The following is a 110,593-nucleotide window of genomic DNA, read 5'->3' on the forward strand; positions in this document are numbered from 1 at the left end:
CCCCTGGCTGGCCGAGTCGCCGAGCACGACCCACAGCGGTCCCGTGGCCCGGCGGGCCTCCATGTTGGCGGCGGCCCAGTCGTCGGCGTACGCAGCCTCGCGAAGCCTGCGCGCGGAGGCTCCCGGCAGCACGCCACCGAGGAATCTCTCACCTCCCGCCTTGACCCGACGCGCTGCCGCACGCATCTGGGGAACCTGCCGGGGAGAGCTCATGTCGGGACTCCGAGCGGTCGGCGCCTGCTGGTGGCGACACGGGGGGCGAGGGTCGTCACCGTAGCCAGCGGCGGTGATCGTCCACCGAGCGGGTCCCCACGCCGGAACCACCGGGTTCTCGTGATCGCCACACGCCGTTACCATGCGCATCGTCACGGCGAGTGTCCGCCCGCCCACCGTCACCGGGAGGCCGCATGACCAGCCAGCTCACCGATTTCACCTCGACGCTCGCGAGGTGGGAGGCCGAGCGGCCGGACTCGGTCGCGATCCGCTTCGGTGGCACCGCCCGCACCTGGTCCGAGCTGGCCCGCCGGGTACGGCAGAACGCGGCGGCGCAACGCGCGGCGGGACTGCGTCCCGGTGACCGGGTGGCGGTACTCGACTTCAACCATCCGGCCTGCCTCGAGCTCACCCTCGCCTGTGCGCAGATCGGCACGGCGAACGCGGTGGTGAACTTCCGACTGGCACCGCCCGAGATCGTCTACGTCGTCAACGACGCGGCGGCGCGCATCCTGTTCGTCGGGCCGGAGTTCGCCGCGGCCGTGGCACAGGTGCGCGACCAGCTGCCCACGGTCGAGCGCGTGATCCAGGTCGGGGGCGCCGACGACGAGTACGAGGCCTGGCTGGCGGCGCACCGGCCCGATCCGGAGGTGCACCCCGCCGACCCCGACGACTGCTTCGTACAGCTCTACACCTCGGGCACCACCGGTTTCCCGAAGGGCGCGATGCTCACCCACCGCGGCATGCTCGCCCACGCGGAGAACTGCGCCGTCGACTTCCGGATCGACCCGGACGCCCGGGTACAGGTCGCGATGCCGCTCTACCACGTCGGTGGCACCAGCTACGCCCTGATCACGATCTCCGCCGGTGCGCAGATCGTGATGCTGCGGCTGCCGGACCCGGCCACGGTGCTGGAGGTGCTCGAGTCCGAGCGGATCACCCACACGTTCCTCGTGCCCGCACTGATGGCGGTGATGGCCCAGGTGCCCGGGGCCGCCGACCACGACTTCTCGGCACTCAAGGCCGTGACCTACGGGGCCTCCCCGATGCCGCTGCCGGTGATGCGGGCCTGCCTGGAGCTGTTCCCCGGCGTGATGCACCAGGTGTACGGAATGACCGAGGCGTGCGGCGTCGTCAGCGCGCTCGGACCGGAGGACCACGAGGATCCCGCCGTCGCGCACCGTCTCGTGTCCGCAGGCAGGCCGATCCACAACGTCGAGATCGAGATCCGCGACCCGGCGACCGGCGGCCCGGTACCCCGCGGTGAGGTCGGCGAGATCTGGGTGCGCACCCAGCAGCTGATGCGCGGCTACTGGGGCAAGCCGGACGCCACGGCCGCCGCCATCACCCCGGACGGCTGGCTGCGGTCGGGGGACGGCGGCTATGTCGACGCCGACGGGTACGTCTACGTCACCGACCGGATCAAGGACATGATCATCAGTGGCGGGGAGAACATCTACCCCGCCGAGATCGAGCGGGTGCTGGCCGAGCACCCCACTGTCGCCGACGTCGCCGTGATCGGGGTGCCCGACGACCGCTGGGGCGAGGTGCCCAAGGCCGTTGTCGTCCCGGCGCCCGGCTGCGAGGTCGACACCGAGGCGCTGCTCGCCTACTGCCGTGAACGGCTCGCGGGGTTCAAGTGCCCGAAGTCCGTGGACGTGGCGGAGGAACTGCCGCGCAACCTCACCGGCAAGGTGCTGAAGAAGAACCTGCGCGAGCCCTACTGGGAGGGCCGCGAACGCCGGCTGGTGTAGAGCGCCGGTGCGGCTCAGAGGTAGGACTGCACCTCGCCGCCGTCCACGAAGAGCTCGCTTCCCGTCATGAAGCTCGACTGGTCGGACGCGAGGAAGAGCACGGCATTGGCGATCTCCGCAGGCTGAGCGACCCGTCCCAGCGGAAGCTGCTTGGCCATGGCGTCCAGGAGGCCGGGCGCCGCACTCGAGTCGGGGGCGAGGCCACGCAGTCCGGGGGTGTCGGTCGGCCCAGGAGTGACGGTGTTGACGCGGACACCTCGGGGGCCCAGCTCGGCGGCCCAGACCCGGGTGAACTGACGGACCGCCGCCTTGGATGCGGAGTAGACGCCGAAGCCGGCCGTGCCACGGCTCGCCGAGCTGGACCCGGTGATCACGATGGATGCGCCCTCGTTCAGGAGCGGGAGCGCCTTCTGGACCGTGAAGACGGTGCCCCGGACGTTGCTGCCGAACGTCTTGTCGAAGCTCTCCGGCGTGAGATCGGCGAGGGTGGTGATGTCGCCACCGCCGGCGTTCGCGAAGACGACGTCGAGACCTCTGCCGCCCTCCTCGATGACTCCGAACACGCGAGCCAGGTCGTCGAGATCGGAGACGTCGCTGCGGATGGCCGTGACACTGTCTCCGAGGAGAGCGCTCGCGGAGTCCAGTTCCGACTGCCGCCGCCCCGTCAGGTAGACGCGGGCTCCCTCCTCCGCGAAGCGTTTCGTCACCGCGAGGCCGATACCTGTACTTCCGCCGGTCACCAGAGCAGTCTTCTCGTCGAGCTGACCCATTGCCCGTCCCATCGCCGTAGAGTTCTTGACCTTCCGGTCCACAATACGAGTGGTGGACCGATCGGTCAAGAATTACTAGACTGATCCCATGGCCAGACCGCGGCAGTTCGACGAGGAGCGCGTGCTGCTCGCGGTCCGCGACCAGTTCTGGGACGCCGGCTACGCGGCCACCTCACTGGAGGACCTGCTCCGCGTCACCGGGCTGGGCAAGGGCAGCCTCTACGCGGCCTTCGGCGACAAGCGCCGGCTCTTCCTCCGGGCACTGCGCAGCTACACCGACGTCAGCCACGGGTACCTGCGGGAGATGCTCGACTCCACTCCCCGGGCCCTGGACGCGTTGCGGACGTTCGTGATGGCACCGGTGAGCGACGCGGGCGCGGCGCGGCGCGGCTGCCTCATGGCCAACAGCACCTGCGAGCTCGCCACCGCGGACCCCGACGTCCTGACGGAGGCCCGGCGCACCTACGAGGCCACCACCGCCCTGGTCGCCGAGTGCGTCGTGCGGGCCCAGGACGAGGGCGATGTGCCGCCCGATGCCGATCCGATCGAGACGGCGCGCGCCCTGCTCGCCGCCCAGCAGGGGCTCGTGTTCATGGGGCGCACCGGCATGGAGATCGGGACGCTGACGGCGACCGCACGCTCCCTCGTCGATCAGCTCCTGCCGGGCGCCACGACGTCGTGATCCGCCGAGGCGTCAGCGGCAGGGTGCGCCGGGCTCGGAGGACACGGCCGGGTCGAAGCCGAAGCTGACGATCGCCGGCAGGTCCCCTCTCCGCAGGCCCTCCAGCACGAACAGCTCGTGCGGCACCACCGGCTCGGGCAGGTCGTCGAGGCGGTACCAGCGCAGGTCGGCCGACTTGGCCTGTTCCACCCGCCGAGGCTCACCCGTCCAGGTGCGGCAGGAGAAGAAGAAGTCGACGCGCTCGTCGATCGGCTGACCGTTGCCCTGGGTGCGGTGCATCACCGTGAGCGGCACCAGGTCGGCGGGGGTGATGCCGATGCCCAGCTCCTCCTCGGCCTCGCGGCACGCGGCGGCGTACACGGACTCATCGGCCTCGACGTGACCGGCGGCGGCCGCCGCCCAGTGACCGTCGCGGTAGCCCGTGCCGCATCGCAGCTGCAGGAGCACCTCGTCGGTCTCGCCGACGCGCCGGAGGGGCAGGACGTACGCGGCCGGGACGACGCGGAAACTCACGACGGCAGCGTAGTTACGCTGCGGGCCATGGTCAGCTCCCACTACGAGAAGATCACTGCTGCCGACGGCGGTGTCTTCGACGCGTTCTGCGCCGTCCCGGAGACGGGCCCGGCGCCGGGGGTGCTGATCTTCCAGGAGATCTTCGGCGTCAACGACAACATCCGCGGCCTGGCCGAGCGGCTCGCCGCCGCCGGGTACGTGGCGCTGGCCCCCGACATGTTCTGGCGGATCGAGCCCCGCTTCGAGCGCAAGGACGAGTCCGGCATGGCCGACGGCTTCGAGCGTGTCCACCAGCTCGACTTCCAGCTCGCCGGCTCCGACATCACCGCAACGCTCGCCCACATGCGCGCGATGCCCGCCTGCGACGGCAAGGTCGGCGGCGTGGGCTTCTGCCTCGGCGGCACGCTCGCCTACCTCTTCGCCGCCACCTCCCGCGTGGACGGGCAGGGGCCGAACGCCGCGGTCTCCTACTACGGCTCCGGAATCAACGGCATGCTCGGGCTGGCGGAGCAGATCGAGTGCCCGATCCTCTTCCACTACGGCGACCGCGACCCCTACATCCCCGCCGAGGACATCGACGCCGTCGAGCAGGCCATGGCCGGGCGCCCGAACGCCACCGTGCACCGCTACGACGCCGGGCACGCCTTCTCCAACTGGGACGCCCCGTCGATGTACGAGGAGACCTCCGCACGGGTGGCCTGGGACCGCACCATCGAGTTCTTCGACGAGCACCTGCGCCACTGACCCACTGCCCCACTGCCCCACTGCCCCTGGGCCTCAGAAGGGTGGCGGTTCGTCGGCGCCGGCGCTCGTGGCCTCCTTCGGGGTGCGGGGTTCGGTGAGTGGTGGTGGGTCGACGCGGTAGGTGTGGCCACTCGGTGTGGTCCAGAGGATCGTGCCGTCGGGGTACTGGCTCACGCTCCAGCCCGGCATGCCCTTCAACCGGTGATGCGGTCGGCATTTCGGGCCGAGGTTGGCCGCCGACGTCGGACCCTCCCCGGCGACGGGGTCGAAGGGCACGTTGTGGTCGAGGTCGCAGCGGTTCGCGGGCACCCGGCAGCCCGGCCCTTGGCAGTACTGGTGCCGCGCGATGACATGTTCGGTCAGGTGCGGGGGTGGGCGATACCGGGTGGTGCCGTAATCCAATAACGCGCCGCTGAGGGGGTCGTGACCAGGCGGTGCCAGACGCTGTCAGGGTCGGCGGCCAACTGGCGGGCGTGGTCGGCGGGGATGGGGCCGTACCCGGCGAGCTCACCGGGTTCGTCGGAGGCGCCGCGGAGGGTGTCGAGGGGGACGGTGACCCGGATCTGTATCGACACCCTGTTCGTGACGGTGGGGACCCCGCCCGGGGGCGCGAGCCCGGGTAGCCGCTCGGATCCGGGTATGGGCGGCCCGGTCCCTGCCGGAGCACTCTCATCGCGCGATCCGGCGGGATCCGGGTCGGTCGCGGGGCTGGTCGACTTCACCTCGGTGGAGCCGATGCCCGAGGCGACGGTGTCCGCGCCGATCAGGATGGTGGTGTCGGTGTCGGTGTCGGTGTCGGTGTCGGTGTCGGTGTGCGGCGTGGTCGATCGAGGGGCTGCGGGGCGGGCGGCGGACGTGCCGGCCTCCCGACCAGTCCGAGAGGTGGCCACCAGGGTGTTGGGTGCTGCACTGGCGGCCACAGGAGTGGTGGCGGCCTGCTGCGCGGCGGTGCTGCAGAACCCGGTCTCGCGCAGCACCAGGTCGACCAGCGCATCCGCCCGCCGCGCTGCCATGGGCCGTTCATCGGTGCTGCCGCAGCCGCGGGCGTGCTGATCGAGCACCGCGAACACCCCGACCGCCTCGGCGGCCGGCAACGTGGCCGACAGCGTGGCCATCCCATCGCGCTCGGGATACAACACCACAGCACGCTCGCGCCGCTTGCGCTCATGGCGCCGGGCGGCGGCCTCGCTGTCGGCGCGCAGCACCGCGCGGCGCACCGCCGCGCGGAGCTGCCCGGCGGTCTGCTGCGGCGCCCGCGGCAAGACCTTCCGCTCCACCACAGCCGCAGTCGCCGCATCCAGATCAGCACAGCCCTCGGCGATGATCCGCGCCTTCGCCAGCGTGATCGCCCCGGCCTCCAGGGAGGCGAAGACGCCCGGGAACTCCGCCACCAACTGCCGGGCTTCCCCGACCCGCCACGCGGTACCGCCGGGGGAGAGCCGCAGCATCATCCCGACCTCGGCCTGCGCGGACTCCACCGCCTGCGCCGCGGTCAGACCCGCAGCGGGACCGGTCTCGGCGGCCGCGACGAACTGGGTGATCTCCGCATACTGGCGGGCCTGCGCCCAGGCGATGACCTTCTCCCACACCCCGATCCGCTCCAACTGCTCGAACCCGTCCACGGCCGGTCCGGCCTGATCGAGGACCAGCACCGCCATACGCGGGACCACGGCATCGGAGCGACCTCCGCGACGGAATCGAACATGTGTTCGATTTTAGTTGGCAGGTCTGACATACCTGGTCGCAGACCGGTGGCAGTGATGTCGAGACGGCCGGGCCGGCTCCGACTCCCTCCCGACGGCGCCGGACGAGGGCGCCACAAGTGCAGGAGGAACTGCGTGAGTCAGCTGCTGAGAGTGCAGAACTTCAACGTGTCGAGCGACGGGTTCGGCGCAGGCGAGAACCAGAGCCTCGAGAGGCCGTTCGGGCACGCCAACCCCGGCGACATGTTCGCCTGGTGCGGCGCCACGGCGAGCTGGCCCATGCGCACCGAGCCCGGCGGGAGCCGCGGCCTCGACGACTACCTCACCCGGGACTACGAGCGCAACATCGGCGCCGAGATCATGGGCCGCAACAAGTTCGGCCCCCAGCGCGGCCCCTGGCTCGACCACAGCTGGCTCGGCTGGTGGGGCGACGAACCCCCGTTCCGCACCCCGGTGTTCGTGCTGACCCACCACGAGCGTCCGTCGTTCACCCTCTCCGACACCACGTTCCACTTCGTCGACGCCGACCCCGCGGCGGTCCTCGAGCGGGCGCGGGACGCTGCGCAGGGCAAGGACGTCCGGCTCGGCGGTGGGGCCACCACCATCCGGCAGTTCGTCGACGCCGGCCTCGTCGACACGATGCACGTGACGGTCTCGCCGGTGAAGCTCGGATCCGGGTCGCGGCTCTGGGAGTCACCCGACGAGCTGCGTGACCAGTTCCACCTCGATGTCGTGCCGAGCCCGAGCGGCGTGACCCACCACCTGTTCTGGCGAAGGTGACCTAGGGCCCCGAAGTCCCACCCGGCATTGCAGCAAAGCCACGTTGCGGCAACGTGCTTGCATGAACGTGGCTTTGCTGCAACGGGGGGTGCGATCGGCACGGGTGATCGGCGGTGCTTACTTGACTGACCAGTAACCCCTGTGTTGGCTGGTCCTATGCTGCTCTCGACACAACTCCAGTACGGCGACGACCCGATCCGCAACGCGGACGCGGTGGTCGCGATGGAGCAGGCCGGTCTGGACGTCGTGTGGGTGGCCGAGGCGTACAGCTTCGACGCGGTGTCGCTGATGGGATACCTGGCCGCGAAGACCGAGCGGGTACAGATCGGCTCCGGCATCCTCCCGATCTACAGCCGCACCCCCACCCTGACGGCGATGACGGCCGCCGGTCTCGACGCGCTGTCGGGCGGGCGCGCGATCCTGGGCCTCGGCGCGTCCGGTCCGCAGGTGATCGAGGGCTTCCACGGCGTCCCGTACGACAAGCCCGTCGCCCGCACCCGCGAGATCATCGAGATCTGCCGGAAGGTGTGGCGACGGGAGCCGGTCACCAACGAGGGCCTGTACCCGATTCCGCTGCCGGAGGGCCAGGGCACCGGGCTGGGCAAGCCGCTCAAGCTGATCAACCACCCCCGCCGGTCCGACATCCCGATCTGGGTGGCGTCGCTCGGCGACAAGAACGTCGAGATGACGGCCGAGCTCGCGAACGGCTGGCTGCCGACCGTGCTGATGCCGGAGAAGCTGCGTGAGGTCTTCGGGCCGGCGCTGGACGCGGGCACCGCCAAGCGCGCTCCCGAGCTGGGCCCGCTGCAGATCACCGGCGGCGGGATCCTTGCCATGGAGGAGGAGATGTTCGAGCCGGCGCGGCAGCTGGCCCGGGGCATGTTCGCCCTCTACATCGGCGGGATGGGCGCGCGCGGCCGCAACTTCTACAACACCGTGTTCCGCCGCCAGGGCTTCGGCGACGAGGCGACGCTCGTCCAGGACCTCTACCTGGACGGCCGCAAGGAGGAGGCGGCCGCGGCGTTGCCTGCCGACTTCGTCGACAAGGCCACGCTCATCGGCCCCCCGTCGCACGTGCGGGAGCGCATCGAGGCACTGCGGGAGGCCGGCGTGACGCATGTGCACGTGAACCCGGTCGGCAGCGATCCGCTGAAGCTGCTCGCGCAGGTCAAGGAGTGGATCGCCTGAGTGAGGGGGGCCGCCGCAATTGACGGACGGTCACCAAGCCACACTCTGTGTCGAACCCCCTCCACGACCGCAGGAGCGTGCGTTGCTCGACCTAGCCATCGCCGTGTCCGACCGACCGATGGCACCCGACCAGTACCGGTACGTCGAGACTCACGCGTGGTGGCTGGGGACCTTCGGCCCGCACCAGCACCTCACCGAGCACCGGCTCCGGCAGTGGGTGCCCGCCCGACCCGAGCGCGAGTGGGTGCTGGATCGGGAGCTGACGGGCGCGCAGACCTGGTTGACGGGCTCCGCGCAGGAGGCCGCCGACGACGGCTTCGACCTGCGGGACGTTGCCCCGGTCGGACGGTTCCGGGCCCCGTACGGCGAGTTCCGCACCGACGGCAGCATGGAGTTCGACCACTTCTGCGGCCCGGTCACCCCGCGACGCGGCAGCTGGCAGTCGCCCACCCCGCAGTTCATCCAGGGGCTGCCCACGGACTCGGCGGAGCTGCTCGCGCGCCTGCTGGAGGACAACCCGGGCAGCTGGTTCGGTCCGTTCGCGGCGGCCGTCACGGCGCTGCGCACGGCGCTGGTGCCGGGAGAGCTGCGAGCGACGTTCTACCGCGCCCTCACCGGGCTGCCGGGAGTGACGGTGGCGGACCGGGTGCTCAACGTGGACGGCCACGCGTGCCTCGCCATCGTCCACGACGCGGGTCGTACCCGTACCGAGTTGCTGATCGATCCGGCCGACGGCCAGTTCGCCGGGGAACGCGACACGCTCCGGACGGACTCGCGCTGTGGGCTGCCGGAGGGAACCGTGATCAGCACCACCGCGGTCCGCACGGCTGTGGTGGACGCGCCGGGTGACCTGCCCCGCACCTGATCAGGTGTAGGCGGCCAAGCATGCTACGCCTCCCCCGGCGCGCGGTACCCCCTCCTCATCCGGGAGGACTAACCTGGGGTGCAGTCCTCGGCGAGACGATGCGATCCGATCAAGGCGGTCTTCAGCGTGTCCAGCAGTAGTACCTCGAATGCAGCAGGCCAGTTCGGTCCCAATGAATGGCTCGTCGAGGAGATGTACCAGCGCTTCCTCGACGATCCGGACTCGGTAGACCCAGCGTGGCACGAGTTCTTCGCGGACTACCGTCCCACCGACGAGAACGGCGCTTCCAGCAGCAACGGCACACCCACCCCCACCGCCGACCGATCGGCTGCTGCCGCCGCCGCGCCGGCACCCACCCCCACGGCCGAGCCGGCCGAGCCCAGCGAGCGACGCCGCGTCGGCGACCGCAAGGCGATGACGCCGCCGCCCGCGGCCTCCGAGGGGTCCGGCTCCGGGGCAACCAACGGTTCGGCCACGGCGAAGGGCTCTGCTGCTGCACAGGGCGGGGCCGCCGTGAAGGGCGGGCGTGACGCCGGGGAGAAGACCCCCGCCACGAGCTCCGCCACCACCACGGGCGCCTCCGACAAGCCCGCCGCCGGCAGCACCTCCCAGGCGGCGAAGCCCAGCCCGACGAGCGGCGGGGGCAGCTCCACGGCGCTGCGCGGCGCCGCCGGGGCCGTCGTCAAGAACATGAACGCCTCGCTGGCCGTGCCCACCGCCACGAGCGTGCGCGCAGTGCCGGCGAAGCTGCTCGCCGACAACCGCGTGGTGATCAACAACCAGCTCACGCGCACCCGCGGCGGCAAGATCTCGTTCACCCACCTCATCGGGTACGCGGTGGTCAAGGCGCTGGCCGACTTCCCGGTGATGAACCGGCACTTCGTGGAGGAGGACGGCAAGCCCACGGTCGTCCAGCCCGACCACGTCAACCTCGGGCTCGCGATCGACCTCGCGGGCAAGAACGGCCAGCGCTCGCTCGTCGTCGTCTCGATCAAGGGCTGCGAGGCGATGAACTTCGCCCAGTTCTGGTCGGCCTACGAGGACATCGTGCGCAAGGCGCGGGGCGGCAACCTGCAGTCGGAGGACTTCGCCGGCACCACGATCAGCCTCACCAACCCCGGCACGCTCGGCACCAACCACTCGGTGCCGCGGCTCATGACGGGCCAGGGCGCGATCATCGGCGTCGGGGCCATGGAGTACCCGGCGGAGTTCCAGGGTGCCAGCGAGGAACGGCTCGCCGAGATCGGCATCAGCAAGATCATCACGCTGACCTCGACGTACGACCACCGCATCATCCAGGGCGCCGAGTCCGGCGACTTCCTGCGCCGCGTCCACGCCCTGCTGCTCGGCGAGGACGGCTTCTACGACGGGATCTTCCGCTCCCTGCGGGTGCCCTACGAGCCGATCCGCTGGGTGCAGGACATCCCCGACGGCGCCGTCGACAAGACCGCCCGCGTCATCGAGCTGATCGACGCCTACCGCACGCGCGGCCACCTCATGGCCGACACCGACCCGCTGAACTACCGCCAGCGCCGCCACCCCGACCTCGACGTGCTCTCCCACGGCCTCACGCTGTGGGACCTCGACCGCGAGTTCGCCGTCGGCGGTTTCGGCGGCAAGGAGCGGATGAAGCTGCGCGACGTGCTCGGCCTGCTGCGTGACTCGTACTGCCGCACCATCGGCACCGAGTACATGCACATCGCCGACCCCGAGCAGCGCACCTGGCTGCAGGAGCGCATCGAGGTCCCGCACCAGAAGCCCAACCCGGCCGAGCAGAAGTACGTGCTGAGCAAGCTCAACGCGGCCGAGGCGTTCGAGACGTTCCTGCAGACCAAGTACGTCGGGCAGAAGCGGTTCTCCCTGGAGGGCGGCGAGACCGTCATCCCGCTGCTGGACGCCGTGCTGGACAAGGCCGCCGAGCACGAGCTCGACGAGGTGGTCATCGGGATGCCGCACCGTGGCCGGCTCAACGTGCTGGCCAACATCGTCGGCAAGCCGATCAGCCAGATCTTCCGCGAGTTCGAGGGCAACCTCGACCCGGGCCAGGCCCACGGATCGGGCGACGTGAAGTACCACCTCGGAGCCGAGGGCAAGTACTTCCGGATGTTCGGCGACGGCGAGACGGTCGTCTCGCTGGCGTCCAACCCGTCGCACCTCGAGGCCGTCGACCCGGTGCTGGAGGGCATCGTCCGCGCCAAGCAGGACCTGCTCGACAAGGGCGAGGGCGGGTTCACCGTGCTCCCGCTGATGCTCCACGGCGACGCCGCGTTCGCCGGCCAGGGCGTGGTGGCCGAGACGCTGAACCTCGCGAAGCTGCGCGGCTACCGCACCGGCGGCACCGTGCACGTGGTGGTCAACAACCAGGTCGGGTTCACCACCGCGCCGGAGCACGCACGCTCGTCGCAGTACTCCACCGACGTGGCGAAGATGATCGACGCCCCCGTCTTCCACGTGAACGGCGACGACCCCGAGGCGTGCGTCTGGGTGGCCAAGCTGGCAGTCGAGTACCGCGAGCGGTGGAACAACGACGTCGTGATCGACATGATCTGCTACCGCAGGCGCGGCCACAACGAGGGCGACGACCCCTCGATGACGCAGCCGGCGATGTACGACGTGATCGACGCCAAGCGCAGCGTCCGCAAGATCTACACGGAGTCGCTGATCGGCCGCGGCGACATCTCGATGGAGGAGGCCGAGCACGCGCTGCGCGACTTCTCCAACCAGCTCGAGCACGTCTTCAACGAGGTCCGGGAGCTGGAGAAGACGCCGGCGACGCCGAGCCCGTCGGTCGAGCAGGAGCAGTCGGTGCCCGTCGACCTCGACACCTCGGTGTCGGTGGAGGTCGTGCACCGCCTCGGCGACGTGCACGTGGAGCTGCCCGAGGGCTTCACGGTGCACCAGCGGGTCAAGCCGGTGCTGCAGCGGCGCTACCAGATGTCGCGTGAGGGCGGCATCGACTGGGCGTTCGGCGAGCTGATCGCGCTGGGCTCGCTCGCGATGGACGGCAAGCTCATCCGGTTGTCGGGCCAGGACACCCGCCGCGGCACGTTCGTGCAGCGCCACTCCGTGGTGATCGACCGCAAGACGGGTGAGGAGTACTACCCGCTGCGCAACCTCGCCGAGGACCAGGATCGCTTCCTGCCCTACGACTCGGCGCTGTCGGAGTTCGCGGCCGTCGGGTTCGAGTACGGCTACTCGGTGGCCAACCCCAACGCCTTCGTGGCGTGGGAGGCGCAGTTCGGCGACTTCGTCAACGGCGCCCAGTCGATCATCGACGAGTTCATCTCGTCCGGTGAGGCGAAGTGGGGCCAGACGGCCGACCTCGTGATGCTGCTGCCGCACGGGCTGGAGGGCCAGGGGCCCGACCACTCCTCGGGCCGCATCGAGCGGTTCCTGCAGCTGTGCGCGGAGGGATCGATGACGGTGGCGCTCCCCTCGGAGCCCGCCAACTACTTCCACCTGCTGCGCCGGCACGCGATGGACGGGGTGCGCCGCCCGCTGATCGTCTTCACGCCGAAGTCGATGCTGCGCAACCGGGCCGTCGTGAGCCCGGTGTCCGACTTCACCGGCGGCCGGTTCCGCTCGGTGATCGACGACCCGCGCTTCCGCGAGACCGACGGTCCCGCCTCCGGCGTCCGCAAGCTGCTGCTGTGCAGCGGCAAGATCTACTACGAGCTCGCGGCCGCCCGCGACAAGCAGGAGATCGACGACACCGCGATCGTGCGCATCGAGCAGCTCTACCCGGTGCCGGACCGCCAGCTCGCCGCGGTGCTCGAGCGCTACCCCAACGCGGAGGACATCCGCTGGGTGCAGGAGGAGCCGGCCAACCAGGGCGCCTGGCCGTTCTTCGGGCTGGTGCTGCCGGAGATGCTGCCCCGGCTCGTCGGGTTCCGGCGGGTCTCGCGGCGGCGGATGGCGGCTCCCGCGCCGGGTTCGTCCAAGGTGCACGAGGTCGAGCAGAAGGCACTGATCGACACGGCGCTCAGCGACCGGTAACTCGTCGGGATCGGTGCGAGCCGCACGCCGGCGCCCCCACCGGGGCGCCCGGGTGCGGCTCGCACCGTCTAGGCCGCGCTAGCCTGTCCGGCGTGTATTTCACCGACCGCGGCATCGAGGAGCTCACCGAGCGCCGAGGCGAGGAGCAGGTCAGCGTCGAGTGGCTGGCCGACCGGCTCCGGGCCTTCGTCGACCAGAACCCGGCGTTCGAGGACGCGGTGGAACGGCTGGCGAGCTTCCTCGCCCGTGACGACTCCGACGACCTCGAGGACTGAGCGGGGTCAGTAGCCGGGTGGCGTGATCGAGACGACGAACTCGGCCTGCTCGCGGTAGGGGTTGACGTAGCGGTGCGGGAGGCGGGAGTCGAAGTAGCAGCTGTCGCCCACGTCGAGCGCGCGCTCGGCGCCTGCCACCTCGACCACGAGCCTGCCGGCGGTGACGAGCGCGCACTCCTCGCTGGGGTGCGACCAGGGTTCCGCCGCTGACGCCCCGCCCGGCGAGAGCACGCCGTGCAGCACCTCCAGGCGGCCGCGTCCCGGCGAGACGCGGGAGTAGGCGATGCCACCGCCAGGGGACTGCACGTGGATCCGGGCGTCGCTCCGTACCACCGCGACGTCCGCGGGTTCGGACTCCTCGAAGAGGCTGAACAGCGGTACGTCGAGCGCGCGGGCGATCTTGCGGACGGTCACGAGGCTGGGGTCGGCCAGCTCTCGCTCGACCTGGCTGATCAACGCGGTGGACACCGCGGCCCGGCGCGCGAGCTCGGTGACGGTGATGCCACGCGCGGTGCGCAGTGCACGGATCCGGGTGCCTACCACCGCGTCATCCTCCCAGCGCTGCTCCTTCCGGCCGCACCGGCAGCCCTGTCACCAGGCGAGGATCACTACGCAGTGGCGACGGCGGGACGGACGAGCCCGTGGCCCGTGGCCTGCTCGAAGGCCCGGCCGATCCGCAGCAGGCCGTTCTCGCCGCGGCGCGGACCGATGATCTGGACGCCCACCGGCAGGCCGTCGGGCGTGAACCCCGCCGGCACCGACAGCGCCGGGGAGCCCGTGACGGAGATCAGGTAGGCCGAGGCCATCCACTCCAGGTAGTCGCGCATGGGCACGCCGGCCACCTCGGTCGGGTACTCCCACCCGACCGGGAACGGCGGCACCTGGCTCACCGGCGCGAGGAGCGCGTCGTAGCGGCCGAAGAACTCCCGCACGCGCTCCTGCACCGCGGCCTGCAGGGCGAATCCGCGGCCGACGTCGCGCCCGGTGAGCTCCCGACCGGCGAGGATGTTGTCGCGCAGCGACGCCTTGAACGCGTCGGGGTGCTCGTCGAGCAGCGCGGAGTAGGTGGTGTCGAACTGCCACGCCCGCAACGTCCGGAAGGCCTCGTCGGCCCCGGTGAGATCGGGGCAGGCGGGTTCGACCACGCATCCCAGCTCCTCGAAGACGCCCCCGGCCCGCTCGATCACCGCCCGGACCGCCGGGTCGACCGGCACCGCGCCACCGAGGTCGGGGGCCAGTGCGACACGCAGTCCGCGGACGTCGGTGGCCGGCTCGGCGGCGAACGCCGACCCGGGAGTGTCGAGAGCTGCCGGGTCGCGGGGATCGGGTCCGGCCAGCACGCCGAGCAGGAGTGCGACATCGGAGACCGTGCGAGCCATCGGCCCGGTGGCCGAGATGCTCGACCACGGCGCCGCGGTCGGCCACGTCGGCACCCGGCGCAGCGTGGGGCGCAGGCCCACCACGTTGCAGAACGACGCGGGGTTGCGCAGTGACCCGCCCATGTCGCTCCCGTCCGCGAGCGGCTGCATGCCGCAGGCGAGCGCCGCCGCGGCTCCCCCGCTGCTCCCCCCGGCCGAGCGGCCGAGGTCGTAGGGATTGCGGGTCGCCCCGAAGACGGGGTTGATCGTGTGGCTGCCTGCCGCGAACTCCGGCACGTTGGTCTTGCCGATCGTGATCACGCCGGCGGCCCGCATCCGCTCCACGACCAGCGCGTCGCGCGCGGGAACGTTGTCGGCCAGCAACGGCGAGCCGAACGTGGTGCGGATCCCGGCCGTGTCGTGCACGTCCTTGTGCGCCACCGGCAGGCCGTGCAGCGGCCCGACCTCCTCGCCGTGGGCCAGCCGCTCGTCGGCGGCCGCTGCCTCGTCCGCCGCCCGATCGGCGACGAGCGTCACAACCGCGTTGATCTCCGGGTTGCAGCGCTCGATCTGCGCAAGGTGCGCGGCGAGCACCTCGCGGGCCGATACCTCCTTCTCCCGCAGCATCCGAGCGGTTTCGCGCGCGTCGGTGAAGACCATGCCGTCATCGTGCCCCTGCCGAACCCGCGCTGTCGCGGTGGTGACGGATTGCCGACAGGTTTCCCGGGTTGCGGCGACCGGTCTGGCGCACGGGTGGCGGCGAGGGCACGATCGGGCTACGTGATCAGGGACAGAGGAAGCGAGTCGTGACGACGAGGAACCGCCGTTCACCTGTCCGCGCGACGCCCGTCGGGATTCTCGTTCTGCTCACGGGCACGCTGCTCGCCGTCCCGTCCGGCACGGCGCCCGCACCTGCGCCCGGCGTCACCCCGTCGGTTGCGACGTCGGCCCCGGGCCCGGCCGCCACGGTGCCGGTCCGGCCCGTTGCCTCGGGCTCGCGGATCATCGGGGGCCGCCATGGCGGTACCGGATCGGTGGCTCTCGGGCTCCCGCTCGCGGACCTCACGGCTCCGGGCAGCGTCGCCCCGCCCGCGGCCCGGCCGTCCACAGCCGCGCTTCCCGCCGTCCGCACACCGGCGCTGCCGAGGATCACCACCACGGCGAAGCCCGGCACCGCGGCGGCCGTGGCGATCGCCTTCGCGCTGGCCCAGCGCGGCCTGCCCTACGTGTGGGGCGGCGACGGCCCGCAGGCAGGCGAGGCGGGCTTCGACTGCTCCGGCCTCACCACGGCCGCCTACGACTACGCCGGCATCTCGCTGCCCCGCACCGCGCACACGCAGTACTACGAAGGGCCGCACGTGCCGGCCGGCGCCCCGCTGGAACCGGGCGACCTCGTGTTCTACGGAGTGCCCCGACGCGTGCACCACGTCGGGCTCTATCTCGGCAACGGCCGGATGATCAACGCTCCGACGTTCGGGAAGCCGGTGCGCACGGCCTTCGTCCGCTACCCGGGCGACGACTACCTCGGCGCCACCCGCCCCGCCGCGGGCCGCGACGCGCCCGGGCTACTGCACCAGCCGGACCTGCCGGTGCCGGTCCCGCCGGTGCCTTCCCCCGAGGTGCCGCCCGCTCCCACCGAGTTCATGGCCCCACCGGCCCCGGACGTGCCCCAGCTCGCCGCCACCCCCACCGGCGCCCCGGCGGACCCGGCGGCGGCCGGCTCACCGACTCCGACCAGCGCCACCGGCCCCGCCGCCGCGGAGAGCGGCGTCGCGCCCACGAGCCCCGGGGCCACCCCGCCGACCGGCACTGCCACGACCGCCCCGCCCGGCGGCACCACAGCCACCGCCCCGGCCGACGCGACCACGACGGCCACCCACACCGACCCACCGCCGAGCGCTGCAACAACCACCGCGCCCGGCCGTGCCCCCACCACAACCACCGCGCCCGCCGGCGCTGCCTCCCCGAGCACCCCGCGGGCCGCCGGCCCCTCCACGACGACGCCGAGCACGGCCACTCCGACGACCGCGGCGACGACCAGCGCTCCGGCACCCACGACCGGCTCATCGCGCGGCACGAACCCGGCCCCCGCCCCCAACACCCTGGGCCTCCCGGACGGCCAGACGCTGCGGCTGGTCAAGGCCCCGCAGGGAGGGGACGGGTTCCCCGCCGCGCCGTCGCGGCCCGGCACCGCGGCGATGGTGCGCTCCGGCGCCACCACCGTGATCACCCTGCCGTCGGACGCGGGCACCGTGGGGCTCACGCGGGGCGGCACCATCCGGCTGACCGACGCCGACGGCAACCCGGCCGAGCTGGACGTCCGGGACCAGCGCACCGTCGACGCCTCCACGGCGGCCGACCTCGTCGCCGCCGGCCGCCGCCAACTGCTGCTCGTGGTGCCGCGCGCCGACGGCGAGGTGCTGGTGGTCACCGCGAGCTGAGGGGCTCGCGGGCGTGTTCAGCGGCGGGGGAACCCGAAGCGCCTGCGGCGCACCGCCTCCTGCAGGTCGGCCGCTCGGCGGCCGACCTCGGCGTCCAGGGCGGCGAAGTCGGCGGCGTCCACACTCAGGTCCGGTGCGGGCTTGGGTCGCAGCTGCAGCCACGACTCCACCCACAGGGCCTCGAGAGCCGCCTCCCAGTGCAGCTCGACGATGAACCTGCTCACCGCGGCACGCTCGGCTGCCAGCTGGAAGTTCTCGTCGAACCGCACCAGCTCCCTGGCCAGCTCCGCGGCCCGCGCCCGGTCGCGCTCACGCATCGCATCGATCGCCTCGGTGATGCCGGAGAGAACCTCCTTGTACTCCCGAGCGGCCTTCTCCTGGACGCCCCGGTGCTCGGCTGCGCCGCCGGGCGGCCGTTGCTCCCCGGGCCCCCCAGCGCTCACGGCTCCTCCAATGACGGCACGATGACCACTTCCGGCGCCGCGTGCTGTGCGCGGTCGAAGAACAGCCCCCGGCCCGGCCGGGGGGACCAGCTGATCGCCATTCCGGGCGCCAGCGCCTGCAGCTCGGAGCCCTGCACGTCCAGGGCCACCCACGCGCCGAGGTCGTCGACCGAGGCACTCATCATGAGCAGCGCGCGCAGCCGCTGCACGCTGCGCCACCAACCCAGCACGTGCACACCGGTCTCCGGGCCGAAGCGCAGCAGCTTGCGCATGGACTCGGTGCCCTCGCGCTCCAGCTTCGTGTCGGCGGCGTCGGCGGCGTAGAGCACCAGCAGGACGGGGCGGTGGGGACCGCCACCCCCGAGCCGCTCGGTCACCTCGGCGGCGAGCGCGTCGACCCGTGCCCGGACACCGTCGAGCGCCACGGTCGTCGTGGCGTGGCCGGCCGCCCGGAAGAGCTCCGACAGCCGGACGGCGTGCTCGACCGCCTCCGTCACGAGTGGCGCGATCAGCACGTCGACCTCGCCGGGCCGGAACTGGCCGGCGAGCGAGCCCGCCGCCGCCCCGAGCACCTGCACCGCGTCGCGGCCGACCGAGGCGAGAACACCGAGGTTGCGCCCGGGCACCGCGGGCAGCGGGACGGCGGCGGCGCTTCCCGCCACGTCGATGGACTGCCCGACCAGCGCGCGTGGTGCGGTGTCCCCGGCACTCCGTGCGGAAGGAGTCCTCCCGGTGAGCTCGCCGACGAGGTCGGCGAAGCGGGGAGCCCGGCTGCCGTCGAACAGCCGTGGCTCGGCCCGGCCATCGTGGGCGTGGCGCTCGTACAGCTCCCGCTGCACCGCCTGGACACCGGAGGCGGCAACCGGCGTCGCCCCCTGGGCGCCCTTCCCGGTGGCGTCCGGGATCCGCACGATCTCGTTGCCGTGCCTCATCCCGGACTCGTGGTTGAGCACGGCGTGCCAGCGCGGGAGATCGAGGGATGCGTCGTTCAGGTCGGCGAGCACCCGGCGGGCCCGGGGCAGCGCGATCCGGAGCACGAACTGCTCGAAGATCGCGGCGCGCCCCCAGAACGCCTCGATCCCGGAGACGTCCTGGCTGGCCAGCACGAGGTGGATGCCCTGGGACCGGCCACGGCGGGAGACGTCCTCGAGCAGGATGGTGGCCGCCCTGGTGACCGCGTCGCGTTCGGCGAACAGGTACTGGAACTCGTCGATCACGGCGACGATCCGCGGCCAGCGCCCCCCGGGATCGGCGGCGCGCAGCTCCTCCAGCTTCGTCACCTCGTGCGACTTCGCGGCCTCGGCGCGACGGCGCATCTCGTCGGCGAGGAACTGCAGCAGCGCCAGCCCGAACTCGCGGTCGGTGTTGATGTTGACGCCGACGAGGCGGGCGTGCGGGAGCCAGGTCTGGTCGCGACGGCCCGGGGCGAACTGGGCGAAGGAGACGCCCTCCTTGAAGTCAAGCAGGTAGAACTCCAGCTCGTCCGGGCTGTAGCGGGCAGCCATGGAGCTGATCATGGTGAGCATCAGGTTCGTCTTGCCCGAGCCGCTCGGGCCGCCGATCAGGGCATGGGGCGAGGCATCGGCCAGCACCATGTCCACCGCCCGCCCGTCGGTGAAGCCGATCGGGGCGCGCAGACCGGCAGCCGAAGGGAACCCACCCCGCTTTGCCGGCGAGGGCAGCAGGTCGGCGAAGGAGCCCATCCGGTTCTGCCAGTTCTCGTGCTCGTCGGCGATCGCGTGACAGGCGGCGGTGACCGCACCGGACGCGAGCCGGGGCTCCGGCTCCACCGTGACGTAGGGCCCGGCCATCGACGTCGAGGCGAGCCCTTCGTCGTCCAGGCGCACCGTTTCCATCGGCGCGTTCACCGTCATGGGCACGTCGAGCAGCACGAGCTGGACGCCACAGGCGAGACCGCCCCTGGCCACGCGCTGCAGCTGGCGGTGGTCGTCCTCGCGCAGCGCCGACCGGTTCCCCACCAGCACCGCGACGATCCACGGCTCGCCGCGCACGCCTGCCGCCTCCGCCAGCGCACGCAACGAGGGGTGGCCGTCGACGAGCACCCGGGTGTGCACCCGGCGGATCCGGTCGGACAGCTCCTCGAGCAGCTGCGGGAGCCGGCCCGGGTCGTGCACGGTGAGCAGCCCGGTGCGCGTGAGCGGGTAGAGCCCGGGCAGCGCGCCCGTGAACTGCCCGACGTCCCAGACGTGCAGCTGCACCACGCCGGGCCGGAAGTAGCTCATCACCCTCATCAGCAGGTTCTCGAGCATCGCCTCGGCGGTGACCCGGCTGCCGTGGGTGGAGGTGATCTGGAGGTGCGACTCGTCGAGCAGGGGGACGGCGACGGGGAAGACGGGGCTGCCCGTCCCGATCCCGCCGGTGCCGATGGTCCACAGCGACGGCACAGGCCCAGCGGCGTCGACCTCGCCGATGTGGCCGAGCCACTCGGCCGGGTCACGACCCGCCGAGCCGGGCGCCGCGTCCGCGAGGATCTCGGCCAGCCGCGCCGGCCCGGTCTCGAGCCACGGCGCGACGGCGGCAACCCGGTCAGCGCGCATTCGTTCGACAGGACGAGCCAGCTGGGGGTTGTCGAACAGGCCGCTCAGCATGGGGTCGAGCAGTGCCGCCTCGAGCCCGTCCCTGCGCAGCCACATCTCGACCATGGCCTCGGCGTGCGCCTGCGCGGCCGCGTCCATCGCGCCGTCGGCCGCACCGAGCGCCCGGGCCACGGCGCCGCAGAACTCGTCGAACGCCTCGGCGATGCGTTCGCGCCGGTTCGGTCCGCGGGCCACTCCCGCCCCCTACAGCCGGGCGTTGATGTCGGAGACGGCCGCGGCTCCGGTGGAGATCAGGCCCAGCCCGCGCTCGAGCTCCTCGGCGGCGCGTCGCAGCTCGACCGGCACGAGCGGCTCCGAGTGCTGCTCGCCGAGGCCGGAGAGCACGGCGACGGCGTCGGCGATGCGGGCGCGCGCGACATCGGCGTGCTGGTAGGCCTCGACCATCTGCTCGGCCGCACCTGCCAGCACGGCCCGGATCTCCCCGAGCTCACTCATCGTGATCGTCCCGGTGCGTCACAGCCGGTTCGCAACGCCCTCGGAGGCCTGGATCGCCGCGTGGACCGCCTGCTGCACCTCGCTGATGCTGCTGACGGCCTGGGTCAGCAACCCGTTGGCCTCCGACACGTCGGCCTGCCCGCTGCCCTCGGTGGCCCGCTGCAGCGCACCCTGGGCCTGCTCCAGCGAGGAGTGCGCCTGCTGCAGTGCACCGAGGCTCTCGGAGGCCTTGTCGTTGGCCAACGCGATGCCGGCCCGAACCTCTTCGATGCTCGCCATGAACCGAACTCCCCGTCGTGCCGTGCTCGTCTGCCCCGTGCTGGTTGTACAGGGGGAAATCTAGTCGCGGCACCGCTACCGGCCGCGTGCGGGCCGTTACCGATCTCCGCCCTGGCCGCGAGGGGGAGCTGAGCCCTACGTTCATCCCGAACCTTCCGGATGAGACTTCCAGCACGATGAGGAGCGGGGGCGCATGACATCCGATATCGCCATGAAGACACCACCCACCGGGTTCGGGGCCAAGATCAGGCAGCTCGGACCGGGCCTGCTGGCCGCAGCCACCGGTGTCGGCGCAGGCGACCTGGTGGCCACGATGGTGGCGGGCGCCCGCTTCGGCACGGTGCTGCTGTGGGCCGCCGTGCTGGGCGCGGCCCTGAAGCTCGCGCTCGGTGAGGGCGTGGGTCGCTGGAACCTCGCATCCGGCGCGACCCTGCTCGACGGCTGGCGACGGCTGGGCTACTGGGCCACCGTCTTCTTCGGCGTCTACATCGTGATCTGGGGCTTCGTCTACGGGGCCACGGCGATGTCGGCGGTCGGCCTCCCGCTGAACGCGCTGTTCGGCGGGCTGTCGGTGCGCTACTGGGCGATGATCGCCGGCGTCGTCGGCCTCGCGCTGGTGTGGATGCAGCGCTACCAGGTCTTCGAGAAGTTCATGACCGTGCTGGTCCTGATCAAGTTCGTCTCGGTGGTGTCGGTCGCCTTCCTCGTCTCCCCCGACCTCGGCGCACTCGCGAACGGGCTGGTGCCGCGGCTGCCCGACGGCTCGGTGATCTACGTGCTCGGGCTCATCGGCGGCGTCGGCGGCACGATCACCATGGCCGCCTACGGCTACTGGATGATCGCCAAGGGCTGGAAGGGCATCGGCTGGCTGTCGATGATGCGGCTCGACAACGCGGTCGGCTACATCATGACCGCGATCTTCGTGATCGCCATGCTGATCGTCGGAGCCGAGATCCTGCTCGGGCAGGACCTCACCGAGAGCGACTCCGGCCTGCTCACCCTCGGCACCGAGCTCGGCGCGCGGTACGGCGACTGGGCGCGGATCCTGTTCCTCGTCGGCTTCCTCGCCGTCACCACCACCTCGCTGCTGGGCGTGTGGAACGGCGTGAGCCTGCTGTTCACCGACTGGACGCGGACGATCCGGCTCCCCCACGGCGACAAGGCCGAGATCGGCGACGAGGCCGTCACCTCCGGGCCGGCCACCGCCACCGTCACCGGCTACGAGGCCACCCAGGCCGAGCGGAGCGTGCCCTTCCGGGCGTACCTGCTCTGGCTGACGCTGCCGCCGATGGGGCTGCTGTTCTTCGACCGGCCGTTCGCCCTCACGCTCGTCTACGGCGTGCTCGGGGCCGCCTTCATGCCGTTCCTCGGGATCACGCTGATCATGCTGCTCAACTCCAAGAGGATCGCCCCGGAAGGCCGCTCGGGGTGGCTGTCCAACACCCTGCTCACCGCGGCGTCCGCGCTGTTCTTCGTCCTCCTGGTGGCCGACCTGATCAACCGGTTCGGCTGACCAATGGGATAGCTGGAACTATTCGGAACAACCAGCCGTAGCTCTACATTACCGGCGATCACGCAACGGGTTCCTGATGCTTCGACGACCCGAAGTCGAAGCATCAGTGAACTCGCGGATAAGCACGGCTTCCGCGGCATTTCCGTTGCTTTTCGCTCGCATACTGCGTTCGGACGGACAGTTCGGACGGCAGGAGATCAAGGGTGCCCCGCTCGGCAGGCAACCGCTGGATCATCGGCGTGGTCGCGGTGGTCGCCGTGGTCGCGGTCGCGGTGGCCGCGGCGATCGTGCTGCGGCCGGCTCCCGCCCCGGTCGCTGCACCTGATCCGCAGATCGTGGTCTCCCGGTCGTCGTGCGGGCAGGACTGGACGGCCCCGAAGCCCGGTCCGCAGACCTTCCAGGTGCACAACACCGGGGCCGTCACCACCACCGTCGACCTGATCGACCCGACGACGGGCGGGATCTTCGGCGAGGTCGAAGGCATCGGCACCGGCACCACCCGTCCCCTTGCGGTAACCCTCGGCGACGGCGAGTACGCCTTCCGCTGCCTTCCCGACGAAGCCGACGCCGTCGTCGGCCCGACGGTCCGGATCAGTGGCAGCGATGTGCGTCCGAGCCCCGCCGTGGTCCCGGTGACGCGCAACGACCTCCTCGGTCCCGAGAAGGACTACCGGCAGCAGGTGATCACCGGGCTCGACGCGCTCGTCCGGGACACCGACGCGCTCGCCACGACCGTCCACGGTGGGGACCGGCACGCGAGCGAGGCCGCGTGGCTGACAGCCCACCTGTCCTACGCCCGGCTCGGTGCGGCCTACGGCGCCTTCGGCGACGCCGCGTCCGCGATCGACGGCACCCCCGGCGACCTCGCGGGCGGCACCTCGGATCCCGGCTTCACCGGCTTCCACCGTCTCGAGTTCGGGCTGTGGCACGACGAGCCGATGCCTGCGCTGGCCGCCGTGGCCGACCGGCTCGACGCCGACGCGCGTGCTCTGCAGCAGGCCTTCCCCGATGCGCAGATCGATCCGAACGACCTGGCGCTGCGCGCCCACGAGATCATGGAGGACGCCCTGCAGTTCGAGGTCAGCGGCCGCACCGACTTCGGCAGCGGCACCACCCTCGCCACCACGCTGGCGAACATCGAGGGCACCCGGACGGTGCTGGGCGTGCTGCGCCCGCTGCTCCAGCCGCGGATGCCCGCGCTGTCCACGGTGGACATGTGGCTGGACCGCGCCACCACCGCCGTGCAGGCCGCCAGGCGCCCCGACGGGAGCTGGACGCCGGTCGCCGCGCTCGACCGGGCCCAGCACGCCGAGATCGACGGCGCGATCGGCGAGCTGACCGAGCAGCTCGCCCCGGTCGCCACGATCGTCGCTCCGCGGCGGGACTCGTGAGCGGCGCGCTCCCCCGCCGTACCTTCCTGCGCCGGGCGGTCGTCGGAGCGGGCGTGACCGCCGCTGCCGTGGCCGGTGGCGGGATGGCGGCGGCCACGGAGAGCGCCGGCGCCGACGCAGCGCCCGCGGTGCCGTTCCACGGCGCCCGCCAGGCGGCGATCCTGCGGCCGCCCGCCGGTCAGACCATCGTCGTGGCGTTCGACGTCATCGCCGAGAACCGGGCCGAGCTGACCGACCTGCTCCGCGCGGTCACCGACCGGGCCCGGTTCCTCACCAGTGGGGGCGTCCCGCCCGCGCTGGGCATCAGCGCCCCACCGCCCGACTCCGGTGTGCTCGGCCCCGAGGTGCCGGCAGGCGATCTCGGCGTGATCGTCGGGGTCGGCGCCTCGCTGTTCGACGACCGCTACGGGCTCGCCGACAGCAGGCCGGCGAGGCTGACGCCGATGCCGGCGTTCGCCGGCGACGCGCTGGACCCGGCGCAGTGCCACGGCGACCTGAGCCTCACGCTCTCGGCGACCACCGGCGACACCGTGATCCACGCGCTGCGCGACATCACCCGCGCCACCCGCGGGGGGATGCAGCCGCGCTGGCGCGTCAACGGGTTCAGCTCACCGCCCCGCCCGACGGGCACGCCCCGCAACCTGCTGGGTTTCAAGGACGGCATCGCGAACCCCGACCCCGCCGACGCGGCCGAGATGGACCGCCTCGTCTGGGTGGGTGACGGGCAGCAGGACGAGCCGGCGTGGACCGTGGGCGGCAGCTACCAGGTGATCCGCGTGATCCGCATGCTCGTGGAGTTCTGGGACCGCGTGTCGCTCGGCGAGCAGGAGAACATGATCGGCCGCCGCCGCGACACGGGTGCCCCGCTCGACGGCGGGGCGGAGACCGACATCCCGCGCTACGCCGACGACCCGGTCGGCACCGTGATCCCGCTGACGAGCCACATCCGCCGGGCGAACCCGCGCACCCCCGACACCGACTCGAGCCGGATCCTGCGCCGGGCCACCAACTACGACCGCGGGCTCGACAGCAACGGCAACCTCGATCAGGGGCTGGTCTTCACCTGTTATCAGCAGGATCTGCGGCGGCAGTTCGAGGCGGTTCAGCAACGGCTGACCGACGAACCCCTCGTGGACTACATCTCACCGTTCGGCGGTGGCTACTTCTTCGCATTGCCCGGCGTCACGGGTCCCGACGACCACTACGGCCGTGCATTGCTCGCCTGATTCATCACCCCGATATCACCAGAGGAATTCCCCGACCAGGAGGACAAGTGGGAAAGAAACCCGGCAGCTGGCGCCGACGGCGTTCACTGCTCGGTGCGTGCGCGGTGGTCTCGGCCGCCGTGCTCGCAGCGGTCACCGTGTCCACGGCCAACGCGGACGCTCCCCCGACGGCCGCGAAGCACGGCGACCAGTTCACGACCGCCACGCCGATCAAGCACGTCGTCGTGATCTTCGGCGAGAACATCTCGTTCGACCACTACTTCGGCACCTACCCCAACGCCACCAACGCCGACGGCACGCCGTTCACGGCCGCCAAGAACACACCGAAGATCGACGGGCTCACCCCTGATCTGCTGACGAAGAACCCGAACGCCTTCAACCCGCAGCGGCTCTCCCCCTCGCAGGCGCTGACCTGCGACCAGAACCACAGCTACGGCGCCGAGCAGGCCGCGTTCAACGGCGGCAAGATGGACCAGTTCGTCGAGAAGACCGAGACGGACACGTGCACGGGGCAGCCGATCCTGTTCGGCCAGCCGGGCCTGGTCATGGACTACTACGACGGCAACACCGTCACCGGGCTGTGGAACTACGCGCAGCACTACGCGATGAGCGACAACTCGTACAACACGACGTTCGGCCCGTCGACGCCCGGGGCGATCAACCTCATCTCCGGGCAGACGCACGGCACCAAGGCCGTCAACTCGGTGACGCACGAGCCGGTCTCCGACCCGTTCGTGAAGTCGCCCGACGCGAACGGCGTGGGCACCGTGGTGAGCGACCCGGACCCGGCGTATGACGACTGCTCCGACAAGAACCACACGGCCACCGACAACCTGGCGAGCCAGGACGGCAGGAACATCGGTGACCTGCTGAACGCGAAGGGCGTCACCTGGGGCTGGTTCCAGGGCGGGTTCCGCCCGACGGGCACGGCGAACGGCTTCGCGGTGTGCGGCCAGACGCACCAGAACATCGGGGGCATCGCCGTCACCGACTACAGCCCGCACCACGAGCCGTTCCAGTACTACCCCTCGACGTCGAACCCGAAGCACCTGCCGCCGAGCTCCGTGGCGGCGATCGGGCAGACCGACCAGGCCAACCACCAGTACGACACGGCCGACTTCGACGCCGCACTCGCGGCCGGGAACATGCCGGCGGTCAGCTTCCTGAAGGCCCCGGCCTACGAGGACGGCCACGCCGCCAACTCGGACCCGATCGACGAGCAGCGGTTCGTCGTCGACGAGGTCAACAAGATCCAGCAGTCGAAGGACTGGGCCTCCACGGCGATCGTGCTGGCCTACGACGACTCCGACGGCTGGTACGACCACGCGCACGCGGTGATCAGCGGCTCGCAGGACACGTCGCAGGACCAGGGCATCTGCACGGGCGCACCGGCACGGGTCGGCACGTACGCGGACCGCTGCGGCTACGGCCCCCGGCTGCCGCTCGAGGTGATCTCGCCCTACAGCAAGGTCAACTTCGTCGACCACACGCGGACCGACCAGACCTCGGTGCTGAAGTTCATCGAGGACAACTGGTCCACCGGCCGGATCGGCGACGCGTCCTACGACACGTCAGCGGGCGACCTGACGAACATGCTCGACTTCAAGGGCCCCAAGGCCAAGGCCGTGACCCTCGACCCCGGCACCGGCGCCGTGGTGGACGACAAGCCGGGCAACGGCCCCAAGCCCGGCAAGCCGGGTGACCCCGGCAAGCCCGGCAAGCCCGGTGACCCCGGCAAGCCCGGTGACCCCGGCAAGGGCAACGGCTGACCGCCGAGCACCCCTGACCCAAGTTCAGGAAAGCCACTTTCAGGTCCGCTGCGGGCAGGAAAGTGGCTTTCCTGAACCACGGGGCGTGAGCCTCAGAGCATGCCCAGCAGCATGGCCGTCATCGACGTGGCCACCGCCAGGTGCGCCATCGACGCGGTGCGGGGTGCGTACGGCGAGAGCGTGGGCGCTCGCAGCGCCACCGCGGTGTCCGAGCCGGCGGACGGCTCCCGCGGCGGGTGGGTGCGGTCGACGCAGCGCAGCGCGTGCCAGGCGAAGTAGCCCGCGAGCAGCATCGCCGTGGCCGACACGAGAGCCACCGCGCCCCCGACCGCTCCGGTGGAGCCGTGCGCCGCGTGGCCGCCGAGAGCACCGGCGGGATGCCCGACCGCCAGCATGAACAGCATCGCGCCGCCGCAGACGACGTGGTGGGACGCCTCGCCGCGCAGGCCCGCGCCGCGGAGCACCCGCACCGCGAACCAGCCGGCGCAGACCCCGAACACCGCCGACCACGCCGCCGTCGGCAGCGGGTTGCCGAGCGGCGAGAACATCGCTGCCATCCCGAGGCCCATGGCCGCGTAGGAGATCTCGCCGAGGACGTCGCGACGCAGCACCACCAGCCGCAGAACGTGCACCAGCCCCGCGGCGAGACAGAGCACCGCCAGCGCGCCCGACATCGACGGCATGAATGCCCTCCCGACCCGTTCGCGAGCGCAGATGATCGAGGGAAACGATAGGTCACGAAAGGGTCGCTTTTCCATACCGTGCCGGGGTAGTGAGTCCTGGGGCAGGCGTGTGACGAGCAGGTGTCCGTGCCGGAATGGGTCTTGCACCGCGGGCCGCCCGCGTTCGAAGGTGTCCCCTTCCCCTTCCGGGCGAGCACGGCGGAGGTCGAGACATGGCGGGAGATTCCCGGGTGGTCCGCGCAGCGCTGGTGCAGGCGAAGTGGACCGGTGACACCGCGTCCATGGTCGACGTGCACGAGTCCTACGCGCGCGCCGCAGCGGAGCAGGGCGCCCAGGTGCTGGGCTTCCAGGAGGTGTTCAACGCGCCGTACTTCTGCCAGGTGCAGGAGGCGGAGCACTACCGGTGGGCGGAGGCGGTGCCCGACGGGCCGACGGTGCAACGGATGCAGGCGCTGGCCCGTGAGACCGGCATGGTGCTCGTGGTGCCGGTCTTCGAGGTGGAGGCCTCGGGCTTCTACTACAACACCGCCGCCGTCATCGACGCCGACGGGACCTTTCTCGGCAAGTACCGCAAGCACCACATCCCGCAGGTCAAGGGCTTCTGGGAGAAGTTCTACTTCCGGCCGGGCAACCTGGGCTGGCCGGTGTTCGACACCGCGGTCGGCAAGGTCGGGGTCTACATCTGCTACGACCGCCACTTCCCCGAGGGCTGGCGTGCGCTCGGGTTGGCCGGAGCGCAGATCGTCTACAACCCGAGCGCCACGAGCCGCGGGCTCTCGGCCTACCTGTGGAAGCTGGAGCAGCCTGCGGCCGCCGTGGCCAACGAGTACTTCATCGCCGCGATCAACCGGGTGGGCGTGGAGGAGTACGGCGACAACGACTTCTACGGCACCAGTTACTTCGTCGACCCACGCGGCCAGTTCGTCGGGGAGACGGCGTCCGACAACGACGAGGAGCTGCTGGTGCGTGACCTGGACCTGGGGATGATCGACGAGGTGCGCCGGCAGTGGGCGTTCTACCGCGACCGCCGTCCCGACGCCTACGGCCCGTTGGTGGAGGGATGAGCGAGTTGCTGGCGCGCACCCGCGCCGTCCTCCCGTCATGGCTCGCCGTCTACTACGAGGAGCCGATCGAGATCGAGCGCGGCGAGGGCCGCCACGTCTGGGACGCCGACGGGAAGCGCTACCTCGACTTCTTCGGCGGCATCCTCACCACGATGACGGCCCATGCGCTGCCCGAGGTGACGAAGGCCGTCAGCGAGCAGGCCGGGCGGATCATCCACAGCTCCACGCTGTACCTGAACCGGCCGATGGTGGAGCTGGCCGAACAGATCGCGGCGGTCTCGGCCATCCCGGACGCCAAGGTCTTCCTCACCACCAGCGGCACCGAGGCCAACGACGCCGCACTGCTGCTCGCCAGCACGCTGCGGCGGTCCAACCAGATCCTCGCGCTGCGCAACAGCTACCACGGCCGGTCGTTCTCCACGATCGCCATCACGGGCAACCGGTCGTGGTCGCCCACGTCGCTCTCGCCGTTCCAGACCTACTACGTGCACGGCGGCCAGCAGTACCGCTCGCCCTACGCCGGCCTGTCCGACGGCGAGTACATCGCGGCGTGCGTGACGGACCTGAAGGACGTGCTCGACCAGTCCGGCGGGGACATCGCCGCGTTCATCGCCGAGCCGATCCAGGGCGTCGGCGGGTTCACCTCCGGTCCCGACGGGCTGCTGGGCGCGTTCGCCGAGGTGCTGCGCGAGCACGGGATCCCGTGGATCTCCGACGAGGTGCAGACCGGGTGGGGGCGCACCGGCGAGCACTTCTGGGGCTGGCAGGCCCACAGCGACGATCGGAACCGGGCGACCCCGGACATCGTCACGTTCGCGAAGGGCGTCGCCAACGGGCTGTCGATGGGCGGGGTGATCGCGAGGGCCGAGGTGATGGACGGCCTGGGCGCCAACTCGATCTCGACGTTCGGCGGCTCCCCGCTCACGTCGGCAGGCGCGCTGGCCAACCTGCGCTACCTGCTCGACCACGACCTGCAGGCCAACGCCGCCCGGCACGGCAGCACGCTGCTCGCCGGGCTCCGCGCTCAGGAGAGCCCGATCGTCGGTGACGTCCGGGGCAAGGGCCTCATGATCGGTGTGGAGATCGTGCGGCCCGGCACGGGCACCCCGGGTGACCCCGCGCCCGAGCTGGCGAACGCCGTGCTGGAGGCCACGAAGCGGCGCGGCCTGCTGGTCGGCAAGGGCGGCCTGCACGGCAACGTCCTGCGCATCGCCCCGCCGATGACCCTGACCCACGCCGAGGCAGAAGAGGGCCTGAGCATCCTGACGGCGTCGCTGGAGGAGGTCACCCCATGAGCACGGTCATCGTCCGGAACGGGCTGGTCATCACCGCGTCCGATGAGCTCCTCGCCGATGTGCTGGTCGACGGGGAGCAGGTGGTGGCCCTCGCCGCCACGGGCTCCGCCGTCGCCGACAGCTGGCACGCCGACACCGTCGTCGATGCCACCGGCATGTACGTCGTGCCGGGCGGGGTCGATGCGCACACGCACATGGAGATGCCCTTCGGCGGGACGAAGGCGGCCGACACGTTCGAGACCGGCACCCGCGCCGCCGCGTGGGGCGGCACCACCACGATCGTCGACTTCGCGATCCAGCAGGTGGGCGGGGGCCTGCGGGAGGGCCTCGACGCCTGGCACGCCAAGGCCGACGGCAACTGCGCGATCGACTACGCGTTCCACATGATCATGGCCGACGTCAACGAGGGCTCCCTCAAGGAGATGGAGGCCCTCATCGGCGAGGGCGTCACCAGCTTCAAGCTGTTCATGGCCTATCCCGGCGTGTTCTACAGCGACGACGGCAAGATCCTGCGTGCGCTGCAGAAGGGCGCCGAGACCGGCGGCCTCGTGATGATGCACGCCGAGAACGGCATCGCCATCGACGTGCTGGTGGAGCAGGCACTGGCGACGGGCCACACCGACCCGCGCTACCACGGCGAGGTGCGCCACGCCCTGCTCGAGGCCGAGGCCACCCATCGCGCGATCAAGCTGGCGCAGGTGGCGGGTGCGCCGATCTACATCGTCCACCTGTCAGCGGCGCAGGCGCTCGCGCAGGTCACCGCGGCACGGGACGAGGGCTACAACGCCTTCGCCGAGACCTGCCCGCAGTACCTGTTCCTCTCCACCGACGACCTCGGCAAGCCCGGCTTCGAGGGCGCCAAGTACGTCTGCTCCACGCCGCTGCGCCCGGCCGAGCACCAGGCGGCGCTGTGGCGGGGGCTGCGCACCGACGACCTGTCCGTCGTCTCCACCGACCACTGCCCGTTCTGCTTCAAGGGGCAGAAGGAGATGGGGATCGGCGACTTCTCGAAGATCCCCAACGGCCTGCCCGGCGTCGAGACCCGGATGGACCTGCTGCACCAGGGCGTGGTCGAGGGCCACATCTCCCGCAAGCGCTGGATCGAGATCGCCTGCGCCACCCCGGCCCGGATGTTCGGCCTCTACCCGCGCAAGGGCACGATCGCGCCCGGCGCCGACGCCGACATCGTCGTCTACGACCCGAACGCCACCCAGGTGCACTCCGCGCAGACGCACCACATGGCCGTCGACTACTCCTGCTACGAGGGCCGGGAGACCACCGGGAAGGTGCGCACCGTCCTGTCCCGCGGGCGGGTGGTCGTGGACGCCGGGGAGTACCTCGGCAGCGCAGGCCACGGCCGCTTCCTCAAGCGAGACACCTGCCAGTACCTGCGATGAATGGAGTCCACGTTGGACATCGGGCTCGTCCTGCAGACCGATCCACCCGCGCAGACCGTCGTCGACCTGATGGTACGGGCGGAGGAGCTGGGGTTCAGCCACGGCTGGACGTTCGACTCGCACGTGCTCTGGCAGGAGCCCTACGTCATCTACCCGCGGATCCTGGAACGGACCTCGCGGCTGATCGTCGGGCCGATGGTCACCAACCCCGCCACGCGGGACTGGACGGTCATCGCGTCGCTGCACGCCACGCTGAACGAGATGTACGGCAACCGGACGGTCTGCGGCATCGGCCGCGGTGACTCGGCGGTGCGCGTGCAGGGGCGCCACCCCACGACACTGGCCCGGCTCGAGGAGTCGATGCACGTGATCCGGGAGCTGGCCGAGGGCCGGGCCGTGGACCTGCACGACACCACGGTCCAGATCCCCTGGGTGCCCGCCGGCGCGTCGCTGCCGGTCTGGATGGCCGGGTACGGCCCGAAGGCGCTCGACCTGGTCGGGCGGGCCGCCGACGGGTTCATCCTGCAGCTCGCCGACCCCTATCTCGTCGAATGGACGGTGAAGACCGTCCGGTCGTCGGCGGAGGCGGCGGGCCGCGACCCGTCCGAGATCACGATCTGCGTGGCGGCACCCGCCTACGTGGGGTCCGATCTCGCGCATGCCCGTGGCCAGTGTCGATGGTTCGGCGGCATGGTGGGCAACCACGTGGCCGACCTCGTCACGCGCTACGGGGAGTCGTCGGAGGCCGTGCCGGTCGAGCTCAGCGGCTACATCAAGGGGCGCGCCGGCTACGACTACAGCCACCACGGCCGGGCCCACAACCGGTCCACCGGCTTCGTGCCCGACGAGGTGGTCGACCGGTTCTGCCTGCTCGGCCCGCCGGCCGCGCAGCTGGAGAAGCTCGCCCTGCTACGGGAGCTCGGTGTCGACCAGTTCGCGATCTACGCCATGCACGACGCCCGGGAGGAGACGATCGAGGCCTACGGCAGGTCGGTGATCCCGCAGCTCTGACCCGCCGGCCCGGGTGCCGTCACGCCTCGCGCGCGGCGGTGGCCGCGACCGTGCCCAGCAGCAGGAGGCCCTCGGCGCTGCGGGATCCCGGCTCAGCGTCGTAGACGACCAGTTCCTGGCCGGGCGCCGAGCGCACGTCGAACGTCTTCATGGTCAGCGTCAGCGGACCGACGTCGGCGTGCTGGACGAGCTTGGTGTCGAGCGCCTTGCCGCGGGCGTCGTGGCGGGACCACAGGTCCCGGAACTCCGGGCTGTGCTCGAGCAGTTCGGTCAGCACGGCGCGCACCCGGGGATCGCCGGGGGACGCGCCGTGGCCGAGCCGGAAGCCGGCCACGGAGTTCGCGGCCACCGTCTCCCAGTCGACGTAGAAGTCGCGCGCCCGCGGGTCCAGGAAGAGCAGCAGCATCAGGTTGCCCGAGAAGGTGAACCCGCTGAACAGGGCCCGGGCGATCGAGTTGGCCGCCAGGACGTCGTAGGCACGGTTGTAGACCAGCGCGGGAGTGGTCGGCCAGGCCTCCATGAGCCGGAGCAGGCCCGGGTCCACCCGCTCGGCGACCGCAGCGCGTGCCGGCCGCGGCGCGAGCCCGGCCAGCCGGAACAGGTGGGCGCGGCCGTCGTCGTCGAGCCGCAGCGCCGTTCCCAGCGCGTCGAGCACCTGGGCCGACGGCGACCGTTCGCGGCCCTGCTCCAGGCGGATGTAGTAGTCGGCGCTCAGACCGGCCAGCAGGGCGACCTCCTCACGGCGCAGGCCCGGAACCCGGCGGGTGCCCGTGCTGACCAGGCCCGCTGTCTCGGGCCGGACGAGCGCGCGCCTGCTGCGCAGGTAGTCACCCAGCTCGGTCGGGGCCATGCGGCGAGGGTACGACCGGGTGTCCCGCCGTGCCTGGGTGCAGCGCACCCAGGAGGAACAGACCCTGAAGGTGGGCGCCGGACGACACCATCCTGGACGCATGACGAACTCGAAGATCGTTCTGGTCACCGGCGCGTCCAGCGGTATCGGCGAGGCGGTCGCCACCCGGCTCGCCGGCGAGGGCCACCACGTGGTCGCCGGCGCCCGCCGCGAGGACCGGCTCGCTGCGCTCGTGGAACGGGGCGCAGGCCGCATCAGCGCCCGCAGGCTCGATGTGACCGACCGCGTCGACGTCGCCGCGTTCGTCGAGGACGCCGTGGCCGTGCACGGCCGCATCGACGTCGTCGTCGACAACGCCGGTGTCATGCCCCTCTCGCGGCTCGACGCCGGCCTCGTCGACGAGTGGGACCGCATGATCGACGTCAACGTCCGCGGCCTGCTCCACGGCATCGCCGCAGCGTTGCCCGTGTTCCAGCGCCAGGGCGGTGGCCACTTCGTGACGGTCGCCTCGATCGGCGCGCACGAGGTGGTGCCCACGGCGGCGGTCTACTCCGGCACCAAGTTCGCCGCGTGGGCGATCACCGAGGGCCTGCGGTTGGAGGTCGACCCCAGCATCCGGGTGACGACGGTGTCGCCCGGCGTGGTCGAGTCGGAGCTCGCCGACTCCATCTCCGACCCGACGGCGGCCCGGGCGATGAGGAGCTACCGCGCCGAGGCGATCCCACCGGACGCCATCGCGCGCGCGGTGTCGTACGCGATCGGCGAGCCGCCGGACGTCGACGTCAACGAGATCATCGTGCGGCCCTCCCGGCAGCGGTGACGCACCAGTGGGTCACGACGCCGCCGCGCCGTTCAGGATCTGCGGCACCGGCGGTGGCACGGCGAGCGCCCGTGCCGAACGGCGACCCGAGAACCGGGCGAAGCCCGGCACGCAGGAGAGCACGCGCAGCGCCAGTGGCGGGCGGGGGTCCCCGGAGCGCAGGCGCTCCGCCGCGCTGCGCTCCACCTGCACCTGGAACCGCTGCTCCCGGTCGACCGACGGCCGCCGCACCCGTTCCACCTGCCCGGCCGCCGCGTCGAGCATCGCGTGGTCGGGCCGGGCGGCGGTGAGGGGTCCGACGAGCCGGTTGGCGGCCTCGGCGGCGTCGAGGATCGCGAGGTTGATGCCGTTGCCGCCGACCGGCGAGATCACGTGCGCGGCGTCGCCGATGAGCAGCAGTCCCGGCTCGGTCCAGCGGTCGAGACTGGTGATGCGGACCGGCAGCAACGAGAGGTCGTTGACGTCGGTGAGCACGTCGATGCGGTCGCCCAGCCACGGCACCAGCCTGCGCAGCACCGCCGCCAGCGGCTCGACGCCGCCCGCCCGGACCTCGGGGAACGTGCCGGCGGGAATCGTGAAGCCGATCTGCCAGTCGGTGCCCTGCCCGAGCACCGCGAGGTTCTGGCCCGGCTCGCAGCGCAGTTCGAGGCCGGACATCGGAGGGTCCCCGGCGCGCCGCGGCACGGCGAACCAGCAGATGTCGAGGCTCGCCCCGAGCTCCGTGGCCCGGACGGACGACAGCGCGCGGACCTTGGAGCTGCGCCCGTCGGCTCCGACGACGAGGTCGGCCCGCAGCTCGTGGCGCCTGCCGTCGTGCCGGTACTCCACCCCCGCCACGCGCCCGGACTCGTCGCGCAGCAGTGCCGAGACCCGCGCGCCCATCCGCACGTCGGCGCCGGGGAAGCGCTGCGCCTGCGCCACCATGAACGGCAGGAACTCTGCCTGCGGCACCAGCGCGTAGTAGGGGTGGGTACGGCTGGCGTCGCGGTAGTCGGCGAGCGTGTAGGCGCGGTCGGGCGTGCGCCACACGAACGCGTCGGCCACCGCGTGCGCCACGGTGGCGAGCATGGGCGCGGCGAGGCCCAGCACGTCGAGGTGGTCGAGGATCGACGGCGCGATGATGTCGCCGCGGAACCGGCGGTCGAAGTCGCCGCGGGACTCGAGCAACGTCACCTCGGCCCCGCCGCGGGCGAGCAGGTAGGTCAGCACCACCCCCGCCGGGCCGCCGCCGACCACGACACACCGCGCTGTCTCGTTCATGCGGCTCCCGTCGCTTTCGTCCGTTCCGACGGTAGGCGAAGCCGACGGCCGGGGCGCGGCGACGGGGACGACGCGCCCTTCGGATCAGTGCCAACGGGCGACGACGTCCTGGATGCGCGCGAGAAGGTGGCCCCAGAGGCTACGTGTCATCTCGTCGCCGGGGGCGAATGGGACGCGGCCGGTGTGGAACGGGCGACAGTTCGTCCGACGTGCCTGAAGCGCCACCTCCGGCGGGGCAGAGTGTGGGCGTGGGTCACGATGCGAACGCCGAGCGAGCTACGAGCACCTCCGTCGTCATCGTGGGCGCCGGGGTGGCCGGCCTGACCATCGGCCGCCTGCTGCGCAGCGCCGGGGTGGACTGCGTCGTCCTGGAGACCGAGAGCAGGCAGTTCATCGAGCAGCGGCCCCGGGCGGGCTTCATCGAGGAGTGGGTGGTCCGGGCGCTGGAGCGGCACGGCCTCGCCGACGGCCTGCTCGCCCACGCCACCCCGCAGAGCGAGGGTGAGTTCCGGATGGACGGCGCCCGGTACGTCTTCCGGTACGGCGAACTGAGCGGGCACCACCATTTCGTCTATCCGCAGCAGCTGCTGGTCACCGACCTGGTACGGGCATACGCGGACGACGCCGGCGGCCCCGTCCACTTCGGCGCCACGGACGTCGCGCTGCACGGGCTCGACACGGCGCGGCCCTCCGTCTCCTTCACCGCGTCCGACACCGGGGAACGGCACGTCATCACGTGCGACTTCATCGCAGGGTGCGACGGCGCGCGCGGCGTGTCCCGCCACGCCGTTCCGGAGGGCGCGATGCGCGTCATCCGGCACGACTTCGGCGTCGGCTGGATGGCCATCCTCGCCGAGGCTCCGCCGTCGAGCTCGCACGCCCTCTTCGGCCTGCACCCGCACGGGCTGGGCGCGTTCATGCACCGCAGCCCGGACATCAGCCGGTACTACCTGGAGGTCCCGGCTGGCGACAGCCCGGACAACTGGCCGCACGAGCGGGTCTGGAGCGAGCTGCGGGAACGGCTCGAGGTACCTGGTGCCGAGCCGCTGGTCGAGGGCGAGCTGCTGGAGAAGCGCGTGCTCGACATGCACAACTACGTCGTCGAGCCCATGTCCTACGGTCGGCTCCACCTGGCCGGGGACTCCGCTCACCTGCTGGCACCGGTCGGGGCCAAGGGCATGAACGCGGCGCCGCACGACGCGTTCCTGCTGACCGACGCCCTGCTGGCGCACTACGAGCAGGGCGATGACAGCCGCCTCGCCGGCTACTCCGACGACGCACTGCGGCGCGTCTGGCAGTACCAGGAGTTCAACCAGTGGCTGGCGGAGATCATGCACGGCCCGTCGTCCGGCGACCCCTTCCGGGCGCAGGTCGCCGCAGCCCGGCTGCGCCGGATGGTGGACTCGACGACCAACGGCGCGTCCGTCGCCGGCCTCTACATCGGGATCGATGCGGACCACTGAGTCCCCGGCACGGCACGCGAAGCTCGTCCACCATGTTCAGGAGGAACCCCGAATGGCCTCGAAGGAAGCGTACGAACGCGGGCTGCAGCTCCTGCGTGAGACCAACGGTGAGAACGGGCTGAAGGTCCTCGACGTCCTCGCCGACGTCTCACCCGAGCTCGGCAACCAGGTCGTCGGCTGGGCGTTCGGGGAGATATCCGCCCGCCCGAACCTCTCGCGCCGCGACCGGCAGCTCCTCAACCTCGGGATGCTCACGGCGCTCGGCACCGAACCCCAGCTCGAGCTGAACATCAACTCCGCGCTGAACATCGGCCTCACCCCTGAGGAGATCGTCGAGGCCTTTCTGCACGCGCTCGTCTACTGCGGCCTGCCGCGGGCCCTCAACGCCACCCTCGCTGCCAAGAAGGTGTTCGCCGAACGCGGTCTGCTGCCCGTCGTCCCCGGCGGGACGACCACGTCCTGAGGCAGGTCCCGAGGGCAGGTCACACCGTGCGGATCGTCGCCATCATCGCCATGTCCTCGTGCTCCAGGTTGTGGCAGTGGAACACGAACTTGCCGGCGTAGTGCTCGAACCGCACTGCGACGTCGACGATCTCCCCGGGCCGGATGTCCACCGTGTCCTTCCACCCGCCGTCGTAGGGCCCCGGGCCGAAGCTGCCCCGGCGCAGCACCTGGAACGCGTCGAGGTGCACGTGCACGGGGTGGTGCACGTCGCTGACGAACCGCCACACCTCGGTCCGGCCGAGCGGGACGTCGGCCAGCGAACGCTCCGGATCGAACGAGGTGCCGTTGATCGCCCACCCCCGGTGGTCACCGACCGCGCCCCGGGTGAACCGGAACGTCCGCCGGCTCGCGCCCGGCGGTGGCACGAGCGGCTCCACGTCGGCGAGCCGCTCGGGAACCCGGCTGTCGTCCTTCGCAGTGCGCACCACCCGGAACCGCATGACGTCGGTCGTCCGGCCCGTTCCCAGCGGGTTGACCATCGTGACCTCGGTGCCGACCGGCAGCGCCGTGAAGTCGACGACCACGTCGAACCGTTCGCCTGCGGCGAGGTCGAGCGCCTGGTGCGTCACCGGGGCGGCGAGCAGCCCGCCGTCGGACCCGATCTGGACGAGCGGCAGGTCAGACGCCCCCGGCACCTGCAGCACGAGCCGGTACCGGCGGGCGTTGGAGGAGTTGAGCAGCCGCAGCCGGTAGCGCGCGGCGTCGACCTCGTGCACCGGCCAGGGAGCCCCGTTCACCAGCACGACGTCGCCCAGTACACCCTCCATCCAGTCGTCCTCGACGCCGGGCACGGAACGCATTCCCTGGTCCAGCCCCGGGTAGGCGAAGGAGCCGTCCGCGGCGAACGCCCGGTCGCAGATCATCAGCGGCAGCTCACGCTCGCCCCGGGGAAGGGGCAGCGCGTCCTCGACGTCGTCGCGCACCAGGTGGAAACCGGCGAGACCCCGGTAGGTCGCCGGACCGGTGAAGTCCATGCGGTGGTCGTGGTACCAGAGCGTCGCCGCGCGCTGGTCCATCGGGTAGCGGTACTCGCGCTCGCCCGCGGCGAGGTCGCCGAGCATCCCGTGGTGCGTCATCGGGTCGGCGGTGCTGCCCACGGGGAGCACCAGGTCCAGTGGCCAGCCGTCGCTCTCGGCGGGGGTGTGCCCGCCGTGCAGGTGCACCACGGTGGGCACGGGCAGCTCGTTGCGGTGCAGCACCACGACGGGGCGCCCCCGGCGGGTCTCGAACGTGGGGCCGGGGAAGATCCCGTCGTAGCCGAGCACGGGGGTGCGCGTTCCGGGCAGGATCTCCAGGTCGGCGACGCGCTGCGTCACGCGGTAGAGATCGGCCCCGCTCGGGTCCGTCCCGGCGGGACGCGCCACGGGCGGCACGGGTAGCGGCACCCGGAACGGCTCGGGCAAGGGCAGGGCACTGGCCAGCTGCTCGCCCGTCTGGCCCGGCGTCGAACCCAGCCCGCAACCGGCCAGCGCGACCCCGGCACCGGCCGCTCCGAGCAGCCCGAGGAAGCCGCGGCGGGACAGCCGGGTCATCGCCGGCTCCGTGGCCGGGCCGCCGAGGGGGTCCACGCCCAGGCGGCCAGGAGCACCGAGACGACGACGATCGCGACTCCGAGCGGGATGTGCAGTTCCAGCTGCCGTGCGTAGCCCGCCGTGACCTGGAACGCGTCGGCGAGGAAGAGCAGCACCGCCACCGGCAGTATCCACAGCCTGCCCCGGCCGCCGAGCACGTAGGCCAGTGCCACGGCGATCACCACCATCGCCGCCAGTATCAGCAGCGATCCGATGAGGCCGTGCACGCCGATCGCGTCGACGTCGCCGGTGAGGAACAACCCGGCCAGTACGGGCTGGGCGAGCACCGCCAACGCGTGCACGGTGATCACCGCCCGGAGCGTCCACAACGAGATTCGAGGCCTGCGCACGACCGGAGCGACCGGAGCGAGAGTGTCCACACCTGAAGAATCTATAAGTAGAGTGCCTACATATACATCCGGGATTTCCCTGATCCTCATCCTGATGCGCGATCAGCTCGGGTAGGTAGAATCCCTACTCGTGCGACCCGACGCCGTCCGCGGCCACCTCGACGGGCTGATCCTCGCCGTGCTCGAGGACGGACCCCGCCACGGTTACGCGATCATCGAAGCGCTGCAGACGCGCAGCGGCGGCGCCCTCGACCTGCCCACCGGCACCGTCTACCCGGCGCTGCGCAGGCTCGAGCGCGCGGCGTTGCTCTCCGGCACCTGGAGCACCGTCGCCGGCCGCGAGCGGCGCACGTACACACTCACCCGCTCCGGGCGCCACGCCCTCGCGGGCCAGCGCGCCGAGTGGAACGAGTTCAGCGCCGTGGTGGATGCGGTGCTGCGGCCCGCCGCCGGACGGCCGGCGGGAGGCCTGTCGTGACCGTCCAGGATCCGGTCGACCAGCACCTCGCCGAACTGGCGCGGGCGCTGCACGGCCCCGCCCGCGTCCGGCGGAGCATGCTGCGCGAGGCGCGCGACGGACTGCACGACGCCGTCGCCGCACACCGCACCTACGGGCTCGCTCCGCGGGAGGCGGCGGTGCGCGCCGTGCGCGAGTTCGGCGCCGTCCGCGAGATCGCCCCGCTGTACCAGCACGAACTGGTGGCGCGGCAGAGCCGGTGGGCGGCACTGCTGCTCCTGGTGGCCTTCCCGGGGATGACGTTCGGCTGGGACCTGCTGTGGCGCAACGGCGTCGGCTGGGACACGAGTCCGCCCCCGACGCTCGTCGTGGCGCTGGCGCGCCTGCAGGACACCGCGAGCTTTCTGGTGGCAGCCGTCGCCGTCGTCCTGCTCGCGGTCACGTTCCTCCGAGCGGCCCCCACGCGGCAGGTCGCGGTGCTGGCGGGTCTCACCGGTGTGACCGGTGCGGTCGTCTGCGGCGGCACCGGCGTGGTGATGAACCTGGTCAACGGCCCGGCGACGGCCGCCATGCTCGTCACGAAGCCGTTCGCGCTTCCGGCGTTCATGGTGAGCGCGCTGGTGTGCGCACTCGTGGTGCGTTCAGCGGTGCGCACGCTGCGGGTGGCCGCAACCCGGGTCGTGGACTGAACGGATCAGACCAGTGACCGGACCCGCAGATCGGGTAGAGCCCTGGCGAGCACGTCGAAGTCTCGGTCGCGGTGCAGGAGGACGGCACCTGTCCGCATCGCGACGGCGGCGATGAGACAGTCGAGCAGCTTCCGCACCGTGCCGCCACCGGCTCTGACCGCGCGGTACGCCACCGCCGCGTGGCGATAGTCCAGGAGAGCATCGACCGACAGCAGAGCCAGCCCGCTGGTCAGCTTGTCAATCTCGGTGAACGCGCGCTCCGAGCCCGCGCCGGCGAGCAGTTCCATGACCACGGGTTCGGTGACGGCGATGTCGTGCGGACGCTCGCGCACCAACTCGCGGACCGCCACGTTCGCCGGTGACCCGGTGGCGCGGAAGTACTCGATCCACGCCGACGAGTCGATCAGCTCCACTCTCGACCCTCGATCTTCGACGTGCGCATCTCGTCGAGATCGCCCTCCCAGCCGATCCCTTCCAAGCCCTCCAGGAACTCCGGCGACAGTCGGGGACCGACGAGCCGCCGCAGCGCCAGGTCGACGACCTCCTTCTTCGTCCTGAGGCCGTAGCGACGCATCGCCTCGGCGACAAGTTCATCGTCGAGGTCGATGTTGGTGCGCGACATACACCAACCATACACCTCACTGAACCCGTTACTTCGACAGGGGATGTCAAGGATTTCTGTCATCGTGAGGACCATGACGCTGGAGAACAGGCCACTCACCGACCGCGTGGCCCTGGTTGCGGGGGCCACCCGAGGAGCGGGCCGGGGCATCGCGGTGCAGCTCGGCGCGGCCGGGGCCACCGTGTACGTCACCGGCCGGTCGACCCGCGGCAGGCGCAGCGAGTACAACCGGCCGGAGACGATCGAGGAGACCGCCGAGCTGGTCAGCGCGGCGGGGGGCACCGGTATCGCGGTGCCCACCGACCACCTCGTGTCCGAGCAGGTCGCGGCGCTCGTGGCCCGCATCGACGCCGAGCAGGGCCGCCTCGACGTGCTGGTGAACGACATCTTCGGCGGCGACTTCCTGGCGGACTGGGACAAGCCGGTGTGGGAGCACTCCCTCGACGACGGGCTGCGGCTGCTCCGCCTCGCCGTCGACACCCACCTCGTCACCGCGCACCACGCGTTCCCGCTGCTGATCCGCAAGCCCGGCGGCCTGGTCGTCGAGGTCACCGACGGCACCGCCGCGTACAACGCCGAGAACTACCGCATCAACGTGTTCTACGACCTCGCGAAGATCACGCCGATCCGGTTGGCGCGAAGCTGGGCCCACGAGCTCGGCAGCCACGGCGCCACGGCGGTGGCGCTGACACCGGGATGGCTGCGCTCGGAGCTCATGCTCGATGTCTACGGCGTCACCGAGGAGAGCTGGCGCGACGCCTGCGCGAAGCAACCGCACTTCGCCATCTCCGAGACACCACACTTCATCGGCCGCGCGGTGGCGGCGCTGGCCGCCGACCCGGAACGGGAACGCTGGCAGGGCTCCTCGCTCTCGTCGGGCGGCCTGGCCCGCGAGTACGGGTTCACCGATCTCGACGGCTCCGCACCCGACGCCTGGCGTTACGTGGTGGAGGTGCAGGACGCGGGCAAGCCGGCCGACACGACCGGCTACCGCTGACCGGGGCCGACCGACGCAGCCCGGTCAGCCCAGGACGACGGGGTCGCCCTCGCGCACCACACCACCATCGAGCACCTCGGCGTAGACGCCTGCGCACGGCAGCACCCCGAAACCGGGCACATCCACCCGGTTCTCGGTGAGCAGGGTGCGCACGGCGTGCACGGCACGTGGCAACGACCCGTGTTCGAGGGTGGGCACCGAGCAGCGCGGGGTGGGCAGCGTGCCACGGAGCCGGACCTCGCCGATCGTGATGTCCCGGCCGACCCAGTCGTTCTCGGCGAAGGGCACCCCCCGCTGGCCGGCGACGACGACGTTGGGCCGGTAGCGCACCGCCTCGGTGCCGATGTGGTCGAGCGTAGCGGTGGTGATCAGGTGCACCGGGGCGTAGTCGACGAACGAGGAGCCGCTGGTGCCCTGCGCGATCTCCAGCGTCTGGTACGGCACGTCGGCCTCCACCCCGCCGGCCAGCACGTCCTCCGGGTCCGGCCGTTCCACCGTGGCGCCGGGAGGCCGCGTGCCCGCCAGCACGACGGTGCGCCCGAGCACCGCCGACAACAGCTCGTCGACGCCGTCGTCCGTGGCGCCGACCGAACTGCCGTCGGGGAACACGATGCGCACGCCCGTGCCGTCGTGCACGGCACTGAACCGGAGCAACGACCGCCACAGCCGCGGGTGTTTCGCCGTGGCCACCCGGCCGGTGACCGTGTCGAGCAGGGCGAGCGTGCGGTCGCCCTCGACCCCGCCCACCGTGAGCACGGCCTCGGTGAGCGGCTCGCCGAGCATCGACTTGACCGGGTACCGGCGCAGCGCCCCGACCGCCCCAACGGCGCCGGCGCCCGGCACGGTCACCCCAGGCCGTTCTGGGTGAGCCAGTTCTTCGCCACCGTCTCGGCCGACGGCTTCGTGTCGCCCGCAGCCTCCGCGTTGAGAGCGGTGAGGTTCTCGGTGGTGAGCTTGGCGGAGACGCCGTTGAGCACCTGCGTGACCGTGTCGTTGACCTTCGCCTTGTTGATCAGCGGCACCACGTTCTGCGCGGCGAAGTTGTCCTTCGGGTCGGTGAGCACCACGAAGTCGTTGGCCGGGATCGACGCGTCGGTGGTGAAGATGTCAGCGGCCTGCACGTCGCCGTTCTTCAGCGCCGAGACGGTGAGCGGGCCACCCGCGTCGAGGGACCGGTACTCCTTGAAGTTGCACCCGTAGGTCTCGGCGATGCCGGGGATGCCGTCCGGGCGGGTCTGGAACTCCGGCGGCCCGCCGAACGTCAGCTGCCCGCAGTTCGGAGCGAGATCGGCGAGGCTCGTGGCGTTCAGGCGGGTGGCGGTTTCCCTCGTGACGACCACGGCGTCCTTGTCCTCGGCCGCGGACTTGTCGAGCACCGTGAGGCTCCCCGGCAGCGCGGACTTCAGCGCCGTGTACACGGCGTCCGGCGCGGTCTCCGTGGCCTGCTTGTTCAGGAACTGCAGGAGCACGCCCGTGTACTCCGGGATCAGGTCGATGGAACCGTCCTGCAGGCCCGGGAAGTACGTCTCACGGCTGCCGATGTTGAGCTTCTTCTCCACGTTGATGCCCTTGGCCTGGAGGGCCTGCGCGTAGATCTCGGCGAGGATCTGGTTCTCGGTGAAGTTGGCCGACCCCACGATGATCGTGTCGGAGGGCGCCGCGGCGCTACCGCCCGAGTTGAGCGGGTCGGAGCCGCCGCCACACGCCGCCAGGGCGAGGGCGGAGATGGCCGCCAGTGCGGCGGTGCGGGCGATCAGGGAGCGTCTCATCAGGTGGTCCTCCGGCTGGGAACGGGTTCAGGCCGCCTGCGAGGCGGGTCGGGGGTCGGGCACGGCCCGCAGCCTGCGGCCCCGGGCAGGAACCGCCTGGAGGCCGGGCGAGACGAGCACCTTCTGGAGCGCGGCGAGCAGCAGGTCGCACGCGATGGCGAGCGCGGCGACGAGTATCGAACCGCCGATCATCTGCGGGAAGTCGCGCACGGCGAGGCCGTCGACGATGAACCGGCCGAGCCCGCCGAGTGCGACGTAGGCGGCGATCGTGGCGGTGGAGATCACCTGCAGCACCGAGCTGCGGATGCCGCCGACGACGAGGGGCAACGCGTTGGGCAGCTCCACCCGGAACAGCACGTCGCGCCCGCGCATGCCCATGCCGCGCGCCGCGTCGACCACCGCGCTGTCGACGTTGCGCACCCCGGCGTAGGTGCCGGCGAGAATCGGGGGGACGGCGAGGATGACCAGCGCGATCAGTGGCCCGATCAGGCCGATCCCGATCGCTCCGACCAGCAGCACGAGCAGGCCCAGCGTGGGCAGCGCGCGCAGGCCGTTGGCCAGCCCCACCACCAGGAAGCCACCACGGCCGGTGTGCCCGATCCAGGCGCCGAGCGGCACCGCCAGCACCAGCGCGATCGCCATGGTGATGGCCGTGTAGCCGATGTGCTCCATCAGCCGCTGGAACACGCCGCCCTGTTCGGTCCAGTTGGTGGGGTCGAAGAGCCATCCGAAGTAGTTCATGCCGCGCTCCTCGCCGTGGACACGGGCCGGCTCCACGGGGTGAGCAGGCGCCCGATGCCCACCAGCGCGCCGTCGACGACCAGTGCCATCACGAGCACCAGCACGATCCCGGCGATGATCTCCTGCGGGATGCTCCGCTGGAACCCGTCGGTGAACATCTTGCCGAGCCCGCCGAACCCGATCACCGAGCCGACCGTGACCAGGCTGATCGAGGACACCGCCGCCACCCTGATGCCGGCCACCACGACCGGGACCGCAAGGGGCAGCTCGACCGCCAGGAAGCGGCGCACCGGCCGGTAGCCCATGGCCGTGGCCGCGTTGACCACCACGGCAGGCACGGCCGAGAGCGCGTCGGCGACCGTGCGGACCAGCAGGGCGACCGTGTAGACCGTGAGCGCCACGATCACGTTGATCGGGTCGAGGATCTGCGTGCCGAGCAGCGGCGGGAGGATCACGAACAGCGCGAGCGACGGCACGGTGTAGAGCAGGCCGGCCACGTTGATCGTGAACGTGCGCCCGATGCCCGTGCGGTTGGCCAGCCAGCCCAGCGGGAGCGAGAGAACAACCCCGAGCACGACAGGGACGAGCGCGAACACCAGGTGTTCCAGGGTGAGGTCCCAGATCAGCTCGAGATTGCCCAGTACCCACGTCATCGGCGCGCGCCTCTCATGCCGCCGCCGGATCGGGCCGGGCGTCCTCGAGTGCGCGCAACACGTCGTCGGCGCGCACCGAGCCGGCCACGCTCCCCGTGCCGTCGACGGCCACCCCCTGGCCGGACGGCGACGAGAGCGCGGCATCGAGCGCGCTGCGGAGCGACCCCGACTCCACCTCGTAGAGCGAACCTCCGGGGATGAGGTGCTCGTGCTCGACGGCGAGGCCGCCGTCGCGCCCGGACCCGTGGATCCAGCCCAGCGGCTGCCGCGCGCCGTCGACGACCAGGACCCACCCGGCCCCGTCGGGAAGCGATTCGCCGAGCGTGACCGTGGGCAGCTCGCCCAGCGGCAGCGCGGCCGAGGACAGGAAGCCCAGCCCGCGGTAACCACGGTCGCGCCCGACGAAGCCGTCGACGAAGTCGTCGGCCGGGCGGGCGAGCAGCCTGCCGGGCTCGTCGTACTGGGCGAGCAGCCCGCCGGTGCGGAACACCGCCACCTTGTCGCCGAGCTTGACCGCCTCGTCGATGTCGTGGGTGACGAAGAGGATGGTCTTGCCCAGATCGGCCTGCAGCCGCAGCAGCTCGTCCTGCAGGTTCTCCCGCACCACCGGGTCGACCGCGCTGAACGGCTCGTCCATCAGCAGGATCGGCGGGTCGGCCGCCAGCGCCCTGGCCACGCCGACCCGCTGCTGCTGCCCGCCGGAGAGCTGCCCGGGGTAGCGCCGGGACATCTCCGGAGCCAGGCCGACGACCTCCATCAGCTCGGCGGCACGCTGCCGGGCCTTCGCCTTGGACCACCCCAGCAGCAGCGGCACCGTGGCGATGTTGTCGAGGATCGTGCGGTGCGGGAAGAGCCCCGCCTGCTGGATGACGTAACCGATGCCACGGCGCAGGTCGGCGGCGTCGGCCGCCATGATGTCGTGTCCGTCGATCGTGATCGTGCCCTCGGTGATCTCGATCATCCGGTTGACCATCCGCAACGATGTGGTCTTGCCACATCCCGACGGACCGACGAAGACCGTGATCTTCCCGGCGTCCAGCGTGAGGTCGAGGTTGTCGACTGCGACGGTGCCGTCGGGGAAGCGCTTGGTCACGCCCCGGAACTCGATCATCCGGGAGACCTCCGTGTTCACCGACGACCTCTTGCCGGTCGCCGCGTCACACGAGGCTATCCCGCTCCACCGACAGCCGCGACAGATCGTGCCCCGACCGAGATCGACCAGGCGCTCCTAGGTGGCCGGGGTGGCGGGGGTGGCCGATGCCGGTGTGGGGATCCGGCCCTGCAGCAGCACGTCACGAAGCCGCACGGCAGGCAGCGGCCGGGAGAAGAGCCATCCCTGGTAGGCGTCGACGCCGATGCCGCGCAGCACGTGGAACTGGTCGGCGGTCTCGACACCCTCCGCCACGGTGGTGCGGCCCATCGCCCTCGCCATGTCGACGACCGCGCGGGCCACCGCGAAGTCGGCGGGACAGTCGGCGATGCCGGTGACGAACGACCGGTCGACCTTGACGATCTGCGCGGGGAGCTCCTTCAGCCTCGCGAGGGAGGAGTACCCCGTGCCGAAGTCGTCGACGGCGAACCGCAGCCCACGCTCCACCAGCTCGGCCATCGCGGCCAGCGCGTGCGGCGGCAGCGCGACGAGGCTGGTCTCCACCAGCTCGAGGACCAGCCGGTTCCAGGCCAGCCCGGCGTCGATCACCGTGTCGCTCACCACGGTGAGGAAGTCGACCTCGCTGGGCAGCAGTCCTGCCAGGTTGATCGCGATGGCCGGCTTGCGGCCACGGTGCTCCGGCCAGCCCGCCGCCTCGCGCGCGGCCGTCCGCAGCACCCACAGGTCCAGCTCGCGCAGCAGGCCGCTGCGCTGCGCGACCGGCAGGAAGTCGGCGGGCGAGATGAGGCCCCGGTCCGGGTGCGGCCAGCGGACCAGCGCCTCGGCGGAGAGCACCGTGCCGTCCGGGCCGACAACCGGCTGGTACTCGAGCACGAGCGAGTCACCCGCGATGGCCTCGCGCAGCTCGGCCTCGAGATCCAGGGCCTGGGTCGCGGAGCTCATGATGCCGTCGGTGGCCATCCCGATGGCGCCGCGGCTCTGGCGCCGCTTCGCGTCGTGCATCGCGGCCTCCGCGAAGCGGAGCAGGTCGGCGGCGCGCGCCTCGCCCGTCGGGAGGGACGTGGCGAGCCCGACCGACGCGGTGAGCTGCACCGGCCTGCCGTGCACCGTGATCGTGGTGGTCAGCAGGTCGGCGACCACCTTGGCGAGCAGATCCGGACCTCCCACCTCGGTGTGGTCGGAGCAGATCACCACGAACTCGTCACCCGAGAGCCTGCCGGCGGTGCAGCTCACCGGGAGCTCCCGCTGCAGCCGCCCCGCCAGGGTGAGCAGCAGGTCGTCGCCGGCCTCGTAGCCGAGTGAGGAGTTGACCCTGGCGAAGTCGTCGAGGTCGCCGCACACCACCGCCACCCGGTACCGGGACGCCCCGGCGAGGAGCCGGTCCACCAGCTCGAGGCAGGCCGCCCGGTTGGGCAGGCGGGTCAGCTCGTCCACGGTGCCCGCGCTCCGCAGCACCTCGGCGGCCCGCCGCCGGTCGGAGATGTCGGTGCACGCGACCAGCCAGAACCAGCCACCGTCGTCGGCGGAGGTGACGGACACCGCCATCTCGCACCACACGGTGGTGCCGTCACCGCGCCGCAGTGGCGCGGCACCGACCCGGTAGGCGTGGCGGGCACCGGGCGGTACCGGTCGCAGCCAGCCGGGCAGCACCGGGCCGCCGTCCGCCGCGGGCACCTCGGCGGGCCAGGTGTCCGGGATCAGCAGCTCGTCGACCGACAACGCGGCCGCCTGGATCCCGCGCAGCCGCTCCAGCGAGGTGTCGAGCAGCCGGCACAGGCCCGGGTTCGCGTCGACCACCCGGCCCGACGGGTCCACCAGCGCGACACCGGACGGGACGATGGACATCAGGTCGGCGAAGCGCTGACCCGACAGCTCGACCCGCCGGCGCGCCAGCCGTTCCGCGCTCACGTCGTGGACGACCCCGACCAGCCGCACCGGGGTGCCGTCATCGGAGCACTCCACCTCGGCCCGGCAGCTGAGCATCCGGTTGCCGGGCAACGGCAGGTCCAGGTGATGGTCCCCGGCGCGCGCCCCCGAACGCAGGCTCTGGCACAGCAGGGCAACCTGCTGGCCCTCGACCGGCGCCGACCCGGCACCGTCGGGGTCCACGCCGAGCGAGCGGTAGAGCTCCTGCAGCGTCTCGCTGCGGTGCAGGGTGGACGTAGCCAGGTCGAACGTCCAGGTGCCCACCCGCGCCAACCTCTCCAGCTCCGCGGTCCAGCCCGGGTCCACCACGCGGCTCGCGAGAGCCGAGCAGTCGTCCAGCTCGACCAGCACGACGGCCGACAGACCGGCGCCCGGCAGCTCCCAGCGGACCACCCGCACCCGCACCCGGCTGCCGTCCACGCGGACCAGCCGGGCGTCGGCGTCCGGGCCGACGACGAGCTGCGACAACGTCAGCCCGAACAGACCGCCGCCCGGCTCGTGCCCTCCCCGCATGGCGTCGGCGGGATGGACGGCCGGACCGTCCGTGTCCCGGCCGGACAGCCGCAGCAGCGCGGAGTTGACGCGCAGGATGTGCTCGGCGCTGTCACAGACGAGCGCGGGAGCGGCCGGCAACGGCACGATCTCCGGCCCCGCGGTGGCGTGCGGGAGCAGGCTGCTGCCGAACACGGCGTCCCGCAGGGCTGGGAGCACGTGGGACGCGCTCCGGCCGGCGGCGGGCTCGCCGAGCTCGGCCAGCTGGACGGCGCGCGGGTCGGCGGTGGACCCCGGCGCACGGTCCCCCGCACCCGCGTCCCCGCTCCGCTCCCCCTCCGAGCGCTGCGGGACGGCGGCCGTGGCGCGCGCCGCGCGGGCGAGGAACATCGCCGCCCGCGGGTGCATCTCACGGCCGAAGACCGCGTGGCGCGAGCGGAGCAGATCCGCCCGAGCCGCGGCTTCGGTGATCAGCCGGTCGGCCTCGTTCGGCCCAGCCGCCTGCCCACCCGCCGAACCCTCACCTGATTGGTGTCCGAGCTCATCCACGTGGCCCCCTGCGGTCATGGCGTCTATCTCACCGGGTCAACGACGCCGAATCGCGCTCGATCTGGACGACCGCCCAAACGGCCTACCTAACGTTGAGGACGAGAACCCGCTGGTCAGCACCGTGTGTCACCGGTGCATCCATGTGGGGGTGGCGCGGTAAGGATGGGTTACCCGGCTGCCGCCGCTGTCACTGCTCGTCAGTTCTGACCGGAACGGCCGTACGGCTCAGGGGCGCGGGTTGCTGCGCAGCCGTCCGGGCCGCGGCCACAACCGCCAGCCCACCACGGCGAGCACCTCGGCCTCCCCCAGCCCGCGCGAGTCGGTGGAGCCGTAGGGGTTGTCGCCGAGCACCCACCACCCGGTGCCCGCACGGCGCACCGCCCGCTTCACCGACAGCTGCCCGGGACGCGCGGCCCACCGCACCAGCACCACGTCCCCCGGACGGGCGGCGGCGCCGAACCGGGCGAGCACCACATCGGCGTCACGCAACGTCGGCGACATCGACGGACCCCGTACGGCGACCCTCCGCCAGCGCACGCGCACCCCCTCGCCGCTCTGCTGCGGCAGAACTCCCAGAGTAGTGTCGGACGTGCCAGAACGATCACCAACCAGGGAGGACCCATGCGGCTGCTGTCCCGCATTCTCCGCCCGCGGCTGGAGGCCACCGCGCACTGCGACCTCCCCTGCGGCGTGTATGACCCGGCTCAGGCCCGCATCGAGGCCGAGTCGGTCAAGGCCATCCAGGAGAAGTACCAGAGCAACGAGGACCCCGAGTTCCGCACCCGGGCCATCCTGATCAAGGAGCAGCGCGCGGATCTCGTCAAGCACCACCTGTGGGTGCTGTGGACCGACTACTTCAAGCCGCCGCACTTCGAGAAGTACCCGGAGCTGCACGAGCTGTTCAACAAGGCCACCAAGAAGGCCGGCGGCGGGGCCGACGGCGCCAAGTCCTCCATGGACCCGGCCACCGGCCAGGAGCTGCTCGACCTCATCGCCCAGATCGACAAGATCTTCTGGGAGACCAAGTCGGCTGCCTGATCCAGGCGCTGAACGGCGCTGACCAGCGGGAGCACTCTCTCGTGGGTCAGCGCCGTTTTTCGTTGTCGGGTGGTCTGCCACGGCCCGGGCGGCACGAGTGTCGGCGGCTCACGGCAGCAGCTCGTCGGCGCTGCGGGGTTCTGTGCGCTGCTGCTCGTTGAGCTTGTGGCGAAGGATCGAGGAGTGGCGGTAGACCTTCTTGCGTGCGCGCATGATGTTGCCGAGGGGCGCGTGCTCGGCCGTCACCCGCCACGGCGTGAAGGAGAGCGCATCCATCTTCTCGAGGTTGCCGTCACCTGAGATGTCCTGCTGTGGGATCCGCAGCGTGGCCACCGTGACGAACGGAGAGAGCCGCTCGGGCCACTCCACGGTGACGTCCTCGACCGGCATCCGCTCCAGATCGGTACACAGCTGGACCTGGATGTCGAAGGCATACGGGCGCTCGGACAGCTCCGCCACCAAGGCGGGCCGGAAGACCTCCGCCGCCGACGTCGGGTCGATGCGGCGCCGGACCACGGCGTCGGCGAAGGAGGGGTCGGGGGCGATGCGGACCTTGGCCATGTAGTCGCCGTGCCGGACCGCGCCCATGGTCCAGTAGGTCGACAGCAGCACGTTCATCGGTGATATCCGGGACAGCCGGAGGAATGCCAGGAACTCGTCCCACGCCCAGTCCTCCGGGTCGAGCGTCCCCTTCCCGGTCACGAAGTCGCGGAAGAAGCGATGGGCTCCCGGCCGGCCTTGGGCGAAGTAGCTCGGCGCTTCGAGGAAGAGATCCTGGATGAACAGGTAGTGGTCGACCGTGTTGCAGAAGAAGATCGACCCGTTGATGTTGGTGTAGTCGAAGGTGCGCGTGTCGGGCTCGTCCGCCAGCAGAGTCGGGCCGTCGATGTCGAAGATCTTCAGCGCCAGTCCGGTCGCGCTGCCGAGCCGCGCGTCCGCTCCGGCGTGCGGGGAACCGTTCGAGAATCGGATCAGTGCGTCATGCCGTCCAGGTGTGGCGTAGATGCCCTGCGCGTACTCGGCGGGGAGCCCACCCAGGATCTCGACCTCCCCCCGGACGAGGCCGTAGCCCTTGGCATGGGCGTCGCGGACGGCCCGGCCGGTGGCGCCGGCCGCCACGGACTCGGCGATGTAGCGCTCCGTCTTCTCGATGACCGTCTGCAGATCCTCGTCGAACCGGGGTTCAACGGTCTCGACGTCCGCCGTGTAGGGAACGAACTGTGGTGCCATGTCCTCGACCGGTCCTTTCTGCGGTTTCCGCGGACGCCGTGGTGTCGACCTGGCGGTGCGGGACGGCTGTTCGGAGCCTCATCGGGCGGTCACGCCTGCCCGGAAGCCGCGGGCTGATCCGTCCCCGGGATGACCTTGGCGCGTTTGCCGAACTCTCCTGCCGTCGGGAACAGGACGACCATTCCCACGAGTCCCGCTGCGGCCACGTAGACCAGTACGTTCGGCTGGCCGGCGAAGTTGCTCGTCGCGATGATGAAGGCGGCCGACAGGTTCCGCTGGCCCGTACCCAGTGCCAGTACCTGCTTCGTGCTCGTGCGCGGACCACCGAGTACGTACCCCGCCAGCACCGCGATCACGATGAACAGCAGCGTGGCGATGATGGCTCCGGTGCCGAACAGGGCGATCACATTCCTGAAGTTCAGCGCCAGCATCAGCACCAGAAGCAGCGCCAGGCTGATCGTCGAGATCTGCGCCATTGCCGGCTGCATAGCCTTGGCAATGCTTTCATATCGAGCCTTGATGAGCAGCCCGACGACCAACGGCACGAGCATCGTCACAATCAGGGACAACGCGATTTCCAGGGCGCTGACCTCGATTCCCGGCAGCAGCAGCGGCAGCACGAGCGGCAGGTAGACGATCGTCACCAGCATCAGAATCGTCATCAGCCCGACGGCGAACGCGATGTCCGCCTTCGCGATCTGGGCGAGTTTCGGCAGAAATGGTGCGCCGGCTGCGGTGCCGATCAGCAACAACCCGATCTGCACGTCCTGGTCGAGCGGGATGGCTCTGGAGAGGCCGAACGCGACGGCGGGGACGACGACGAAGTTCACGGCGAGGGACAGGCCCACCAGCCGCGCATTCCGAAGCGGCGCAACGATCTGGGAGACGGTGAGACTCAGGCCCATGCCCAGCATGCTCGTCACCACGAAGGCGAGGGTGAACAGGCTCTGCAGTGTCTGCAACACGCTCACGGCGATCTCCCATCACGGTGCCACCGGCCGGCCATGGCCGTCAGGTGTCCAGCTCGGAGAGCCAGCGCAGCGCACGCAGACCCGGCAGGAAGCAGTACTCGCCACCCCGCGTCACCACGAAGCTCGGCATGTCCTGCAGGCGCCGCCGGATCGGCCGCTGCGGGATGGTGACGCTGCCCGTCCCGTCGTGGTGCCCGGCCACCGGGTCCTTCTCGCCCGAGTACCCGATGAAGTTCCCGTCGTTGACCCACTCCGACTTGATGAACTCGAACTGCCGGTCCAGGTGGGCGCCGATGAAGACTCCGATGAGGCCCCGATCGGCGCCGTCGTCCTCGAGCACGCCCTCCGGCAACGGCGGGCCGTAGGTGGTGCCGCGACGGATGATGCGGTGCAGCCGCGCCGCCCCGATGATGTCGGCATCACGCGGGTTGACCCGTCGGATGTGCGCCCCGGCGGGACATCGGAAACCGCGATCGTCGTTCTCCCGGTAGAGGAAGTCGTTGTTGCGGCGCGGATCGTTGCCCAGTTCCGCATCGTCGTGGTCGGGGGAGAGGGTCAATGGTGCCCCGCTCGGCCAGCGCCCGATCATCTTCGCCGCCAGCAGCGCCTCCTCCTCCGGGCTCGACGTGTTCTTGGTCAGGTACTGACGCCAGGCCGCCACCTTCGTGTGGATCTTGCGGACGGCCAGGAACGTGCCGTTGCGTCCCAGCACGTCGGGCTGCGGCATGGGCGGCAGGTTTCCGGTCTCATCGGGATAGCCGAGGATGAACTCGCCTGCCTTGAGCGGGGCCTCCTGTGGATTGGTGCCGAGTACCCCACTGCCCTCGATGCCCGGATGGCTGATCCCGTCGCGGAAGCCGAGCGTGGTGCGCCCGGTGGGGAGTTGGCGGATGTCCTGCTGCCAGATCACCTCGACACCGGACGTCTCCTGGTAGGCGGTCCGGACGCGCTCCAGCGCCTTCTCCAGACGGGCCGCATCGGGCGAGAGCGCACTCACCACGATGTGGACATCGGACGTACCGAAGGGTGGCTCCCACCCGGCGGGATCGCTCTCGCCGACGTCACCGATCAGTTCGGCTCGGGCCGCCATCCCCTGCCGGAACGGAAGCGGGAAGCTGTCGAGCGAGTCCTGGGGCACCCCGAGGGCGCGTAGACCGTGGTGGGTGACGGCCACGGAGGCCCAGGCATCGTGATCGGGATCGGCGCCGGTGAGGCCACCGTCGACCGCGGGAAGCAGCCGCCGCAGCATGGCACGGCCGTCCCGCCGGTCGTCGACGCGGAGGACGAAGAACTTCCCCACGTACGGCGACGGCCGGGGGCGCAGCGCTCCGCTCTGGATGTCGTCGATCTCCAGGCTCACGCTCGGTACGTCGGTTGTCTCCGCGCTCATGGCTGTCGTGTCTCCCCAGGTACGTCACATCGATCCGCTCGGGGTGGGTTCGGAGAGGTCAGCCCGCGGCTTGGTCGAGCAGTTTCTGGAAGGCCGGCGAGGCCAGCAATTCCTTGTTGGCCGGATTTTCGAGCGCCGCCTGGAACTCCGAGCTGTCGAGCACCGCCTGGAACGCTTCATTCACTCTCTGGTCTTTCCAGATCTGCTTGACGGTGAGGTCGGGATAGGAGCTGACGAAGACGAGCGCAGGCTCCTGCTGGGAGACGAACCACTCCTTCGCGTTCGGATCCTTGACGCCGGGGAACCCTTCCATGTGAGAGAAGACCCGGTCGAACCTCTCCCCCACCACCGTCGTCGCGAAGTCGTCGATGTAGGTGTCCCAGGACCCGTCGAAGACACTGGCGAACATGAACTGCGTGTCGTTGTCGAAGATCACGTGCCGCGCGTCGTGCAACGTGCCGATCTGTTGCAACGCGGCCCGGTCGCCCGTCCCCAGTGCGTCCATGAGTTCGTCGAGCACCTCACGCAGTTCATCCGCGTGGCCCGGCTTGATCCTGCAGAAGACGGTGAACTCGCCCGCCACCCCATCCGTCCGGCCCGGTCGCTCCGGCTGAGCAGACTGGGTCGCTCCTCCCATGGCCGCCATGAAATCCCTCCGCAACATCTCGTGACCTCTGCCGAAGTCACGATGTTGCCCGTGCCGACCGACCCACCCCCCACCTGATAGAGGTGATTCCCGGAGTGAGCGCCGGTAAGTCGCGGGGCCCGGCTTGCGCCGGTGCTCGCCTACGCGTGCGCGACCGCTCCCGTGAGCGCGCCCGGGTGCTGAGCGCAGGGAGGACTCATGCGGCTGCTGTCACGGATTTCTCCGCCCGCGGCTGGAGGCCACCGCGCACTGCGACCTCCCCTGCGGCGTGTATGACCCGGCTCAGGCCCGCATCGAGGCCGAGTCGGTCAAGGCCGTCCAGGAGAAGGGGGGTTCGTGCGGCATCTCATCGATCTGGCAACGCCCGACTGCGGTGGGGCGGGGGATCATCGCCGAAAGGCGGACGGGTTGGCGAGGTACCGGTCGAGGTCCGGATCCTCGTGCTCTTCTCTGAACTGGTCCTCGATCGCCCATTGGTCACCGAGTTCGGCGCGCAGTTGGTCGAGTGCGCGCCGCACGGCGGCATTGAAGGCCTGGCACTCCGGCTCGCGCCAAGGCCCCGGGTCAGGCGGGTAGTCCCAGTTCAATGATCTGTCGTACCACTCGATCAACCGGGTCAGCTCATCCCGAAGGGCCGCGCTGATCGGTAGCACCTCCAGGCAGGCCGGATGCCCCCAGTACTCCTGGTCCTGCACCTCTGTCGGCCACAAGACAGCCCCGGACCCCGGGTCGAAGAAGAATCGAGCATGCGGCACGGCAGGAAGCCTGGCACAGGGTGAACGCGAAGCGTCCCGAGCCCTGGGACGGATGCGAGTCGCTCGACTGCCGAGCCCGCGAGGTTCCGGCAGAACGCCGTGCTTGCCAGGCGGTCAGTCGCTCACGGGCTGCTCGGTGGCCACCCGGGAAGTCTTCTGAGATCGACGTGCTTCTACGCGTGCATGATTGCGCTCGTGAGCGCGCCCGGGTGCTGGGCGCCCGCGCCGATCAACCGCATCGCCGAGCTCAGGCGGTGCTCCCCCCGTTCCACAGCGCGGGCGGCGCCCTCCGCGCGCACCCGGGCCAGCTCACGCGGGTCGGCGAGCAGTTCGACCGTCCGCTCTCGGATCGGGCGGAGCGTCTCGATCACCGCGTCGGCCACGGCCTCCTTCAGCGCGCCGTAGGACGTGAACTCGCCGGCCAGATCCGCCGGCCGGCCACCGCGGCAGCCGGCCAGGATCTCCAGCAGGTTGGCCACCCCGGGGCGCTCCTCCGGCGCGTACGCGACGTCGGTCGACCCGTCCGTCACCGCCCGCCGCACCTTGCGCCGGATCAGGTCGGGCTCGTCCAGCACGAACACCACCCCGGCCGCGTCCCGCGCCGACTTCGACATCTTGCGCTCCGGGTCGGCCAGGTCGCGCACCCGCGCCCCGGTCGGTGGCAGCACCGCCCGTGGCACGGTGAACACCTCGCCGTAGGTGCTGTTGAACCGCCGGGCCAGCACCCGCGCCAGCTCGACGTGCTGGTTCTGGTCCTCGCCCACCGGAACCTCATCCGCGCCCGGCAGCAGGATGTCCGCGGCCATCAGCACCGGATACGTCAGCAGGCTCAGCCGCACGCCGGGCTGTCCGCTGCCCTTCTCCTTGAACTGGATCATCCGCGCTGCCTCGCCGTAGCTGCAGGTGCACTCCAGGATCCAGGTCAGCGCACCCAGCTCACGCGCCAGATCCGACTGCACGAACACCCGCTCGGCCGGAATCCCGGACGCCACCAGCACGGCCAGCATCTCGCTGGTCCGCGCCCGCAGCCTGCCCGGGTTGTGGGTGGTCGTCATCGCGTGCAGGTCGGACACGAAGTACAGGTCGTCCGGGCCGCCGTCGGACACCCAGCGCTGGATCGCGCCCAGGTGGTTGCCGAGCTGGGCGTGGCCGGACGGGGTGATCCCGGAGAGTCGCATCGTGTGTTTTCCTCGGGTCGGCGGCCACCCCGCGACGGCCCCGGACACGACGAAGGCCGCCTGCGCGGGCGGCCTGGGAGGGTGTGCTGGGTGTCAGCGCACGTCGGAGGAGCCGCCTGCCGGCGGCCACCAGAACTTCACGATCGTGCGCACTCCGTCAGCCTAGCAGCGCCTTCCCACGGGCCGTGATCATTCCGAGAGTCGTGCGTGCGCCCCTGCGCGGGCGATCAGGCGGATCTCGCGGCGCTGTCGTCGATTCTGTCGGGGGTCGCGGATAGAGTCGAACGTATGTTCGAGATCGACACTCACCGGCTGGTGCCGCGGTCCGCACCACTGGCCTGGACCGATGTCGCTCCCGACGGCATGGCGGTGCTGATCCTCGATCAGGCCGGACCACCCGTGGACGGGTTCGAGGCGCTGGAGCGGATCGGGGCCTGGGAGAAGGTCATCGCCTGGGCGCAGGCCCGCCAGTACGCGGAGATCACCCAGTTCGTCGCGGCAGCCGAGACCGGTCCCGCTGCGGGTCTGACTGCGGCGCAGGCGGTGGAGTCCGCGCAGGCCGAGGTCGGGATGATGCTGCGCCTCTCCCCCGGCGGTACCGCGTGGCGGGTCGGGGAGGCCCGGCAGTTGGTGGAGGAGTTCCCGGGCGTCTTCGCTGCCCTGGAAACCGGGGCGATCACCCTGCCCAAGGCCAGGATCATCGCCGACGGCTGCGCTGATCTGGACCCGGAGGCCTCGGCCGCGGTGGAGCGGAAGGTCTTGCCGCGGGCACCGGAGCAGACCACCGGCCAACTCCGCGCCGCTGTCCGTCGCGCCGTGCTACGCGCCGACAGTGAAGCCGCGGCCCGGCGCCACGAGCGCAAGCGCCGGGAACGTGCCGTGGTGCTCTACCCCGAGCGCGACGGCATGGCCACCCTGTCGGCCACCTTGCCGGCCGCCGAGGCGGTCGGGGCGTTCGCGGTGCTCGATCAGCACGCCCGCGGCTGCGGCAGCGCCGATGAACGCCCGATGGCGGCCCGGCGGGCCGATGCGCTGGTGGATCTGGTGCTACGGGAGACCGGGTTCTGCAGCACCGCGGGACAACAGGCCGCCGCTGCGGAGGTGGCAACCACGTGCTCGACCGACAGCCCCACCAGGTCCGACAGCCCGGCGCCACCCCTATCTGGGTCCGAGCGGCTGCCTGGGCTGGCGCCCGAGGGTGGGGTCCCCACCGTCACCAACAAGGTCTCGATACAGATCCGGGTCACCGTCCCCCTCGACACCCTCCGCGGCACCTCCGACGAACCCGGCGAGCTCGCCGGATACGGCCCCATCCCCGCCGAGCACGCCCGCGAACTCGCCGCCGACCCGAACAGTGTCTGGAGGCGGCTGGTCACCGACCCCCTCAGCGGCGCGTTATTGGATTACGGCACCACCCGCTACCGCCCACCCCCGCACCTGACCGAACACCTCATCGCGCGCCATCGGTACTGCCAAGGCCCCGGCTGCCGCGTACCCGCCGACCGCTGCGACCTCGACCACAACATCCCCTTCGACCCCGTCGCCGGGGAAGGTCCGACATCGGCGGCGAACCTCGGCCCGAAATGCCGACCGCATCACCGGTTGAAGGGCATGCCGGGCTGGAGCGTGAGCCAGTACCCCGACGGCACGATCATCTGGACCACACCCAGCGGCCACACCTACCGGGTCGACCCACCCCCACTCACCGAACCCCGCACCCCGACCCCGGTGACCGCCGACGAACCCCCACCCTTCTAGCGCCGGGCCCGTAGACCCCGCGCCACGACCGATCGCGCACTACTGTCGCTGCGGTGACCTCCAGCCGGGTGTACCTGCTGCGCCATGGCGAGACGGAGTGGTCGCTGTCGGGGAAGCACACCGGCCGGACCGACGTCCCGCTCACCGAACGCGGGCGCAGCCTCGCCAAGGCCGCAGGCGATCTGCTGCTGCGGCTACGCGGGGCCGAGCCGCCCGCCCTCGTACTCACCAGCCCCCGCAGTCGCGCCCGCGACACCGCCGAGCTCGCCGGGCTGCGCGCCGACGGCGTCGACGAGCGGCTGTCCGAGTGGAACTACGGCGACTACGAGGGCCTGACGACGGAGGAGATCCGGGAGACCGACCCCGGCTGGACGGTCTGGACCCACCCCTGCCCCGGCGGCGAGACGGCCGACGAGGTCGCGAAGCGGGCCGACGCCGTGCTCACCGACGCCCGGGCCGCGCTGGACCGCGGGGACGTGGTGCTCGTCGGGCACGGGCACTTCAGCCGGGTGCTCGTCAGCCGCTGGATCGGGCTCCCCGCCACCGAGGGCGTCCGGTTCGCGATGTCGGCGCCGTCCTTCGCCGTGCTGGGCGACGAGCGGGGCGTCCCGCAGTTGGAGCACGTCAACCTCCGGGCCTTGGGCTGAGCCCACCGGCCCGGTGGGGCAACCACGCCGACACGCGCCACCCCTGGTCGAGGGCACGGTGCTCCAGCCGCCCGCCCGCGAGCGCGACCCGCTCCGTCAGGCCGGCCAGCCCCAGACCCGCGGTCAGCCCGGGCACCGGCGGCAGACCGGAGGCGGTGTTGTGCACCTCGACGGTGAGCGTCGGCTGGGGGAGCTCACCGACCGGTGTCCGGAGCACGCCGACCACCTCGCGCAGGTCCTGCAGCGCCGGTGTGCGCTCTCCCGGATGATCTCGGCAGCCCGTGCGATGTCACCTGGTGGAGCGTCGGGCCGGTAGCTCAGCGCGCCGGCCCTCGGTGTCTGGGCGGCCCGGCGCAGCAGTACCTGCCGTTCGTCGACGGCGCACCCGTGCGGCACGGCCGTGGTCGATTAGGGTCTTCCCGTGTGCTGACCGATCGCATCCGTGGCGTGCGCCCGGAGGATGTCCCCGCCGTCGTCGCGCTGGTGCACGAGCTCGCCGAGTACGAACGCGAACCGCAGTCCTGCACCCTGACCGAGCCGCAGCTGGCCATCGCGCTGTTCGGGCCGGCACCCGCGCTGTTCGGGCACGTCGCCGAGGTGGCCGCGCCTGATGGCACCGCCGAGGTCGTCGGGGTCGCCCTCTGGTTCCTCAACTTCTCCACGTGGCGCGGCGTGCACGGTGTCTACCTCGAGGACCTCTACGTGCGCCCCACCCATCGCGGCCACGGGCTCGGCCGCGCGCTGCTGGCGACCCTGGCCGGCGTCTGTGCCGAGCGGGGCTACGCCAGGCTGGAGTGGTCGGTGCTGGACTGGAACGAGCCGTCGATCGCCTTCTACCGCGGGATCGGGGCCGTGCCGATGGACGAGTGGACCACGTTCCGTCTCGACGGCGACGCCCTCCACACCCTGGCCGGGGACAGCAGGCGCAGCGCCCTGAGCGGCTCCTAGCTCCTGACGTCCGGGGCGTCGGGGGTGTCCATGCCCATCGACCACTCCCGCGACCGCTCGCTGATGAGCAGCATGAACGTGGAGCCGACGTAGACGAGCGCCACCAGCCCGAGCACGAGCTGGCGCGACGGCCCGATCAGCGAGTACACCGCCGGGAGCAGGAGCAGCTGCGTGACGATCGCGGGCGTACGCGCCCACCGGCGCCCGGTGAAGAGCCCGAAGCCCACGGCGAGCAGCGCGGCGCCGATCACGACGAAGTAGCCCGCCTCGCCGAGCACGCTGCCGACGGCGACGCCGGGGGCGAAGGACCGCACGCCCAGCGCCACCGCGAAGCCGATGGCCAGCAGCCCCTGCAGACCGACCAGCACCCCGGCCAGCCGGACCTGCCTCGGCGGTCCGTCCGCCGGTCGCTGCGCCCTCACAGCGCCGAGAATAGGCCAGCGGGCGAGCGTGCAGCGCTCCCGTCCTGGGCACCGGCGGGAATGCCCGAGGTCAGGGGCGCGTTGAACAGCGCTGGTTGGAAGGAACGCCAGGCTGCGCTGGGCCGTTCGGATCATCCCCCGAAGTTCCAAAGGGTGATTTCGTACCGTGTTCGCGGCGCTACGGGTCATCGTGTGAGACGCGCAGCTCGTCGCAGCTGGGCGGGTCCTTTCACTCACGAGGGTGAGGCTTCGCGTCCACTCACCGATGTTTGTGGACCGTCGAGCCGATAAGGGCTCGCACCAGGGCAAACGTTGCCCCAAGGTGGGTCTCGGACAAGCGAGTGATCGCGAGGATCCTCTCGCATGGTCCTTCGGAGACGGGGTAACCCGACTCCGGTGGGCGGGACGAGGTCGATCGCTCATGGTGACGAGTCACGAACGCGGTACGCAGTTGGTAACCGATCGTGGCGGACGTCGTTGCTATGAGTGGGTGAGAGTGCTCACCTGGGTGGACCTCGGACCTTGAACACCGAGCGCGCTCGTGAAACGATTCACAAGCGCGGAAACACCGTGACAGACGATCGGCGCGACCCCGATCGCGCTAGTACAAGGAGCCGAGAGACCATGGATTGGCGTCACCGCGCTATCTGCCGCGACGAGGACCCCGAGCTGTTCTTCCCCGTGGGGACGAGCGGTCCTGCGTTGCTGCAGATCGCCGAGGCCAAGACCGTCTGCCGGCGCTGCCCCGTGGTCACCGAGTGCCTCACCTGGGCACTGGAGAGCGGCCAGGACGCAGGCGTCTGGGGCGGCATGAGCGAAGACGAGCGGCGGGCCCTGAAGCGCCGCAACGCGCGCACGCGCGCACGCACCGCCTGATACACAGCTACATCAACCTCCCCCGCCGCGGGCCCGAGGCCGGACTGCACCCGGCTCCGGGCCCGCGGTCGTTTCACCGGGCGCACGCTCGAGCAGCTCCGGAGGAGATCGACGGACCGGGCTGCGACCGCGCTTCCGGACTCCTCGACCACAGCTGAAGGCTAACGCCCCCGCAACGAGAGCCTGATGACGGCCTCGGTTCCCCCACCAGGACGCGGTCGTACCTGCAGTGCGGAGTCGAGCTCGGAGTCGAGCAACGTCCGCACGATCTGCAGGCCCAGCCCCTTCGACGACTCCGGGTCGAACTCAGGAGGGATGCCCCGCCCGTCGTCCGCGACCACAACGTCGAGCGCGCCGGCCGACCGTTGGGCGGACACCACCACCTCCCCGGCGTGGCCGGGCTCGAAGGCGTGCGCCAGCGCGTTGTGGACGAGCTCGGTGAGCACGAGCACGAGCGGTGTGGCCAGGGCGGCGGGCAGCGTGCCGAAGCTGCCCTCCCGCCGCACCTTGGCGCGGAACTCGGCCGTCGCGCCGTCCCCGATGGCGGGCAGCACCTTGTCGACCAGCTCGTCGAGGTCCACCCGCTCGGCCACGGAGACCGAGAGCGACTCGTGCACCAGCGCGATGGAGTTGACACGCCGAACACTTTCCGCGAGCGCCCGGCGGGCCTCCGGGATCGCCGTGCGGCGGGCCTGCAGACGCAGCAGCGCCGCCACGGTCTGGAGGTTGTTCTTCACCCGGTGATGGATCTCCCGGATGGTCGCGTCCTTGCTGAGCAGCGCCATGTCGCGGCGCCGCAGGTCGGTGACGTCGCGGACCAGCACCAGTGCACCCGCCGCGTCACCGCGCGGACGCAGCGGCAGGGCGCGCACGAGCATGACCGCGCCGCGGGCGCGCACCTCCATCCGCAGTGAGTGCCGCCCGTCGAGCGCCGCCCCGATCCGCGCCGCCACCTCGGCGGCGTCGAACGGGTCGTGCACGAGCTCCCGGGTGGCCTGGGTGAGCGAGAAGCCGACCAGATCGCTGGCGTGGCCCATGCGGTGGTAGGCCGAGAGCGCGTTGGGGCTGGCGTAGGCGACCAGGCCGTGGGCGTCGAGCCGGATCAGCCCGTCGCCTGCGCGGGGGCTGGTGTCGGCGCCCGCCATGGCGGCACGCGGGGGGAACGTCCCGTCGGCCACCATCTGGCACAGGTCGGAGGCGCTGCCCAGGTAGGCGATCTCCAGCGGGCTCGGCACCCGGGGCATCGCGAGGTTCGTGTCGCGGGACAGCACCGCGACCACCGACCGGCCGTGGCGGACCGGGATCGTCTCGCGGCGCACCGGCACCTCCAGGTGCCAGCGCGGGTTCTCCTCCCGGCAGATGCGGCCCTCGACGACCGCCCGGCGCAGCTGCGGGTTGTCCACGGAGCGGACCCGCGCCGCGACCACGTCCTCGGGGTGCGCGGTCGGCGCCGTGGTGGGACGGGCCTGGGCCACGCAGAGGAACTCCTGCGGGCCGGTCCGCTCGTCGTCAGCCGTGAGCGGGACCCACAACAGGAAGTCGGCGAACGACATGTCGGCGAGCAGCTGCCACTCGGCCACGACCCGCTGCAGGTGGTCGACGGCATCGCCGGCCAGCAAGGTGTGTTCGGCGAGCAGCTCGCTGAGCGTCGACACTCGACCACCCCTCTCGGCCGGGGCGCCTCGCCCCACACCCTCGGCCCCAGTCAAGCACGTGGGAGAATCGGGGCACCGACGGGACGACGACCGATCGCGGAGAACCCAGCAGCAGGGGAGGGAACCATGTCCAAGCGTGCACGCAAGCGCCGCGACCGCAAGAAGAGCGCGGCCAGCCACGGCAAGCGGCCCAACACCTGATTCTGCAGCATCTGATCCTGCTGTACGGGAGCGCCGGGGCCGATGGCCCCGGCGCTCCGTCGTTCGACCGTCGGTTGTACGGCGCGCGTGCTCAGCCGCGCTGCTCGATACGGGTGCTCCGCACCTCGACCGTGGTGGTGGTGCCGTCGGGACCCGACTCCACGGTGACGTCGGCCTGCTCGAGGACCGCCACCCGGATCTGCCGGCGCAGCCGGTTCTTCAGCTCGTCGGGTGCGTGCTCACCGCCGCACTTGGTAGCCAGCAGCTTCTTCAGCTTGTCGTCGATGCCGTACTCGGCGAGGCACGGGCCGCACTCGTCCAGGTGCTGGGCCAGCAGGGCCCGGCGCGCCTGGTCGCACTCGTGGTCGAGGAACAGCCACACCTCGGCGAGTACTTCGGAGCAGTCGGTGTCGTGGTGGTTCCCGCAGCTCATGAGGAGACCTCCTCCTGCTCTCCACGCAGGAACCCGCGGTCGCGGGCGGTGTCGGTGAGCATGTCACGGAGCTGACGCCGACCCCGGTGCAGCCTCGACATCACGGTGCCGATCGGGGTGCCCATGATCTCCGCGATCTCCTTGTAGGCGAAGCCCTCGACGTCAGCGAGGTACACCGCCATCCGGAAGTCGTCGGGAAGCTGCTGGAGAGCGACCTTCACGTCGGTGTCGGGAAGCCGGTCCAGCGCTTCCATCTCGGCCGACGGCAGGCCCTGGGAGGTGTGCTCACCGGCCTGTGCGATCTGCCAGTCGCTGATCTCATCGGTGGCCGACTGCAGCGGCTGGCGCTGCCGCTTGCGGTAGCCGTTGATGTAGGTGTTGGTGAGGATCCGGTAGAGCCAGGCCTTGAGGTTGGTGCCCGCGCGGAACGTCCGGAACGCGGAGTAGGCCTTGAGATACGTCTCCTGGACGAGGTCCTCGGCGTCGGCCGGGTTACGCGTCATCCGTAGGGCAGCGCCGTAGAGCTGGTCGATCAGGGGCATGGCGTCGCGCTCGAAGCGGGCAGCCCGCTCCTCCGCCGACTCCTCCAGCTCCTGCTCGACCTCGACCTCGTGGTCTGCGGTGATCGCCGCTTCAGCCGCCTGTTCGGTGCCGGGCACCCTGCTCCTCTCCCGTCGGGTCGCACGAGCTGCGACCTCTGGGCCGGCCATCGTCGGCCCGGCCTGTTGACGGGACGAGCTTACGCCGCTGCGCGTCGCCTCGTAGGCCGGACGCAGCCGAACCGCCGGGCGTGGCGCATCCATCACTGCCTGTTTCACCCTCTTGACAACGTCCGTCTCCGGCGCGTGATTCCCCGCTGGATATCGTGCCGGAGTGGCCGGGAAGGGAACGCAGGCGACCGCGCTGCTCGCCAAGCAGCGGGTGGAGCACCGGCTGCACAGCTACACCCACGGGAGCGGGCAGGCCTACGGCCCGGAGGCCGCCGAGCTGCTGGGGCTGGACCCGGCGAGGGTGTTCAAGACGCTGGTCGCCGACGTGGACGGGGCCCTGACCGTCGGCATCGTCCCGGTGCTGGCGATGCTCGACCTCAAAGCGCTGGCCGCCGCCGTCGGGGGCAAGCGGGCGAAGATGGCCGACGTCGCACTCGCCGAGCGGGCCACGGGTTACGTGGCGGGGGGCATCTCCCCGCTGGGCCAGCGCAAGCGCCTGCCCGCCGTGCTGGACGCCTCCGCCGAGCAGCTGGACACGATGTTCTGCAGCGCCGGTCGCCGCGGGCTCGAGGTGGAGCTCGCGCCCGCCGACCTCGTGCGGCTCACCGGAGCCCGGTTCGCCCCGATCGCCGCCATCCCCTGAGACGGTTACCGGGCCGGGGTGAGGGCACCGAAGTGGCTGGTCAGCCAGTCCGCCACCGCAGCGCGCAGACCCGGCGTGTCGCTCTTGAGGCTGTGGTCGCCGCGCAGCAGCACCACCTCCCGTCCGGGAGCGGGTTCGGGACGGCCGAACGGGTCGGTCCGGCCCTGCACCACGAGCACCGGGACGGTCGGGGCGGCCAGCTCGGGCAGCCGGTCCTTCTCGGGCCTGCCCGGAGGGTGCACGGGGAACGCCAGGCACAGGACGCCGACGGCCCCGCCTTCCGTGGCGGTCCGGCACGCCACCCGGGCTCCGGAGCTGCGGCCTCCGAACAGCAGCGGCAACGTCAGCTCGGCGCGGACGTGCTCCACCACCGCGAGCCAGGCCGCGTCGAGCTGGGCCGCGGGAGCGGGTGCCCGGCGCCCGGCCACCCGGTAGGGCTGTTCCACCAGCACGACGTGCAGCCCGGCCGCGACGGCGGTGCCGGCCGTGGCGAGCAGGTCCGGCGCACCCACCCCGCCGCCTGCGCCGTGCCCGAGCAGCAGCACGGCCCGCGCCTCGCCGTCGGCGTCGTGGCGGGTGATCCGGGCCGGACCGTGGGGCGTGGCGACCTCGGCGATCACTTCGGGTTCGGACCGGCCAGCAGGTCCAGCTGCAGCGGCTCGCGGACGTCCTCGGCGCGGAGCGGTTCGAGCAGCTCGGGTCCGTTGTTGCGCACGCTGTTGACCCGCGGCGACACCGGTCGCAGCTCCAGCTCCGCCACCAGGTCGGGCGACGGCGGGGCGAGCAGGGCCGCCACCGAGTCCGCGTCGGCGCCGGCGTCCGGGTCGAGCCAGGCGTCCCACGCCGACCGCGGGAGCACCAACGGCATCCGGTCGTGCACCTGCGCCAGCGGCCCGACGGCCTCGGTGGTCAGCACGGCTGCCGTGACCAGCCCGTGCGGGTACTCGTTGTCCGGGTCGTCCTTCGGCTTCCAGTACTCCCAGAGCCCGGCCATCGCGAGCGAGCTGCCGTCGGCGTAGTGGGTGTAGTACGGCTGCTTGTGCTCCGGGCCCCGCTGCCATTCGAACCAGCCGTCGGCCGGGATGAGGCAGCGCCGCGCGTTGACGGCCCGGCGGAACGCCGGTTTCGTGGCCACCGACTCCGACCGGGCGTTGATCATGCGGGCACCGGCCTTCGGGTCCTTGGCCCAGGACGGCACGAGCCCCCAGCGCACCATCCGGAGCGTGCGCTCCGTGCTGTCCGGGTCGGGCGTGCCGTCCTCGTCACGGGGGTGGCGCTCCACCACCGTGATGATCTGTTTGGTGGGCGCCACGTTGTAGTCCGGCGTCGCCGCGCCGTCGGTGGCGTCGACCGCGCGGAACTCGTCGGCGAGGTCGGCGGGAGCCTTGATGGAGGCGTATCGGCCGCACATGGCCCCATCGTCCCACCGATCAGCGCGCGGGGTTCGGGCGCGGGCGGCGTCCACACCTGCTTCCGGCAGCCTCCTGACCGGCACACGGGCGCGCATGGGGAATCATTGCGGGTGTGACCACCCCATGGCCCGCCCCGCTCGCACCCGGCCCCGTCCGCGGCCGGGTGTCCGTGCCGGGGTCCAAGTCCGTCACCAACCGCGCCCTGCTGCTGGCCGCTCTCTCCGGGGGTGCGGCGTCCGTGACCGGAGCGCCTGCCACCCGCGACACGGCGCTGATGGTCGACGCCATGCGCGCGCTCGGCGTCCCGGTGGAGGTGGACGGCGAACGGGTCACGTTCGCCCCGCACGACGGCCTGCGCGGCGGCGGGGCGGTCGACTGCGGGCTGGCCGGCACCGTCATGCGCTTCGTGCCGCCCGCGGCGGCGCTGGCCGACGGCCCGGTCCGGTTCGACGGCGACCCGCGAGCCCGGGAGCGCCCCATGGCCACGGTGCTCGACGCGCTGCGCGCACTGGGGGCGCGGGTGGACGGGGACCGGATGCCGTTCACCCTGCACGGCACCGGCGCGGTTCCCGGTGGCGACGTGGTGATCGACGCGTCGGCGTCGTCCCAGTTCGTGTCGGGGCTGCTGCTGTCGGGCGCCCACTACGACAAGGGCGTCACCGTGCACCACGACGGCAAGCCGGTGCCGTCGCTGCCGCACATCGAGATGACCGTCGACATGCTGCGCACCGCAGGCGTGGACGTCGACGACGCGGAGCCCAACACCTGGCGCGTCTCCCCCGGCCGGATCGCCCCCCGGGAATGGGCGGCCGAGCCGGACCTGTCCAACGCCGCGGTGTTCCTCGCCGCCGCCGCGGTCACCGGCGGCGAGGTGACCGTCCTGGGCTGGCCGTCCGACTCCACGCAGCCGGGTGTGGAGATCCTCTCCGTGCTCGCGCAGGCGGGCTGCACCGTCGAGGCGGGGCCGGACGGGATGACCGTGCGCGGTCCGGACGCCCTCGGCGGCGTCGACGTGGACCTGCACGACGCCAGCGAGCTGACGCCGACCGTCGCGGCCGTCGCGGCGCTGGCCACCGGGCCGTCCCGGATCCGTGGCGTCGCCCACATCCGGGGGCACGAGACCGACCGGCTGGCGGCGCTCGCCGCCGAGATCGGCGCGCTCGGCGGCGACATCACCGAGACCCCGGACGGGCTCGAGATCCGGCCCACCCCGCTCACCGCCCCCGCCGACCGGCTCTGGGGCGCCTACGCCGACCACCGGATGGCCACCGCCGGCGCGCTGATCGGGCTGGTCGTGCCGTCGGTCTCGGTGGACGACGTCGGCTGCACCGACAAGACCATCCCCGACTTCCCGGCACGCTGGGCAGCGCTCCTCGAGACGGCCCGGTGACGCCGGATGAGGCGGGTGTGACGCCGGAGTGAGCCGCCGCGAGTACGACGAGTCCGACGTCCGCGTGCGCCCCGGGCGGCGCGGCTCCCGGCCACGCACCAAGACCCGCCCCGAGCACGCCGACGCCGCCGAGGCGATGGTCACCACCGTCGACCGCGGGCGCTGGACCTGCGCCCCCGGGGCCGACAGCAGCCGCCCGGCCGTCACCGCGATGCGGGCCCGCGAGCTCGGCCGCACCCCGATCGTCGTGGGCGACCGGGTGGGGCTCGTCGGCGACCTGTCGGGCGCCACGGACACGATCGCCCGCATCGTGCGGGTCGAGGAACGCCGCACGCTGCTGCGCCGCACCGCCGACGACGACGACCCGTTCGAACGGGTGATCGTCGCCAACGCGGAACAGCTCGTCATCGTCACCGCGGTGGCGGACCCGGAGCCGCGCACCGGGTTCGTGGACCGCTGCCTGGTGGCCGCCTACGCGGGCGGGCTCACTCCGGTCCTCTGCCTGACCAAGGCCGACCTCGGCGACCCCGAGGTCTTCGCCGCGCAGTACCGCGAGCTGGACCTGACCGTGCTCGTGACGCGCCGCGACGAGGAACCGACCGAGCTCGCCGGCGTGCTCGCCGGCACGGTGTCCGCGCTGGTCGGGCACTCGGGCGTGGGCAAGTCGACGCTGGTCAACGCCCTCGTCCCGGACGCCGCGCGGGCCGTCGGGATCGTGTCGGCGGTGGGCAAGGGGCGCCACACCACCGTGGCAGCGCTCGCCCTCCCGCTGCCCGAGGAGCGCGGCGGCGGCTGGGTCGTCGACACGCCCGGCGTCCGGTCCTTCGGCCTCGCGCACGTCACCCCCGACGACGTGCTGGCCGCGTTCGACGATCTCGCGGCAGCGATCGAGGACTGCCCGCGCGGCTGCGGGCACTTCGGGCCACCCGCCGATCCGGAGTGCGCGCTGGACGCCCTCGTGGAGAAGGGACTGCTACCGCCCGGACGGCTCGACGCACTGCGCCGGGTCCTTGTCGCCCTACGTTGACGTGTTTGGCACTCTCTGCGTATGACGTCCGGGGAAGAGTCCTCGCCCCTGCGGATCGGCACTGCTGAACGCACCGCGGCAATGAAGGCACTCGACGAGCACCTGTCGGAAGGCAGGCTCGGGGTGGAGGAGTACGCCGACCGCACCGCGCGGGCGTCGGCGGCCGTCGTCGCCTCCGAGATCGCGGAGCTGTTCACCGACCTGCCGCAGCCGCACCCGCAGCTGCCGGGCACGGCCGCCCAGCCCCCGTTGACCGCGCCCCTCCCCGTCGCCCCGGCCGCGGGCGAGGTGGCGCCGGTGAAGGGTGGTTTCCTCGACGGCTGGGGGCCCCGGCTCGTCATGATCACCCCGGTCGTGGCGGTGGCGCTGTTCCTCATCACCAGGCAGTGGTACTTCTTCCTGCTCATTCCGGTGATGGGTGCGCTGGTCTACCGCGGCGGCCTCGGGGGCTCCGACGAGGGGCGCGACCAGCGCCGCCGCGACCGCCGCGACCGGCGCTGACCCGTCAGCCCAGCTCCACCAGGAACGCCACCTCGGACGGGTCGTACCAGGCCAGCTCGTGGTCCTCCGCCTCGCCGACGAGGAACTCCGCGTCGAGGTCGCCCATGTCGGCCGAGTCGACCGCCCCGGCGCCCTGACGCACGGCGTACTCGGCCTCGTCGGTGTCGACGTGGACCGCGGCGATGGACTCGAACGGCACCCCACCGGCGATCCGGACGGCTCCGTCGTCGAGGTCGGGCCGCAGCGTGACGTTCTCGAGGTCGGCGGCGATGACCACCCGCCGAGCGGGGGTGGAGTCCTCACCCAGCCCGAACTCCACCGAGAGGAGCCGCAGCGACGCCCTGGCGGCCTCGGTGAGCGCGGCGTACTCGAGCTCCTCCTCCTCGCCGGAGGTGTAGGACTCGCGCAGCTTGGGGGTGAGCGCGAACGCCGTGCCGCCGATCGGGTCGACGCTGCCGTTCTTCACCAGCGTGCGCAGCATCGGCCAGGTGGCGGGCACGTAGACGCGCATCACGAACCCACCGTCGAGAGCAGCTCGTCGAGCGACTCGTCGACCATTCCGGCGAGCACGTCGAGATCGGACATCGCGTCGCGGTCGCCGTTGAAGCCGTAGTAGACGCCGCCGTCGTAGGAGGTGAGCCCGATCGCGAGCGCCTGACCCTTGGCCAGCGGCACCACCGGGAACATCTCGAGCATGCGGGCACCTGCGGCGTACAGCGGGAACTGTGGTCCCGGCACGTTCGTCACCACCAAGTTGAAGATCCGCTTCGAGAACCCGCTCGCGGCGCGCGCTCCCAGGGCGTGCAGCGTAGGCGGAGCGAACCCGCCGATTCGGACCAGGGTGTCCGCACCCACCGACTGGCCCGTCGAGGTGTGCTCGCGCATCGCGTGGGTGACGTGGTGCAGCCGCACCACCGGGCTCGGCTCACCGACCGGCAGGTCCACGATGAACGACGAGACCCGGTTGCCGAGCGAGCCGGCCGTGGCGGAGCTGGGGACGTCCGCCTCGCCGCGCACGGACAGCGGCACCATCGCCCGCAGCGAGGACGACGACGTGACCGGTTCGCCGCGGGAGAGCAGCCAGTTGCGCAGGGCACCCGAGACGACGGTGAGCACCACGTCGTTGACCGTGCACCCGTGGGCGGCCCGCACCGTGCGGTAGGCCTCCAGCCGGGTGCGCGCCACCGCGAACCGCCGCTGGGTGGAGATGTCGACGTTGAGCGGCGTGCCCGGGGCGCGCCGGCTCGCGACCCGCGCCATCGAGAACAGGTTGCCCGCCGTCCCGGCGATCTTGCCGACGGTGGCCAGCGCGTCGCCCGCCGCCGCCCGCACGTTGTCGGCGATCTCGCCGGGCCGGGCCACCGCCTCGGCCACGGCTCCGAGGATGAGCTGGGTGTCGGTCGGCTCCGGCCGCGGCATCCACAGCTCCTCCAGCACCGCACGCGGCGCGGGTTCGCCGTTGCGTGGACGCTGGGACGCCGGGGTGCCGGGAGGCGCGACGTCGAGGATCACCTGGCCGATGTCGAACGCGCTGACCCCGTCGACCATGGCCTGGTGGGTCTTGGTGAGGACGGCGGTGCGTCCCCGCGCCAGCCCCTCCACCAGGTACATCTCCCACAGCGGGCGCGTGTGGTCGAGCGGGCGGGACATCAGCCGGGCGACGAGCTCGGTGAGCTGCTCGTCGGAGCCCGGTTTGGGCAGCGCGGAACGCCGCACGTGGTAGGCGATGTCGAAGTCCGGGTCGTCCACCCACACCGGCCGGGCGAGGTTGCCGGGGACGTAGCGCACCTTCTGCCGGTAGCGCGGCACCAGCGCGATCCGCTGCTCGATCAGCTGGACGAGCCGGTCGTAGTCGAACCCGCCGGACGGGCCGGGCGGGCGCGGCCTCCGGAAGATCGACACTCCGCCCACGTGCATGGGGGTGGTCGGCTGCTCCAGGTACAGGAACGAGGCGTCGAGCGCGGAGAGCCGGGGCGGCATGCCCGAGATACTAAGTGGCACCCTGTCACCCGTGCGGAGCGCGAGTGGGGAGCGCGGTGGCCCGGAGCCGGGAACCCGTTCGCCCAAGGACACCTTCATCACCGTCTACGGGCGCAAGCCGGTGCTGGAGGCGCTGCACGACGCGCAGCTGAGGGTGGACAAGGTCATCCTGGCCGACGGGTTGCGGGGCGAGCCGGTGCGCGCGATCACCGCGGCCGCCCGCGACCGTGACGTTCCGGTGCAGTGGGCGTCGGCGCACCGGGTGAAGGTCCTCGCCGGCAACGGGCGGCACGACCAGGGGGTGCTGGCCGACGTCGTCGCGCCCCGGATGGCGCCGGTCGGCGAGTTCGTGGCGGCGCTCGCCCCCGGCGCCCCCGCGTCGGTGCTCGTGCTCGACCGGCTGACCAACCCGGCCAACGTCGGGATGATCCTGCGCAGCTCCACCGCGGCAGGCCTCGACGGGGTCCTGCTCCCCCGCCGCGGGGTGCCGGCGATCGACCCGCTCGTCGTGAAGGCATCGGCCGGCGTCGCGTTCCGGGCTCCCGTGCTGCGGGCGGGCACGGTGGAGGAGGGCTGCGCCGAGCTGGCCGCTGCCGGCTTCACCCTCTACGGCCTCGACGCGGGCGGCGAGTCGCTGCTCGACGCCGAGCTGCCGGCCCGCGTGGCACTCGTGCTGGGCAACGAGACCGACGGGCTGTCGGAGTCGGTGCGCTCGCTCGTCGACGGCCTGCTGGCGATCCCCATGCACGGTGGCATCGAGTCGCTCGGGGTGGCCAGCGCAGGCGCCGTCGCGGCGTTCGAGCTCGCCCGCCGGGCTCGCTGAGACAGCGCACCGTCGCCGCCGGGGATCTACGCTCCCCTGATGGTGCAGCGCAGGGTTCCCCGCCCCTCCGAGCTCCGCCCGCTGCTGCGGCCGGCTCCGTTCGTTCGTGGCGCCGCGGAACGCAGGCTGCTGCGGGCCGCGAGCATCGAGGATCTGCGGCTGATCGCCCGCCGCCGCACCCCGAGAGCCGTGTTCGACTACACCGACGGCGCCGCCGACGGCGAGCTGTCGCTGCACCGGGCCCGCCAGGCGTTCGCCCGCGTCGAGTTCTCGCCCACGGTGCTGCGCGACGTCTCCACCGTCGACACCGGCCGCGACATCCTGGGGAAGCGCTCGAACCTGCCGTTCGCCTTCGCGCCCACCGGCTTCACGCGGATGATGCACCACGAGGGCGAGAACGCCGTGGTGGCGGTGGCCCAGAAGGTGGGCATCCCCTACGCGCTGTCGACGATGGGCACCACCACCATCGAGGAGATGGCGGCCGCCGCACCGGACGCCCGCAAATGGTTCCAGCTCTACCTGTGGCGCGACCGCGCACCGGCGAAGGACCTCGTGCAGCGCGCTGCCGAGGCCGGCTACGACACGCTGATCCTCACCGTCGACACCCCGGTGGGCGGGGCCAGGCTCCGCGACGTGCGCAACGGCCTCACCGTGCCGCCCGCCCTGTCGCTGAGGACGTTCGTGGACGGCGCGCGCCACCCGCACTGGTGGTTCAACCTGCTCACCACCGAGCCGCTGGAGTTCGCCAACCTGTCCTCCTCCGAGGGCAGCAACGTCGCCGACTTCATCGGCCGCATCTTCGACCCCGCCCTGACCATGGACGACGTCGACTGGCTGCGCAGCACCTGGCAGGGGAAGCTCGTGGTCAAGGGGATCCAGAGCGTCGAGGACGCCCGCCGCGTGGTCGACGCGGGGGTCGACGGGGTGCTCCTGTCCAACCACGGTGGCCGCCAGCTCGACCGGGCACCGGTGCCGCTGGAGCTCGTCGAGCCCACCGTCCAGGCCGTCGGCGACCGCGCGGAGGTGCTCGTCGACACCGGCATCACCCACGGAGCCGACGTGCTGGCGGCGATCGCGCTGGGGGCGCGGGCCGCGCTCGTCGGGCGCGCCTATCTCTACGGGCTGATGGCGGGCGGGCGCCTCGGGGTGGAGAAGGCCGTGGCGATCCTGGCCGGTGAGGTCGTCCGCACGCTGCAGCTCATCGGCGTGAACAGCGTCGACGACCTGCGGCGCGAACACGTCCGCCTTCGCCCGAATGCATGAGTCCGAGCTGCGGAAACGGCGTCATGAGGCCATCGTGCAGCAATGGGACTGATGGACAAACTTCGCAACCTGCTGCAGCAGCATCCGGACAAGGTCGACGAGGGACTCGAGAAGGCCGGCGACATGGCCAACAGCCGGTTCCCCGGCCATGACGAGCAGATCAAGACGGGGGTCAGCGAGGTGGAGCGCATGGTGGCAGCCGAGGACGCGACGCCGCAGCATGCACCGGGCGAGCCACCCCCGGGCACACCGCCACAGGGGCCGGCTCCGGACGACGCGGTGCCCGCCGACCCGGCCGGTGGCTACGAGCGGGCACAGGAGGTGCCTGGCGGTCCGCAGCCGGATGTGCCCGCAGGCCCCGGCCACGAGCCGCCGCCGCAGCGGTAGCTCCCGCCCCGTTCCTGTTTGGTCCGGGCCGGATCGGAGTACTCCCTCGGCATGCCAGACGACGAGAGCGACGACCGGCCCGGCCCGGGGGGCGAGGGGTTCGTCGCGGACCTGCTGCGCCAGTCGACCATCACCGGGACCGGCGACGACGACCCGTCCCCGCCGCCGGAAGAGCCGCCGGACGCCAACCGCGGCACGGACGAGGACGACGACAGCGACGACGACCGCTCCTGACCACCCGTCAGACGGGAGGCAGATCGAGCAGGATCTCGATCTCGGCGGCCGTGGTGGCGGCGTCGCGGTGGTGCACCACCACCGCGCCCGCTGCCCGCGCGCCCCGGATGTTGCCGATCTGGTCGTCCACCACCACGCACCGCCCGACCGGTAGCCCGAGCAGCTCCGCCGCCCGGCGGAAGACCTCGGGGTCGGGCTTGCGCACGCCGAGCGCCGGGCCGAGCACCATCGCGTCGAAGAGCGCGGCGCACTCAGCGGGCACCTGGTGGGCGTCGGACACCAGTGCGGTGGCCACGCCCGCCGCCCGGGCGCGCTCCACCAGCACGAGCAGCTCCGGCCCGTCGGTGAGCACTCCGGCGTAGTCCATCAGCAGCCCGCGCAGCGCCACCGCCGGGACGCTACCGGCCCAGCGGCGCGGTCACGGAGTGGCGAGGATCTTCTGGAGATCGTCGAGAACGATCATCGCTCCGATCGGCCCGAGGCCCAGGAACCAGACCTCGTCGTCGACGGGGCGCACGTGGCCGGCCTGCACCGCGCCGAGGCGGCTCCAGAGCCCCCCGTTGACCACGGCGTTCTGGTCGGTGCTCTCCGGCGCCCCGTAGCTCGAGTAGAAGATCCAGTCGCCGTCGGCGCGGTTGATGGTCTCCGTGGACACCTCCTGGGCCAGCTCGTCGAAGTCCTGGCCCGGTGCGCGGGGCAGCCCCACGTCCTTGAGGATCACGCCGATGAACGACAGGTTCCCGTAGAGCCGGATCCGGCCGGGCATGAAGCGCACCAGCGAGATCGTGGGCGCGCCGCCCGACAGCGACGCCTTCACCGCGTCGGCCCGCTTCTGGTAGTCGTTGAGGACCTGGGTGGCCTTGGTCTCCTCGCCCAGCGAGGCCGCGACCAGCAGGAAGTCCTCCTTCCACGGGAATCCGGGCCGGATGCTGAGCACGGTGGGCGCGATGGCGCTCAACGGGTCGTAGAGCTGGTCGACGCGCAGCTTGCTGCCGAGGATCAGGTCCGGGTGCAGCGCCGCGACGGCCTCGAGGTCGAGGTTGTTGGTGTCCCCGACCTTGGTCACGCCCGCGATCTTGTCCGCGAGGTAGGACGGCGGCTGCCCGTTGGGGTTCGCCATCCCCACCGGCGTGATGCCGAGCGACAGGACGGCGTCCAGCTCACCGCTGTCGAGCACGACCACGCGCGTGGGCTTCGCCTCCAGCCGGGTGGTGCCGCGGGCGTGGGTGATCGTGCGGGGGAAGACGCCCGGGCCGACGTCGGCACCCAGCTTCGCGGTCTCCGCGTCGGCCGTGGAGAAGAGCCTGCCGCCGGTGGCCACCTCCTTGTCGCCGGTGCCGCTCCCCGTGTCCGGCTGCTGCGCGGCGCAGCCCGTGGCCAGCACCGCCGCCAGCGCGACCGCGAGGCCCCAGCACGTCCACCTGCCCGACGGCCGGCGCGACGGCCGGCCCACCCACCCAGAACTCATGAGGTAACCCTAACCTCACAAGATCTCGGACTCGGCATCGGCGGTCGCCGCGAGCACCGCCAGCAGGTACCGGCGGACGATCTCGGCGTCCTGCGGCGCCGGGTCCGGCAACACGGTCCGCACTCTCCGCGTCACGTCGTCGTGGGCGGCAGCCAGGCGGTCGCGGCCGCGCGGGGTGATCCGCAGCCGCACCACCCGTCGATCGTCCCGGTCGCGCTCGCGGAGCAGCTCACCCGCAGCCTCCAGGGCGTCCACCACCGGGGTCAGCGTGGCCGGAGCGATACAGAGGCGTCCGGAGAGCTCCCGGTGGGAGACGGCCTCGGTGTCCGCGAGCACTCCGAGCACGCCCAGCGCGGTCACGGTCAGCCCGTGCGCGCCGATCGTGCGGCGGGAGTAGCGCCCCACCGCCTGACCCGCCCTCGCCAGCAGCCGGTGCAGCGGCATCAGCTGCGGGTCGGGCTCGAAGAGGCTGCCGGGCACCGGCACACCGTACGGATCACGACCATCAGGGTCCGTACTGTTCGCCGCCTGATCACTCCATCGGACCTCGCCGGGCCGCCGGAGCCCGCACTCTCGACGCGTGACCACCACGCTGGCCGCGACACCGCCACCGCCCGGGCCCGCGACGGGCACCGCCACCCGGCCCCGGCTGCGGCGGATGACCTACGAACCCGGCCCCGGAGCGACCGGCGCCGTCGCCACCCTGCCGTTGCCCCGGCCGCCGGCCCCCGTCGTCACCACCGCCACGCCGGCCGAGACCGCCCACGCACACCGCAGCACCGGGCGGATCCTGCGGCTCGCGCTGGAGGTGCTCGACGGCCGCCGACCGCCGGCACAGCTGACGGGCCACATGACGGCACCCGTGCTGCGCTACTGGCGGGCCGCCACCCAGCAGCGCACCGTGCGGTCGCCGGCCCGCTTCACCCGGATGCGGCTGTGTCTGCCGCAGCCCGGGGTCGCGGAGGTGGCGGTGGCGTGCGCCATGGACGGCCGCGTGCGCGCGCTCGCGGCGCGGTTCGAACGCACCGACGACCCCGGCAGCGGCTGGCGGTGCACCGCGCTACGGCTGGGCTAGTGCCGTCAGGGGCGGGCCGCCGTGGGCGAGCCGTGGCACTGCTTGTATTTGCGACCCGAGCCGCACGGGCACGGGCGGTTGCGTGACGGCTCCGTGGAACCGGCCACCGTGGCCTCGCCCCGGCTGCCGCCGCCGGCCGCCGCCCCGTTGCCGGAGCGCGTCCGCGTGGCGTTCCCGTCCTCGGCCGGACCGCTGTACCGCAGATCCGTCGGACGGGACCCGCGGAACGCGGGCGGCAACACGCTCGATGCCGCCGGCTCCACGGCCGCGTGCCGGCCGGTGGACGTGGGCGCCGCGGTCTGCCGCTGGGGCGCCTGCTGCGGCGGAGCGGCCTGCCGCACCGGGACCTGCTGCACCTGGGCCGGCTGCCTCGGCGCGGCGGCCTGCGGCGCCGGTGCCTGTTGCACGGGTGCCTGCGCCGCGGGCTGGGCGGCGGCGGGCTGCTGCTCCGGGGCGGGCTGGGGGGCCTGCACCTGCGCGTTGAAGAGGTAGGAGACCGTCTCCTCCTTGATGCCCTCGAGCATCGCGGAGAACATGTCGAAGCCCTCGCGCTGGTACTCGATGAGCGGATCGCGCTGGGCCATCGCCCGGAGCCCGATGCCGTCCTTCAGGTAGTCCATCTCGTAGAGGTGCTCACGCCACTTGCGGTCGATCACCGTGAGCAGGACCTGCCGCTCCAGCTCCCGCATGCCGCCGAGCTGGGTGATGAGCTGGTCGACCTCGGACTCCCGCCGGGCGTAGGCGGCGCGCGCGTCGGCCAGTACGGCCTCCGTGAGCGCCTCCTTCGTCAGGTCGCCGGGGTCGGACAACCCGCGGTCGTCCTCACCGTCGGTGAGGTCCTCCCAGCGGATGCCGACGGTGTAGAGCGAGCGCAGTGCCGTCCACAGCTTCTCGAGGTCCCAGTCCTCCGCGTAGCCCTCGGCGGTGGCACCGTCGATGTACGCCGTGACGACGTCCTCGAGCATGTGCTCGATCTGTTCCTTGATGTCCTCGCCCGCCAGAACCCGGCGCCGCTCGTCGTAGATGACGGTGCGCTGCTTGTTGAGCACCTCGTCGTACTTCAGGACGTTCTTGCGGATCTCGAAGTTCTGCTGCTCGACCTGCGTCTGGGCGCTGCGGATGGCCTTGGTGACCATGCCGGCCTCGATCGGCACGTCGTCCGGCAGGTTGAACCGGTTCATGATCGACTCGACGAGCTGGCCGTTGAACCGGCGCATCAGCTCGTCACCGAGCGACAGGTAGAAGCGCGACTCGCCCTGGTCACCCTGACGGCCGGAGCGGCCGCGCAGCTGGTTGTCGATGCGCCGCGACTCGTGACGCTCGGTGCCCAGTACGTACAGTCCGCCGGCCGCCTTGACCTCCTCGGCCTCCGCCGCGACCTGCTCCTTCATCCCCGCGACGATGCCGTCCCAGGCTGCCTCGTACTCCTCGCGCGTCTCCACCGGGTCGAGCCCGCGGCTGCGCAGGTCCAGGTCGGCGAGGAACTCGGGGTTGCCGCCCAGCACGATGTCGGTGCCGCGGCCCGCCATGTTGGTGGCCACGGTGACCGCGCCGGCCTGCCCGGCCTGGGCGATGATCGCCGCCTCCCGCTCGTGGTGCTTCGCGTTGAGCACCTCGTGCGGCACCTGGAGGCCGACGAGCAGCTTCGAGAGGTACTCCGACTTCTCGACGCTCGTGGTGCCGACGAGCACCGGCTGGCCCGCGCGGTGCTTCTCGGCGATGTCCGCTGCGACCGCCGCGAACTTCGCCTCCTCGGTCTTGTAGATCAGGTCGGGCTGGTCCTTGCGGATCATCGGCCGGTTGGTGGGGATCGGCACCACGCCGAGCTTGTAGATCTGGTGCAGCTCGGCCGCCTCCGTCTGGGCGGTACCGGTCATCCCGGAGAGCGTCTCGTAGAGCCGGAAGTAGTTCTGCAGGGTGATGGTGGCCAGCGTCTGGTTCTCCGCCTGGACCTCCACCCCCTCCTTGGCCTCGATGGCCTGGTGCATGCCCTCGTTGTAGCGGCGACCGGCCAGCACCCGGCCGGTGAACTCGTCGACGATGAGCACCTGCCCGTCGCGGACGATGTAGTCCTTGTCCTTCTTGAACAGCTCCTTGACCTTCAGAGCGTTGTTCAGGTAGCCCACCAGCGGGGTGTTGGCCGCCTCGTAGAGGTTGTCGATGCCGAGCTGGTCCTCCACCAGCGCGACACCTTCCTCCGTGACGCCCACGGTGCGCTTGCGCTCGTCGACCTCGTAGTGCACGTCGCGCTTGAGCAGCGGCGACATCCGCGCGAACTCCTGGTACCAGCGGGCGCTCTGCTCGGCCGGACCGGAGATGATCAGCGGCGTGCGGGCCTCGTCGATCAGGATGGAGTCGGCCTCGTCGACGATCGCGAAGTTGTGGCCCCGCTGCACCATGTCGGCCGCTTTCCAGGCCATGTTGTCGCGCAGGTAGTCGAAGCCGAACTCGTTGTTGGTGCCGTAGGTGATGTCGGCGGCGTACTGGCCGCGGCGGACCGCAGGCGGCATCTCCGACAGGATCACCCCGACCTCGAGCCCGAGGAACCGGTGGATACGGCCCATGTTCTCGGAGTCGCGCTTGGCCAGGTAGTCGTTGGTGGTGACGACGTGGACGCCGGCACCGGAGATCGCATTGAGATATGCGGGGAACACCGAGGTGAGGGTCTTGCCCTCACCGGTCTTCATCTCGGCGATGTTGCCGAGGTGCAGGGCGGCGCCACCCATGAGCTGCACGGGGAAGGCCCGCTGCCCGAGCGTGCGCAACGCGCCCTCGCGCACCACCGCGAACGCCTCGAACATGATGTCGTCGAGCGACTCGCCGGCCTGGTAGCGCGACCGGAACTCCTCGGTCTTCGCCCGCAGCTCGGCGTCGGTGAGCGCCTGCACCTCCGGCTCGAGCGCATCGATGCTGTCGGCGTAGCGCGCCAACCGCTTCACCAGCTTCGTCTCACCGGCACGGAGCAGACGGTTCAAGAGCGGCACGGTCGACCTCATTCACCTTCGCGGATCAGTACGCGGGTTCTCCTGTGGCAGCCCGCCGTGCCACGGCGGACCACCCGGCCCAGGGTAGCGAAGCTACGGGTGCCTTCATGCACAACGCCGGAGGGGCGGCAAGCGTTCCGGTTGGAACGTCTGCCGCCCCTCCTGGGCGAATGCGTCGCTACCGTGAGAGACGGATCATGCCGTAGTCGTAACCCTTGCGGCGGTAGACGACGCAGGGTTCGCCGCTGTCGGCGTCGGCGAACAGGTAGAAGTCGTGGCCGACGAGCTCCATCCGGGACAGGGCGTCGTCGACGCTCATCGGGTCGGCGGTGTGGACCTTGCTGCGGACGATGCGGCCGGGGGCCGCCCCATCGGCAGGTAGGTACTCGTTGTGGTCACGGGGGCCGGGCACATCGACGTCGATCGACGACACGTCGACCGGGGGGAGCTCGTCGAGTACCGCGGTGGCGGCACCGCGCCCGGCCAGCACCCGGGTGCGCTTGCCGTTGACCCTCCGTCGGTCGTGCGAGCGGCGCAGCCGCGACTCGAGCTTGGCGACGGCGGCGTCGAGCGCGGCGTAGAAGTCCTGGGCACAGGCTTCCGCTCTGGCCACGGGGCCGCACCCCCTGCCGGTGATCTCGACCCGCTGGCAGTTCTTGAGCTGGCGGCGGTTCGGCTCGTGGAAGAGCTCGACCTCCATGCCCACGATCTTGTGGTCGTAGCGCTCGAGGCGAGCGACCTTCTCGGTGACATGAACCCGGAAATGATCCGGGACCTCGACGTTTCGGCCGGTGATAACGATCTCCACGCAGACTTCCCTCGCTTTCGGCGTCGGGTTGACCTTGCGACTGCGCCGGGAATCCATCCCCGGGCGCACGATCGGCAATTCCTCCTGATAGGGGGCCACGGCGGATGCGGAGCACCGTAACGCGCATCACGGTTCGGCAACAGCCCTGGGCCACAGGTGCGGCCAACCTGGGTGAATGCGGTGATCGACATTCACAGGACGCTTCTGGTTCGGTACGCTGCTACGCTCCGTTCACCCGTCCGGTTCACCCGATCGGCGGTGCCACCCGAACGCCGGTACGCCGGGTGGCGTCGCACAGAACGAGCCCCACATCGACCCGCACCCCGGCCGACGCGAGCGTGCTACGGCAGGCCCGGAGGGTGGCTCCGGTGGTCACCACGTCGTCCACCAGCACCGTTGCCGCACCGGCCGGCGGCAGCCCTGCGGCCCGGACGCGCAGCCGCCCGGCGAGGTTCTGCGCGCGCTGCGCCGCGTCGAGACCTACCGAATCGAGAGTCCCGCGAGCGAGCCGCAGCGGCCGCGCCACCCGCACCTCGGGGCGGTCCGCGGCCAGCGCGCGGCAGAGCCGGGCCACATGATCTCCGCCCCGGGAACGTGCCGCGGCCGGTCGGGACGGCGCAGGCAACAACCACGTGACTGCCGGGGGTGGCGGCAGGATCTCGTCGAGCGGCCCACCCAGCAGCGCGGCCAGCGGCGCCGCGAGATCGCGCCGCCCTCGCTCCTTGTAGCGCAGCAGTGCGGTGCGCAGCGGGCCGCTGTACCGCCCCACCGCGAGCACGTCCGGCATCCCGGGGACCACGGGCCACGACGGCTCCCCCAGCCCGGCCAGGCACCGCGGGCACCACGGGTGCGCGGGATCGCCGCACCCCGCACAGTCGCCGGGCAGCACGAGATCCACCAGCGCCGCCCCGAACCCCCGAACCCCCACCCCCCGATGATGCGCGCCACGCCCGCCCCCACCCCCCGCCGAACCCCGAGTTGTCCACATCCCCCGCCCCTACCCCGCGAGTCGCCCATCCCCGCCACGCGAGTCGCCCGCCCCCGACCCGCGAGTCGCCCCGTTTCCGCGCGCGAGTCGGCCGACTCGCGGTAGGTCCCCAGTTCCGCGCGGGTGGGTCTGCCGCCGCGCGACCTGCCCGCCCCGCGAGTCGGCCTGCCCCAGCGCGCAAGTCGCCCCCGCAAAATGCCCGCCCGTCGCGGGCGGCCCGCTCCGCGCCCCTGGCCCGTTCCGCGGGTGATCCACAGCGTCCTCGCAGAGCCCACACCCTCCTCGCAGAGGTCACAGCTTCTGCGAGGAGACCAAACACCCTGCGAGGACGGCCAGGGGGTTCGTGAGGCCGGGGCGGCCTTGCCGTGTCCGGAGTGATGATCACCTCGGCAGAGCTCCACGGAGGGCCGCTCAGCTCATCAGGAACGGGCGACTCGCGGGTCCGGAACGGGCGACTCGCGGGTCCGGAACGGGCGACTCGCGGGGGGGTGGGCGGCGCTGGGTCAGCCCGGGTAGAGGGGGACCGCGTCGGGGGCTCCGCCCAGCACCTGCTTCCAGGCGGCCTGGTCGCCACCCGCGAAGCTCCAGACCCCGGTCTGGTCGGTGACGAGCATGGGGCGGTTGGAGGCGGCCGCGATGGCGGTGAGCGGGGGCGTGAGGTTGTTGCCGAGCACCTGCTGCACGTTCAGCCCGTCGACCGAGACCTGGCCGACCAGCATCTCGGTGCCGCGCGTGACGGCGACGATCGACTCGGCCGATCGCCAGTCGGCTGCCACGACCTCGCCGAGGTCGTCGGGGCGCAGCCGGTTGATGTTGCGGATGGCGACCTCGCCGTCGATGCTGCGGGCCACCGCGCCGGTGTACAGCGCCCCGCCCACCACGGCCACCACCCGCATGCCGTCGCGCGAGAGGCGCAGGTCCCGGATCGGGCCGAGCGCGGACAGCTGGTCCGCGTTCACCTGGCCGGTCCGCGCAGGCGCCGTGCCGTCCACGAGCACTCTGGCGACGACCGTGCCGTTGAGGACCGTCCAGACCTCGCCGCCCGTCGGCGTCCACGTCGGTCTGGTCATCGTGGTGGCGTCCAGCGCCACGGGCGAGACCGAGCCCTCGGCTCCGCTGCCGACGAGCAGGATGCGTCGGGAGCCCTGCCGGGCGACGGCGGCGAGCCGGCGCCCGTCGCCCGTGGAGGCCGCGGACTCGACGTAGTAGGCGCCGTTGCCGACCGGACCGGGGAGCGGCGCGCTGGGCTCGGGTCCGGTGAGCTGCCGGACCCGGCCGCCCGCGACGACGAGGCCGGGCACGTCCGCTCCGGGCTGTACCTCGGCGGACAGTGCCGCGACGTCCTCGCGGGTCAGCTCGGGCCGGCCCGGCAGCAGCGGTTCGCCGTCCACCAGCAGCCGCACCCGGGCCACGTTCACCTCGGCCAGCGTCAGCACCACCTGGGCGGCCATCAGCTGGCGCGCGGGCTCGTCGAGGTCGCCGACACCGGTGAGGTCGACGATGAGCGCGCCGTCCGGGCCCACGGCGGCGTTGGACCGCAGCTGGGCCCCTGGCGGGAACTGGGACACCGCCGCTCCCAGCAAGGCGCCGGAGGGACCGGCGAGCAGCAGCTCCAGTGCTCTGGCCGGCTGCGCCTTCGACGGCACGCTGGGCACGTAGCGCGGGTCGGCCACCGCGAGCCGGCGCACCGGGTCGACGAACCAGGTGCGCACCTGCTTGTAGTTGTCCCGGAAGATCGACAGCGGGACGACGACGCCTGCCGGCACGTTCGAGATGCGCCACTGCCCGTCGCGGCGCACGACGGTGATGTCCTCCTGGAACGTGGCCTGGTCCGGTTCGAAGGCCCCGGCCGACGAGAGCCGCCCGACGGCCGTGCCGCGGATCCTGATCGTGGTGGTGCCCGTGCTGGCGTCCTGCGCACCGGGGGCGGGCACGGTGTCGAACTGGCCGTCGAGGACGGTGACGGTGGCCGCGTCGTCCCATTCCACGGCGTCGGTGGCCAGGAAGCGGCGCGCGGAGCCGTGCTCGGCGGCGCTGCTGCCGGAGGCGAAGACGAAGTCGCGGACCAGGTCCAGCGGGTTGCTGCCCTCGACCGGACCCGGTGGCGGGGTGCTGCCCTCGCCGTCGCCGACCTGCCGCAGTACCTGCACGGGTGAGGTCTCCGGCAGGCTCGCGCAGCCCGCCACCCCCGTGAGGGCCAGGAACAGGGCGACCGTGGGGAGGAGCCGGCGGCGGATCACGGCGTGCTGGCGTGGTGGTCGGGGACGTCGGCATCCGACCAGGACGGCACGACCGTGATCGGCCGCCCCCGCGGGGGCGTGGGCACCGACGATCCGATGCCCTCCACCGGGACGCCGGGCTCGGGTCCGAGCGGCAACGGGCTGGACTCCACGGGGTCGCCGATGGTGCGCGGCAGCGTCAGCCGGAACGCGGCGCCCTGACCGATCGCACCCCACGCCTGCAGCCATCCGCCGTGCAGCCGCGCGTCCTCGATGGCGATCGCCAGTCCGAGCCCGCTGCCGCCGCTGCGCCGGGCCCGCGACTCCTCCGCGCGCCAGAACCGGTTGAACACCAGCTCGGCCTCCCCCGGACGCAGCCCGACGCCGTGGTCGCGCACCAGCACGGCGACCACCGTCTCGTCGTAGGCCAGCTCGACGTGCACCGGGCGGCCCTCGCCGTGGTCGATCGCGTTGGCCACGAGGTTGCGCACGATCCGCTCCACGCGGCGCGGGTCGACCTCCGCGTACGCGCCGGTGGGAAGCTGCAGCTCGAGCGGGGTGCCGCTCTCGTCGGCGAACCCGCGCACGGCCTCGACGGCCCGCGACACGACCCCGTGCATGTCCACCCGCTCGGCGCCCAGGTCGGCCACGCCCGCGTCGAGCCTGCTGATCTCGAGGAGGTCGGCGAGCAGCGCCTCGAACCGGTCGAGCTCGGCGACGAGCAGTTCGGAGCTGCGCCGCAGCGCGGGCAGCAGCTGCTCCCGGGAGGCGTAGAGCACGTCGGCCGCCATGCGGACAGTGGTGAGCGGTGTGCGCAGCTCGTGGCTGACGTCGGAGGTGAACCGGCGCTGCAGTGCGCCGAACTCCTCGAGCTGGCGGATCTGGCTCTGGATGCTGCTGGCCATCTCGTTGTACGACTCCCCGAGCCGCGCCACGTCGTCCTCGCCGTGCACGGGCATCCGCTCGTCCAGGTGCCCGTCGGCGAACCGTTCGGCGATCTCGGCCGCCTGCCTCACCGGGCGCACGACCTGCCGCGTGACCAGCCCGGCGATCCCGGCGAGCAGCAGCAGGAGGACGAGGCCGCCGACGATCAGCGTGCTCTGCACCAGCCCGAGGGTGCGCTGCTCGGCCACCAGCGGGAACAGCAGGTAGAACTCGAGGTCGCCGTTGGCGGTGCGCACCGGCTGCCCGACGATCAGCGTCGGGATGTCGACGCCCTGCTCGGTGAGCGTCACGTACTTGCTGGAGAGCGTGCCGGCGGCGACGGCGTCCCGCAGGTCCGGCGGGACGTCCTCGACGGGGCCCGCTCCCACCCCGGGACCGCTGTCGCCGCGCGGGGTGGTGAGCACCGCCCGGAACTCCCCCGCGCCGGTGGACGACGGCTCGTCGGCGACGCTCGCGTTGGTCAGCCGGTCGAGCGCGTTGTTGAGGTCGCCCTGGGCGCCGTCCCGGCTCGGGTCGACGCCGGACAGGTCGCGCTCGAGGAGCACGGCACCGGCCTCCGTTCGCGCGAGCGTGTCGGCCTCCTTGCCCTGCAGCACCTGGAGCGCGATCTGGGTCTGCAGGACGAAGCCGAGCACGACGAGGACCGCCGTGGAGAGGGCCAGCGTGCTGATCACGACCCGCAGGTGCAGCGACCGGCGCCACACGGCACCCCACGCCTCCGCCAGCTCCGCCGCGAACTGGCGCGCCTGGGCGGCGGCGCGGCGGGCGCGGTCGGTGAGCGGGGTGGCGGTCATGCCGACGCGCCGGCCTTGACGATCATGGGGGGCCGGCCTTGTATCCCACGCCGCGCACCGTCAGCACGACCTCGGGGTGCTCCGGGTCGCGCTCCACCTTGGACCGGAGCCGCTGCACGTGGACGTTGACCAGCCGGGTGTCGGCCGCGTGGCGGTAGCCCCACACCTGCTCGAGCAGGACCTCACGGGTGAACACCTGGCGTGGCTTGCGGGCCAGCGCGACGAGCAGGTCGAACTCCAGCGGGGTGAGGGCGATCTGCTCCCCGGCCCGCTCGACCTGGTGGGCCGGCACGTCGATCGTGACGTCGCCGATCGCGAGCTGCTCGGCGGGCTCGGCCTCGGTGCGGCGCACCCTCGCCCGGATCCGGGCCACGAGCTCCTTGGGCTTGAACGGCTTGACCACGTAGTCGTCCGCGCCGGACTCCAGCCCGAGCACGATGTCGACCGTGTCGCTCTTGGCCGTGAGCATGACGATCGGCACACCCGACTCGGAACGGATGGCGCGGCAGACGTCGATGCCGTTCATGCCGGGCAACATCAGGTCCAGCAGGACGACGTCGGGCCGCAGCTCACGGACGGCAGGCAACGCACGGGTGCCGTCGGCGACGACTGCGGTGTCGAACCCCTCGCCCCGCAGCACGATCGTCAGCATCTCGGCCAACGCCGGGTCGTCATCGACCACCAGAACGCGCGACTTCATGTGGGAAGCATCCCACCACGTGGTCCGGCTGCCGCCTTCAACCCGTTCATGCGGGGCTGCCGGATGCCGGGGGGCGGCTCGGGTTCAGGATCGCCGCTCCGGCGGCCGGGTCGCCGGAGCGGCAGCCTACTCGTGATCGGCGGCCCTCCCGACGGCGATCTCGTACTCCGGCGGGAGGTGCACGAGGACGTCGCCGTTCTCCACCCGCACCTCGTGCACCCGGACCGGACAGGTGGCCGGCGGGCTCAGCACGGCACCGGTGACCAGGTCGAAACGGGCGAGGTGCAGCGGGCACTCGACCTGACCGTTCTCGACCCAGCCCTCGGCGAGGGAGTAGTCCTCGTGCGTACAGGTGTCGTCGATGCAGTGGATGCGGTCACCGGACCGGAACAGGGCGATCGGCGGGGTGGTCCGGACGAGGGTTCCCTCGCCTGCGCGGAGCTCGGCGACCGAGCAGACCCGGACCCATCCGGCCTCGGCGCCGGTCATGGGCGTTCCCCGCATCAGAAGAAGATGCTGATGGCCGGGGCGAGGATCGTCGTCTGCTCGAGCACGAACTTGCGATCCGCGATCCGGTAGGGGTAGTCGCCCTCGGCGGGCCGGAGCAGGTCGAACCGCTCTCCGATGAACCAGTCCTCGTGGCGCTCCAGCCTGCTCCGGTAGACGGCGAGGTTGGCGCGGACCTCGAGCCGGCCGTCGTCCTGCTCCCGGATCCTGATGTTGGTCAACAGCCGGCGGGTGCGCGACGGCGGCTCCTCCGACCACTGGATCCCGGAGGTGACCCGGCGGATCCGGCCCCGCAGCCTGGTCATGTCGTCGTCGACGTGCGCCCCGGCACCCCGGCCGGACAGCTCCTGCTCACGTTCCCGCGTCGTGCGCGTGATGCGGGTCGGCAGCCAGTAGCGCGCGTCGTCGGTGAACAGGGCGATCCACTCCTGGTAGCGGTGCTCGTCGAGCAGCTCGGCCTCGGCGAACAGGAACTGCTCGACGCGGTGCTGCAGCTCCACCGTGGTCGCCCGCATCGCGGTACGCGGCGGGATGCCCGCCAGCTCGTCGGTCGCGGTCATGCGCTGCGCACCTCCTCCGCGGCCAGACGCTCGGCGTCCAGCTTCGCGATCTCCGGCCAGGAACGGTCGAGCATCAGGTCCCGCCAGCGCTGGTAGAAGCCGCGCGCCGCGGTCTCACTGAACGCGTCGTTCGACCGTCCCGGGAGACCGTGGGTGTCGCGCTCCTCGAAACCGAGGCCCATCTGAACGTTGAACGCGTTCTGCCGGGCCTTCCATCCGCGCAGCACCGTCTGAATCTCCGTCCAGTTCTCCCCGTCATCGGTCTCGAACACCCCGGCCGGGGTGAACAGGAACTGGTTGTACTCACGAATGGCGTCCTTGACCTCGGGCGGAGCCTCTTTGGGAACGTATGTCCACGCCCACACCTCCAGCTGCCCCGGACCGCGCGGATGCCATACCCGCAACGTCTGGGTGTTCTCCATGCCGAGCCAGGAGAAGTTGGGGAAAACCGTATTGTGCGAGTTGACCTTGTGCGCCCGGTCCACACCGATCCGGCGATAGACCTCGTCCCGGTTGGCGATCTGCCACTCGCTGAACTCCGGCCCGTAGTAGGGGTTCGGACCGAACTCCTCGAGCCAGAACGAGCCGGACCCGTGACCGTTGCCGGCGAACTGCCGGCCCGGCCCGAACGCCGGGCCCGCCTGACCGGGCTCCAACATCGCGACGATCCCCGACGCGTGCGAGAACGGCGCGTGGTACATGTCGGCCGCGAACTGCTCGGCCGCGAACTTCCAGTTGCAGTCGATCACCCACCGCGACGGGCCCGGCACCAGCTCGATGCCACCGTCGTAGCGGTCGAACGTCGCGTCGAGGTAGTAGGCCATGTCGCCCAGGTACTCCACGAACTCCGGCACGTCGTCCGACCACGTGCCGAAGACCAGGCCCCGGTAGGTGGTGATCCGCGGAACCCGGGTCGCACCCCACTTCGACTTGTCGATCCGATCCCGGTAGGCACGTTGCTGCTCCGGAACACTGACCAGGTTGCCGGCGAGGTCGTACCCCCACCCGTGATAGCTACAGGTGAACACCTTCTTCGTGCCCTCGTCCGCACGACATATGCGCATACCCCGGTGGCGGCACTGATTGAGGAAGGCCTGCACCGAGCCGTCCCGCTGCCGGACGACGAGCACCGGGTCCTCGCCCATGTAGGTCTGGACGAAACTTCCTGCCTCGGGAAGCTGGGACTCGTGTGCGAGGAACAACCAGGAACGCGCGAACACCCGCTCCAGCTCGAGCTGGTACAACTCCGGATCCGCGTAGATCCGGGGGTCGATCAACCCCTCGACCGCATTGACATCGGCAACATCCCGCATGCTCATCCTCCGCTTCGCCCGCCGACCCGGGGCGGGCAGGGAAGATCATTCACTCTGGTCGCGTATTCCCGCGCGAGATGAAGCGCACAGCGGTGCCCAGAAAGGGACTCTTCGGGAAATGAGCGATATCAGCCCCCGGTTGACAATTCCGGGCGCCGGGAAGTCCGCTAGTCGAGCAGCTGTGCGGCGAGCCCCTCGGTGGCGAGGGGGGTGGAGCCGTCGACCACGGTCCACGGCGACAGCCACGAGGCTTCCGCGAGCTGCGAGTACACCTGTGCCGTGCGGGTCTGCAACGCGCCGTCCGACTCGTAGGCGTCGCGTTCCCGGCCGGCCTCGGTGCGCTCCCGGTGCACGACCCGTTCGACGGCGACGGCCTCGGGCACCGCGAGCAGCAGCTGACGGTCGGGCGCCGGGATCCCGAACCGCTCCAGCTCCAGCTCCCGGATCCACGCGACGAACTCCCCGCCGGCGTCCTGGTGCAGCCGGGCGGCGCCGTAGGCGGCGTTGGACGCGACGTACCGGTCGACGAGCACCACGTCGTGCGTCGCCACGGCCTCCCGCAGCTGCGCGGCGGCGGCCCTGCGGTCGAGCGCGAACAGCAGCGCCATCCCGTGCACGGAGTCGGCCAGGTCGCCGAGCCTGCCGTACAGCGCGTCGCGCACCAGCTGAGCGTGCACGTCGGCCTCGTACCGGGGGAACGCGAACCGGGCGACACCAGCACCCCGGGTGGCCAGCTCCGCGCACAGGGCGTCCGACAGCGTGCGCTTGCCCGCGCCGTCCAGTCCCTCGATCACGATCAGCCGACCCACGCCGGGCACCCTAATGCGACACCTCCACCGGGCGGCGCAGCGCGTCAGGCGATGGCCCGCACCACGTCCCAGGTGGCGGCGAAGCCGGGGTGCAGGGGCAGCTCCCCGAGGCGGTCGGCCGGCACCCAGCGCATCTCGATGGTCTCGCCGGTGAGCGCGGTGAGGTCGACGGCAGCGCGCGCCTGGGCGACGACCGTGGTGTACGACCAGCCGCCGTGGTCGTCGAGGTAGCAGCCGGTGACGCTGTAGGCGTCGGACGGGAGGCCCGCCTCCTCGGCCGCCTCGCGCTGGGCTGCCTGCTCCGGCGTCTCTCCCCGGTTGCGGGCGCCGCCCAGCAGGCCCCACGTGCCGCCGTGGTGGCTCCACAGCGCGCGGTGCTGCAGGAGGATGTGGTCGCCGTGCCACAGCAGCAGCCCGGCCGCGCCGAACAGCCCCCAGTGGCGGTGGCCGAGAGCGCAATGCGTCCAACCGTCACCATCGCCGCGGGGGAGCACCACCCCACCAGAGTAGGCGCCCGTGGCCCGGAGGCGGAGGTTCAGGAAAGCCACTTTCGCCGAACGCTGAGGGCAGCAAAGTGGCTTTCCTGAACCCGAGGTGGAGCCGCCGGTCAGTAGCGGTAGTGCTCCGGCTTGAAGGGGCCTTCCACGTCGACGCCGATGTACTCGGCCTGGTCCTTGGTGAGCTTGGTCAGCTCCCCGCCCAGCGCGAGCACGTGGATCTTGGCGACCTTCTCGTCCAGGTGCTTGGGCAGCCGGTAGACGTCCTTGTTGTACTCCTCGTACTTGGTGAACAGCTCGACCTGAGCGATCACCTGGTTCGAGAAGCTGTTGCTCATCACGAACGACGGGTGGCCGGTGGCGTTGCCCAGGTTCATCAGCCTGCCCTCGGACAGCAGGATGATCGAGTGGCCGTCGGGGAACACCCACTCGTCGACCTGCGGCTTGATGTTGAGCCTGCGGATCCCCGGGTACCGGCCGAGGCCCGCGACGTCGATCTCGTTGTCGAAGTGTCCGACGTTGGCGACGATCGCCTGGTGCTTCATCCGGGCCATCGCCTCGACGGTGACGATGTCCTTGTTGCCCGTGGTGGTGACGATGATGTCGGCCTGGTCGACCACGTCCTCGAGGCGGGCCACCTGGTAGCCCTGGAGCAGGGCCTGCAGCGCGCAGATCGGGTCGACCTCGGACACGATCACACGGGCACCCTGGCCCGCGAGCGCGGCGGCCGAGCCCTTGCCCACGTCACCGAAGCCGCAGACCAGCGCGACCTTGCCACCGATCAGCACGTCGGTGGCGCGGTTCAGGCCGTCGATCAGCGAGTGGCGGATGCCGTAGGTGTTGTCGAACTTGCTCTTGGTGACCGAGTCGTTGACGTTGATCGCCGGGAACAGCAGCAGGCCCTGCTCGGCGAGCTGGTAGAGCCGGTGCACCCCGGTGGTGGTCTCCTCGGTGACGCCGCGGATGTCGGAGGCGACCGTGGTCCAGCGCTGCGGGTCCTCAGCGAGCGAGCGGCGCAGGGTGTCCAGGATGATCCGGTACTCGTCGGAGACGGTGAGGTCCTCGTCCTCGACGGTGGGCACCACGCCGGTCTTCTCGTACTCGACGCCCTTGTGAACGAGCAGGGTGGCGTCGCCGCCGTCGTCGAGGATCATGTTCGGGCCGACGATGTTGCCCTGCTCATCGGTGAACTTGAACAGCTGCTCGGTGCACCACCAGTACTCCTCCAGCGTCTCGCCCTTCCAGGCGAACACGGGGACGCCCTGCGGCTCCTCGGGTGTGCCGTGCGGGCCGAGAACGGTGGCGGCGGCCGCGTGGTCCTGGGTGGAGAAGATGTTGCAGCTCACCCAGCGCACCTCGGCGCCGAGGCTGACCAGGGTCTCGATCAGCACGGCGGTCTGCACCGTCATGTGCAGCGAACCGGCGATCCGGGCGCCGTGCAGGGGGCGCGCCTCGGCGTACTCGCGGCGCAGCTCCATGAGGCCCGGCATCTCGTGCTGGGCCAGGCGGATCTCCTTGCGGCCGAACTCGGCCAGGCCCAGATCGGCGACGGCGAAGTCGATGCCGTTGCGGGTCTGCAGCCGACTCTGGGGTCCGGCCGTGGTGTCGGCAGTGGCGGTCATGGGGTGGTAACGCCTCCTTGCTGGGGCTGTCCGGCCGGCATCGCTACTCGGCGCCGGGGCACGGACGGTGATGGGTCGACGGTCGCCGCGGCTCGCGGCCGACCGCCGGGTTGAGCGCACACGGGAAGAGCGACGGCGGACGCTGAGCGTCCTCCACGTGGGATTCCACGTCCTGCCTCCTCGTTGCGAGGTGCAGGCGCCCTTACGACCATGCAACGGCCAGGTGGTCGAGCGTGGCGGACCAGAGTCCGTCGCAGCGCCTCTCGACCCCGACTACGCGATTGCCCTGCCAGGATCCCCAAGCCGTCGGCGGGCTGTCAAACCCGGCAGTCCTGTCGTGAGGTGATGGCGCTCACAACTGCAACGCCGGGCCGTCCCCACCGCGTCACAGGGCTGATATCGCACGCCCACGACGGAACGGACAGGTCCGACCGATGGCACCTCGCATCCCCGCCGGCCGCCTTCTCGGCGGGATGGCTCTCGCCGCAACTCTGGCCGGGGTCCTCCCCGGCCAGGCGCTCGCGACGGAACCCGCCCCCACCCCCGCACCCGCACCCCCACCCGCAGCGACCGCCCAGCGTTCCGCCCCCGCACCGGCGCAGGCCACCCCGACCGTCAGCCCGGAACGGGCCGCTGCCGCCGCCAGTGCAGCGGCCGAACAGGCCCCCACCACTGTGGCGCCCTCGCCGGCGCGCCCCGCTCCCGCCCCACCACAGGAGGGGCAGCCCCAGGTCCGGGCGCCCCGGGGAGCCCCCGACACCGGCGGTGGCAGCACCGCGAACGGCGCCGACATCGCGCTGCTCGCGCTCGGCGGTCTCGGGCTGGCCGGGGCCGTCGGTACCGGCGGCATGGCCCTCGCCCGCCGCAGGCGGGACGCGACCCAGGCGTGAGCGTCGAGCACGGCGAGCCCGCCCCGGCCCGGGCCACCGGGCGGGGCGGCCCGCGCCGCCTCCCCGTGCTGGTGGTGCTCACCGTGCTGCTGGCTCTCGCCGGGGCCGGCGCGCTCGTGCTGGCCGGAACCGGAGCCTCCGGTCCCACCCGGGCGGAGCCGGTCCCGGCCGCCGCGTCGCTCGCCCTGGCGGGAGCGGCCGTGGTGGTGGCCCCGGCGGATCCGGTGCGCCTCGACATCCCCGCGATCGACGTGCACACGCCGCTGCTGACGCTGGGCCTCAACCCGGACGGCACCGTCGAGGTGCCGTCGCTGGACACGATGCCGGAGGCGAACCAGGCCGGCTGGTACGACGGCTCGCCCACACCCGGAGCGCTCGGACCGTCGGTGATCCTCGGGCACGTCGACTCCGCGCGCTTCGGCCCCTCCGTCTTCTACGACCTCGCGGCGCTCGTGCCCGGCGATCGCGTCGAGGTGACGCGAACCGACGCCAGCACCGTGACGTTCCAGGTCGACTCCGTCGCCCGCTACCCGAAGGACGCCTTCCCCACCGACGCCGTCTACGGCGACATCGACCACGCGGGGCTGCGCCTGATCACCTGCGGCGGCGAGTTCGACCGGGCGGCGCGCAGCTACAAGGACAACATCGTCGTCTACGCTTCCGCGGTATCCGCTGGGCGAGGCGAGTGAGGACCGTCGACGATCCGACGGCAGCGCCGTCGTTCGAGTCGTTCGTGCTCACCCACGGTCCCGAGCTCGTGGCGTTCGCACGCCGGCTGACCATGGACCACCACCGGGCCGAGGACATCGTGCAGGACGTCCTCGCCCGGATCGGCCTCGCGTGGTCCCGGGTGTCCCGCGTCGACGACATCCGGGCCTACGTCTTCAAGGCCGTGCTCAACGACTTCCTGTCGTGGCGACGGCGGCTGTCGTCGTCCGAGCGCCCGACAGCCGAGCTTCCCGACCTGGGCCCCGGCGCCGCACCGGGCATCGAGGACGTCGTCGTGCGACGCGACGAGATGCAGGAGGCACTGGCGCTGCTGCCACCGGTCCAGCGGGCCGTCCTGGTGCTGCGCTATTACCACGACCAGCCGGACGCACGGATCGCGGCGCTCCTGGGGTGCCGCGAGACCACCGTGCGCTCGCACGCCCGCCGGGCGCTGACCACGTTGCGCAGTTTCCGGGCCGACCGCACGAGCGAAGGGAGCAGGCGATGACCGACGCGGAGGAAGCACTCCGAGCCGGCCTCCGTGACCCGGCCCTGGACGAGGGCATCTCGGCCACCGGGCTGCTCGCCGGCGTCCGGGCCCGTCAGGAGCGGCTGCACCGTCGCCGTCAGCACGCGAAGACCCTCGCCGCGGCGGTGGCCGCCGTGCTGGTCGTCGGCGGCACGGCCGTGGTGACCACGACCGCCCGGGAACCGCGGGTGACCCCCGCCCGGCCGCCCGCCGTCGCGCCCGCGGCACCGACCCTGCTCACACCGGACGCCCCGGCGCCTGCCACTCCCCCCAGTCCGGCACCGCCGAACGCGGTGCGGCCGAGACCTGCCGCGCCGACGACCGCGACCACTCCGCTCCCCACCGTCGAGCCGTCACCCGCGGTGCAGCGGTCCCGCCCCGCGCCCGTCACCCGCGTCGCGCCGGCCGAGCCGCCCCGTGCGGAACAGCGCCCCACGCCGACGAGGAGTCCGGGAACCGCGAGCAGGCGCAGCGCCGCGTCCGAGGAACAGCCCGGCTGATCCGGCGTTGACAGGCAACCTTTTAGTTGCCTATTCTCGTTCACGTGCAGGACGACGACACCGTCTTCCACGCCCTGGCCGATGCGAGCCGGCGTGAGCTGCTCGACCGGCTCTACGCCCGTGACGGCCAGACGCTGCGGGAGCTGACTGCGGGCCTCGAGATGTCGCGGCAGGCGGTCAGCAAGCACCTGGGCGTGTTGGAGGCGGCGGACCTCGTCGTGACGCGCCGCTCGGGCCGGGAGAAGTTGCACTTCCTCAATCCGGTGCCGATCCGGCTGATCCACGACCGGTGGATCGACAAGTACACCGAGCACCGCATCGCGGCGCTCATGGACCTGAAGTCCGAGCTCGAGGAGAAGCGGCCATGACCAGCACCACCGTCCCCACCACCACCGTCCAGGTGTACCGCGTGCACATCCGGGCGACGCCGGAGGCGATCTGGGAGGCGATCATCAGCCCGGAGTGGACCAAGCGGTACGGCTACAACACCCCTTCCGAATACGAGCTGCGGGCGGGCGGTGCGTACCGGTCACTACCCAGCGAGGAGATGGTCGCGCACGGCATGCCCGCCGACTCCGCAGTGGTCGACGGGGAGGTGATCGAGGTCGACCCTCCGCGCCGGTTGGTCCAGACCTGGCGCATGCTCTTCACCCCTGAGCTGGTGGCGGAGGGCTTCACGCGGCTCACCTACGAGATCGAGCCCGAGATGGGCGGGGTCACCGCGCTGACGATCACGCACGACGTCACCGGCGCACCGATCACCGCCGAGTCGATCAGCGCCCCGGCCTCGGGCGCCGGTGGGGGCTGGAGCGTCATCCTCAGCGACCTCAAGACCCTGCTGGAGACCGGCGAGCCCCTCTACCGCTGACCGGAACGGGCAACTCACCCACGGATACCGGGCGACTCGCGCGGGAAAAACGGGCGACTCGCGGAACCACCCGCGAGTCGCCCGTTTCGGGCCCGCGAGTCGCCCGTTCCGGGTGGCTCAGCCGAGCAGGTGGTCGCGCAGCAGCGACTCGGCAGCCGTGGTGCGGCCCCGGGCGGCGAGGAGTCCGGCCGGCACGACGGCGAAGTCGGCGTCCACCACCACCGGCGCGTCGCGCAGGGCGGGCGCGAGCACCGGGTCGCTGCGCAGCGTCGCCACCACAGCGGTGAGTCCTCCCGAGCGGTCGCGCTGACGGAAGACGCCGCCGGAGAGCACGACCAGCTCCACCTCGCGTCCCACGTCGCCGTACACGCGCAGGTGGCGGCGCACGGCGATCACCGAGGCGAGTGCCGCGATCCGGCGGTCCTCGGCGGCGCTGCCCGCATCGCGCGGGACGAGCCCGATCTCGCTCGCCATCCGGGCCACCGTCGGGCCGAGCAGGTCGGCCTCGACCGGGTCGACCACGCCCTCGGCCTGGCCCTCGACGAGCACCCCGCCCGCAGCGGCGCGGACCCCGAGATCACCCTCCACCGTGCGACGGACGGAGGCCTGGTCGGCGGAGTGCACATCGGTGGTGGCGCAGCCGACGTCGACGAGGAGCACGCGGGCGTCGCAGATCCGGGCGAGCGCCGTGGCCGCGTGGCCGACGGCGTCTGGGGTGGCCACGCGCACCAGCCTGCGGAACCGGGGCGCGACGGCCGGCCCCCGGCCGCCGAGCGCGTGCCGCTGGTACAGCTCGCTCAGCGCCGCCCGCGCCGGGCCCGGCGTCAGTTCGCCGCGGCGTGGGAGCACGTTGGCGCACGCCATGACGGTGCGTCCGGTGGCTCTCAGCAGGGCGAGCGCGTCGTCCTGGGCCGCGGCGTTCCCGGCGAGCACGATCGGGGTGCGGATGCGGGCGCGCGCCAGCCGCCCCGCGTTGTGCAGCAGGTCGGCCGGATCGTCCCCGTCGGCGCCACCGAGCAGCAGCACGACGCCGGGCCGGGAGCTGCGCAGCAGCCGGACGTCGGACGGTTCCAGCGGACCGGCGTGCACGTGCACGACATGGGCGCCTGCCGAGCAGGCGACGCGGTGGCCCGCCTCCGTGGCGACCAGCCGTTCGCTGCCGACGACCGCGAGCCGAAGCCCGCCTCCCGCCGACGAGCAGGCGAGCAGTTCGGGCTCGGCTCCGAGGCCCGACGGGCCGGCGGCCGACACGGCGCGGACGGCCGCATCCATGCCGGTGAGCACGTCGCCCGCCGTGGTCGGATGCTCGGCGAAGCCCGCCAGCGCCCCGTCGGAGCGCACCAGCACTGCCTTCGTCCAGGTGGAACCCACGTCGAGGCAGACCGAAGCGGCCTGGTTCGGGGGCGTCACGGCAACCGAGCCTAACGGCAGTGCGACCGGTTGGCGTGAATTGGCGTGATGGTCAACCGCGGGAGCCGACGGTAGCTTTCCGGCATGAACCGGACGCAGAGCGAGCTGGAGGCCCGATGCTCGGACTGATGCAGCACCGTCCCCTCGCCCTGCCGCACGTCTTCCACCGGGCGGAGCAGTACTTCGGGCACAAGACGATCGTCAGCGTCGAGGCCGCGGGCGAGACCTCCATGACCGTCGCCGAATGGGCCGAGCGGGTGCGGCGGCTCGCCACCGTCCTCGACACGCTCGACGTGGGCGCCGACAGCCGGGTCGGCACGTTCTGCTGGAACACCCGCCGGCACCTGGAGCTCTATCTGGCGGCTCCGTGCACCGGGCGCGTGCTGCACACCCTGAACATCCGGCTCTTCCCCGAGCAGCTCGTGTACATCGTGAACCACGCGGAGGACGAGGTCGTGTTCGTCGACCGGTCCCTGCTGCCGGTGCTCTGGCCGCTGGTCGACAAGCTCGAGACGGTGCGCCACTTCGTGGTGATCGACGACGGTTCGGATGCGGAGGTGCCCGAGGACCCACGCGTGCACGACTACGAGGCGCTGCTGGCCGCGGCCACCCCGTTCGCCGGCACCTTCGTGATCGAGGACGAGAACTCCGCCGCCGCGATGTGCTACACGTCCGGCACCACCGGCAACCCCAAGGGCGTGGTCTACAGCCACCGGTCCGCGGTGCTGCACTCGCTGATCTCGCTGATGGCCGACGGTGTGGGCCTGGTCGAGCGCGATGTCGTGCTGCCCGTCGTCCCGATGTTCCACGCCAACGCGTGGGGCCTCCCGTACGGCTGCCTGCTCGCCGGTTCGAACGTGGTGCTGCCGGGCCCCAACATGACACCGCAGGCGATCGCGGCGCTTCTCGAGAAGCACCGGGTGAGCGTCACCGGTGGCGTCCCCACCATCTGGATGGGCATGCTGCCGCTCCTGCCCGACCACGACCTGTCGGCGCTGCGGGCGATCCTCTGCGGCGGGTCGGCCGTGCCGAAGGCGTTGTCGGAGGGGTACCGGGAGGCCATCGGTGTGCCGCTCCTGCACGCCTGGGGCATGACCGAGACGAGCCCGATCGCCACGGTGGCCGTCACCCGCAGCCAGCATGACGGGCTCAGCGAGGCCGAGCGGGCCGACGTCCGGGCCCGGCAGGGGCCTGCCGTGCCGCTGGTCGACCTGCGCCTCGTCGACCCGTCCACCGGCGAGACCCAGCCGTGGGACGACACCGCCACCGGCGAGATCCAGGCGGCCGGGCCGTGGATCGCGTCCGAGTACTACCGGGGCGAGGGTGAGGGCGTGCAGTTCACCGAGGACGGGTGGCTGCGCACGGGTGACGTCGCCACGATCGACCGTTACGGCTACGTCCGGCTCGTCGACCGGACCAAGGACCTGATCAAGTCCGGCGGCGAGTGGATCGGCTCCGTCGAGCTCGAGAACGAGATCATGTCCCACCCCAAGGTCGCCGAGGCCGCCGTGATCGCGATCCCGCATCCCAAGTGGGTGGAACGGCCCATGGCGTGCGTCGTGGTGAAGCCCGGCGAGACGCTGACCGCGGAGGAGGTGATCGCCCACCTGGAGCCCCGGGTCGCGAAGTGGTGGATCCCCGACGCGGTCGAGTTCATCGACGAGGTGCCCAAGACCAGCGTCGGCAAGTTCTCCAAGAAGACGCTGCGGGAGAAGTTCGGCGGCTACCAAACGGGCGTGCCGAGCTCCGCTGGCCCGGCCTGACCGGCCACGACACCTACACCGCCAGCCTGGTCTGAAACCGCGATGAAACCGGCGTGAGTCCGGTGGCCCGCACGCTCACCGAGCCACCGGGCACCACGAGACCAGACAGACGGAGCATCACGATGACCACCACGCCTTCCACGGGGCCGAACATCCTGGATCCCGCGCTCATCGCCGACCCGCGCGGCGGGTTCGACCTGGTGCGGGAGGAGGCGCCGGTGGTGCTCGGGCGCAGCGCCGACGGCACCCCCGCCTGGTACGTCACCCGCTACGACGACGTGCGCGCCGTGCTCGGTGACCCCCGGTTCGTCAACAGTCCGGTCCCGACCGCTGGGACCGACGCCGTGGCCAACCGGGACCAGATGTTCGAGATGCTCGGGATCTCCCGCGAGTTCGTCCCCTACATGACCTCGTCGATCCTGGACGTCGACGGCATCGACCACGTCAGGCTGCGGAAGCTGGTGTCCCGCGCGTTCACGGTGCGGCGCATCAACGTGCTCCGCCCGCGGGTCGAGGAGATCGCCGGTGCGCTGCTCGACGGCCTCGACGGGTCGGTCGACCTGATCTCGGAGTTCGCCTACCCGCTGCCGATCACGGTGATCTGCGAGCTGGTCGGGATACCGGAGGCCGACCGGCCCCTGTGGCGCGAGATGGGCGCGGCCGGCAACTCGATCGCACCGGGCGCGATGGGAACGGCCGTGCGGCAGATGGTCACCTACACCCACGACCTGATCGACCAGCGTCGTGCCCAGCCGGCCGACGACCTGCTCACCGACCTGATCAGGGCGCAGGACGAGGACGGCGACCGGCTCTCCGACGTCGAGATGGTGACGATGGTCCTGGCCCTGGTGACCGCCGGACACGAGACCACGGCCAACCTGATCGGCAACGGCGCGCTCGCCCTCCTGACCCACCCCGACCAGCTCGAGACGCTCCGCCGCGAGCACGAGCTGTGGCCGACGGCGGTGAACGAGCTGATGCGCTGGTGCGGGCCGGTGCAGATCGCCCAGCTGCGCTACGCCTCCGCGGACGTCGAGGTCGGCGGCCAGGCCATCGCGGCGGGCGAGGCCGTGCAGGCGGTGCTGGTGTCGGCGAACCACGATCCCCGCGCCTACGACGAGCCCGAGCGGCTCGACGTGACCCGCCGGCCCGCGGGCCGAGGGGACGGGCACGTCGGTTTCGGCCACGGCATCCACTACTGCCTGGGTGCTGCTCTCGCCAAGCAGGAGGGCGAGGTGGCGCTGCGCAGCCTGTTCGACCGCTTCCCCGCCATGGCACTGGAAGCGGCCGAGCAGACCTGGGCCGCCGTCCCGGGCATGCGCCAGCTGGCCTCGCTGCCGGTGAAGCTCCGCTGAGCGCCCGGGGACTCGTGGTGCCGATCGCCGAGGTCGCCGGCCGGGTGCTCGCCGCCCCACCGTCGTGCGGGACGACCCGGCTGGTGTGCGTCGACGGGCCGTCCGGCTCGGGCAAGACCTCGCTGGCCACCCGGCTGGCCGCGGCGCTGGGCCACCCTCCCCTGGTGCACATGGACGACCTCTACCCGGGCTGGGACGGCCTCGCCGACGCCGTGCCGCTGCTGCACGACCGGGTCGTCGCCCCGCTCGCTGCCCGGGCGCCGGCGCGGTACCGCCGTTACGACTGGGAGCTCGGGGCCTACGCCGAGGAACACGACCTGGGGGTGCCGCCCCTGCTGGTCGTCGAGGGCGTGGCGTCGGGAGCCCGGCCGGTCCGGGACTTCACGACGCTGCTGGTGTGGGTGGAGGCACCGCGGACCGAACGCTTCCGCCGCGGCATCGAGCGTGACGGCGAGAGCTACCGGCCGCACTGGGAGCGCTGGGCCCGGCAGGAGGCGGCGCACTTCGCCGAGGACGGCACCCGGGCCCACGCCGACCTGCGGGTGGACGGCGCCCCGTCGGTCCCCCACGACGTGGAGACCGAGCTCGTCCTGCTCCCCTGACCCGGTCACCTCCCGTGGGCTACGGCTCCAGCGACAGCTCGTAGAGGCTCACCATCACGCGCCGCCCCTTTCCCCACTGCAGAGCAGTCGTCGGGACCTCGACGTCGCCGCAGAACAGGAAGCCCGCGTTCTCGTAGTAGGCGCGCAGGGAGGCGTTGGTGGCGGAGCAGTCCAGGCGCAGCCGGTCGCGGCCCCGTTCCCGCGTGGCGCTCGCCGCCCAGCCCAGCAGCTCGGTACCCAGCCCGGCCACCTGCCGGCGCACGGCGAAGCGGTGCAGGTAGCCGGCACGCCCGTCGTCGGGCCACAGCGGGTCGGACCACTGCAGGGTGACGGTGGCGACGGCGGCACCGGCGCGCTCGGCGAGCCACACCTCGCCCGACCCGAGCGCCGGCTCGATCCACTCGGTGCGGAAGGCAGCGGGCCACTGCTCCACGCCGCGAGCGGCCAGCCAGTGGGCGGCGTCGTCGAGGACGGCGAGCACGGCGGGGCCCTCGTCCGGCTCAGCCCGCCGGATCCGCATCGGTTCCATCGAGCCGATCTTGCCTGTGGCTACGAGAGGGCCGCCAGGAGTTTCGCGATGCGGGCCCCGCCCGCCGCGAGCGCCGGCTGCGGGTCACCCCCGGTGCCGACGTGGGTGAGCACCATGCGAGCGCCGTGGCCGGTGCCCTCGGTCAGCTCCCAGCGCAGCCGGCCACCGGGTTCGGCGTCGTGTTCGAGCACATCGCCGTGCCGGAGGGCGCCGGGTGGCGCCTGCGCCGACAGCACGGCCCACACCTCGTCGGCAGGCCGGGTGAGCTGGCGCTCGTAGCGGACGCGCCATCCGTCGGTGGTGGTCTCGGCCGATCCGGCGTCGAGCCCGAACTGGGCGACGAACTGCTCGTGCAACGCCACGTGGTCCACACCGGGGTCGGTGCCGGGGCGCCCGTCGAGGGCGAGGTCCAGCGCCGCGATGCAGACGTGCCAGCCCGAGGCGAAGCTCGCGGCGCCGGGACGGTCGGTGAACGTGACCACGAGGACGAGCCGCGTGCCCGCGCCGTCCGGGTGGAGCTCCCACCGCAGGTGCTGGTCGTCCCAGGTGTAGGCGAACAACCGCGGCGGGTCGAGGTCGGTGACCGTGCCGTCGGCGCCGAACTCGAACTCCACCACGCCCCCGACACGCAGGTCCGGCGTCATCGCGGCCGGGAACCAGTCGGCGAGCCGCTCGGGTTCGGTGACCGCCCGCCAGACCTTCTCCGGCGCGTGCCGCAACCGGCGCTCCATGGTCAGCACCGACCGGCCGTCGACGGTCTCCAGCTTCTCGCGCTGTGCTGATGGTTCGCTCGCACTCTCGCTCCGCGCCGATGGTTCGCTCGCGCGCTCGCTCATGGTTCCTCCCGTGGCTCGGCATCCAGGTGGCGTTCGAGGGCGTCGAGCCGGTCGGCCCACATCCAGCGGTACGGGGCCAGCCACGCGTCCACCTCGGCGAGCGGGGCGGGATCGAGCTCGTACCAGCGGCGCTGGGCCTCGGCCCGCACCGTCACGAGGCCGGCGTCGCGCAGCACCCGCAGGTGCTTCGACGTGCCGGGCTGGCTCAGGCCGAGCTCCGCGGTGAGCTCCCCGACCAGGCGCGGGCGTTCCCGGAGCAGGTCGAGGATGCGTCTGCGGGTCGGCTCGGCGAGCACCTCGAACATCACGGCACGAACATACCCATCGGGCTATATAACCACAAGAGCATTTTTACTGGTAGGCGTCGGGCCTGCGCTCCTTCAGATGGGCGAGCACCCGGCGTGCCGCCGATACCGACCCCTCGACGTCCACCTCGGCCACCGCGATGCCCGCCTTCGACCACGTACGCGCCAGGATCTCGCCGTCCGGACCGACCACCTTGGCCTGGCCGAGGAACCGCATCCGGCCGGCACCGCCGGTGAGGTTCGACGACACCAGCACCACCTGGTTCTCCGCCGCCCGCGACCGGTCGTAGAGATCGAACAGCTTCGCCTGCCTGTCGTCGGCCATGCGCGACGCGCGGTTCGTGATGCTCGTCGGCCACGCCGACAGGCACGCCAGGATCTGCGCCCCGTCGAGGGCGAGAGTGCGGGCGGACTCCGGGAAGGTCTTGTCGTAGTCGACGAGCATGCCGAGCCGCCCGACCGGGGTGTCCACCGCACGGAACTCCGAGCCCGCGGCGTAGACCCGGGACTCACCGGGCGGCTGGTGCACCTTCCGGTGCAGGCCCAGCACGCCGTCGCCGCAGACACACGCCGCGGTGTTGTACCGCAGGCCGGCGTCGGCCTCGCAGAACCCGACGCAGACCACCATCTCCCTGGCCAGCTCCGCGACCGCCGCGACCTCGGGGCCGTCCGGGTCGAGTGCCGGCGGCAGGGCGGTGGGGTCGGGATCGGTGATGTCGTCGAGATATCCGCCGAGTGCGGCATCGGGCAGGACGAGGAGCTGAACGCCGTCACGGCGCGCGTGATCCACGATCGTCGCAACGCGGGACAGGTCGAACGCCAGGTCCCTCCCGAACCCGGCCGCAACGGCGCCGATCCGGATCGTTCCCACGGCCTCGGGCTTCAGGCGGCCGCGGGGCTCGGAGCCGCCGCAGCGTAGGTGTCGGGTCGCAGGTCGCGCAGGAAGCCCATGACGCGGCGGGCCGACTCCACCACCGCCGCGACATCGAGCTCGGCCACCGCGGTGCCGGCGGCGAAACCGGTGGTGGCGAGCACCTCGCCACCCGGGTCGACGACCTTGGCACTGGCCGCGAACCGCAGCGAGCCGAACGTCCCCATCTGGTTGGACGCGAGCCAGACGATCTGGTTCTCCAACGCCCTGGCCCGGTCGAAGAGGTCGAAGCGGCGCATCCACCGGTCCTGGGCCGGGTCGGGGTGGGCGTTGGTGGCGCTCAGCGGCCAGGCCGAGACCGAGACGACGATCTCGGCGCCGTCGAGCGCGAGGGCCCTGGCCGCCTCGGGAAAGGCCTTGTCGTAGCAGATCTGCATGCCCAGCCTGCCCACCGGCGAGTCGAACGCCGCGAAGCCGTCGCCCGCGCGGTAGCTCAGGTCCTCGCGCAGCGGTTGGTGCACCTTGCGGTAGTTGGCGAGCACGCCGTCGCCGGTGACGCACACGGCGCTGTTGTAGCGGGCACCCGCGTCGTCCCGCTCGCAGTAGCCGGCCACCACCACCATCTCGCCGGCCAGCGCGGCCAGGCGGCGGATCTCGGGACCGTCGGCACGCAGGGCGGGCGGGAGGTCCTCGGGGCCGTTCAGGTTCGCCAGGTAGCCGCCCAGGCAGGCCTCCGGCAGCGCCAGCAGCCGAACGCCCGACGCGCGTGCGTCGGACACCAGGGTCGAGATCCGCGAGAAGTTCTCCTCGAGATCGCGGCCGAAGGGGGCCGCGACCGCCGCCATGCGCAGCGTCGCCATGTCCGTGCTCCGTTCTCGGGGGGTTGATGAGCGGGGTGGCTCGCGGCCACGCCGTGCCGGATGGTCACGGCAGGCGAAGGGGGCGAGGATCGACCCCCGGACGACCCCCGCCCCCACCCGTGTCCGTCGAGCGCCTGAAGGCCGACGGGTCAGAACATGTAGGTCGAGTTGATGATCGCTCCCTTGCGGGCGTAGTGGATCAACGCGTCCTGCACGTCGAGCGGGTGCGTGGGGATGACACCCTCGATCAGGTCCTCCTCGCGGGCGCCGTGCAGCGAGAGACCGAAGCGGCAGCAGTAGACCTTGCCGCCCTCCTGGATGAACGTCCCCAGCGAGTTGTTGATGTTGTGCTCGCCGGGGAACGCCGAGTTGCCCGTGGTCGGGAACCCGCGGGTGGCGAGGCAGTTCAGCGAGCCGGGACCGTAGAAGTAGATCGCCGACTCGAAGCCCTTCCGCAGCGCCCGCGTGGCCTGCAGGATCGCCACGAAGCTCACGGACGACTCGTGCGCGATGCCGTGCACGAGGGTGAAGTAGGTCTCGCCGTTCTCGGCCTGGTAGTCGGGGAAGACCTTGGTGCCCCCGTAGATCGTCGAGCCCTCGGGCAGCGCCGGGTGCTGGATCTCCTCGAGGCTCTGCTTCTCGAGATCGGTCAGATCGGCCATCAGTTGCTCCTTCTGGTGGGTGGTACGACGGGATGTGCAGCGGCCCCGGCTAGGCGACGGTGCGTGGGGCGATCCAGTCCTCGTCGTCGGCAGGCGAGGTCTGGTACGGGGTGCCGGCCAGCCAGTGCAGGCCGGTGTGCACGGTGCGGTGCTGGTGGGCGACCACCTGCCGCGCGAGGTGCTCTGCATCGGCGCCGACGCCGGCGAAGCGGCCCGAGCCCCAGGTGTGCAGCCACGGCAGCCCGAGGAAGTACAGGCCGGGGCAGCTCGTGACGCCGCGCAGGTGCGTTGGGTAGCCGCGGCCGTCGAAGATCGGCAGCTCGATCCACCGGTGGTCGCGTCCGAACCCGGTGCTCCACACCACGCCGGTGACGCCGGCCGCGGCGAGGTCCAGCGTGGCCGGCTCCTCGGCCGGTTCCCAGACCGGGACGTAGCGGGGCTCGGTGGGAGCGTCGATCCCCCGGGTGGCGATGAAGGCGTCGATCGAGTCCTTGATGCCCTCCGACACCGCGTCGGCGCCGTCGAGGTTCTTGCGGAGGTCGGGAGCGAACCGCAGGAGGCCGCCGTCGATGTCCGAGAGCCGCCCGTAGAGGTGCATGCCGTCGCGGGCGAAGGCCCGCAGGTCGATGTCACGGCCGCCGTCGCGACCGGTGACGTAGTGGTTGACCCGGAACCGCACCGCGTCGGCGTCCTCGAAATCGGTGACGGCCTTGCTGTAGTAGCCCATGTCGGACAGCCACGCGACCACGTCACGGCCGCGGTAGAAGCGCGCCACCCGGGGGGCACTGCCGGTGGCGAGGTGCACGCTGCGCCCGGCGAGGTGCAGATCCTCGGCGATCTGGCAGCCGGACTGGCCGGTGCCCACCACCAGCACGTCGCCCGGCGGCAGCTGGGCGGGGTTGCGGTACTCCGACGAGTGGAGCTGGACGATGCCGGCGGGCAGCCGCTCGGCCATCCGCGGCCGCATCGGCACCTGGTACGGGCCGGCCGCCAGCACCACCTGGTCGGCGGTGAGCGTGCCCGCCGTGGTGCGGACCTCGAAGCCACCCTCCGGCCGGGCGCGCAGCCGCGTGGCCTCGACGCCCTCCACCACGGGCGCGTCGAACGACGCGGCGTAGGCCTCCAGGTAGGCGACGATCTCGTCACGGACCATGAAGCCGTCGGCGTCGTCACCCGCGTACGGATGCCCCGGGAGATCGCACTGCCAGTTGGGCGTGACCAGGCAGAACGTGTCCCACCGGCGCTTTCGCCACTCGCCACCCACCCGGTCGCGTTCCAGCACGACGTGCTCGATCGACCGCTGGGTCAGCCACCAGCTCATCGCGAGGCCGGCCTGCCCGCCGCCGATGACGACGACGGGGTGGTGGCCCCCGTCGTGGACGCTCCGCGTCGTCTCGATCACACCGACGATTACATCGAGCGCTCGTCACCGGAGCGTTTCCCCCGGAACACGCCGACGTTATGGCGTGTTGCGTGATTCTTTCCGAACGCTCACACCCTCGGCGTCGGCTCCACCGCGCCTCCCGAGCAGGGAGTGCTTGCGGCCGTACAACGCGTAGACGGCGAACCCGATCAGCATCCAGATGACGAACCGCAGCCACGTCTCGACCGTCAGGTTGAGCATCAGCCAGAGGCACGCGAGCACGGACAGCACCGGCACCAGCGGCACCAGCGGGGTGCGGAACCCGCGGTGCAGGTCCGGCCGCGTGCGGCGCAGGATCACGACGCCCACCGACACCAGAACGAACGCGAACAGCGTGCCGATGTTGACCATTTCCTCCAGCGCGCCGATCGGGAAGAACGTGGCTCCCGCGGCCACCAGGGCCCCGACGATGATTGTCGCCCGGAACGGGGTGCCCCGCGTCCTGCTCGTGCGGGCGAGGCCCTGGGGCAGCAGACCGTCGCGCGACATCGCGAAGAGCACCCTGATCTGGCCCAGCATGAGCACCATGACCACGGTGGTGAGCCCGGCGAGCGCGCCGACGGCGATCACGGTGGCGGCCCAGGTGACGCCCAGCGACTCGAACGCCGTGGCCAGGGTGGCCCGCGTGCCGTCGGGCTGGGTCTGCAGTTCGGTGTAGCGGACCATCCCGGTGAGTACCAGCGCCACAGCCACGTACAGGATGGTGACGATGGCGAGGGAGCCGAAGATGCCCCGGGGCAGCGCCTTCTGCGGGTTCTTGGTCTCCTCCGCGGTGGTGGCCACGACGTCGAACCCGATGAAGGCGAAGAACACCAGCGAGGCGGCCGCGAGGAGGCCGAACACGCCGTAGGTGCTGCTGGCCCCGCCTCCGAAGAACGAGAGCAGCGACTGCTGCAGGCCACTGGCGGTGTCCCCGCCCTCGGCGGCAGGCGGGATGAACGGGCTGTAGTTCTCGGCCTTGACGTAGCCGACGCCCACGACGATCACCAGCAGCACGATCGCCACCTTGATCGTGGTGAAGACGAGGCTGACCCGGCTCGACAGCTTGGTGCCGAGGGCGAGCAGCACCGTGAGGACCGCGACGAGCAGCAGGGCTCCCCAGTCGAGCGTGACCGGTCCGATGTCGAACGTGGTCGGCACCTCGGCGCCGAACACCAGCCCCAGGACCGTGGCCAGGTACTCCGACCAGGCCTTGGCCACCACCGCGGAGCCGACGGCGAACTCCAGCACCAGGTCCCAGCCGATGATCCAGGCGATGAACTCGCCGAAGGTGGCGTAGGAGAAGGTGTACGCGCTGCCGGCCACCGGGACGGTGGAGGCGAACTCCGCGTAGCACAGCGCGGCGAGCCCGCAGGCGATGGCAGCGAGCACGAACGCCAGCGACACCGACGGCCCGGCGACGTTGCCCGCGGTGCTGGCCGCAAGCGTGAAGATGCCGGCCCCCACCACCACGGCCACGCCGAACACGATCAGATCCCAGGTACCGAGGTCCTTGCGGAGCCTCGTGTCGGGCGCGTCCGTGTCGGCGATGGACTGCTCCACCGACTTGGTGCGCCAGATCCCGCTCTGCCTCCCCTGGACGGCCATGCCGGGAAAGCTAACTCTCGGTGCCGATCCCGGCCACCGGAAGCAATGGGCTCTCGTGTGGGCGGGTCACACGATCACCCGCGAGCCCGTGAATCGAGCGACAGTTGGGTGCGGCCTACAAGATCAATCATCCCGGCGTGATGCGCATGCATGCCCGTCGGTCGCGTAGAGCTTCCCGGGTCGAGCGGCTCGGTGCGGCTGCTCCTTGCCATCCACGAACCATGCGACGGGGTGCCGTGTACCGAGTTGGCCGATCACGAACCTGGTCACCGGCGCCGCCGGAATCCGCAAGTCCGTAGACCGGTCCTTCGCATACGCCCGCGCCCCGCGCTCGCTGATGAACACGATCTCGACGGCGCCGCTGTCATCAGGGCGGGTGGTATGGACCGAGTCGACAAGGTCGCTCACCCTGATGACCTTGCGGTGTTCGTAAGAAAGAGCGACCGACACTACCCAGATGGCGGACCCGGATGAGTCGGAGCGCGCGGCCGAGCTGGCGCGCCTCATTGCACGGGACGTCGCGACGCTCACCGACGACGAGCTGGTTGAGCTGATCCGAACGTGGGGTGAGCTGCGGAGGTCGGCGCCCGACCGGATCGGCCGCGCTGTCGCGGTCCTGTATCAACGGGACAAGTTGAGCTGGCCGGAGATCAGCCGGTTGACCGGGATCGCCGCCATGACCGCCCATGGGTGGGCGCAGCCGTACCTGACCGCGGACCACGAGACCGAGCGCGGTCCTCGCAAGGGTCGACGGCGAGAACCGGGGACCTGAGCGGCGCCGGTGGCGGCCGGGTCAGCCCGCGACGCGGGTGCGGTCGAGGTCGGGCTCGAGGTAGATCACCCTGGCGTCGGGCACCGCGGCCCGGACCCGGCCCTCGGCCTCGTTGATGCCGCGGGCGACGTCCTCGACGGACAGGCCGGGCGGCAGCGCGATCTTCGCGGCCACGAGCAGCTCCTCGGGCCCGAGGTACTGGGTCTTGATGTGGATGACCCGCTCGACGTCACCCTCCTGCAGCGCGTCGATGATCTTCGCGAGCACGGGCGGCGTGGCGCCCTCACCGACGAGCAGGCTCTTCATCTCGATGATCAGGATGATGGCGATGATGCCGAGCAGCACCCCGATGCAGATGGTGCCGAGCGCGTCGAACACGGAGTTGCCGGTGAGCACGGTGAGCCCGACGCCGAACAGCGCGAGCACCAGGCCGACGAGAGCGCCGAGGTCCTCCAGCAGCACGACGGGAAGCTCGGGCACCTTCGACTGGCGGATGAACTGCCACCACGTTCCCGAGCCCTTGAGGGGGCGTGACTCGTGGATGGCCGTGCGGAACGAGAACGACTCCAGGACGATCGCGACGACCAGGATCACCACGGCGACCAGCGGCGACGTCAGCGCCTCGTGCGACTCCAGCTTGTGGATGCCCTCGTAGAGCGCGAACACCGACCCGAGCGTGAAGAGCAGCAGCGCCACCACGAAGGAGTAGAAGTACCGGTCCCGGCCGTACCCGAACGGATGCTCCGGGGTGGCCGCGCGCCGCGCGGTGCGGCCACCGAGCAGCAGCAGGCCCTGGTTGGACGTGTCGGCCACCGAGTGCACCGCCTCGGCCAGCATGGACGACGACCCCGTGATCGCGAAGCCGACGAACTTGGCGATCGCGATGCCGGCATTGGCCAGCAGGGCCGCCACGATCGCCCGGGTTCCACCACTCGCTGCCACTGCACTCTCCTCGACCTGCGGCCCTGATCTGCGGGCGAACCCTAGCGGCCCGGGCCCGGCCTGTCCGATCAGCCCAGGCCGTCGCCGGCCAGGAACAGCTGGGTGTCCTCGGCCATGGGGATCACCGAGACCCCGGTCTCGGCCGCTGCCATCCACAAGGAGCCGCCCCGGGAGATCTCCAGCTCCTCCCCCGGTGCGCGCACGCAGGCCGAACCCGACGTGCACAGCAGGATCCGGGGGCCGCCGTCGGGCACCGTGACGGGACCGGTGGGGCCGCCCGCCCAGCGGCGCAGCAGGAACTCCTTGGCGGGGGTGTCGTAGCGGATCCACCCGCCGTCGGGGCTGCCCGTGAGCACCGGCGGGGGGCCCGCGGTGAAGTCGAGCACCCGCAGCAGCTCGGGCACGTCGACGTGCTTGGGGGTGAGCCCGCCGCGCAGCACGTTGTCGGAGTTGGCCATCAGCTCGATGCCGGCCCCGGACAGGTAGGCGTGCAGGTTGCCGGCGGGCAGGTAGAGCGCCTCGCCCGGCTGGAGCGTGACGCGGTTGAGGAGCAACGCCGCCAGCACACCCGCGTCACCCGGGTAGCGCTCCGACAGCTCGAGGACGGTGCGCGCCTCGACGTGGAACTCGCCGCCGCTGCCCGCCAACCGGACGCAGCCCTCCTGCAACGCGGGCACGAGCGTGTCCAGCATCGACTGCGGGAGGGTGATCCACGTGGTGAAGAGGGCGCGCAGGCCGTCGTGGTCCGGCTGGGCGGCGAGCAGCTCGGCGTGGCCGGCGAGCTCCGGGACCTCGAGCTCGCGCAGCAGCCGGACCGTGACCGCAGGCTCGCGGAACCCCACCAGCGCGTGGAAGTCGGTGAGGGCGCAGATCAGCTCGGGCTTGTGGTTGGGGTCGCGGTAGTTGCGGTCGGCCGCGTCGGGCGAGAGGCCTGCGGCCTCCTCGCGGGCGAAACCGGTGCGCGCCTGCTCGATGCTGGGATGGGCCTGCAGGGACAGCGGCTCGTCGGCGGCCAGCACCTTGAGCAGAAAGGGCAGGGTCGAGTCCCAGTGACCGCGGCGGTCCACCCCGAGCAGCCGCTCCGGGTCGGAGCGCAGGGCGTCGAGCAGCGATGTGTGCGAGCCGTCCGCATGCACCAGACGCGACGGGTCGCCCGGGTGCGCACCGAACCACAGCTCGGCCTGGGGGTGCGGCGAGGGCACCTCGTGGCCGAGCAGATCGGCGATCACCGTGCGCGAGCCCCACGCGTAGGCCCGCACCGGGTTGTCCAGCAGCTCCACGGTCTCGTCAGCTCTCCTCACGCCTGGCACCCCGGTACCCCGGCTCGATCGTGCGGGTGGCCAGCCCCAGGTACACCGCGGCCACGTCGAAACGCGACGCGAGCAGCCCCGCCCGCAGCACGCCCGCGTGCGCGACGCCCCGGGCCACCTCGTCCACCGGGTGCACCACGTCGGCGGACGGCCACTGCCGACCGGCGAGCCGGAGCGTGACCTGGGCGGGGTCATCCTCCCCGGTGGCGAGCAGCACGAGGCGCACGGGGGGCGCCTCGGTGGTGCCGTCGGGGTCGTCGAACGGGTCGTGGAACACATCGGCCCCGGTCGCCGCCCGGTCCAGCGACCGGACCAGCCCGGACGCGGTCGCGGCGCGCCCGACGTTGTCGGCGTGGGCCACCACACCGGCGTGCGTGGCCAGTGCCGCGGCGGCGTGGGCGGCGACCGCGGTGCCGAGCGGGTCGGTGCCCCACAACAGCGGCGTGTGCTCGGCCAGGCGCAGCGCGAGGGACTTCGCCGGGTTCATGAACGGCTCGTGGCCGGGCTGGTTGCGCTCCGCCTCGGCATCGAGCTGGTCGGCCAGCGGCTCGAGCGCGGGATGCAGTGGAGTGGTGAAGAGTTCGAGCGCTCCCGCCACGACGAGCCCGACGGCCAGCGCCCGTGGCAGGTCGAGACCCGGCGGCACCGGGATCCGCTGTTCCACCAGCCGCACCCGGCCGGCCCCGGCCGAGGCGACCGGACCGTCCGCGGGAGCCGACAGCACGACCTCGGCACCCCGGCGCACCGCGAACGCCACCCCGTCGGCGAGGTCCGCGTCGTCGGCGTCGGCGGTGTGGGCGATCACGACGTCGAGCGGTCCGACCCAGCCCGGCA

General features: G+C 71.8%; 115 protein-coding genes and 2 pseudogenes (2 of these 117 running past the window's edge). 49 read left to right on the forward strand and 68 right to left on the reverse strand.

Annotated features, from left to right (window positions below; translation table 11 throughout):
- Nucleotides 1–213, reverse strand: partial view of an SGNH/GDSL hydrolase family protein gene (locus tag ACQPZA_RS30970; protein WP_169399118.1) — the start only. Its footprint begins 543 nt before the window's first position; 213 of the gene's 756 nt are visible here — the first part of the coding sequence; it begins with the start codon at nucleotides 211–213; its stop codon lies off the left edge, out of view.
- A gap of 194 nt (nucleotides 214–407) precedes the next feature.
- Here ACQPZA_RS30970 and ACQPZA_RS30975 point away from each other — a divergent pair, with 194 nt between their 5' ends.
- Nucleotides 408–1,967 (forward strand): long-chain-fatty-acid--CoA ligase, encoded by a 1,560-nt coding sequence (locus tag ACQPZA_RS30975; protein ID WP_433275625.1) that lies wholly within the window; start codon nucleotides 408–410, stop codon nucleotides 1,965–1,967.
- A gap of 14 nt (nucleotides 1,968–1,981) precedes the next feature.
- Here ACQPZA_RS30975 and ACQPZA_RS30980 read toward each other — a convergent pair whose 3' ends face one another.
- Nucleotides 1,982–2,749, reverse strand: a complete 768-nt coding sequence (locus ACQPZA_RS30980; RefSeq protein ID WP_433275626.1) for an SDR family NAD(P)-dependent oxidoreductase — start codon at nucleotides 2,747–2,749, stop codon at nucleotides 1,982–1,984.
- Between the two features lie 76 nt (nucleotides 2,750–2,825).
- On the opposite strand from ACQPZA_RS30980, the gene ACQPZA_RS30985 reads away from it, so the two are divergent.
- Complete coding sequence (locus tag ACQPZA_RS30985; RefSeq protein ID WP_433275627.1) at nucleotides 2,826–3,419, forward strand: TetR/AcrR family transcriptional regulator; 594 nt, start codon at nucleotides 2,826–2,828, stop codon at nucleotides 3,417–3,419.
- Between the two features lie 12 nt (nucleotides 3,420–3,431).
- Here the strand turns inward: ACQPZA_RS30985 and ACQPZA_RS30990 are convergent, their stop codons facing one another.
- Complete coding sequence (locus ACQPZA_RS30990; protein ID WP_433275628.1) at nucleotides 3,432–3,932, reverse strand: NUDIX domain-containing protein; 501 nt, start codon at nucleotides 3,930–3,932, stop codon at nucleotides 3,432–3,434.
- Nucleotides 3,933–3,959: 27 nt separating this feature from the next.
- On the opposite strand from ACQPZA_RS30990, the gene ACQPZA_RS30995 reads away from it, so the two are divergent.
- Complete coding sequence (locus ACQPZA_RS30995; protein ID WP_433275629.1) at nucleotides 3,960–4,676, forward strand: dienelactone hydrolase family protein; 717 nt, start codon at nucleotides 3,960–3,962, stop codon at nucleotides 4,674–4,676.
- Nucleotides 4,677–4,709: 33 nt separating this feature from the next.
- Here the strand turns inward: ACQPZA_RS30995 and ACQPZA_RS31000 are convergent, their stop codons facing one another.
- Nucleotides 4,710–4,985 (reverse strand): HNH endonuclease signature motif containing protein, encoded by a 276-nt coding sequence (locus tag ACQPZA_RS31000; RefSeq protein ID WP_433275630.1) that lies wholly within the window; start codon nucleotides 4,983–4,985, stop codon nucleotides 4,710–4,712.
- 50 nt (nucleotides 4,986–5,035) lie between these two features.
- Nucleotides 5,036–6,334 carry a DUF222 domain-containing protein gene (locus tag ACQPZA_RS31005; RefSeq protein WP_433275631.1) on the reverse strand — a complete coding sequence of 433 codons (1,299 nt, stop codon included), beginning with the start codon at nucleotides 6,332–6,334 and terminating at the stop codon, nucleotides 5,036–5,038.
- A gap of 180 nt (nucleotides 6,335–6,514) precedes the next feature.
- On the opposite strand from ACQPZA_RS31005, the gene ACQPZA_RS31010 reads away from it, so the two are divergent.
- The 5 genes from ACQPZA_RS31010 to ACQPZA_RS31030 all read left to right on the forward strand — a co-directional run bounded on the left by ACQPZA_RS31010 (nucleotide 6,515) and on the right by ACQPZA_RS31030 (nucleotide 13,483).
- Nucleotides 6,515–7,159: a dihydrofolate reductase family protein gene (locus tag ACQPZA_RS31010; protein WP_433275632.1), complete on the forward strand. Its 645-nt coding sequence runs from the start codon at nucleotides 6,515–6,517 to the stop codon at nucleotides 7,157–7,159.
- 156 nt (nucleotides 7,160–7,315) lie between these two features.
- A complete protein-coding gene (locus ACQPZA_RS31015; protein ID WP_433275633.1) occupies nucleotides 7,316–8,347 on the forward strand; it encodes an LLM class F420-dependent oxidoreductase in 1,032 nt (343 codons plus the stop codon).
- Nucleotides 8,348–8,429: 82 nt separating this feature from the next.
- Nucleotides 8,430–9,212 (forward strand): hypothetical protein, encoded by a 783-nt coding sequence (locus ACQPZA_RS31020; protein ID WP_433275634.1) that lies wholly within the window; start codon nucleotides 8,430–8,432, stop codon nucleotides 9,210–9,212.
- 192 nt (nucleotides 9,213–9,404) lie between these two features.
- A complete protein-coding gene (locus ACQPZA_RS31025; protein WP_433283067.1) occupies nucleotides 9,405–13,208 on the forward strand; it encodes a multifunctional oxoglutarate decarboxylase/oxoglutarate dehydrogenase thiamine pyrophosphate-binding subunit/dihydrolipoyllysine-residue succinyltransferase subunit in 3,804 nt (1,267 codons plus the stop codon).
- A gap of 92 nt (nucleotides 13,209–13,300) precedes the next feature.
- Nucleotides 13,301–13,483 (forward strand): DUF6104 family protein, encoded by a 183-nt coding sequence (locus ACQPZA_RS31030; RefSeq protein WP_169400503.1) that lies wholly within the window; start codon nucleotides 13,301–13,303, stop codon nucleotides 13,481–13,483.
- Between the two features lie 6 nt (nucleotides 13,484–13,489).
- Here the strand turns inward: ACQPZA_RS31030 and ACQPZA_RS31035 are convergent, their stop codons facing one another.
- Together ACQPZA_RS31035 and ACQPZA_RS31040 are read right to left on the reverse strand one after the other, a co-directional pair.
- Complete coding sequence (locus ACQPZA_RS31035; RefSeq protein WP_169400502.1) at nucleotides 13,490–14,026, reverse strand: helix-turn-helix domain-containing protein; 537 nt, start codon at nucleotides 14,024–14,026, stop codon at nucleotides 13,490–13,492.
- A 65-nt stretch (nucleotides 14,027–14,091) separates the two neighbouring features.
- Nucleotides 14,092–15,501 carry an amidase gene (locus ACQPZA_RS31040; protein WP_433275635.1) on the reverse strand — a complete coding sequence of 470 codons (1,410 nt, stop codon included), beginning with the start codon at nucleotides 15,499–15,501 and terminating at the stop codon, nucleotides 14,092–14,094.
- 506 nt (nucleotides 15,502–16,007) lie between these two features.
- Between ACQPZA_RS31040 and ACQPZA_RS31045 the strand changes: the two are divergent.
- Nucleotides 16,008–16,385: pseudogene (locus tag ACQPZA_RS31045) on the forward strand (C40 family peptidase); the annotation flags it as partial.
- Nucleotides 16,386–17,299: 914 nt separating this feature from the next.
- Here ACQPZA_RS31045 and ACQPZA_RS31050 read toward each other — a convergent pair.
- From ACQPZA_RS31050 to ACQPZA_RS31065, 4 genes are read right to left on the reverse strand one after another with little or no spacing between them, the layout of a single operon-like run.
- A complete protein-coding gene (locus tag ACQPZA_RS31050) occupies nucleotides 17,300–17,725 on the reverse strand; it encodes a hypothetical protein (RefSeq protein ID WP_433275636.1) in 426 nt (141 codons plus the stop codon).
- Nucleotides 17,722–20,517 (reverse strand): FtsK/SpoIIIE domain-containing protein, encoded by a 2,796-nt coding sequence (locus tag ACQPZA_RS31055; protein WP_433275637.1) that lies wholly within the window; start codon nucleotides 20,515–20,517, stop codon nucleotides 17,722–17,724. The genes ACQPZA_RS31050 and ACQPZA_RS31055 overlap by 4 nt, the downstream gene beginning before the upstream one ends.
- Nucleotides 20,518–20,526: 9 nt before the next feature.
- Complete coding sequence (locus tag ACQPZA_RS31060; RefSeq protein ID WP_433275638.1) at nucleotides 20,527–20,778, reverse strand: hypothetical protein; 252 nt, start codon at nucleotides 20,776–20,778, stop codon at nucleotides 20,527–20,529.
- Nucleotides 20,779–20,796: 18 nt separating this feature from the next.
- Nucleotides 20,797–21,057 carry a hypothetical protein gene (locus ACQPZA_RS31065; RefSeq protein WP_433275639.1) on the reverse strand — a complete coding sequence of 87 codons (261 nt, stop codon included), beginning with the start codon at nucleotides 21,055–21,057 and terminating at the stop codon, nucleotides 20,797–20,799.
- 193 nt (nucleotides 21,058–21,250) lie between these two features.
- Between ACQPZA_RS31065 and ACQPZA_RS31070 the strand changes: the two genes are divergently transcribed.
- The 4 genes from ACQPZA_RS31070 to ACQPZA_RS31085 all read left to right on the forward strand — a co-directional run bounded on the left by ACQPZA_RS31070 (nucleotide 21,251) and on the right by ACQPZA_RS31085 (nucleotide 26,956).
- Nucleotides 21,251–22,570: an Nramp family divalent metal transporter gene (locus ACQPZA_RS31070; protein WP_433275640.1), complete on the forward strand. Its 1,320-nt coding sequence runs from the start codon at nucleotides 21,251–21,253 to the stop codon at nucleotides 22,568–22,570.
- A gap of 203 nt (nucleotides 22,571–22,773) precedes the next feature.
- On the forward strand, nucleotides 22,774–23,961 hold the full coding sequence (locus ACQPZA_RS31075) for an EfeM/EfeO family lipoprotein (protein ID WP_433275641.1): 1,188 nt from the start codon (nucleotides 22,774–22,776) through the stop codon (nucleotides 23,959–23,961).
- On the forward strand, nucleotides 23,958–25,187 hold the full coding sequence (locus ACQPZA_RS31080) for a Dyp-type peroxidase (protein ID WP_433275642.1): 1,230 nt from the start codon (nucleotides 23,958–23,960) through the stop codon (nucleotides 25,185–25,187). The genes ACQPZA_RS31075 and ACQPZA_RS31080 overlap by 4 nt, the downstream gene beginning before the upstream one ends.
- A gap of 47 nt (nucleotides 25,188–25,234) precedes the next feature.
- Nucleotides 25,235–26,956 carry an alkaline phosphatase family protein gene (locus ACQPZA_RS31085; protein WP_433275643.1) on the forward strand — a complete coding sequence of 574 codons (1,722 nt, stop codon included), beginning with the start codon at nucleotides 25,235–25,237 and terminating at the stop codon, nucleotides 26,954–26,956.
- Nucleotides 26,957–27,048: 92 nt separating this feature from the next.
- Here ACQPZA_RS31085 and ACQPZA_RS31090 read toward each other — a convergent pair whose 3' ends face one another.
- Entirely contained in the window at nucleotides 27,049–27,639 is a 591-nt protein-coding gene (locus ACQPZA_RS31090; protein WP_433275644.1) for a DUF5134 domain-containing protein, read from the reverse strand.
- A 212-nt stretch (nucleotides 27,640–27,851) separates the two neighbouring features.
- On the opposite strand from ACQPZA_RS31090, the gene ACQPZA_RS31095 reads away from it, so the two are divergent.
- Genes ACQPZA_RS31095 through ACQPZA_RS31110 form a run of 4 tightly spaced genes read left to right on the forward strand, consistent with a single transcriptional unit; the run spans nucleotide 27,852 to nucleotide 32,406 of the window.
- On the forward strand, nucleotides 27,852–28,703 hold the full coding sequence (locus ACQPZA_RS31095; RefSeq protein WP_169396796.1) for a nitrilase-related carbon-nitrogen hydrolase: 852 nt from the start codon (nucleotides 27,852–27,854) through the stop codon (nucleotides 28,701–28,703).
- Nucleotides 28,700–29,998, forward strand: coding sequence for an aspartate aminotransferase family protein (locus tag ACQPZA_RS31100; protein ID WP_433275645.1), 1,299 nt, complete (start codon nucleotides 28,700–28,702; stop codon nucleotides 29,996–29,998). The genes ACQPZA_RS31095 and ACQPZA_RS31100 overlap by 4 nt, the downstream gene beginning before the upstream one ends.
- Entirely contained in the window at nucleotides 29,995–31,395 is a 1,401-nt protein-coding gene (gene hydA / locus ACQPZA_RS31105; protein ID WP_433275646.1) for a dihydropyrimidinase, read from the forward strand. Before ACQPZA_RS31100 ends, hydA begins: the two co-directional genes overlap by 4 nt.
- Before the next feature lie 12 nt (nucleotides 31,396–31,407).
- Complete coding sequence (locus ACQPZA_RS31110; protein ID WP_433283069.1) at nucleotides 31,408–32,406, forward strand: TIGR03842 family LLM class F420-dependent oxidoreductase; 999 nt, start codon at nucleotides 31,408–31,410, stop codon at nucleotides 32,404–32,406.
- Between the two features lie 19 nt (nucleotides 32,407–32,425).
- On the opposite strand, the gene ACQPZA_RS31115 is transcribed toward ACQPZA_RS31110, so the two are convergent.
- On the reverse strand, nucleotides 32,426–33,256 hold the full coding sequence (locus ACQPZA_RS31115) for a helix-turn-helix domain-containing protein (RefSeq protein ID WP_433275647.1): 831 nt from the start codon (nucleotides 33,254–33,256) through the stop codon (nucleotides 32,426–32,428).
- A 100-nt stretch (nucleotides 33,257–33,356) separates the two neighbouring features.
- Between ACQPZA_RS31115 and ACQPZA_RS31120 the strand changes: the two genes are divergently transcribed.
- On the forward strand, nucleotides 33,357–34,076 hold the full coding sequence (locus tag ACQPZA_RS31120; protein ID WP_169396791.1) for an SDR family oxidoreductase: 720 nt from the start codon (nucleotides 33,357–33,359) through the stop codon (nucleotides 34,074–34,076).
- 12 nt (nucleotides 34,077–34,088) lie between these two features.
- Here the strand turns inward: ACQPZA_RS31120 and ACQPZA_RS31125 are convergent, their stop codons facing one another.
- Nucleotides 34,089–35,336, reverse strand: a complete 1,248-nt coding sequence (locus ACQPZA_RS31125; protein ID WP_433275648.1) for an FAD-dependent monooxygenase — start codon at nucleotides 35,334–35,336, stop codon at nucleotides 34,089–34,091.
- A gap of 248 nt (nucleotides 35,337–35,584) precedes the next feature.
- Here ACQPZA_RS31125 and ACQPZA_RS31130 point away from each other — a divergent pair, with 248 nt between their 5' ends.
- Together ACQPZA_RS31130 and ACQPZA_RS31135 are read left to right on the forward strand one after the other, a co-directional pair.
- The gene (locus tag ACQPZA_RS31130) at nucleotides 35,585–36,799 is read left to right on the forward strand and encodes a 4-hydroxybenzoate 3-monooxygenase (RefSeq protein ID WP_433275649.1); all 1,215 of its coding nucleotides are present in this window, start codon (nucleotides 35,585–35,587) and stop codon (nucleotides 36,797–36,799) included.
- Between the two features lie 52 nt (nucleotides 36,800–36,851).
- Nucleotides 36,852–37,262 (forward strand): carboxymuconolactone decarboxylase family protein, encoded by a 411-nt coding sequence (locus ACQPZA_RS31135; protein WP_433275650.1) that lies wholly within the window; start codon nucleotides 36,852–36,854, stop codon nucleotides 37,260–37,262.
- A 19-nt stretch (nucleotides 37,263–37,281) separates the two neighbouring features.
- Here ACQPZA_RS31135 and ACQPZA_RS31140 read toward each other — a convergent pair whose 3' ends face one another.
- Entirely contained in the window at nucleotides 37,282–38,835 is a 1,554-nt protein-coding gene (locus ACQPZA_RS31140) for a multicopper oxidase family protein (RefSeq protein ID WP_433275651.1), read from the reverse strand.
- Nucleotides 38,832–39,185 carry a hypothetical protein gene (locus ACQPZA_RS31145; RefSeq protein WP_433275652.1) on the reverse strand — a complete coding sequence of 118 codons (354 nt, stop codon included), beginning with the start codon at nucleotides 39,183–39,185 and terminating at the stop codon, nucleotides 38,832–38,834. The genes ACQPZA_RS31140 and ACQPZA_RS31145 overlap by 4 nt, the downstream gene beginning before the upstream one ends.
- A 169-nt stretch (nucleotides 39,186–39,354) precedes the next feature.
- Here ACQPZA_RS31145 and ACQPZA_RS31150 point away from each other — a divergent pair, with 169 nt between their 5' ends.
- Together ACQPZA_RS31150 and ACQPZA_RS31155 are read left to right on the forward strand one after the other, a co-directional pair.
- Nucleotides 39,355–39,702 carry a PadR family transcriptional regulator gene (locus tag ACQPZA_RS31150; RefSeq protein WP_169396783.1) on the forward strand — a complete coding sequence of 116 codons (348 nt, stop codon included), beginning with the start codon at nucleotides 39,355–39,357 and terminating at the stop codon, nucleotides 39,700–39,702.
- Complete coding sequence (locus ACQPZA_RS31155; protein WP_433275653.1) at nucleotides 39,699–40,370, forward strand: permease prefix domain 1-containing protein; 672 nt, start codon at nucleotides 39,699–39,701, stop codon at nucleotides 40,368–40,370. The genes ACQPZA_RS31150 and ACQPZA_RS31155 overlap by 4 nt, the downstream gene beginning before the upstream one ends.
- Before the next feature lie 5 nt (nucleotides 40,371–40,375).
- On the opposite strand, the gene vapC is transcribed toward ACQPZA_RS31155, so the two are convergent.
- Together vapC and ACQPZA_RS31165 are read right to left on the reverse strand one after the other, a co-directional pair.
- A complete protein-coding gene (gene vapC / locus ACQPZA_RS31160; protein ID WP_169396781.1) occupies nucleotides 40,376–40,783 on the reverse strand; it encodes a type II toxin-antitoxin system VapC family toxin in 408 nt (135 codons plus the stop codon).
- Nucleotides 40,774–40,992: a type II toxin-antitoxin system VapB family antitoxin gene (locus ACQPZA_RS31165; protein ID WP_433275654.1), complete on the reverse strand. Its 219-nt coding sequence runs from the start codon at nucleotides 40,990–40,992 to the stop codon at nucleotides 40,774–40,776. Before ACQPZA_RS31165 ends, vapC begins: the two co-directional genes overlap by 10 nt.
- Before the next feature lie 73 nt (nucleotides 40,993–41,065).
- Here ACQPZA_RS31165 and ACQPZA_RS31170 point away from each other — a divergent pair, with 73 nt between their 5' ends.
- Entirely contained in the window at nucleotides 41,066–41,989 is a 924-nt protein-coding gene (locus tag ACQPZA_RS31170; RefSeq protein WP_433275655.1) for an SDR family oxidoreductase, read from the forward strand.
- Between the two features lie 24 nt (nucleotides 41,990–42,013).
- On the opposite strand, the gene ACQPZA_RS31175 is transcribed toward ACQPZA_RS31170, so the two are convergent.
- The 7 genes from ACQPZA_RS31175 to ACQPZA_RS31205 all read right to left on the reverse strand — a co-directional run bounded on the left by ACQPZA_RS31175 (nucleotide 42,014) and on the right by ACQPZA_RS31205 (nucleotide 49,773).
- Nucleotides 42,014–42,838, reverse strand: coding sequence for an MOSC domain-containing protein (locus ACQPZA_RS31175; RefSeq protein ID WP_433275656.1), 825 nt, complete (start codon nucleotides 42,836–42,838; stop codon nucleotides 42,014–42,016).
- Complete coding sequence (locus tag ACQPZA_RS31180; RefSeq protein WP_169396778.1) at nucleotides 42,835–43,758, reverse strand: ABC transporter substrate-binding protein; 924 nt, start codon at nucleotides 43,756–43,758, stop codon at nucleotides 42,835–42,837. The genes ACQPZA_RS31175 and ACQPZA_RS31180 overlap by 4 nt, the downstream gene beginning before the upstream one ends.
- 27 nt (nucleotides 43,759–43,785) lie before the next feature.
- A complete protein-coding gene (locus ACQPZA_RS31185) occupies nucleotides 43,786–44,499 on the reverse strand; it encodes an ABC transporter permease (protein WP_433275657.1) in 714 nt (237 codons plus the stop codon).
- Nucleotides 44,496–45,152 carry an ABC transporter permease gene (locus ACQPZA_RS31190; RefSeq protein ID WP_169396776.1) on the reverse strand — a complete coding sequence of 219 codons (657 nt, stop codon included), beginning with the start codon at nucleotides 45,150–45,152 and terminating at the stop codon, nucleotides 44,496–44,498. The genes ACQPZA_RS31185 and ACQPZA_RS31190 overlap by 4 nt, the downstream gene beginning before the upstream one ends.
- A gap of 13 nt (nucleotides 45,153–45,165) precedes the next feature.
- Nucleotides 45,166–46,263: an ABC transporter ATP-binding protein gene (locus tag ACQPZA_RS31195; protein ID WP_433283071.1), complete on the reverse strand. Its 1,098-nt coding sequence runs from the start codon at nucleotides 46,261–46,263 to the stop codon at nucleotides 45,166–45,168.
- Nucleotides 46,264–46,380: 117 nt separating this feature from the next.
- Nucleotides 46,381–49,230: a putative bifunctional diguanylate cyclase/phosphodiesterase gene (locus ACQPZA_RS31200; RefSeq protein ID WP_433275658.1), complete on the reverse strand. Its 2,850-nt coding sequence runs from the start codon at nucleotides 49,228–49,230 to the stop codon at nucleotides 46,381–46,383.
- 225 nt (nucleotides 49,231–49,455) lie between these two features.
- Entirely contained in the window at nucleotides 49,456–49,773 is a 318-nt protein-coding gene (locus ACQPZA_RS31205) for a S24/S26 family peptidase (protein WP_433275659.1), read from the reverse strand.
- Between the two features lie 78 nt (nucleotides 49,774–49,851).
- On the opposite strand from ACQPZA_RS31205, the gene sodN reads away from it, so the two are divergent.
- Nucleotides 49,852–50,268, forward strand: coding sequence for a superoxide dismutase, Ni (gene sodN / locus ACQPZA_RS31210; protein ID WP_433275660.1), 417 nt, complete (start codon nucleotides 49,852–49,854; stop codon nucleotides 50,266–50,268).
- Nucleotides 50,269–50,376: 108 nt separating this feature from the next.
- Here the strand turns inward: sodN and ACQPZA_RS31215 are convergent, their stop codons facing one another.
- The 4 genes from ACQPZA_RS31215 to ACQPZA_RS31230 form a co-directional block, all read right to left on the reverse strand.
- The gene (locus tag ACQPZA_RS31215; RefSeq protein WP_433275661.1) at nucleotides 50,377–51,498 is read right to left on the reverse strand and encodes a catalase family protein; all 1,122 of its coding nucleotides are present in this window, start codon (nucleotides 51,496–51,498) and stop codon (nucleotides 50,377–50,379) included.
- A gap of 89 nt (nucleotides 51,499–51,587) precedes the next feature.
- Entirely contained in the window at nucleotides 51,588–52,469 is an 882-nt protein-coding gene (locus ACQPZA_RS31220) for a bile acid:sodium symporter family protein (RefSeq protein ID WP_433275662.1), read from the reverse strand.
- Nucleotides 52,470–52,509: 40 nt separating this feature from the next.
- Nucleotides 52,510–53,859 (reverse strand): Dyp-type peroxidase, encoded by a 1,350-nt coding sequence (locus ACQPZA_RS31225; protein WP_433275663.1) that lies wholly within the window; start codon nucleotides 53,857–53,859, stop codon nucleotides 52,510–52,512.
- A gap of 58 nt (nucleotides 53,860–53,917) precedes the next feature.
- The gene (locus ACQPZA_RS31230; RefSeq protein WP_433275664.1) at nucleotides 53,918–54,505 is read right to left on the reverse strand and encodes a hypothetical protein; all 588 of its coding nucleotides are present in this window, start codon (nucleotides 54,503–54,505) and stop codon (nucleotides 53,918–53,920) included.
- 268 nt (nucleotides 54,506–54,773) lie between these two features.
- Here ACQPZA_RS31230 and ACQPZA_RS31235 point away from each other — a divergent pair, with 268 nt between their 5' ends.
- The gene (locus ACQPZA_RS31235) at nucleotides 54,774–54,959 is read left to right on the forward strand and encodes a hypothetical protein (protein WP_433275665.1); all 186 of its coding nucleotides are present in this window, start codon (nucleotides 54,774–54,776) and stop codon (nucleotides 54,957–54,959) included.
- Here ACQPZA_RS31235 and ACQPZA_RS31240 read toward each other — a convergent pair.
- Nucleotides 54,892–55,200, reverse strand: coding sequence for a hypothetical protein (locus ACQPZA_RS31240; RefSeq protein WP_211174390.1), 309 nt, complete (start codon nucleotides 55,198–55,200; stop codon nucleotides 54,892–54,894). The genes ACQPZA_RS31235 and ACQPZA_RS31240 overlap by 68 nt on opposite strands.
- Nucleotides 55,201–55,433: 233 nt before the next feature.
- A complete protein-coding gene (gene trpS / locus ACQPZA_RS31245) occupies nucleotides 55,434–56,438 on the reverse strand; it encodes a tryptophan--tRNA ligase (protein WP_433275666.1) in 1,005 nt (334 codons plus the stop codon).
- Nucleotides 56,439–56,726: 288 nt separating this feature from the next.
- Between trpS and ACQPZA_RS31250 the strand changes: the two genes are divergently transcribed.
- Together ACQPZA_RS31250 and ACQPZA_RS31255 are read left to right on the forward strand one after the other, a co-directional pair.
- Complete coding sequence (locus tag ACQPZA_RS31250; RefSeq protein ID WP_433275667.1) at nucleotides 56,727–58,196, forward strand: DUF222 domain-containing protein; 1,470 nt, start codon at nucleotides 56,727–56,729, stop codon at nucleotides 58,194–58,196.
- Between the two features lie 53 nt (nucleotides 58,197–58,249).
- On the forward strand, nucleotides 58,250–58,843 hold the full coding sequence (locus ACQPZA_RS31255; protein WP_433275668.1) for an acid phosphatase: 594 nt from the start codon (nucleotides 58,250–58,252) through the stop codon (nucleotides 58,841–58,843).
- On the opposite strand, the gene ACQPZA_RS31260 is transcribed toward ACQPZA_RS31255, so the two are convergent.
- Nucleotides 58,821–59,060, reverse strand: a complete 240-nt coding sequence (locus tag ACQPZA_RS31260) for a hypothetical protein (protein WP_433275669.1) — start codon at nucleotides 59,058–59,060, stop codon at nucleotides 58,821–58,823. The two genes, ACQPZA_RS31255 and ACQPZA_RS31260, sit on opposite strands and share 23 nt — an antisense overlap.
- Nucleotides 59,061–59,266: 206 nt before the next feature.
- On the opposite strand from ACQPZA_RS31260, the gene ACQPZA_RS31265 reads away from it, so the two are divergent.
- Complete coding sequence (locus ACQPZA_RS31265) at nucleotides 59,267–59,791, forward strand: N-acetyltransferase family protein (RefSeq protein WP_433275670.1); 525 nt, start codon at nucleotides 59,267–59,269, stop codon at nucleotides 59,789–59,791.
- On the opposite strand, the gene ACQPZA_RS31270 is transcribed toward ACQPZA_RS31265, so the two are convergent.
- Complete coding sequence (locus ACQPZA_RS31270; protein ID WP_433275671.1) at nucleotides 59,788–60,213, reverse strand: hypothetical protein; 426 nt, start codon at nucleotides 60,211–60,213, stop codon at nucleotides 59,788–59,790. The genes ACQPZA_RS31265 and ACQPZA_RS31270 overlap by 4 nt on opposite strands.
- Before the next feature lie 624 nt (nucleotides 60,214–60,837).
- On the opposite strand from ACQPZA_RS31270, the gene ACQPZA_RS31275 reads away from it, so the two are divergent.
- Nucleotides 60,838–61,089 (forward strand): WhiB family transcriptional regulator, encoded by a 252-nt coding sequence (locus ACQPZA_RS31275; protein WP_075950692.1) that lies wholly within the window; start codon nucleotides 60,838–60,840, stop codon nucleotides 61,087–61,089.
- A gap of 161 nt (nucleotides 61,090–61,250) precedes the next feature.
- Here ACQPZA_RS31275 and ACQPZA_RS31280 read toward each other — a convergent pair whose 3' ends face one another.
- A complete protein-coding gene (locus ACQPZA_RS31280) occupies nucleotides 61,251–62,744 on the reverse strand; it encodes a sensor histidine kinase (protein ID WP_169399023.1) in 1,494 nt (497 codons plus the stop codon).
- A 126-nt stretch (nucleotides 62,745–62,870) separates the two neighbouring features.
- Here ACQPZA_RS31280 and ACQPZA_RS31285 point away from each other — a divergent pair, with 126 nt between their 5' ends.
- Complete coding sequence (locus ACQPZA_RS31285) at nucleotides 62,871–62,945, forward strand: 50S ribosomal protein bL37 (protein WP_379659185.1); 75 nt, start codon at nucleotides 62,871–62,873, stop codon at nucleotides 62,943–62,945.
- Nucleotides 62,946–63,036: 91 nt separating this feature from the next.
- Here ACQPZA_RS31285 and rsrA read toward each other — a convergent pair whose 3' ends face one another.
- Both rsrA and ACQPZA_RS31295 read right to left on the reverse strand, forming a co-directional pair.
- A complete protein-coding gene (gene rsrA, locus ACQPZA_RS31290; protein WP_169399024.1) occupies nucleotides 63,037–63,378 on the reverse strand; it encodes a mycothiol system anti-sigma-R factor in 342 nt (113 codons plus the stop codon).
- The gene (locus ACQPZA_RS31295) at nucleotides 63,375–64,037 is read right to left on the reverse strand and encodes a sigma-70 family RNA polymerase sigma factor (RefSeq protein WP_407692243.1); all 663 of its coding nucleotides are present in this window, start codon (nucleotides 64,035–64,037) and stop codon (nucleotides 63,375–63,377) included. Before ACQPZA_RS31295 ends, rsrA begins: the two co-directional genes overlap by 4 nt.
- Nucleotides 64,038–64,251: 214 nt before the next feature.
- On the opposite strand from ACQPZA_RS31295, the gene ybaK reads away from it, so the two are divergent.
- Nucleotides 64,252–64,731: a Cys-tRNA(Pro) deacylase gene (gene ybaK, locus ACQPZA_RS31300; RefSeq protein WP_433275672.1), complete on the forward strand. Its 480-nt coding sequence runs from the start codon at nucleotides 64,252–64,254 to the stop codon at nucleotides 64,729–64,731.
- Nucleotides 64,732–64,736: 5 nt separating this feature from the next.
- Here ybaK and ACQPZA_RS31305 read toward each other — a convergent pair whose 3' ends face one another.
- Together ACQPZA_RS31305 and ACQPZA_RS31310 are read right to left on the reverse strand one after the other, a co-directional pair.
- Nucleotides 64,737–65,351, reverse strand: a complete 615-nt coding sequence (locus ACQPZA_RS31305; protein ID WP_433275673.1) for an alpha/beta hydrolase family protein — start codon at nucleotides 65,349–65,351, stop codon at nucleotides 64,737–64,739.
- Complete coding sequence (locus tag ACQPZA_RS31310) at nucleotides 65,348–66,142, reverse strand: SOS response-associated peptidase (RefSeq protein WP_433275674.1); 795 nt, start codon at nucleotides 66,140–66,142, stop codon at nucleotides 65,348–65,350. The genes ACQPZA_RS31305 and ACQPZA_RS31310 overlap by 4 nt, the downstream gene beginning before the upstream one ends.
- A 113-nt stretch (nucleotides 66,143–66,255) precedes the next feature.
- Here ACQPZA_RS31310 and aroA point away from each other — a divergent pair, with 113 nt between their 5' ends.
- From aroA to ACQPZA_RS31325, 3 genes are read left to right on the forward strand one after another with little or no spacing between them, the layout of a single operon-like run.
- Nucleotides 66,256–67,533 (forward strand): 3-phosphoshikimate 1-carboxyvinyltransferase, encoded by a 1,278-nt coding sequence (gene aroA, locus ACQPZA_RS31315; RefSeq protein ID WP_433275675.1) that lies wholly within the window; start codon nucleotides 66,256–66,258, stop codon nucleotides 67,531–67,533.
- Nucleotides 67,534–67,561: 28 nt separating this feature from the next.
- Complete coding sequence (gene rsgA, locus ACQPZA_RS31320) at nucleotides 67,562–68,560, forward strand: ribosome small subunit-dependent GTPase A (protein ID WP_433275676.1); 999 nt, start codon at nucleotides 67,562–67,564, stop codon at nucleotides 68,558–68,560.
- Between the two features lie 21 nt (nucleotides 68,561–68,581).
- Entirely contained in the window at nucleotides 68,582–69,061 is a 480-nt protein-coding gene (locus tag ACQPZA_RS31325; RefSeq protein ID WP_433275677.1) for a DUF1707 SHOCT-like domain-containing protein, read from the forward strand.
- Nucleotides 69,062–69,065: 4 nt separating this feature from the next.
- Here ACQPZA_RS31325 and ACQPZA_RS31330 read toward each other — a convergent pair whose 3' ends face one another.
- Together ACQPZA_RS31330 and ACQPZA_RS31335 are read right to left on the reverse strand one after the other, a co-directional pair.
- Nucleotides 69,066–69,572: a DUF6912 family protein gene (locus tag ACQPZA_RS31330; RefSeq protein ID WP_169399044.1), complete on the reverse strand. Its 507-nt coding sequence runs from the start codon at nucleotides 69,570–69,572 to the stop codon at nucleotides 69,066–69,068.
- Nucleotides 69,572–71,041, reverse strand: a complete 1,470-nt coding sequence (locus ACQPZA_RS31335; RefSeq protein ID WP_433275678.1) for a WS/DGAT/MGAT family O-acyltransferase — start codon at nucleotides 71,039–71,041, stop codon at nucleotides 69,572–69,574. The genes ACQPZA_RS31330 and ACQPZA_RS31335 overlap by 1 nt, the downstream gene beginning before the upstream one ends.
- Before the next feature lie 31 nt (nucleotides 71,042–71,072).
- Between ACQPZA_RS31335 and ACQPZA_RS31340 the strand changes: the two genes are divergently transcribed.
- The 4 genes from ACQPZA_RS31340 to ACQPZA_RS31355 are packed head-to-tail and all read left to right on the forward strand — an operon-like array spanning nucleotide 71,073 to nucleotide 73,748.
- Entirely contained in the window at nucleotides 71,073–71,864 is a 792-nt protein-coding gene (locus tag ACQPZA_RS31340; RefSeq protein ID WP_433275679.1) for a TrmH family RNA methyltransferase, read from the forward strand.
- A gap of 39 nt (nucleotides 71,865–71,903) precedes the next feature.
- Entirely contained in the window at nucleotides 71,904–73,127 is a 1,224-nt protein-coding gene (locus tag ACQPZA_RS31345) for an alpha-hydroxy acid oxidase (RefSeq protein WP_433275680.1), read from the forward strand.
- 42 nt (nucleotides 73,128–73,169) lie between these two features.
- Nucleotides 73,170–73,514 (forward strand): antitoxin, encoded by a 345-nt coding sequence (locus ACQPZA_RS31350; RefSeq protein ID WP_433275681.1) that lies wholly within the window; start codon nucleotides 73,170–73,172, stop codon nucleotides 73,512–73,514.
- Between the two features lie 51 nt (nucleotides 73,515–73,565).
- Nucleotides 73,566–73,748 (forward strand): hypothetical protein, encoded by a 183-nt coding sequence (locus tag ACQPZA_RS31355; RefSeq protein WP_433275682.1) that lies wholly within the window; start codon nucleotides 73,566–73,568, stop codon nucleotides 73,746–73,748.
- Between the two features lie 7 nt (nucleotides 73,749–73,755).
- Here the strand turns inward: ACQPZA_RS31355 and ACQPZA_RS31360 are convergent, their stop codons facing one another.
- The 3 genes from ACQPZA_RS31360 to ACQPZA_RS31370 are packed head-to-tail and all read right to left on the reverse strand — an operon-like array spanning nucleotide 73,756 to nucleotide 75,696.
- The gene (locus tag ACQPZA_RS31360) at nucleotides 73,756–74,136 is read right to left on the reverse strand and encodes an HAD-IA family hydrolase (RefSeq protein WP_433275683.1); all 381 of its coding nucleotides are present in this window, start codon (nucleotides 74,134–74,136) and stop codon (nucleotides 73,756–73,758) included.
- Nucleotides 74,137–74,166: 30 nt separating this feature from the next.
- Nucleotides 74,167–75,216 carry an ABC transporter substrate-binding protein gene (locus tag ACQPZA_RS31365; RefSeq protein WP_433275684.1) on the reverse strand — a complete coding sequence of 350 codons (1,050 nt, stop codon included), beginning with the start codon at nucleotides 75,214–75,216 and terminating at the stop codon, nucleotides 74,167–74,169.
- A gap of 15 nt (nucleotides 75,217–75,231) precedes the next feature.
- The gene (locus ACQPZA_RS31370) at nucleotides 75,232–75,696 is read right to left on the reverse strand and encodes a MarR family winged helix-turn-helix transcriptional regulator (RefSeq protein ID WP_433275685.1); all 465 of its coding nucleotides are present in this window, start codon (nucleotides 75,694–75,696) and stop codon (nucleotides 75,232–75,234) included.
- 100 nt (nucleotides 75,697–75,796) lie between these two features.
- On the opposite strand from ACQPZA_RS31370, the gene ACQPZA_RS31375 reads away from it, so the two are divergent.
- Nucleotides 75,797–76,291, forward strand: coding sequence for an Rv3235 family protein (locus ACQPZA_RS31375; protein WP_433275686.1), 495 nt, complete (start codon nucleotides 75,797–75,799; stop codon nucleotides 76,289–76,291).
- Between the two features lie 29 nt (nucleotides 76,292–76,320).
- Here the strand turns inward: ACQPZA_RS31375 and secA are convergent.
- The 12 genes and pseudogenes from secA to ahcY form a co-directional block, all read right to left on the reverse strand.
- A pseudogene (gene secA / locus ACQPZA_RS31380) lies at nucleotides 76,321–79,287 on the reverse strand (preprotein translocase subunit SecA); the annotation flags it as partial.
- Nucleotides 79,288–79,453: 166 nt separating this feature from the next.
- Complete coding sequence (hpf, locus tag ACQPZA_RS31385; RefSeq protein WP_169399041.1) at nucleotides 79,454–80,083, reverse strand: ribosome hibernation-promoting factor, HPF/YfiA family; 630 nt, start codon at nucleotides 80,081–80,083, stop codon at nucleotides 79,454–79,456.
- Between the two features lie 244 nt (nucleotides 80,084–80,327).
- On the reverse strand, nucleotides 80,328–81,011 hold the full coding sequence (locus ACQPZA_RS31390) for a ComF family protein (RefSeq protein ID WP_433275687.1): 684 nt from the start codon (nucleotides 81,009–81,011) through the stop codon (nucleotides 80,328–80,330).
- Between the two features lie 563 nt (nucleotides 81,012–81,574).
- Nucleotides 81,575–83,311 carry an LpqB family beta-propeller domain-containing protein gene (locus tag ACQPZA_RS31395; RefSeq protein ID WP_433275688.1) on the reverse strand — a complete coding sequence of 579 codons (1,737 nt, stop codon included), beginning with the start codon at nucleotides 83,309–83,311 and terminating at the stop codon, nucleotides 81,575–81,577.
- A complete protein-coding gene (mtrB, locus tag ACQPZA_RS31400) occupies nucleotides 83,308–85,029 on the reverse strand; it encodes an MtrAB system histidine kinase MtrB (RefSeq protein ID WP_169400390.1) in 1,722 nt (573 codons plus the stop codon). The genes ACQPZA_RS31395 and mtrB overlap by 4 nt, the downstream gene beginning before the upstream one ends.
- A 22-nt stretch (nucleotides 85,030–85,051) precedes the next feature.
- Nucleotides 85,052–85,729 carry an MtrAB system response regulator MtrA gene (gene mtrA, locus ACQPZA_RS31405; protein ID WP_169400391.1) on the reverse strand — a complete coding sequence of 226 codons (678 nt, stop codon included), beginning with the start codon at nucleotides 85,727–85,729 and terminating at the stop codon, nucleotides 85,052–85,054.
- A gap of 126 nt (nucleotides 85,730–85,855) precedes the next feature.
- Entirely contained in the window at nucleotides 85,856–86,218 is a 363-nt protein-coding gene (locus ACQPZA_RS31410; protein ID WP_433275689.1) for a bifunctional 3-phenylpropionate/cinnamic acid dioxygenase ferredoxin subunit, read from the reverse strand.
- A 14-nt stretch (nucleotides 86,219–86,232) separates the two neighbouring features.
- On the reverse strand, nucleotides 86,233–86,796 hold the full coding sequence (locus ACQPZA_RS31415; RefSeq protein ID WP_433275690.1) for an aromatic-ring-hydroxylating dioxygenase subunit beta: 564 nt from the start codon (nucleotides 86,794–86,796) through the stop codon (nucleotides 86,233–86,235).
- A complete protein-coding gene (locus ACQPZA_RS31420) occupies nucleotides 86,793–88,109 on the reverse strand; it encodes an aromatic ring-hydroxylating dioxygenase subunit alpha (RefSeq protein ID WP_433275691.1) in 1,317 nt (438 codons plus the stop codon). Before ACQPZA_RS31420 ends, ACQPZA_RS31415 begins: the two co-directional genes overlap by 4 nt.
- A 167-nt stretch (nucleotides 88,110–88,276) precedes the next feature.
- Entirely contained in the window at nucleotides 88,277–88,918 is a 642-nt protein-coding gene (locus tag ACQPZA_RS31425; RefSeq protein ID WP_433275692.1) for a dTMP kinase, read from the reverse strand.
- 44 nt (nucleotides 88,919–88,962) lie between these two features.
- Nucleotides 88,963–89,415: an NUDIX domain-containing protein gene (locus ACQPZA_RS31430; protein ID WP_433275693.1), complete on the reverse strand. Its 453-nt coding sequence runs from the start codon at nucleotides 89,413–89,415 to the stop codon at nucleotides 88,963–88,965.
- A gap of 110 nt (nucleotides 89,416–89,525) precedes the next feature.
- Nucleotides 89,526–91,037 (reverse strand): adenosylhomocysteinase, encoded by a 1,512-nt coding sequence (ahcY, locus tag ACQPZA_RS31435; RefSeq protein WP_433275694.1) that lies wholly within the window; start codon nucleotides 91,035–91,037, stop codon nucleotides 89,526–89,528.
- A gap of 434 nt (nucleotides 91,038–91,471) precedes the next feature.
- Between ahcY and ACQPZA_RS31440 the strand changes: the two genes are divergently transcribed.
- From ACQPZA_RS31440 to ACQPZA_RS31465, 6 genes are read left to right on the forward strand one after another with little or no spacing between them, the layout of a single operon-like run.
- Complete coding sequence (locus ACQPZA_RS31440) at nucleotides 91,472–91,927, forward strand: hypothetical protein (protein WP_433275695.1); 456 nt, start codon at nucleotides 91,472–91,474, stop codon at nucleotides 91,925–91,927.
- On the forward strand, nucleotides 91,924–92,616 hold the full coding sequence (locus ACQPZA_RS31445) for a class F sortase (RefSeq protein ID WP_433275696.1): 693 nt from the start codon (nucleotides 91,924–91,926) through the stop codon (nucleotides 92,614–92,616). Before ACQPZA_RS31440 ends, ACQPZA_RS31445 begins: the two co-directional genes overlap by 4 nt.
- On the forward strand, nucleotides 92,613–93,143 hold the full coding sequence (locus ACQPZA_RS31450) for a SigE family RNA polymerase sigma factor (protein WP_433275697.1): 531 nt from the start codon (nucleotides 92,613–92,615) through the stop codon (nucleotides 93,141–93,143). Before ACQPZA_RS31445 ends, ACQPZA_RS31450 begins: the two co-directional genes overlap by 4 nt.
- The gene (locus ACQPZA_RS31455) at nucleotides 93,140–93,664 is read left to right on the forward strand and encodes a hypothetical protein (protein WP_433275698.1); all 525 of its coding nucleotides are present in this window, start codon (nucleotides 93,140–93,142) and stop codon (nucleotides 93,662–93,664) included. Before ACQPZA_RS31450 ends, ACQPZA_RS31455 begins: the two co-directional genes overlap by 4 nt.
- Nucleotides 93,665–93,708: 44 nt before the next feature.
- The gene (locus tag ACQPZA_RS31460; RefSeq protein WP_433275699.1) at nucleotides 93,709–94,032 is read left to right on the forward strand and encodes an ArsR/SmtB family transcription factor; all 324 of its coding nucleotides are present in this window, start codon (nucleotides 93,709–93,711) and stop codon (nucleotides 94,030–94,032) included.
- On the forward strand, nucleotides 94,029–94,532 hold the full coding sequence (locus tag ACQPZA_RS31465) for an SRPBCC domain-containing protein (protein ID WP_169400103.1): 504 nt from the start codon (nucleotides 94,029–94,031) through the stop codon (nucleotides 94,530–94,532). The genes ACQPZA_RS31460 and ACQPZA_RS31465 overlap by 4 nt, the downstream gene beginning before the upstream one ends.
- A 117-nt stretch (nucleotides 94,533–94,649) precedes the next feature.
- Here the strand turns inward: ACQPZA_RS31465 and ACQPZA_RS31470 are convergent, their stop codons facing one another.
- Entirely contained in the window at nucleotides 94,650–95,942 is a 1,293-nt protein-coding gene (locus ACQPZA_RS31470; protein ID WP_433275700.1) for a glutamate mutase L, read from the reverse strand.
- 116 nt (nucleotides 95,943–96,058) lie between these two features.
- On the opposite strand from ACQPZA_RS31470, the gene ACQPZA_RS31475 reads away from it, so the two are divergent.
- From ACQPZA_RS31475 to ACQPZA_RS31485, 3 genes are all read left to right on the forward strand, one after another.
- Complete coding sequence (locus ACQPZA_RS31475) at nucleotides 96,059–97,705, forward strand: long-chain fatty acid--CoA ligase (protein ID WP_433275701.1); 1,647 nt, start codon at nucleotides 96,059–96,061, stop codon at nucleotides 97,703–97,705.
- A 122-nt stretch (nucleotides 97,706–97,827) separates the two neighbouring features.
- Nucleotides 97,828–99,060 carry a cytochrome P450 family protein gene (locus ACQPZA_RS31480; protein ID WP_433275702.1) on the forward strand — a complete coding sequence of 411 codons (1,233 nt, stop codon included), beginning with the start codon at nucleotides 97,828–97,830 and terminating at the stop codon, nucleotides 99,058–99,060.
- Between the two features lie 17 nt (nucleotides 99,061–99,077).
- A complete protein-coding gene (locus ACQPZA_RS31485) occupies nucleotides 99,078–99,662 on the forward strand; it encodes a uridine kinase (RefSeq protein WP_433275703.1) in 585 nt (194 codons plus the stop codon).
- 19 nt (nucleotides 99,663–99,681) lie between these two features.
- On the opposite strand, the gene ACQPZA_RS31490 is transcribed toward ACQPZA_RS31485, so the two are convergent.
- From ACQPZA_RS31490 to ACQPZA_RS31530, 9 genes are all read right to left on the reverse strand, one after another.
- Entirely contained in the window at nucleotides 99,682–100,191 is a 510-nt protein-coding gene (locus tag ACQPZA_RS31490) for a GNAT family N-acetyltransferase (RefSeq protein WP_433275704.1), read from the reverse strand.
- Nucleotides 100,192–100,211: 20 nt separating this feature from the next.
- Complete coding sequence (locus tag ACQPZA_RS31495; RefSeq protein WP_433275705.1) at nucleotides 100,212–101,027, reverse strand: SRPBCC family protein; 816 nt, start codon at nucleotides 101,025–101,027, stop codon at nucleotides 100,212–100,214.
- Nucleotides 101,024–101,332 (reverse strand): ArsR/SmtB family transcription factor, encoded by a 309-nt coding sequence (locus ACQPZA_RS31500; protein WP_433283074.1) that lies wholly within the window; start codon nucleotides 101,330–101,332, stop codon nucleotides 101,024–101,026. The genes ACQPZA_RS31495 and ACQPZA_RS31500 overlap by 4 nt, the downstream gene beginning before the upstream one ends.
- Nucleotides 101,333–101,378: 46 nt before the next feature.
- Nucleotides 101,379–102,203 (reverse strand): carbon-nitrogen hydrolase family protein, encoded by an 825-nt coding sequence (locus ACQPZA_RS31505; protein WP_433275706.1) that lies wholly within the window; start codon nucleotides 102,201–102,203, stop codon nucleotides 101,379–101,381.
- Between the two features lie 11 nt (nucleotides 102,204–102,214).
- Nucleotides 102,215–103,063, reverse strand: a complete 849-nt coding sequence (locus ACQPZA_RS31510; RefSeq protein WP_433275707.1) for a carbon-nitrogen hydrolase family protein — start codon at nucleotides 103,061–103,063, stop codon at nucleotides 102,215–102,217.
- Nucleotides 103,064–103,212: 149 nt separating this feature from the next.
- Entirely contained in the window at nucleotides 103,213–103,725 is a 513-nt protein-coding gene (locus ACQPZA_RS31515; RefSeq protein WP_169399708.1) for an MSMEG_0572/Sll0783 family nitrogen starvation response protein, read from the reverse strand.
- A 49-nt stretch (nucleotides 103,726–103,774) separates the two neighbouring features.
- A complete protein-coding gene (locus ACQPZA_RS31520; RefSeq protein ID WP_433275708.1) occupies nucleotides 103,775–105,127 on the reverse strand; it encodes an MSMEG_0569 family flavin-dependent oxidoreductase in 1,353 nt (450 codons plus the stop codon).
- A gap of 57 nt (nucleotides 105,128–105,184) precedes the next feature.
- Nucleotides 105,185–106,735, reverse strand: coding sequence for an amino acid permease (locus tag ACQPZA_RS31525; RefSeq protein ID WP_433275709.1), 1,551 nt, complete (start codon nucleotides 106,733–106,735; stop codon nucleotides 105,185–105,187).
- A gap of 123 nt (nucleotides 106,736–106,858) precedes the next feature.
- A complete protein-coding gene (locus ACQPZA_RS31530; protein ID WP_433275710.1) occupies nucleotides 106,859–107,143 on the reverse strand; it encodes a hypothetical protein in 285 nt (94 codons plus the stop codon).
- A 49-nt stretch (nucleotides 107,144–107,192) separates the two neighbouring features.
- Between ACQPZA_RS31530 and ACQPZA_RS31535 the strand changes: the two genes are divergently transcribed.
- The gene (locus tag ACQPZA_RS31535; protein WP_433275711.1) at nucleotides 107,193–107,507 is read left to right on the forward strand and encodes a hypothetical protein; all 315 of its coding nucleotides are present in this window, start codon (nucleotides 107,193–107,195) and stop codon (nucleotides 107,505–107,507) included.
- Nucleotides 107,508–107,528: 21 nt separating this feature from the next.
- Here the strand turns inward: ACQPZA_RS31535 and ACQPZA_RS31540 are convergent, their stop codons facing one another.
- The 3 genes from ACQPZA_RS31540 to ACQPZA_RS31550 all read right to left on the reverse strand — a co-directional run.
- Nucleotides 107,529–108,449, reverse strand: coding sequence for a cation diffusion facilitator family transporter (locus ACQPZA_RS31540; RefSeq protein WP_433275712.1), 921 nt, complete (start codon nucleotides 108,447–108,449; stop codon nucleotides 107,529–107,531).
- A 68-nt stretch (nucleotides 108,450–108,517) separates the two neighbouring features.
- Nucleotides 108,518–109,729 (reverse strand): mannose-6-phosphate isomerase, class I, encoded by a 1,212-nt coding sequence (gene manA / locus ACQPZA_RS31545; RefSeq protein ID WP_433283076.1) that lies wholly within the window; start codon nucleotides 109,727–109,729, stop codon nucleotides 108,518–108,520.
- A 7-nt stretch (nucleotides 109,730–109,736) separates the two neighbouring features.
- A protein-coding gene (locus ACQPZA_RS31550; protein WP_433275713.1) for a hypothetical protein crosses the window boundary here: on the reverse strand, nucleotides 109,737–110,593 show its 3' portion. 271 nt of this gene lie beyond the right edge of the window; the window shows 857 of its 1,128 coding nt (coding positions 272–1,128); its start codon lies off the right edge, out of view; it ends in the stop codon at nucleotides 109,737–109,739.

The sequence above is a fragment of the Pseudonocardia xinjiangensis genome (assembly GCF_050948425.1).
GTDB lineage: Bacteria > Actinomycetota > Actinomycetes > Mycobacteriales > Pseudonocardiaceae > Pseudonocardia > Pseudonocardia xinjiangensis.

Coding starts and splice junctions, on each gene's coding strand:
- ACQPZA_RS31070 (WP_433275640.1), top strand. CDS start 21,251: ATGACATCCGATATCGCCATGAAGACACCACCCACCGGGTTCGGGGCC.
- ACQPZA_RS31310 (WP_433275674.1), bottom strand. CDS start 66,142: ATGTGCGGCCGATACGCCTCCATCAAGGCTCCCGCCGACCTCGCCGAC.
- ACQPZA_RS31455 (WP_433275698.1), top strand. CDS start 93,140: ATGACCGACGCGGAGGAAGCACTCCGAGCCGGCCTCCGTGACCCGGCC.
- ACQPZA_RS31515 (WP_169399708.1), bottom strand. CDS start 103,725: ATGGCCGATCTGACCGATCTCGAGAAGCAGAGCCTCGAGGAGATCCAG.
- ACQPZA_RS31170 (WP_433275655.1), top strand. CDS start 41,066: ATGACGCTGGAGAACAGGCCACTCACCGACCGCGTGGCCCTGGTTGCG.
- rsrA (WP_169399024.1), bottom strand. CDS start 63,378: ATGAGCTGCGGGAACCACCACGACACCGACTGCTCCGAAGTACTCGCC.
- ACQPZA_RS31135 (WP_433275650.1), top strand. CDS start 36,852: ATGGCCTCGAAGGAAGCGTACGAACGCGGGCTGCAGCTCCTGCGTGAG.
- ACQPZA_RS31275 (WP_075950692.1), top strand. CDS start 60,838: ATGGATTGGCGTCACCGCGCTATCTGCCGCGACGAGGACCCCGAGCTG.
- ACQPZA_RS31025 (WP_433283067.1), top strand. CDS start 9,405: ATGTACCAGCGCTTCCTCGACGATCCGGACTCGGTAGACCCAGCGTGG.
- ACQPZA_RS31335 (WP_433275678.1), bottom strand. CDS start 71,041: ATGCCGCCCCGGCTCTCCGCGCTCGACGCCTCGTTCCTGTACCTGGAG.
- ACQPZA_RS31185 (WP_433275657.1), bottom strand. CDS start 44,499: ATGAACTACTTCGGATGGCTCTTCGACCCCACCAACTGGACCGAACAG.
- ACQPZA_RS31015 (WP_433275633.1), top strand. CDS start 7,316: ATGCTGCTCTCGACACAACTCCAGTACGGCGACGACCCGATCCGCAAC.
- ACQPZA_RS31510 (WP_433275707.1), bottom strand. CDS start 103,063: ATGGCGACGCTGCGCATGGCGGCGGTCGCGGCCCCCTTCGGCCGCGAT.
- ACQPZA_RS31005 (WP_433275631.1), bottom strand. CDS start 6,334: ATGGCGGTGCTGGTCCTCGATCAGGCCGGACCGGCCGTGGACGGGTTC.
- ACQPZA_RS31180 (WP_169396778.1), bottom strand. CDS start 43,758: ATGAGACGCTCCCTGATCGCCCGCACCGCCGCACTGGCGGCCATCTCC.
- ACQPZA_RS31365 (WP_433275684.1), bottom strand. CDS start 75,216: ATGAGTTCTGGGTGGGTGGGCCGGCCGTCGCGCCGGCCGTCGGGCAGG.
- ACQPZA_RS31120 (WP_169396791.1), top strand. CDS start 33,357: ATGACGAACTCGAAGATCGTTCTGGTCACCGGCGCGTCCAGCGGTATC.
- ACQPZA_RS31190 (WP_169396776.1), bottom strand. CDS start 45,152: ATGACGTGGGTACTGGGCAATCTCGAGCTGATCTGGGACCTCACCCTG.
- ACQPZA_RS31480 (WP_433275702.1), top strand. CDS start 97,828: ATGACCACCACGCCTTCCACGGGGCCGAACATCCTGGATCCCGCGCTC.
- ACQPZA_RS31325 (WP_433275677.1), top strand. CDS start 68,582: ATGACGTCCGGGGAAGAGTCCTCGCCCCTGCGGATCGGCACTGCTGAA.
- ACQPZA_RS31420 (WP_433275691.1), bottom strand. CDS start 88,109: ATGCGGGATGTTGCCGATGTCAATGCGGTCGAGGGGTTGATCGACCCC.
- ACQPZA_RS31440 (WP_433275695.1), top strand. CDS start 91,472: ATGGCACCTCGCATCCCCGCCGGCCGCCTTCTCGGCGGGATGGCTCTC.
- ACQPZA_RS31060 (WP_433275638.1), bottom strand. CDS start 20,778: ATGAGTGAGCTCGGGGAGATCCGGGCCGTGCTGGCAGGTGCGGCCGAG.
- ACQPZA_RS31040 (WP_433275635.1), bottom strand. CDS start 15,501: ATGGTCTTCACCGACGCGCGCGAAACCGCTCGGATGCTGCGGGAGAAG.
- ACQPZA_RS31115 (WP_433275647.1), bottom strand. CDS start 33,256: ATGGCCCCGACCGAGCTGGGTGACTACCTGCGCAGCAGGCGCGCGCTC.
- ACQPZA_RS31355 (WP_433275682.1), top strand. CDS start 73,566: ATGCCAGACGACGAGAGCGACGACCGGCCCGGCCCGGGGGGCGAGGGG.
- ACQPZA_RS31475 (WP_433275701.1), top strand. CDS start 96,059: ATGCTCGGACTGATGCAGCACCGTCCCCTCGCCCTGCCGCACGTCTTC.
- ACQPZA_RS31345 (WP_433275680.1), top strand. CDS start 71,904: ATGGTGCAGCGCAGGGTTCCCCGCCCCTCCGAGCTCCGCCCGCTGCTG.
- ACQPZA_RS31410 (WP_433275689.1), bottom strand. CDS start 86,218: ATGACCGGCGCCGAGGCCGGATGGGTCCGGGTCTGCTCGGTCGCCGAG.
- ACQPZA_RS31250 (WP_433275667.1), top strand. CDS start 56,727: ATGTTCGAGATCGACACTCACCGGCTGGTGCCGCGGTCCGCACCACTG.
- ACQPZA_RS31415 (WP_433275690.1), bottom strand. CDS start 86,796: ATGACCGCGACCGACGAGCTGGCGGGCATCCCGCCGCGTACCGCGATG.
- sodN (WP_433275660.1), top strand. CDS start 49,852: ATGCGGCTGCTGTCCCGCATTCTCCGCCCGCGGCTGGAGGCCACCGCG.
- ACQPZA_RS31525 (WP_433275709.1), bottom strand. CDS start 106,735: ATGGCCGTCCAGGGGAGGCAGAGCGGGATCTGGCGCACCAAGTCGGTG.
- ACQPZA_RS31350 (WP_433275681.1), top strand. CDS start 73,170: ATGGGACTGATGGACAAACTTCGCAACCTGCTGCAGCAGCATCCGGAC.
- ahcY (WP_433275694.1), bottom strand. CDS start 91,037: ATGACCGCCACTGCCGACACCACGGCCGGACCCCAGAGTCGGCTGCAG.
- mtrB (WP_169400390.1), bottom strand. CDS start 85,029: ATGACCGCCACCCCGCTCACCGACCGCGCCCGCCGCGCCGCCGCCCAG.
- ACQPZA_RS31195 (WP_433283071.1), bottom strand. CDS start 46,263: ATGATCGAGTTCCGGGGCGTGACCAAGCGCTTCCCCGACGGCACCGTC.
- ACQPZA_RS31230 (WP_433275664.1), bottom strand. CDS start 54,505: ATGGCGGCCATGGGAGGAGCGACCCAGTCTGCTCAGCCGGAGCGACCG.
- ACQPZA_RS31215 (WP_433275661.1), bottom strand. CDS start 51,498: ATGGCACCACAGTTCGTTCCCTACACGGCGGACGTCGAGACCGTTGAA.
- ACQPZA_RS31125 (WP_433275648.1), bottom strand. CDS start 35,336: ATGAACGAGACAGCGCGGTGTGTCGTGGTCGGCGGCGGCCCGGCGGGG.
- ACQPZA_RS31065 (WP_433275639.1), bottom strand. CDS start 21,057: ATGGCGAGCATCGAAGAGGTTCGGGCCGGCATCGCGTTGGCCAACGAC.
- hydA (WP_433275646.1), top strand. CDS start 29,995: ATGAGCACGGTCATCGTCCGGAACGGGCTGGTCATCACCGCGTCCGAT.
- mtrA (WP_169400391.1), bottom strand. CDS start 85,729: ATGAAGTCGCGCGTTCTGGTGGTCGATGACGACCCGGCGTTGGCCGAG.
- ACQPZA_RS31140 (WP_433275651.1), bottom strand. CDS start 38,835: ATGACCCGGCTGTCCCGCCGCGGCTTCCTCGGGCTGCTCGGAGCGGCC.
- ACQPZA_RS31100 (WP_433275645.1), top strand. CDS start 28,700: ATGAGCGAGTTGCTGGCGCGCACCCGCGCCGTCCTCCCGTCATGGCTC.
- ACQPZA_RS30975 (WP_433275625.1), top strand. CDS start 408: ATGACCAGCCAGCTCACCGATTTCACCTCGACGCTCGCGAGGTGGGAG.
- ACQPZA_RS31090 (WP_433275644.1), bottom strand. CDS start 27,639: ATGCCGTCGATGTCGGGCGCGCTGGCGGTGCTCTGTCTCGCCGCGGGG.
- ACQPZA_RS31490 (WP_433275704.1), bottom strand. CDS start 100,191: ATGGAACCGATGCGGATCCGGCGGGCTGAGCCGGACGAGGGCCCCGCC.
- ACQPZA_RS31500 (WP_433283074.1), bottom strand. CDS start 101,332: ATGTTCGAGGTGCTCGCCGAGCCGACCCGCAGACGCATCCTCGACCTG.
- ACQPZA_RS30995 (WP_433275629.1), top strand. CDS start 3,960: ATGGTCAGCTCCCACTACGAGAAGATCACTGCTGCCGACGGCGGTGTC.
- ACQPZA_RS31495 (WP_433275705.1), bottom strand. CDS start 101,027: ATGAGCGAGCGCGCGAGCGAACCATCGGCGCGGAGCGAGAGTGCGAGC.
- ACQPZA_RS31465 (WP_169400103.1), top strand. CDS start 94,029: ATGACCAGCACCACCGTCCCCACCACCACCGTCCAGGTGTACCGCGTG.
- ACQPZA_RS31225 (WP_433275663.1), bottom strand. CDS start 53,859: ATGAGCGCGGAGACAACCGACGTACCGAGCGTGAGCCTGGAGATCGAC.
- ACQPZA_RS31095 (WP_169396796.1), top strand. CDS start 27,852: ATGGCGGGAGATTCCCGGGTGGTCCGCGCAGCGCTGGTGCAGGCGAAG.
- ACQPZA_RS31330 (WP_169399044.1), bottom strand. CDS start 69,572: ATGCGCGTCTACGTGCCCGCCACCTGGCCGATGCTGCGCACGCTGGTG.
- ACQPZA_RS30980 (WP_433275626.1), bottom strand. CDS start 2,749: ATGGGACGGGCAATGGGTCAGCTCGACGAGAAGACTGCTCTGGTGACC.
- ACQPZA_RS31165 (WP_433275654.1), bottom strand. CDS start 40,992: ATGTCGCGCACCAACATCGACCTCGACGATGAACTTGTCGCCGAGGCG.
- ACQPZA_RS30985 (WP_433275627.1), top strand. CDS start 2,826: ATGGCCAGACCGCGGCAGTTCGACGAGGAGCGCGTGCTGCTCGCGGTC.
- ACQPZA_RS31535 (WP_433275711.1), top strand. CDS start 107,193: ATGGCGGACCCGGATGAGTCGGAGCGCGCGGCCGAGCTGGCGCGCCTC.
- trpS (WP_433275666.1), bottom strand. CDS start 56,438: ATGCGACTCTCCGGGATCACCCCGTCCGGCCACGCCCAGCTCGGCAAC.